Raw genomic sequence first — 114871 nt, 5'->3', positions numbered from 1 at the left:
CCTCGGTGCCGCCATCGCGATAACCGCGTTTCCGATGCTCGCCCGGATCATCTTCGAGAAGGGTCTGTCCGGGACGCCACTTGGCACGCTGGCACTGGCGTGCGGAGCCAGCGACGACGCCGTGTCGTGGTGCATCCTCGCGGTCGTACTCGCCATGAACCGGGACCAGCCCGCCATGGCGGTCCTCGCCATCGGAGGCGGCGTCGTCTACACGCTCGTGGTCCTGACGATCGGACGGCGCGGCCTTCGAGTGCTCGGCCCGATGGCCGAGCGCCACGGCACCGTCACCCCGCCCATGCTGAGCGTCGTGCTCATCGCGCTGATGGCCTGCGCCTGGTTCACCGACGTCATCGGCATCTACGCCATCTTCGGCGCCTTCATCCTGGGTGTCGCGATGCCGTCCGGCTTCTTCGAGCAGCACCTCACGTCGCGCCTCGAGCCCCTCGTCACGACGTTCCTCCTGCCGATGTTCTTCGTCTACTCCGGGCTCAACACCCAGATCGGACTGGTGAACACCCCGACGCTGTGGGCGGTCACGGTGGGCTTGGTGCTCGTCGCGATCATCGGCAAGGGTGTCGCCTGCACTCTGGCGGCCCGCGCCAGGAAGATCCCGCTGCGCGAGGCCGTCGCCCTCGGGTCCTTGATGAACGCGCGAGGTCTGATCGGTTTGATCCTGCTCAACATCGGGCTCGAGGCAGGCATCATCACCCCGACGTTGTTCACCATCCTGGTGCTGGTGGCCATCGTGACCACCCTCATGGCCTCGCCGATCTTCGAATACGTCTACGGCAGGCACCGGATGTCCGCGCCACCGGCCACGTCGGGCCCCGTGACCGGACGAAGGTTGTGACGAAATGCTGACGACGTCGGCGGTCGGGCCCGGCGGCAGGTGCGTCCGTGGTGGGCATACCACCGCCCGTACGCAGCAAGATCAAGTCCCGGAAAGTCCGTCGCGCACAGGAGTCCACGCCCGCACCGAGCGGCCGTTTGGGCCAGTCGGGACGCCGCCGTCCGATAACGTCGGCTTCGGGGGCATTCCCGACGTTTCGAGGAAGGGAAGCGCATGGACGTGTCGCAACTGAACGCCGAGACCAGGGCCGCGCTGGCGCGACGGATCAGAGCCCAGTTGGCGGAGTCGGACACCGCCGCGACCACCGAGTCGACCCATGCCGCCGACCACGACGTCGCCGTCGTCGGCGGTGGTATCGCAGCGCTGACCCTCGCGCTGGAGATTCGCCGTGCGCGGCCCGCGACGCGCATCGTGGTCGTCGAACCCACCGCGCGCCCCGTACCCGAAGTCACCCACACCGTCGGCGAGTCCACCGTCGAGGTGTCCGCGCTCTACCTCGGCGAGCGCCTCGGACTCGCCGACCACCTCAAGAGCTCGCAGATCCGAAAGATGGGTCTGCGGATGTTCTTCACCCACGACGACAACACCGACATCACCCAGCGGATGGAGGTCGGCAGTTCGAGCTTCGTGCCTCAGCCGACGTACCAGATCGACCGTGGCCGGTTGGAGAACGAACTGACCGACCGGGCCGTGGCCGCGGGGGTCCAGTTCTCTCGGGGGCGCGTTCGCTCGGTGGAGTTCGGCTCCGACGGGCTGCCGCACACCGTGACCGTGCAGAACGGCGACGCCGTCACCGACGTCACCGCGCGCTGGGTGGTCGACGCGTCGGGACGAACCCGCAAATTGCCCCGCCAGCTCGACCTGCGCCAGCCCAACGAGCACCACTGCAACGCCGTCTGGTTCCGCGTGGCCGCCGAGATCGACCTCGGAAAGTGGAGTGACGACCCGCAGTGGCAGGCGCGCCTCAGCGAGGGCGACCGGTCGATGTCGACCAATCATCTGATGGGCCAAGGCTATTGGGTCTGGTTGATCCGGCTGGCCTCGGGCGCCACCAGCATCGGCATCGTTGCCGATCCGGCGTTTCACGACATGGACGGCTTCAACAGCCTCGACAAGGCCAAGGCGTGGCTGCGCGAGCACGAGCCGCAGTGTGCGCGCGAGCTGGCCAAGTACGACGACCTGATCAGAGACTTCCGGGTCATGAAGAAGTACAGCCACGGTGTGAGCAAGATCTTCGACGGGCGCGAGCGGTGGGCCATCACCGGTGACGCCGGCATCTTCCTCGACCCGCTCTACTCGTCGGGCCTTGACCTCGTCGCCATCGGCAACGGGCTCATCACCGACATGGTCACCCGTGAACTCGACGGCGAGGACGTCGTGGCGCGGGCCGCCATCGACGACTCGCTGTTTCGGTCACTCACCGAGATGTGGCTGGCCATCTACCGCGACCAGTACACGCTCATGGGCACGCCCAACGTCATGGCCGCAAAAGTGGTGTGGGACATCGCATTCTACTGGGGATTCGTCGGCTATCTCTACGCCAACGGTCGGTTCGTCACCGTCGCCGACGACCCCGAGGTCGTGCCATACCTAGAGGGCTTGATCGAGCTGAGCAACCGCGTCCAACGGTTCTTCCGCGAGTGGGCGGCAGTGGAGAGTGACACCGCCTCCGCTCAGTTCGTCGACCTGTACGTGCCGCTGAACTTCATGGAAGTGCTCCACCGCGCGATGATGGGCACCGCGCCCAAGTTCGCCGAGCGATTCGACGCCAACGCCGGGCTGTTGCGTCAGGTCGCCGGTCAACTGGTCGAGACCGTGCTCGCCGAGAAGGCCAGAGTCTTCGCCGACGACGACGTCATGCGCCAGGTGCAGGCATGGCAACGCGACCCGTTGCTACGCGACCTGCGGTCGGTGTACCGCACCGAGCAGGCCGTCAGTCCGATCAGCTCGGGGTGGATTCTCACCAACACCCTCGAACTGACCTGACGACCACCCATCCGACGCGACCGTCAATACGAAGCACATGAGTAGCCCTGCACCGCACGAGCGGCAGGGCACCACGTCGTGGGGGCCGAATACAGTGACACACCACCGATGGTGGGGGACGAGGACACGAAATGCGGACTGAGAGAAGCGGTCAGGAACCCCTGGCAATCGTCGGAATCGGATGCCGACTGCCCGGCGACGTCGGTTCCCCCGAAAGCTACTGGGACTTGTTGTGCAGCGGAACCGACGCCACCCGCGTGGTGCCCGACACGCGCTGGAACGCCGCGCGCTTCCACGACCCCCACCCGGGAAAGGTCGGCAAGATGGTCACCCGCAGAGGCGGATTCCTCGCCGACGTCGACCAATTCGACCCGCAGTTCTTCGGCATCTCGCCGCGCGAGGCCCACCTGCTCGACCCGCAGCAACGCCTCTTGCTGCAGGTCACATGGGAGGCCCTGGAAGACGGTGGAATAGCCGCCGACTCGCTGGCCGGCACCCCGGTCGGCGTGTTCATCGGCGGCTTCACCCTGGACTACCAGCTGCTCCAAAACCAGGGCCGCACCAGCCGCTACCGGTTCAAGACCCACTCGTCGACCGGAATGATGATGACGATGCTGGCGAATCGGCTGTCGTTCGCCTTCGACTTCCGCGGGCCCAGCATGACCGTCGACACCGCGTGTTCGAGCTCTCTCGTCGCGGTTCACCTGGCGGCGCAAAGCATCTGGAACGGCGAATGCGACGTTGCCCTGGCCGGCGGGGTGAACGTCATGCTGGGACCCAACACGGCCATCGCCGAGTCCAAGAGCGGCTTCCTCAGCCCCGACGGGCGCAGCAAGGCCTTCGACGAATCGGCCAACGGCTACGCCCGCGGTGAGGGCGGCGCCGTCGTCGTCGTCAAGACCCTGGCTCAGGCGCAGCTCGACGGCGACGAGGTGTACGCCCAGATCCTCGGCACCGCGGTGTCGCAGGACGGGCACACCGACGGCATCACCGTGCCCCGCAAGGAGGCGCAGGAAGCCGCCATCGTCACTGCGCTGCAGCGCGCCGGGGTGCGACCCGCCGACGTCGGCTACGTCGAGGCACACGGAACCGGCACTCCGGTAGGTGATCCCATCGAGATGCAGGCCCTGGCCCACGCGCTCGCCTCGGATCGGCCGGCAGAGGAGCCGCTGCTGATCGGCTCGGTCAAGACCAACATCGGACACCTCGAAGCCGGGGCAGGGGTGGCCGGTCTGATCAAGACGGCGCTGGTGCTCAAGCACGGCTTCATCCCGGCGAACCTGCACTTCCACAGTGCCAGCGGGGGGCTCGACCTGGCCGAGCTCGGCATCGACGTGCCGACGACCGGTCGTCCGTTCCCCGGGGGACGGCGGCGCGTCGCCGGGGTCAACTCGTTCGGGTTCGGTGGCACCAACGCCCACGTGGTCCTCGCCGAACCGCCCGCCGCACCCGTCAACGCCGATGAGGCTGAAACGGCACGGGTGAGCGCGCCGTTGACGATTCTGCCCATCTCCGCGCGCAGTGAGGAAGCCTTGGTGGCCACCGCCCGCCAACTGGCCGACCACCTCGGCGACCATCCCGAGGTCACGCTCGACGATCTCGCGTACACGTTGGGACGCCGACGGGCCCACCTCAACCACCGCCACACCCTGATCGCCGACGGCATCGCCGACGCCGGACATCAACTGCAGGCGCTCGCCGACGGCGGCCAGATCGCCGCGGGACGGACCAACCCCGTGACGCCGAAGCTCGCCTTCGTGTGTACCGGCATGGGGCCACAGTGGTGGGGAATGTGCCGCGGATTGCTCGGGGTGTTCCCGGTGTTCACCGAGAGCATCGAACGCACCGACCGCGAACTGTCCCGCTACACGGATTGGTCACTGCTGGAGGAGCTTCGGCGCGACGAAGCCACCTCGCGACTCGGCGAGACCGACGTGGCCCAGCCCGCCAACTTCGCCATCCAGATCGCCCTGGCGGCCCAGCTGGAGGCCTTCGGGGTGCGGCCCGACGCGGTGGTCGGACACAGTGCCGGCGAGGTGGCGGCCCACTACCTGGCCGGTCTGCTCGACTTCTCCGACGCCGTGCGGGTGATCTTCCACCGCAGTCGTCTGCAGCAGCGCACCAGCGGCATGGGCCGCATGCTCGCCGTCGGTCTGGATGCCGAGGCGCTGATGGGAGTCCTCGACGAGCCGACGCGCGACGAATTCCACCGCCGGGTGTCGATCGCCGCGATCAACAGTCCGTCGTCGGTGACCATCGCCGGTGACGCCGAGGTGCTCGACGACGTCGCCCGCCAACTGGACGACGCCCAGGTGTTCAATCGTTCGCTCGCGGTCAAGGTTCCGTACCACACCCACTACATGGACCTGGTGAAGGACGACCTGTTCGCTGCCTTCGAGGGACTGGCCTCGAAGCCGGCGACCACACCGCTGTACTCGACGGTGACCGGGGAGCGGCTCGACGGGTACGCCGCAGGCGCCGCCTACTGGTGGCAGAACACCAGGGCCACGGTCATGTTCGAGCCCGCGATGCGGCGGCTGCTCGACGACGGGTACACCCACTTCGTCGAGCTGGGACCGCATCCCGTGCTGGCGGCATCGATCTTCGAAACCGCCGGAACCGAGAAGGCGCTCGTCCTGGCCACTCAGCGCCGCAACGACGACGACGCTCGAACGCTGCTCAATTGCGTTGGCGCACTGCATTGCAACGGCCATGACGTCGCGTGGGACGCCGTGCACCCCGGTGGGTCCGCCCGGCGGGTGAAGTTGCCGTCCTACCCGTGGCAGAACAGGCGGTACTGGAACGAGACACCCGAGGCGTCCGAGGACCTGCACTACCACCCGGTCCATCCGTTGCTCGGGCAACCGGTCACCGGCGTACGCCCCACGTGGGAGGTCGAGCTCAGCGCGTCACACGTGCCGTTCCTCGCCGACCATCGCGTGCAGGGCAGCGTCGTGGTACCGGGCGCGGTGTACGTCGAGATGGCGCTGGCCGTCGCGCGGGAGCACTACGGCACCGACCTCGCCGTGGACGAGCTCCGGTTCCACCGCGCGGTGATCCTCGACGACAGCTGCGACCCCATCCTGCGGACCACTCTCGACGAGGACGACGCCACCGTCGAGTTCGCCGCATTCACCGCGACGGCGGATGGTGACGCCAAGTGGACCGTCACCGCCACGGCCGCCCTGCGCGCGCTGCCCAGCTCGCCCCGTCGGCGCGAGGTTCCCGGTGACGCCGAGGCCATCCCGACGCCAGGCGACGAGTTCTACTCCCGCACCGAGACTCTGGGCTTCGACTACGGCGAGGCGTTCCGCCCGGTCACCGAGATCGTCGGCGGTGACCGATGGTCGGTGGCCCGCCTCGCGGTCCCGGAACCGATCGCCGACGACATCGACGGGTACCGTTTCCACCCCGCGCTCGTCGACGGGGCGTTCCAAACCCTGTTCGGCACGACGCTTCTGGACCATGACGACACGGGCGAGCAGTACCTGCCCGCGCGCATCGCACACACCGCCGTCTACGGCTCGCCCGAGGCGAAGATGACCGTCGAGGTGCAGGTCCTCTCGGCGACCTCCGAACGCATCGAGGCCGACATCACCGTCACCAATCAACTCGGCGAGCCGCTGGCGGTGTTCGACGGCTTCACGGTGGAATCCATCAGCTCGTCCGCGCGTACCTCGCCCGAGCGCCTCGACAAGGGGATCTACGAGATTCATTGGGCCGACAGGGAATCGGTGCCCGACTCCGCCGTCCCCGAACCCGCCGAGGACGTCGACCAGTCGTGGTTGGTCTTCGTCGACGCGCGCGGTGTGGGCGCGGCCGTCGCCGAGGGGCTGCGCAGCCGCGGTCACCGCGTCAGGACCGTCACCCACGGGCCGGTCGCCGCGGTGGCCGAGACCGGTGACGGCTACGTGGTGAATGCCGAACATGCCGACCAGGTGGGCCAGGTGTTCACCGCCCATCTGGACCGCGTCGGCGACCTGTCCGGCGTCGTCGACTGTTGGCCGGTCGACGTCGTCGCCGATCCCGGTGACGAGGCGGTCGCCGCGGCCAACCTGAACCTGGGCGTCTTCACGGTGATGCGATTGGTCAAGGCGCTCGCCCGGCACGACTCGGTCGCACCACGCCTGTACCTCGTCACCGCCAACGCCCAGCCCGCACCGGGAACGGCGTCGTGCGTCGCCGACCAGGCGGCGGTCTGGGGGCTCGGCCGGGTCATCGGTCACCACGAGTTCGCCGAGCGGTGGGGTGGTTTGGTCGACGTAGACCCGGACGACGCCGACGGGCGCGCCGAGACGGCCACCCGTGTCTGCGACTACGTGCTCGCCGGCGACCCGGAGGACCAAGTCGCGATCCGTGGCCGCGCCGTCTACGTTCCGCGAATCCGGCACGCCGAAGGCCTGACCAAGGCACTGCCCACCACGCTGACCCCCGATGCCACCTACGTCGTCACCGGTGGTGTCGGTGCGCTGGGCCGCACCGTCGCGACGTACCTCGCCGAGCGCGGCGCCCGGCACATCGTGTTGCTCAGTCGCACTGCCGTTCCGCCGCGCCGCGAGTGGTCGACGCTCACCGAGGACGATCCCCGGTTCGCGACGGTCGACGCGATTCGCGGCGTCGAGCGGCTCGGGGCGCGGGTGAGTACGGCGAGCGTCGACGTCACCGACGCGGCTGGACTGCGGGCCTGGCTCGACGACCACGTTGGCGACGGCGGTTGGCCCGTCCGCGGGGTGATCCACGCCGCCGGCACCGTTCACGACCAGCTGCTGATGAACATGAGCGAAGAGGACTTCGCAAAGGTGCTGGCGCCCAAGATGATCGGCACCCGCGCACTGCACGACGTGTTCGGCGACCACGATCTGGAGTTCTTCGTGCTGTTCGGCTCGGCCGGGTCGACCATCGCGTCGCCCGGGCAGGGCAACTACGCCGCCGCGAATGCGTACCTCGACGCGTTCGCTCATCGCCGCCAGTCTCAGGGTCTGCCTGCCCTGACCATCGGGTGGGGTCCGTGGTCGGTGGGAATGGTGGAGGAATTGCACCTGGAGAAGGTCTACGCACACCGGGGCATCGAGTTGATCACCCCGTCGGCCGGCGCCAAGATCCTCGACCGACTGCTCAACCAGAAGACCCCGCAGGTCGTCGCGATCACGGCGGACTGGGGCCGGGCCCGCCAGGTCGGGTTCAGCGCCGGCCTGCCGAGGATGTTCGCCGAACTCGAGGCCACCGACGTGGCGCCACACCAGGGCGATTCGGACTCGTCGATGGTGGAGATGCTCAACGGGCTGCCCGAATCCGAGCGTCTCGCCGCAGTCACCGCCCAGCTTCGCCGCACGGTGGCCGGCGTGTTCGACTGCGCCGTGGAGGACATCGAGCCCGATGACGTCCTCGACGACGTCGGCCTCGACTCGATGATGGCGATGGACTTTCGGCTGCGCATCAACGCGACCTTCGCGATCGACCTGCCGGTGCTCGAGATCCTCCGGGGCGTCAGCGTGGACTCGCTGGCCGTGCGCGTGCTCGCCGAAGTGGAGGCGCTGCACGGCACCAACGCAGAGGACGCCGTCGCCGAGGAACCGTCACCGGTCGACGACGGCGTCGACGAGCTCATCGACGCGCTGTCCGAGGACGACCTCCGACGACTGCTCTCGGAGCTGGAGGCGGAGACGGCCGAGCGGGAGCCTGGTCACTGATGACGCACGCGGACGACCCCTGCGCGGTGCGGGTGCGGGGCCTGTCGAAGTCCTACCGCAGAACCACGGCGGTGCGGGACCTCGACCTCGACGTCGACTACGGGGAGATCTTCGCCATCCTGGGGCCCAACGGGGCGGGGAAGTCGACCACGATCGAGATCCTCGAGGGCAACCGCAAGCGTGACGCCGGCGAGGTGTCGGTACTGGGGGAGGATCCCGGGACGGCGGGCCGCAGCTGGCGAGCCAAGGTCGGCATCGTCTTGCAGGAGGCCAGTGACGCGGGGATGCTCACCGTCGACGAGACCGTCCGCATGTTCACCAACTGCTATGGAAGGTCACGGGTTCCGGGGGAGGTGCTCGAGCTCGTCGGTCTCGGCGGGGTGGCAGGCAAGAGGGTGCGCACCCTCTCAGGCGGGCAGCGGCGGCGCCTCGACGTGGCGCTCGGCATCGTCGGAATGCCCGACCTGCTGTTCCTCGACGAGCCGACGACCGGTTTCGACCCGGAGGCCCGACGTCAATTCTGGGAGCTCATAAGGCTGTTGGCGGCCGACGGCACCACCATCGTGCTGACCACGCACTACCTCGAGGAGGCCGCCGCATTGGCCGACCGGGTCGCGGTGATCGTCGGGGGGCAGGTGGTGGCGGTCGACTCGCCGACCAGGCTCACCGAGCACGTCGACGCGGCCGCGACGGTCCGCTGGGTCGACGCCGACGGGGTGCACGTCGAGAGAACCGACCGGCCAACCGAACTCGTCCGCGAGCGCAGCCACGACGGCAGCGAGCTGGCCGAACTGACGATCACCCGGCCGACGTTGGAAGACGCGTACCTGCGCCTGATCGGTCAGGTCTGATGGCGGTCCAGCGCGCCCGCGTCGACGCCGTACCGCCGCGGCACCGTGCCCCGGCGTCGGAGGCACCGCTGCCCTCGGCGCTACGGATCGGGATGTCGCGGGTGATACCCGAGCTCAAGATGTTCTACCGCAGGCCCGAGCAGGTCGCCCTGACGTTCTCGATGCCCGCGGTGATCTGCGTGCTGCTGGGATCGATCTTCACCGCCAAGTTGCCCAACAGCGACACCAGCACCGGGGCGGTCATCGCGGCCAGCATGCTGGCCTACGGGATCCTGTCGACGTCGTTCATCAACCTAGGCATCAGCATTGCCGCCGACCGCGACACCGGCGGTCTACGTCGTCTGCGGGGTACGCCGACGACCGCGACGTCGTACTTCGTCGGAAAGATCGTCCTGGTGGCGGTGGTCAGCCTGGCCGAGGCCGTCATCCTGCTGACCGTGGGGGTGGTGATCTTTCACCTTCACCTGCCCAGCGATCCCGGGCAATGGTTCACCCTGGCCTGGGTCTTCGTCCTTGGCACCACGAGTTGCTCGCTGCTGGGCATCTTCATCAGCAACTACGCCAGCAACGCCGTGTCGGCCGCGGTGATCACCAACGGTCCCTCGGTCGCCCTGCAATTCGTCTCGGGAACCTACGTGCCCCTGGTCGTGCTGCCGGCCTGGATGCTGACCATCGGCTCGATCTTCCCCATCAAGTGGATGGCTCAGGGCTTTCGCTCGGTCCTGCTACCGCCGGAGATGGTGGTCTTCGAGCCGGCCGGAAGCTGGGAGCACTGGCGCATCTTCCTGGTGCTGGCGGCGTGGACGGTCGGCGGCCTGATCGGCTGCCTCGCGGTGTTCCGGTGGTCGGACCGAACCTGATTCACCGACGGGTCGTGAACGCGTGGACGGTGCCCGCGTTCACGACCCGTTGGCGACGATCGGCTAGCTGGCGCCCCTGGCTGCCGGGCCCGGCAGGATGGGCTGCCCGGAGGCCGGTGCGCCCGGATCGGCCGGAAGGATCAGATCGCCCTTGCCTCCGTAGCCGCCGGCCGGACCGACCCCGCCCATGCCGCCGACGGCGGGTGCCAAGGGTGCCGCAGGCACGATGGGCGGTGCGATCGGCGGAACGATGGGCGGCGGCGCGATCGGCGGAACGATCGGGGGCGGCGCGACCGGGGGGACCACCGGCGGCGGTGCCACCGGCGGTGGGCCGGGAAGTCCCATCGGAATGCCTCCCATGCCGCCCACCGGGGCGCACGCCGCGGCGCCACCCGCTGCCGGCGCGGCCGCGGGCGCGGGCGCGGAGCCCCCGAGCGCCGGGGCGAGGCATTCGTAGCCGCCTGTCTTCAGGGGCGCGGCGGTCGCGCCCGGGCTCACAGCGACGGCGACACCACACAACCCAGCAACGGCACCCACCACCCCGCGGGTGAATCGATCCAAGATCGTCATCGACGTCGACTCCTTCATTTCTGTACTCATTCCACCTTTTGGTTGAAGCGGCGATTCTCCATGCGGCCGCCGATCGACGACTCCGTCGATTATTGGCAGCAAAGCCCACCCGGCGACACCTCCGCGCCGAGTCGTTTCCAAATGGTGACGTCCTGCCGGGGCGCGTACGCCGCGCCCGCCGGTCACCGTCACCTCGTCACCGGACGGGGGACTTCGATGCTGTTCTCTTGGATGATCACCGGGTCGCCGACGTTGACGGTGTCGTAATACCACTCCGCGTCCTCGGGGCTGAGGTTGATGCAGCCGTGGCTGACGTTCTCGTAGCCAAGCGAATTCACCGCCCAGGGAGCGGAATGCACGAAGAGTCCGCGGCTGGTGATCCGGACGGCGAAGTCGACGTCCATCTGATATCCGTCGGGAGCGCTGACGGGAATGCCCACGCTGCTCGAGTCCATGTACACCGAACGGTCCTTGCCCAGAACGGTATACGTCCCCACCGGGGTCGGGTATTCGGCCCTGCCCATCGAGGCGGGCAGCACCCCGGGTTCACCCCAGTGCGGCCGGTGGTGTGGGGTGGGGACCGTCATCGGTGGACCCGCCTCGACGCCGTCGATGCGGACGGTGAAGGTGTGTGCCGAGAGGTCGGCGACGCCGACGACCGATGCGCCCGTGGCGAATTCGGTCTTCAGGCGACCCATCGACAGGGAGATCGTGGTGTGCGCCGGCCAGAAGTGGTCGGGCACCCACTGCAACGAGGTGGCGTCCAGCCATTCGTACGTGCCGGTCATCGCGGGGGAGGACGTCACGTCCACCGAGCGTTCGGCGGCGAGCCGGTCGGTCACGGGAGAGGTGAAGGTGACGACGACCGGGTGGGCCACGCCGACCACGTCGCCGCGCGCGGGGAGCACCGAGGCGACGGCGGGCAGGCGGGCGGACGCGGCGGCCGCCATACTGGTGCCCACAGGCGCTGCAGCAACGAGCGTGCTGGCTCCGATCATTGCCAGAACACACCGAAACACCTGATGCATGGCTCCCGACTTTCTAAATTACATGGTTGTCAATTGATCGTAGTGTCGCCATGTCACTTCGGGATACGCGCAAGCGTGAGCAATTCGATGAAGGAATCATCACGCTTCGGAAACGGCCAGCAAATTTCTGACGGGGGTGCTGGCAATCAAGATCGACCAAGTGCGCCGTCAGGGTGTTTCGAGCGGGACCTTCGTGATGCGGTAGGTCACCAGATCGGTGCCAAGAACGTCGGCGAAGCCCCACTGCGCTGCGGTCTCCCGCACCCGGGTCTCGGCACCCTCCTGGGAGGTGTGGGCGGAGTTGTACTCCTCGCCCTCGTATTCGAGATAGACCACGTACACCGGATCGGGATCGGCGACAGCGGTGGCCAGTTCCTGCTCGACGATCTCGCTGATCTGGGCGTCGTCGACCTCGTCGGCTGTGGTCATGGCCCGACTGTACGCAATGCTCCGTTTATGCGCCCCACCACCGGGTAAGTGCCAAATGTGACGACACCTGCCACGAATCTCGAGCCAGATCTCCCGACTGCCGCCGGCCCGCTCTCCGGTGCTCTCATCGCACACTTGAAGTGTCGTGCGCCGCGGCGCAGCTTCATCCCGGTCGACGCACCGGTCGGCGATTCCTCGCCGTGGGGTCGAGACCTTCAGCTCGCCCTCTACGTCTGCTACGAACTGCACTACCGCGGGTTCGCCAACGTCGAGCCGCGGTGGGAATGGGACCCGGGCGTGTTGCACCTGCGGGCGCGCTTGGAGGACTCCTTCCTCACGGCGCTGCAGCAGGACGTCGGCGCCATCGACGTCTCCGCCGACGAGGAGATGGCGGAGCTGTCGATCACGCCGGTCGACGGCAGCGGGCTGTCCTATCAACTACGCGACGTTGGCTCCTGGGACCAGATGCTCGAGTACTTCGTGCACCGGTCGATCTACCACCTGAAGGAAGGCGACCCGCACGCCTGGGCGATTCCCCGGCTCTCCGGAGCGGCCAAGGCTGCCTTCGTCGCGGTGGAGTTCGACGAGTTCGGCGGCGGCCGAGCAGATCATGCCCATCAGCAGCTCTTCGGGGACCTGATGTCGGCGGCAGGCCTGGATTCCCGCTATCTGCACTATCTCGGCGCGGTGCCCGCCGAGACCTTGGCGGTGGTGAACGTGATGTCGCTGTTCGGGCTGCACCGCGAATTCCGGGGTGCGGCCGTCGGTCACTTCGCGGCCACCGAGATCACCTCGTCACCGGGGTCGGCACGACTGGTCGACGCGCTGGTGAGGATGAAGGCACCAGAGGCGTGCGTGCGGTTCTACCGCGAGCACGTCGAGGCCGACGCGGTCCACGAGCAGGTCGTGCGCACCGACGTCGTCGCCGATCTCATTGCGCGTGAACCACATCTGGAACCCGACGTCGTCTTCGGCATGCGGGCGTTCGACGCGGTGGAGAGCCGACTCGCCGCCCACATGACGTCGCAGTGGGCGGCCGGCCAGTCGTCGTTGCGCATACCGCTGTCATGACCGGCATCTCCGATCAGGCTCGGGTCGACGAGGTAGCCCCCGGTGACCTGGTTCGCCTCGACGTGCCCGGCGACGAGGGCGTGGGCGAGCGCGAATACAAGGTCGTCTTCGTCGACGCCCCTCAGGCGCCAGGCGCGGCGACGGTTACCTTGACCCTCGAGCTGGACGACGGGGAGACCTTCGACGTCGAACTGCCCGGTGATGCCGTCGTGTCACGGTCGATGGAGTCCAAGTGGGAATCCGAACAGAGCCCAACGGCGACGGAGGATTGACCGACGCCCTGGCCCGTCACCGTTTGCCGGCGGCGAGCCGGGGTAGGGCTAAAGCATGAGTGCGACAATGGTTCTCGTCGTCGACGTGCTCAACGCCTACGATCATCCGGACGCCGACAAGCTGATTCCCAACGTGGAGCAGACGATCGAGCCGTTGGCGAATCTGATAAGGCGTGCCCGGCGGGCGGACGACGTCGACGTGGTGTGGGTCAACGACAACTACGGCGACTTTTGTGCCGACCATCGCGACTTGATCGACGCCGCCATGGGCGGCCGCCGTCCCGACCTCGTAGATCCGGTGAAGCCGGCACCGGGCTCCAAGATGCTGACGAAGGTTCGCCACAGCGCGTTCTACTCGACCCCGCTGGGGTACCTGTTGGGCAGGCTCGGCACCAAGCGCGTCGTCATCACGGGGCAGGTGACCGAACAGTGCATCCTCTATACCGCACTGGACGCGCACGTGCGGCACTTCGAGGTAGTCGTAGCCCCGGATACCGTCGCGCACATCGACGCCGACCTCGGCGCTGCCGCACTGAAGATGATGGAGCAGAACATGGCCGCCACCCTGCTGCCTGCAGCCGACTGTTGTTAGAGCCACGGGAAACGGAGCGAGTGATGTCCATCTTGTCGAAGACACTGTATTCGTCGGCGTTGGTCGCCGGCGGCGTCGTGATGGGACGTGCGATGGGCGCCAAGGACGAGTCGCGCGCGCAGGTGCTGCGGTCGGACGCGCCGAATCCCGACACCACGCCCGCCGACACCACGCCCGCCGACACGACGGCCGCCGACGCCACGGCCGCCGACGCCACGGCCCCCGATCCCGACGATCCGCGCAAGCCCGATTCGCCGACCGACTTGACCAAACCGTCGCTGTGGTTCGCGCTGCGCAAGACCGCTCGAGAGTTCTCCACCGACCAATGCACGGATCTGGCTGCGGCCCTTACCTACTACGCCGTGCTGTCGATCTTTCCGGCGCTGGTCGTGGTGGTCTCGCTGCTGGGTGTCTTCGGTCAGGGCAAGAGCACGACCGACGCCATCCTCCAGATCGTGGCGGACCTTGGTCCCTCCTCGGCCGTCGACGTCCTGCGTGGTCCGATCGAACAGTTGGTGCAATCCCCTTCGGCCGGGACCACGTTGGTCATCGGCATCGTGGGTGCGCTGTGGTCGGCGTCGGGCTACATCGGGGCCTTCGGGCGCGCGATGAACCGGATCTACGAGATCGAGGAAGGCCGCCCGGTCTGGAAACTGCGCCCACTGCAACTGCTCCTGACCCTCGTCGGGCTCGTGGTGGTGGCCGCCGCCGCGTTCCTCTTGGCCGTCACCGGACCGCTCGCAAGGGCCATCGGTGACACCATCGGCCTCGGATCGGCGACCGTGACCGTGTGGAACATCGCCCGGTGGCCCGCGTTGTTGGTGTTGGTCACCCTGGCGGTCGCGATCCTGTACTACGCCACGCCCAACATCAAGCAACCAAAGTTCCGGTGGGTCAGCGTGGGAGCCGCCGCAGCCATCGTGGTGTGGATCCTGGCGTCCCTGGGCTTTGGTCTCTACGTCTCCAACTTCGGCAGTTACAACAAGACCTACGGCACACTGGCCGGTGTCATCGTCTTCCTCCTGTGGCTGTGGATCACCAACCTGGCGTTGCTGTTTGGCGCGGAATTGGACTCCGAACTCGAGCGCGGGCGGCAACTTCAGGCTGGCTTGCCTGCCGAACGGGACCTCCAACTGCCGGCTCGCGACACCCGTCTGGTGGACAAGAACGAGTCCAAGGAGCGCGACGACCTCAGGCGTGGCGAGCAATTGAGGGCGTCACGCGGTCGATCCGACGGGTGAGCCGGAGGCTCTGGACGACACCTCGTCGATGAATTTCGACGCTCTTGCCAATAGTGGCGCCCGCGTCCTCTAGAGTTTGCCGCGTCAGCCCCCGCGGAGGATCGGACGTCTCGATGACGGCACAGAGGGTGGTCGGTTCCCCGGTGGGGTGGCTCGTTTGGTGACCGCGGAGTGGTCGAAGGCGCTGCGGCTAGCCGGCATGCGACCCGTTCCACGGTGGCCCGTCCGCGCGCCAGTGGACCTGCGGGGCAAGCGAATACTGCTGACCGGTGCCTCCTCCGGGATCGGTGCGGTGGCCGCCGGCAAGTTCGCCGCCGAGGGCGCGACCGTCATCGCCGTCGCCCGCCGAGGAGATCTGCTGGCCGAGGTCGTGGCCGGAATCGTCGCCGGCGGTGGTGACGCCGTTGCGATGACGGCCGACCTCGCCGATCTGGACCAGGTCGACGCGCTCGTCGAATCCGTCGGCCGCGTCGACGTCCTGGTCAACAACGCGGCGAGGTCGATTCGCCGGCCCCTCATCGACTCCCTGCAGCGCTGGCATGACGTCGAACGCGTGATGGCCCTGAACTACTACGCGCCGCTAAGGCTGATGCGGGGGTTGGCCCCAGGCATGCTGGCTCGCGGCGACGGCCACGTCGTCAACGTCGCGACGTGGCGCGTGCTGCCGGAGTCGTCACCGATGTTCGCCGTCTACAACGCCTCCAAGGCGGCGTTGAGCGCGGTGAGTCGGGTCGTCGACACCGAATGGGGTCAGGCCGGCGTGCACTCCACCACGGTCTACTTCCCGCTGGTGGCCACACCGATGATCGCCCCCACCCGGGTCTACGACGGAGTCGCCGCACTGTCGGCGGAAGAGGCCGCCGGATGGCTGGTCACCGCCGCGAGGACGCGTCCCGTACGCATCGCGCCGCGAAAGGCGCTCGCCCTGCGCGCACTCGACGTCGTCGCGCCACGGATGCTCAACGCCGTCCTGGAGCGCGAGACCGCCCGGATGACTGCCAGGGCCCAGCTGGCCGAGATGACCGAATCCACTCCAGGAGAACACCGTTGACGATGAGACACGCTTGCTTCACCCTGCTCGCCGCCTGTCTGGTGCTGGCGGGGTGTCAGGGCTCCGCCTCCGCCGACGGCTACCCGGCAGGGCCGGTGACGATGACCGCGGGTGCGTCACCGGGCAGCGGGTTCGACCTGACCATCCGCGCGGTGGTGGACTCGCTGCAGAAGGAGGGCATCGTCGACGTGCCGCTGCCGGTGCAGAACCGCCCGGGCGGCAGCGGAGCCGACTTCCTGGCCACGATGGTGGAGCAGTATCGCGGGGCCGACGACCAGATCTCGGTGACCTCGCTGTCGATGATGACCAACCAGCTCAGTGGCACGTCGAGGTACGGGTACGGCGACGTCACCATGATCGCCCGGCTGATGACCGAGTACTTCATGGTCGTCGCGCGCCCCGACGCCCCGTTCCAGAACCTCGGTGACCTCTTGGCGGCCGTCAGGTCCGACCCGTCGCGTGTGGCGATCGGCGCCGCCCTCGACGACCAGGCTCCATTCGACCTGTTGGTCTCCGCCGCCGGCGGCGACCCGTCGAGGGTTCACTACGTCACCCACGAGGGTGGCGGGGATCAGAGTGCCGCTCTCGCCAGCGGGGAGGTCGGCGTCGCCATCGGAGGGGTGAGCGAGTTCATCGGCCAGGTGAAGACAAGGGATCTCAAGGGATTGGCCGTGCTGGCGGAGGACAGGTTGCCGGGACTGGACGTGCCAACCGCCAGAGAGCAGGGGTTCGACGTCACGCTGTCGAACTGGCGCGGCCTCTACGGCCCGCCGGACATGCCCGCCTACGCGGTCGACTACTGGCAGCAGGCGCTCGCGAAGATGGTGGACACCGCGACGTGGAGGGACACGGCGGAGCGAAGCCAGTTCACGACGACCTTCATGGTGGGTGAGGAATTCCAGAACTTTCTGGCCAAGACTCAGGCCGACGTGCAGACCGCGTTGCGGGCGGCGCGGGGGTGACCGACGCGGGGACCAGCGTGGGTCGCCGACCCGAAAACCTGGTTCTCGGAGCACTTCTGACCACGGCGGCCTTCTTCTGCGTGGCGGCGGTCGGCACCGTGGCGAAGATGGCCGGGCAGTACACCCCGACGGGCGTGCTGCTGCTCTTCCAGAACGCGATCTGCCTGCTCTTCGTGATTCCGGTGGTGATGCGCGGTGGTTGGTCGTCGATGCGCACCCAGAAGATCGGCCTGCACGTCCTGCGGGCGGCCACCGGGACCGCCTGCTGGTACGCGCTGTTCGTCGCAATCACGCGGATCCCGCTGGCCAACGCCACCCTGCTGACGTACAGCGCGCCCCTGTGGATGCCGCTGATCGCCTGGGTGGTGACACGCCAGCGGGTGGCGACCGCGACCTGGGTCGGAGCGGTCGTCGGGTTTGCCGGGGTGATGCTGGTGTTGCAGCCGCAGAGCCACCGCGTGAACGTCGGCGAACTGGCCGCATTCGCCGGCGCGTTATTCCTTGCCGTGGCAATGATGTCGGTGCGGTGGCTCGGGGCCACCGAACCGATACTCCGGGTGCTGTTCTACTTCTTCTTGATTTCGACGCTGCTCTCGGTGCCCGTCGCGCTGCTCGACTGGCGCCCCGTCGTGCCCGCGGCCTGGGCCATGCTGATCGGGCTGGGTCTGGCACAGCTGTCGTCGCAGACCCTCATCGTGCTGGCCTACCGCTACGCACCGGCCGAGAAGCTGGGACCGTTCATCTACTCGGTCATCGTCTTCACCGCAGTCGCCGACTGGGTCTTCTGGAACCATCCGCCGACACTGGTCACATACGGCGGGATGGCCTTGGTCATCGGTGGCGGGCTCATCGCCATCCGCGCCCGACGAAGCGCGGCGCGCACGGATCGCTAGCCCACACTACGAAATACGTCCGCCGCAGCCGTTTGTCCGGCCGCGGAGGGGGCACCCGTCCGCCCTGCCGACCGCGGCGTCGACCAGGGATGGAGGATCATGCAGGCCGAACGGTTTCGATCATTGTTCGAGGCGAAGGGCCCCTATGCCTCGGTGTACTTCGACGACTCGCACGACACCGAGGACGCGGATGCACAGCAGCACCTGAAATGGCGGGCCGTGCGCACCGAATTGGAGCAGTTGGGTGCACCCGCCGACGTCGTCGACGCGCTGGAGGGGGCAGTGCTGGGCGCCCCGCCCGCCGTGGGAAGCAGCGGACGCGGATTGGTCGCCGGGCAGGACGGCATCCTTCACGACGAACGTCTGATCCGCGCCATCGAGAACCCCGTCATCCGCTACGCCGACCTGCCGTACGTGCTGCCGATCGTCGAGCACGGCGCGTGGCACACCACCTACGTGGTCGCCACCGTCGACCACGCCGGCGGCGACGTGGTCCTCCACCGCAGAGGGAGGGTGGTCGCCGAGGAGGTCGACGGTGGCGGCTACCCGGTGCACAAGGCGGACAGCGCCGAGACGCCGGGTTACGGCGACCCACAGCGCCGGACGATGGAGGCCGGCCGCAAGAACCTTCGTGCGGTGGCGGCGCGGCTGGCGCATCTGGTCGACGCGGTGGCGCCCGACATCGTGTTCGTCGTGGGCGAAGTCAAGTCGCGGGCAGATCTCCGCCCGACGTTGGAGGAGCGGGTGGCTGCGCTGGTGGTCGAGTTGGACGTCGGCGCGCGCGACAGCGGAATCGACGACGCCGAGGTGAGCCACGCGATCGAGCAGGAGCTGCTCAAGCGTCGGTTGGCGGCCATGGATGCGGCCGCTCGACAATTCTCGCAGGCCGTCGGGCAACGATCGGGTCTGGCGGTGGAGGGCATCGGCCCGGTGTGCGAGGCTCTGCGGGCCGGCGCGGTGGAGACCCTCCTGGTGGGCGACGTCGGGGATGCCGTCGTCGTCGCCGACGACGACCCGCTCACCGTCGCCCCCGACGCCGACGTCCTCTCGGACCTGGGGGCCGCGCCCACGCACACGTTGCGGGCCGACGAGGCGCTTCCGGGCGCCGCGATCATCACCGGTGCGGCACTCGTGCGAGTCGACGAGCGTCTCGCGCCGCAGGACGGGATCGCGGCGGTCCTTCGGTTCGCCCTACCCTGACGAATCGAGGGTCATTGCTCGTCGAGCGCGTCTTCCAGCCGTCGAACCTTGGCGGTCAGCTCGCCGGTGTATCCGGGCCGGATGTCGGCCTTGAGCACGAGACCCACCCGCGGCGAGACCGCGGCCACGGCGTCGACGGCCCGCTTGACCACCGCCATCACCTCGTCCCACTCGCCTTCGACGTTGGTGAACATCGCGTTGGTCTCGTTGGGCAGTCCCGACTCTCGCACGATGCGAACGGCCTCGGCGACGGCGTCGTGGACGCCGCCGGTGTCGTCACCGGCGGACGGGGTCAGGCTGAAGGCGACGATCATGGCGATCAGCCTGACACACCCGCCGTCGATCAGCCCAGGGCGCGTTCCGCGATGGGCAACGACAGCTGGGCGCGGACGTTGCGGCTCACGTCGTCGGCGAGGACCTCGTCCGCCCCGGCCTCCACGCCGTCGAGCACTTGGCGCACCACGTCGGCGGGGTCGGTCTTGGGGCTGTCGGTGAACGACGCCATGTCGGTGTCGACGTAGCCCACGTAGACGCCGACGACCTGGACGCCGCGCGGGGCGAGCTCCAGGCGCATCGAGTCGGTGGCACTCCACATCGCCGCCTTGGTGACGCCGTAGCTGCCGCCGACGGGCAGCCAGGACAGCACCGAGGCGACGTTGACGATGGCGCCACCCCGGTCGGCGATGCGGTCGGCGAACGTCGACGCCAAGGCGAGCGGTCCAAACAGGTTGGTCTCCAGCTGCTCTCGCAATTCCTTGGCGTCGGCCTCCAGCACGGACGCAGCCCGGAAGAGGCCCGCGTTGTTGATCAGCACGGCGACGTCGGTCGCGGCCTCGGCTGCCGCGGCGACCGACTGCGGGTCGGTGACGTCGAGGGTGAGGGGGACGACGCGGGGGTCGGTGATCTCGATCCGGCTGGCGTCTCGAGCGGCGGCGTAGACCTTGGTCACCCCACGATCGAGGAGCTGGGTGACGTAGTGGCGGCCCATGCCGCGGTTGGCTCCGGTGACGAGCACGGACGAGTTCTGCAGGGCGGTCACGAGTTCTCCTGGTGGTTGAGTCGACGACAAGCAAGTACACCGAATGGTTTACTTCGGTGCCGAACGTACACCGCGACCGCGCCGAAGTAAACCCAACGGTATACTTCGCCCATGGACACTCAGGTCGAAGCGCGGCGTGGTGGCCGGGGCGCGCGCCAACGCATCCTCGACGCCGCGGTCAAGCTGTTCTACGCCGACGGGATCAACGCCACGGGTGTTGAACGCTTGGCCGACGAAGCATCGGTATCCAAACGCACTCTCTATCAACACTTTCCGAGTAAGGATGCCGTGGTCGAGGCGTACCTGCGGCACCTTCGCCAAGGCGTCGGCGACCCGGTGCACCCCGACCCGGCCGCCGGGAAGCGCAGTCCCAAGTCGCGCATCCTGGCACTGTTCGACGTGCCGCCCGCCGGCGCGGGCCCGTGGCGCGGCTGCCCGTTCCACAACGCCGCCGTCGAAGCCGCCGGCGCAATGCCCGAGGTGCACGGCATCGTCGAGGAGCACAAGCGCAGCTTCGTCGACGGTGTGGTCGCCTTGACGCGTCACACGGGTGCGGCCAACCCCAAGCTCGTGGGCAGCCAACTGGCCATTCTCTTCGAGGGCGCCGCCGCGATGTCGACCTCCCTGAACGACGCCGCGCCCTGGGGGCAGGCCAAGAGGGCGGCGCAAACCCTTCTGGACGAGGCAATCGGTCGCGCATCGGTCTGAGCACTACGATCCGACCGTCAGCCACCGACGCCGAGGAACTCATGACGACCAACGCCCTGCACCAGCCGCTGCCCCTTCCCTGCGGCCAGGTGCTGCCCAACCGAATCATGAAGGCCGCGCTGAGCGAGGCACTGGGGAACTCCAGGAACGCCCCCGACGAGCGGCTCGAACGTCTCTACCGCACCTGGAGCGAAGGCCGCTACGGGCTCGTCGTCACCGGCAACGTCATGGTCGACCGCAGCCAGCTCGGCGAGCCTGGCAACGTCGTCGTGGAGGACGAGCGCGATCTCGAGGCCTTGTCCCGCTGGGCCAAGGCCAGCAAGGACGGCGGTGTCCCGATCTGGGTCCAGTTGAATCATCCGGGGCGGCAGTCCAACCCGATGGCCATCGGGCATCGCCCCGTCGCGCCCAGCGCGGTGGCCATGTCCCTGCCCGGGTCGCCGACCCCGCGCGCGCTGAGCACCGCGGAGATCGAGGGCGTGATCGAACGTTTCGCCACGGCAGCCGTGGTGTGTGAGACTGCCGGGTTCGACGGCGTCCAGATTCACGGGGCGCACGGCTATTTGGTGGCGCAGTTCCTCTCGCCGTTGACCAATCTGCGCGACGACGAGTGGGGCGGTGACCCCGAGCGCCGGATGCGCTTCCTGCTCGAGGTGGTGCGTCGCGTCCGGTCGCGGGTCTCGCCGTCGTTCGCGGTCGGGCTCAAGCTCAATTCGGCGGACTTCCAGCGCGGCGGATTCACCGAGGACGATTCGAAGGCCGTGTTGGCCGCGCTCGCCGGTGAGGGGCTCGACCTCATCGAGGTCAGCGGCGGTAGCTATGAAACGCCGGCGATGATGGGCAAGGCGTCCGACAGCACGCGAGCGCGAGAGGCCTACTTCCTCGACTACGCCCGCACGGTCCGCGAGCTCATCGGTGACGTTCCGCTGGCCGTCACCGGTGGCTTTCGCTCGCGCACCGCCATGGAGGAGGCGATCGGTGCCGGCGAGTGCGACGTCGTGGGCCTCGGTCGACCGACAGTCACCACCACCGACGCCGCGGCCGCCCTCCTCGACGGCCGGACGCCCACGTTGACCGCCCACCAGGTCCGAGCCGGAATGCGCGGCGTGCTCGGCAAGTTCGTCAACCTCAAGTCGCTGGACGGCATCCTCGAGCTGAGCTGGCACACCGATCAACTGCACCGCGTGGGCGCGGGGCTCGACCCCGACCTGGACCGGGGGCGCATCGCGACGACCGTCGCGATGCTCCGCCGCAACGGCACCGCCACCTTCGGGCGCAAGCGCGGCGTGTAGCGGGCAAGCTCACCGGCGGCCGGAAATTCTCGGCAGACGAACGTGTTTCGTGGTCAAGTGCCAGGGTATCGGCTCCTGACCCCAACGACACGAGGAGTCGCCGATGTTTCGTCATACCGACTACATGCAATTCGACGTCAAGCCCGAGAAGCCGGATCCGGTGTACGCCCGGAAGTTGCAGGAACTGCTCGGTGGAGCCTACGGCGAGATGACCGTCACGATGCAATATCTAATGCAGGGCTGGAATTGTCGCGTGAAGGGCAAGTACAAGGACCTGATCATGGACATCGCGACCGAGGAGATCGGGCACGTGGAGATGATCGCGACGATGATCGCGAGATTGCTGGAGAGCGCGCCCGCCACGGACTCGACCAAGAATGCGCTCGGTGATCCGGTGGTCGCGGCGGTGATGGGCGGCATGGATCCACAGCACGCCATCGTCTCCGGCGGCGCCCCCACGTTGTCGGACAGTCAAGGTGCACCGTGGAGTGGCAAGTACGTCGTGGCGTCCGGAAACCTCCTTGCCGACTTCCGCGCGAACGTGGCCGCGGAGTCGCAGGGGCGCGTGCAGACCGCGCGACTGTGGCACATGACCGACGACCCCGGCGTCAAGGCCATGCTCAGGTTCAACCTGGCGCGGGACACCTATCACCAGAACATGTGGTTGGCCGCCATCGAGGAACTCCAAGCCGACGGGTTGGAAGACGTGATCGCGCCAAATGACCTGCTCGACGAAGAGTTCGAGGAGCACGCCAGCACGCTGTGGCATCTCTCCGACGGCGCCGACTCCGACAAGGGCCGGTGGATTGGTCCGCTGCCGGACGGCCGTCACACCGGGCAGTTCCTCGCCGATCCGCAACCGTTGGGCGATCGGCAGTCCGGACCGCCACCGGATCCGAAGCTGTACTGCACCTACGACGGTGGCCTCGGCGAGCCCCGGAGTCCGGCGTTCGGCACGGAGAAGGGCGTGATGGGCAAGATCAAGGACGCGGTCGACCCCGACAAGCCCTAGACGCTGGCCGTCGAGTGACTCGACGAGTCCGTCGCCGTGCTGGTCTCCGTTTCGTCCCAGCTGACGCGGGTAGGTGCCAGGAGTCGACTCCTCGACCCGAAAGGTGAACGCAGATGGGATTTCCCGCGCAGCAACAAGAAGTGCCCGGCGTGCAGTCCGCGATGGACCCCGTACCCGACTGCGGTGAGGAGAGCTACCGCGGCTCCGGGCGCCTCACCGGGAAACGCGCCGTCATCACCGGCGGCGACAGCGGCATCGGTCGTGCGGTCGCCATCGCCTACGCGCGCGAAGGCGCCGACGTGCTGATCTCCTACCTCGAGGAGGACGGCGACGCCGAGGAGGTCGCCCGCCTGGTCCAGAAGGAGGGTCGCACGTGCATCCTGATGCGTGGTGACCTCGCGGAACCGGCGCATTGTCGCGACGTTATCACAAGAGCGGCAACCGAATTCGGCGGCATCGACGTCCTGGTCAGCAACGCTGCCTTCCAGATGAGCCACGATTCGCTCGACGAGATCAGCGACGAGGAGTGGGACTACACGTTCCGGCTCAACGTCGGCGCCTACTTCCACCTCGTCAAGGCAGCCGTGCCGCGCATGCCCTCCGGCGGGGCGATCATCGGCAGCTCGTCGGTGAACTCGGACATGCCGTCACCTCAACTGGCGCCCTATGCGGCCACCAAGGCCGCCATCGCCAACTTCTCGGCGAGCCTGGCTCAACTGCTCGGAGAGAAGGGAATCCGGGTCAACAGCGTGGCTCCCGGGCCGATATGGACCCCGCTGATTCCGGCCACCATGCCACCGGAGAAGGTCGAGTCCTTTGGTTCGGACACTCCGCTGGGCCGGGCCGGACAACCCGCGGAACTGGCACCGGTCTACGTGCTGCTGGCCTCCGACGAGGGCAGCTACATCTCTGGTGCGCGGGTCGCCGTGACCGGTGGACGGCCGGTGCTCTGAGCCAAGCGCTCGACGAAAGGAATTCCATGGACACCACCGACGAGGTCGTCGTGACGTTCGTCGGCAACGCGACGACGTTGATCTCCTTCGGAGATCTGACGATCCTGACCGACCCCAACTTCCTGCATCGAGGTCAGCGGGCATACCTGGGCTACGGCTTGGTGTCCAAGCGGCTCTTGGCTCCCGCGCTGACCGTGAACGAGTTACCGCCACTGGACGCAATCCTGCTGTCCCACATGCACGGTGACCATTGGGATCGCGTGGCCGCCAAGAACCTCGACCACCGGCTGCCGGTGCTCACCACGCCGGAGGCCCGGAATCGATTGCTGCGCAGTGGCTTCGAGCGTTCGGTCGGCTTGACGACGTGGGACACCCACGTGGTGGACAACGGTTCGAGCCGGGTCGTGGTGACCGCGCTGCCGGGTCGGCACGCACCGGGATGGACCCAACGGTTGCTGCCGCCGGTGATGGGGTCGATGCTCGAATTCGGCCCGAGTGACGGATCGGTCAGCCGTCGGCTCTACGTCTCGGGGGACACGCTCCTGATCGAGGAGCTGGCCGAGATCCCGATTCGGTTCGAGTCGATCGACGCCGGCATCCTGCACCTTGGTGGCACCCGACTGCCGGCCGGGCGGCGCCTGCCGTTCGGGCTGACCGTGACGATGGACGGGCGCCAAGGCAGCGAGCTGGTGAACCGGCTCGACCTGCCGCGGGTGATCCCGGTGCACTACGACGACTACGGCGTCTTCGCGTCACCGCTGTCGGACTTCACCGACGAGATGGCGCGGCGCGGATGGGACGACCGCGTCGTCCGGCTCGAGCGCGGGGCCTCCGTCACGGTGTGATCGAACGACGGCGTCGTTTCGCGCGTGGCGACCCGGGTAGGTCATGACGGTGACGACGCACGACGTGGAGGATCTGGCCAGGCGAATCGCGGCGGAGCTGACGACGATGCAGCCCGGTACGCCGGTCTCGGTGACGTCCCTCTCCGCCCAGATGCGGTGCTCGACGGACGACGTCCTCGCCGCGGGGGCGTTGCTGGAACACCGCAATCAGGGCGACGACCAGCTGTTCACCGTCGTCCGACGTTCTGAGGGGGGCGCCGAGGAGTCCTTCGTGTCGAGGGTGCCGGTGGCACTGAACGACGAACCAGACACGCGGTGATCATCAGCCGCGTGGATTGCCCGCGCACCGCACGATGAGCGTCGCCAACGGCTGGGACACCCCGTGTTGCTTGGTGAGGGCGGTGATCTCGTCGTCCTGCGCGGCCTTGCTGGCCGAGGCCCCGCCCAGGGCGTCGTAGGCCTGGGCACCGAGCTTCGCCGCGGTGCTGGAATCGATGCCGAGACCGCCGACGGACATCGAGTCCGCCACCATGCAGCGCAGGTAGCCGGCGCGGTCGAAGTCGGCGGCCGCCGAGGGGGCCAGCAGCAGTGCCAACGCGCCCATCGACGACGTCAGTGCGGCGATGCGAAACTTCGTCACGCGGATGGCCTTCCGTGCGGCTGGTCGAGAACGCCAACATGCTACCGGCGGCAGCTGGCTGGTCGCCATCGGGCGGTGCGGGCGACGAACGTCGGGTAACGGTTCCGAACCGCATTGGTTTCGAATCGCTTCGGGTGGCCGGCGGGACGGTCGGAGAGGATTGGCGGAACCTACGGTGGCCTGGTGCACCGCAGAACTGCCCTGAAGCTTCCGCTGATGCTGGCAGCAGGTGCCGCACTCACCCACGTACCCGTCGCCTCGGCCGATTCGGTCCGCTGGACGGCCGACCGCGCCAACGCCTGGTACCAGAACCAGGGCTGGCTGGTGGGGGCGAATTACGTCCCGGCCACGGCGATCAACCAGATCGAGATGTTCCAGCAGGGCACGTACGATCCGCGACGCATCGACACCGAGTTCGCCCTCGCGCGCCAGCTTGGCTTCAACACCATGCGGGTGTTCCTGCACGATTTGCTGTGGGCGCAGGACAGGGGCGGGTTTCAGCGTCGCCTCGCCCAGTTCGTGGCGATCGCCGCGAGCCGCGGGATCAAGCCCATGTTCGTGCTCTTCGATTCCTGCTGGGACCCCCATCCCAAGCTTGGCGCGCAACACGCGCCCGTCGTGGGGGTGCACAACTCGGGGTGGGTGCAAGGCCCGGGAGCCGACCGCCTGGGGGACCCTCGCTACGCCGCGACCCTGCAGGACTACGTGACCGGAGTGGTGGGCCAATTCCGTGCCGACCCCCGCGTCCTGGCGTGGGACGTCTGGAACGAACCCGACAACCCGGCCAAGGTGTACCGCAAGGTCGAGCGCGGCGACAAGCTCGAGTTGGTGGCGGGTTTGCTGCCGCAGGTGTTCCAGTGGGCGCGGGCGGCCAATCCCGCGCAACCGCTGACCAGCGGCGTGTGGCAGGGCAGCTGGGGCGCCGGCAGCCGCAGCAACGTCGCCGGCATCCAGCTCGACAACTCCGACGTCGTCAGCTTCCACTCCTACGCCGCATCGGATGAGTTCGAGGCCCGCATCGACGAGCTGGCGCCGCTGGGCCGGCCCATCCTCTGCACCGAATACCTGGCCCGCCCCCAGGGCAGCACCGTCGAAGGCATCCTTCCAGTTGCCAAGCGCCGCAACGTCGCCGCGTACAACTGGGGACTGGTCGCCGGCAAGACGCAGACCTATCTGCCGTGGGACACCTGGGACAAGCCGGACCCGTCGGAGCCCAAGCTGTGGTTCAGCGATCTCCTGAGACCCGACGGCCGCCCCTACCGCGACGCCGAGGTGGCCACCATCAGGAAGCTCACCGGAGTGGCGGCCCAGCCGTGACGGGACGCTAGGGCCGCTGGCGACCCCGCCACGCCCGGTAGCCGCGATGGGCTGCAAAGGCCCCGACGACCGCCGTCACGCACCACACCGCGATCGCCGTGTACGCCAGCGGCGCCGACAGGTCGCCAATGGACGCCCCGAGTGCGGTGTAGACGAACGCCCGGGGTGCTGACCCGATGAACGCGCCAACGGCCATCTGCCACAACGGAACTCCGAAGGCGCCAAAGGCGTAGGACGCGAGCGCGTCGGATACGCCCGGCACGAACCGCTGACCGACGACGGCCCACAGGCCGCGCCGCTGCACTTGGGCGTCGAGCCGGTCGGCCCGCTCGGCGCCCATCAGGGACCGCGCGCCGTCTCGCCCAGCCCGGCGTCCGACGAGGTTGGTGATGCAGGCGGTGCCGATCGCCGAGAACAGCGTCACGAAGGTGCCGAGGAGTGGCCCGAAGAGCACGCCGCTGCCGGCTGCCAAGATGGGCCCAGGGACGAAGACGGCGCCGAGCACCGCAGACATTCCGACGTAGGCCAGCGGCGCTGCGGGCCCGGCCGCCGTCACCACGTTGCGCACGTCGGCGACGTCGACCACCCGGGCGACGGCCACCAGGTAGAACAACCCGAGTAGGAAGACGACGAACACGCCGAGCCGGATGACGGGGCCCCGGCGGGCGGCCGGAGCGGGGAGATCGTCCGGGGCGGATACCTGGTCGGTCACGTCGGGGGTTACCAGTTGCTCGGCGAGTAGTCCTTGAGGAAGCAACCGTGGACGTCCTCGCCTGCCTCACCGCGCACGATCGGGTCGTAGACCCGGGCCGCACCGTCGACCAGGTCCAGCGGGGCGTGAAAGCCCTCGTCGGCCAGGCGCATCTTGGTGGGATGCGGGCGCTCGTCGGTGATCCACCCCGTGTCGACGGCGGTCATGAGGATGCCGTCCTGCGCCAGCATCTCACCGGCGCTGGTGCGGGTCAGCATGTTCAGCGCCGCCTTGGCCATGTTGGTGTGTGGATGTCCTGGCCCCTTGTAGGCGCGGCTGAACTGGCCCTCCATCGCCGAGACGTTGACGACGTACTTGCGGCGGGCGGGGGACGCCGCCATCGCGGGGCGCAACCGGCTGACGAGGATGAACGGCGCGGTCTGATTGCAGAGCTGCACCTCGAGAAGCTCCATCGCGTCCACCTCGTGTACGCGCTGGGTCCAGCTGTTGACCGAGGCGGTGTCGGGCAGCAGGCCGCCTGCGTCGATCGCGGTGCCCGCGGCGATCCGCTCCGGGGTGGCGCTGCGCGCCGTCAACGCCAACTCGGTGACCGCGGGAACGTCCACGGGAGCGACCGCGTGCGGGTTCGGGTGCTCGGCCAGGCTGCCGGCGAGCGCGTGCGGATGGGCGTCGCTGACGTGGTCGAACGTGACCACGCCCGCCACCCTCGAGACCAATTCGGTTGGGACGATGCGCTCGGCCTCCTCCAGCGCGCTGTATGAGCCGGGGGAGCGACGGACGGTTTGTGCGGCGTTGTTGATCAGGATGTCCAGCGGCCCCTGTTCGGCGACCGCGTCGGCGAGCGCGACCACCTGGGCGGGGTCCCGCAGGTCGATGCCGACCACCCGCAGCCGGTGCAGCCAGTCGCCGCTGTCCGGCATGGCGGCGAAACGGCGCACGGCGTCGTTGGGGAAGCGGGTGGTGATGGTGGTGTGGGCGCCGTCGCGCAGCAGCCGCAGGGCGATGTACATGCCGATCTTCGCGCGGCCACCGGTCAGCAGCGCGCGTCGCCCGTCGAGGTTCGTGCGGGCTTCACGCTTGGCGCGATTGAACGCGGCGCACGGGGGGCAGAGCTGGTGGTAGAACGCGTCGACCTGGGTGTAGTGGTTCTTGCAGGCGTAGCAGGCGCGCGACCGCAGCAGCGTGCCCGCGGTGGCGCCTGCCGCAGTCGAGACCAGCGGCAGGCCGCGTGTCTCGTCGTCGATGCGGCCGGGGGCGCCGGTTGCGGTGGCCGCGATCACGGCGCGGTCGGCCTGGGCGACGGCGTCGCGCTTGGCGTGGCGACGAGCCTGCTTGACGGCCTTGAATACCCCGGCCGTCGCGCGGCGAACGGCGACGGCGTCGGGATGCTCGGGAGGCAGGTCCCTGACCTCGGACAGCACCTCCAGGCACGCCCTCAGCTTCTCCGGGTCGATCTCGGTCACGGGGGAAGAGTACTGGTCAACCGGCCCGAAGCCGATTCGTCAGCGGGCGTTGAGCTCCACCGCGGCGCGGATCAACGCCGTGAACGCGGTGTCGTCGAGGACGTCGCCTTCGCCCAGGTCGATCGCGCGGCGCACCTTGCCGTCGAGGCTGGCGTTGAACAGCCCGCTCGGATCCGGCAGCGACGCCCCCTTCGCGAAGGTCAGCTTGACCTTGTCCTTGTAAGTCTCACCGGTGCACAGGATTCCGTCGTGATACCAGGTGGGCACACCGCGCCACTTCCACTCCTCCACGACGTCGGGGTCGGCCGTCTTGATCAGTCGTCGGACGTGGGCGAGCGTGGCGCCGCGCCAGTCGGCGAGCTCGGCGATCCGCTGGTCGATCTTCGCCGCTGGCGAGTCGTCGGTCATCAGCCCGCCACGGACGCGTCGTAGATGGCTTGGATCGCGGCGTCGAGGGTCGCGGTGAACTCCTCGTCGGACTGCTGAGCGGACAGCCCCTCGGTCAGGGCGCGGCTGAAACTCGCGATGAGACCGGTGTTCTTGGCGAGCAACGCGTCGGCCTCGTCGCGGGAATAGCCACCCGAGAGCGCCACGACCCGTATCACCTTCGGGTGCTCGGTCAAGGGCAAGTAGTGATTCGTCTCGGTCGGCAGCGACAGCTTGAGCATCACCTTCTGCCCGTCGGGGATGCCGTCGAGCTGCTCGGTCAGCGCGTCACGCAGGATGTCCTCGGCCGCTGCCTTGTCCGCGATAGAGATGGTCACCTCGGGTTCGAGGATGGGGACCAGTCCGTGGGCGAGCACCTGCCGTGCCACGTCGAACTGTTGTGTGACGACGCGACCGATGCCCTCGGCGTCGGCCGCGCCGATCACCGAACGCTCCTTGGTGCCGAAGATTCCCTTGCCGACCGCGCGGGCCAACAGCTCGTCGAGGTCGGGTATCGGCTTCATCAGTTGCACGCCGTTGGCCGCGTCCTGCAGGCCCTTGTCGATCTTGAGGAACGGAACGACCCCCTTCTCGTCCCACAGGTACGTGGCCGACGGGGTGCCGGCGATGTCGCGGTCCATGGTCTCCTCGAAGAGGATGGCGGCGAGGACGCGGTCGCCGTTGAACACCGGGGACGTGACGATCCTCGACCGCATCTCGTGGATGAGGTCGAACATCTCTGCGTCGGTGGAGTACGAGCTCTCGTCGATGCCGTACAGGCGCAGTGCCTTTGGCGTCGAGCCGCCACTTTGATCCAGCGCGGCGATGAAGCCCCGGCCCGACGTCATCCGCTCCGCTTGGGTGTGGTTGGTCACCTCGCGAGCATATTCCTCGCAGGAGAGGAAGATGGGCGGGATGTACGTCCCCACTCACTTCGCGCCCGACGACGACGACGTACACGAGCTGCTGTCACGAAATGCCGCGGCCGACCTCGTCACGGCGGGTCCCGACGGCCTCGAGGCGACCATGCTGCCCTTCGTATACGACCGCGAGCGACGCACGCTGGAGGGGCACTTCGCGCGCAACAACGACCACTGGCGTCACGCCGACGGGCGAGAGGCGTTGGTCATCGTCCGCGGACCCGACTCCTACGTCACGCCGAATTGGTACGCGTCCAAGGCCGAACACGGCCGGGTCGTGCCGACGTGGAACTACGTCGTCGCGCACGTGCACGGCACGGTGACCGTGCACGACGACGTGGCCTGGCTCGACGGGCTCGTCCGTCGGCTCACCGACCACCACGAGGGTCTGCGTCCCAACCCGTGGTCGGTCGACGATGCCCCTGCGACGTTCGTCGCGGGTCAACTCCGCGCGATCGTCGGCGTCGAGGTGGCGATCTCCCGCGTGGAGGCCAAGTTCAAGCTCAGTCAGAATCGGCCCGAGGCGGACGTCGACGGCGTGATCGAAGGCCTGCGGGCCGATGGAGACGAGCGCGGCGCCGCCGCCGTTCAGGCGCATCGGCCGTAGCCGTTCAGGCGCATCGGCCGTAGCCGTTCAGGCGCATCGGCCGTAACGGACCCAGGTAACACGAACGTTCTCGAACGTCACACCCCAGAAACATAAACGGTATACCGTTTCGTCATTGCCGGGTGATCGCCGCCCGGTGTCGTGACCCAAGGACGGGGGCCGTCGCCTCTCATGGACACAGCGGTGAGTCCGTTGCTCGAATCGAACTCCAGCCCACTGGACGCTCGTCAGCGCGCAGTGGTGCAGCGGGTCTCCGACGCCGAGCGCGCCCACATCCTGGCCCTGCCCAGCAATGACCCACTGGACGCGAAGCTGCGCTTCCGGGTGCAGGCGACCGGTCCGGAGCTGTTCGCTCAGCCGCATGCGATTCGAGAAACATTGGCGATCAACGCATCCGAGCTGGGTGCGGTGGCAGACCGTCTCGTCGACGGGATCGACCGCGTGGTGCTGGTCGGCTGTGGTGACTCGCTCGCGGTGATGGTGGCCGCCCGTCAGGCCCTCGAGTTGGTGCTCGGCGTTCCGTGCGAGCCGGTGCAAAGCCTGGAGTTCGCGTACTACCAGGCCGATCTGGTCGACGACCGAACCGCGGTGGTGGCGCTGTCGAGCTCGGGGGAGACGACGCGCACGGTCGAAGCGCTGCTGATGGCCCAACATCGCGGATCGTATACCGTTGCCATCACCAATACCGCCGGGTCGACGCTGCAGGCCGAAGCCACCACGTCGTTGAAGATCGAGGCCACCCGCGTCGGCTGGCCGACCCAATCCTCCACGGCCGCACTGGCTCTGCTGCTCGAGCTCGCGATCCGCATCGGAGAGCGCCGGGTACCGGCGCGGACGGTCGAGCTTCGGACGGCGTTCGACGCCCTGCCCGACCTGATGGCCGAGGTGCTGACGCGGATCGATCCGATCGTCGCCGAGATCGCCGAGGCCGAGGTCGCCGCGGGTGTGGCCAACGTGTTGTTCTCCGGCGCGGGTCCGAACTTGGCCACCGCGATCGTCGGAGCCGCCAAGGTCAAGGAGTGCACGACGCTGCACGCCGCGGAGATCCAGGTCGAGGAGTACCACCACTACAACTCGCAGAAGGCGGGTGAGCCGCTGTTCCTGTTCGCCCCGACGGGTCCGTCGGTGCCGCGCGCGCTCGACACCGCTCGCGACGCGCTGCGCTGGGGCGGCCGGCTTTACGTGATCACCACCGACGGTGAGCATGCCTTCGACGGCTTCGACGCGACCGTGGTGACGCTGCCATCCGTAGCCGAGCCGCTCTCGCCACTGCTGTACCTGGTGGTCGCCCAATTGGTCGGCTACCACCTGGGACTCGCCTGCTACACCGCGGCGGAGCGCGATGTCTGAGTCGCCGACGCTGGTCTGCGTCGGCAACCTGACCGTCGACGAGACCGTGTCCCCGGCCGGGGAGCGGGTCGAGTCCGTTGGCGGGGACGCCCTCTTCGCCGCCCTGGCCGCCAGGGTGGCCGGTGGCCGCCCCCTGCTGCTCGCCCCGCTCGGCACGGACGCACCACCAGCGCTCCTGGCCGCCATCCGCTCGACCGGCACTGATCCCCGATCGCTTCCTGCGCGCGATATTCCGTTGATTCGCAACGTGATCCACTACGACGAGACCGGTGGCAGGGTGTGGGACCTGGTCCGAGGCGAAGAGCACTTCGAAGCCCTGTCCGTGGTCCCGTCCGACGTGCCACCGCAGGCACTGACCGCCAACGGAGTGCTCCTGTCGGCGATGGCGTTGCGCCCACAACTGGACGTGGCGGCGTGGTTGCGACCCCGGACCGCCGCGACGATCTTCTTCGACCCGCAGGAGGACTACGTGATCGGCCACGAGGCCGCACTGGGCGACGCCGTGGCTGCCTGTGACGTGTTCCTGCCCAGCGAAATCGAAGCCGCCGCGCTGGCCGGCACGTCGGACCTCGACGCGGCCGCCGCGATCTTCCTGGAACTCGGGCCGCGGGTGGTCGTGATCAAGCGGGCCGAGGCGGGCTGTCTGGTGGCCACCAGGGAGCACCCCGAACCCGTCGTCGTCCCCGCGGAGACCGTCACCCCGGTGGACAGCACCGGGGCCGGCGACGCCTTCTGCGGCGCCTTCGCCGTCGAGTACCTCCGCAGCGGGGACGCCGTCGGTGCCGCACGAGTCGCCGCGGCCATCGCCCGGCTCGCGGTGAGCGGACCGGGTGTTAGCGCCCTGCTGGCCGCGGTCGACGCCTACGGCGGAGTCCCCGGATGACGCGCGTCACGGTGGTCAACCCGAATACGTCGCCCGAATTGACCGACGCCATTGTCGCTGCGGCCCAACGGGTCTGCGGTCCCGGGGTGACGGTGCGCGGCGTGCAGCCAAGCGACGGCGTGCCTAGCGTGGAGAGCCACACGGAGGAGGCGATCGCCGCCGTGGGCGTGCTCGACCAGGTACGACGGCATCAGGCAGACACCGACGCCTACGTCGTCGCCTGCTTCGGCGACACCGGGGTGAACGCCGCCCGCGAGGTGGCGACGTGCCCGGTGGTCGGGATGACCGAGGCCGCGCTGCAGACCGCCTGCCTGGTGGCGCATCGCTTCGTCGTCGTCACGCTGCCCGCCAGGACGGTCGCCCACAGCGACCGCGTGATCCGGGCGCTCGGCCTCGAGCACCGCTGCCGCGTCGTCGCCGTCGACGTTCCGGTGGCCGAATTGGTCGGCGGCTCGACCCACTTGCTCGACGCGTTCGCCGAGGCCGCCCGAACCGCCATGGCCGACGACGGTGCCGAAGCGGTCGTGCTCGGCTGCGCCGGACTCGCCGACCTGGTCGGCCCGCTGTCCGAGGCGCTCGGCGTGCCGGTCGTCGACGGGGTCGCCGCCGCGGTCGGCATTGCCGCCGGCCTGGTGGCGATGGGCCTAAACACGTCGCGTGCCAACACCTTCGCCGCGGTGGAGCTGCCATGAGCGTGCTGTTCCGTCACGTCTGGGTCTACGACGCCGACGCCCCGACGGCGATGAGCGGGCCCGTCGACGTGCTCGTCACCGGCGATCGGATCGCCGCCCTAGGCGCGGATCTGGTCGCGGAGCCGGAAGCGCGGATCGTCGAGGGCGGCGGCCGACATCTGTTGCTGCCCGGGCTCATCAACGCCCACTTCCACTCGCCGGCCAACCACCTCAAGGGTTCGGTCCGCAGCCTGCCGCTCGAACTGTTCATGCTGTACGAGTCACCGTCGGACCCCGCTCTGGCACCGACGCCTCGGGAGGCCTATCTGCGGACCATGCTTGGCGCGGTGGAGATGCTGCAGCGTGGCATCACGTGCGTGCAGGACGACGCGTTCCTGATGCCGTTTCCCGACCCCGACATCGTGGACGCAGTGGCGATGGCATACCGCGACAGCGGAATTCGCGCCTTCCTGGCGCTGGATCAGCCCGAGCTGACCGAAGCCGAGAAGCTGCCCTTCGTCGACGAACTGGACGACGCCACCCGACGTGCGTTCGGTGCGCCGGCCCCCGCGCCTGCGGCGCGACTGCTGGAGGCCTACGACCATCTGATCGGCACCTGGCACGGCGCGGCCGAGGACCGCATTCGCGCCGCAGTGTCGATCTCGGCGCCGCAGCGCGTCAGCCTGGAGTACTTCGCCGCACTCGACGATCTGGCGCAGCGCCACGGGTTGCCGATGTACGCGCACATGTTGGAGACGAAGGTGCAGCGCACCCTGATGACCGAGCAGCCGCGGTTCGCGGGCCGGTCGCTGGTCGGGTACACCGCCGCCGCGGGTCTACTTGGGCCGCACACCAACGTGATTCACGCCGTCTGGGTCGACGACGCCGACCTCGACGCCATTGCCGACGCCGGCTCGACGGTGGTGCACAACCCGGTCAGCAACCTGAGACTCGGCAGCGGAGTGCTGCCGTGGCGGGCGATGCTCGACCGTGGTATCCCCGTCGCACTGGGCACCGACGAGGCCATTTGCGACGACTCGGTGAACGTGTGGACCGTCGCGAAGACCGCCGGGCTGATCCACAACGTCGCCGGGCTCGACAGCGACGACTGGCCCTCCGCCGCCGAAGTGCTCACCGCGCTGTGGAGCGGCGGTGCACGCGCGACCCGTAGGCCTGACGACCTCGGCGCGATCGCCCCGGGGCGCCTCGCCGACCTCGCGCTGGTCGACCTTCATTCGATTGCCTTCACCCCACTCAACGACGTACGGGAGCAACTGGTGCATTGCGAGGACGGCCGAGACGTCGTGATGACGATGGTGGCGGGACGCGTCGTCGCCGAAGGCGGCCACGTCACAAGCGTCGACGAGACCGCGCTGCTCGACGAGGCCCGTGAACTGTTCGCCGCGAAACTGCCGGCGATCCAGGCGGCGCGCGGGGAGGCGGCCGCGCTGATGCCCGCCTATCAGCACGTCGTGCGCCGGGCAGCGGCCACCGACGTCGGCTTCAGCCGCTGGTTGGTGCCGTGAACCCGGCCGGCTATCCCTACACCCCGCTGTCCGCGCGCCCGGGCGGCACGTGGCCCAACGGGGCGCGGCTCGCCGTCGTCGTCTGCGTCGGAGTCGAGTCCTACCGGTTCGGTGCCGGCCACACCGAGGACGTGATCGCCGACGTGTCCGCGCCGGATCTGGTCAACACCGCCTGGCGAGACTACGGCAACCGCATCGGCGCGTTCCGGCTGTTCGATCTGCTTGCGCGTCTTGGCATTCCGCCGACGGTGCTGCTCAACACCGACGTGTACGACGAGGCGCCCGACGTCTTGGAGGCGGCCCGCAAGGTCTCCGCCGAGATCGTCGGCCACGGCCGTTCGAACTCCGACTCGCTCGCGGGGATGACTCCGGAGGTGGAACGGGCCTATCTGGCCGACGTCGCCGATCGCATCCGTGTCGAGGAGGGGCAGGCGCCCGGCGGATGGTCGAGTCCGTGGCTCACTCAGACCCCGGCCACCCTGAACCTGTTGGCCGACACCGGCTACGAGTATCTGCTTGATCTGCGGTTCGACGACCAACCCGTATGGCTGCACACCGAATCGGGCCCGCTGCTGACCATCCCGTACGCCGCGGAACTCAACGACTCGTCGACGATGGTGGGCCGCAGCGTGCTGGCGCGTGACTTCGCCGACATGATCGACGACGAGTTCGCCGAACTGCATGCCGCGGCCGCGCACACGCCGCTGGTGATGAGCGTGGTGCTGCATTCCTTCATCACCGGAGTCCCGTTCCGGCTGCGGGCGGTCGGCCGGGCGCTGGAGCGCATCGCCGCCACCGAGGGCGTCTGGCTGACCACGCCGCGCCACATCCACCGCGCGGTCCTCGATCACCCGGAGACCTTCGGTGAGTGAGGCGATCGAGGTTCCGGTGACACCCGTTGCGGTGGTGGAGGACTTCTCGGTGTCGTTGGTGCGCAACGGCGTCCGCAACCAGGTGCTGCGCCACGTCGACCTGCAGATCCGGCCGGGGGAGATCCTCGGCCTGGTTGGCGAATCCGGTTCGGGCAAGAGCGTTCTCGCACTTGGCCTGCTGGGCTTGCTGCCACCGGAGTCGCATCCGGTCACCGAGGGCCGGATCACCGTCGGCGGGGTCGACCTGCTGCGCGCCGGCCGCCACGAGCTCAGACGCGTCCGCCGCGAAGTCCTCGGCGCGATCTTCCAGGACCCGATGACCTCTCTCAATCCCACGATGCGAATCGGCAAGCAGATCGGGGAGGCCACCGGCGACGACGCCGAGTCGATCCGGCTCCTGGAGACCGTCGGGGTCCGCGACGCCGAACGGCGCCTGCGCGTCTACCCCCACGAACTCTCCGGCGGCCTGCGGCAGCGGGTGATGGCCGCCATCGCGGTCGCGGACAAGGGCGACGCCACCTCGCTGCGACGACGCCTCATCGTCGCCGACGAACCCACCACGGCCCTCGACGTCACCGTGCAGGCGCAGCTGTTGGACCTGCTGCGCGAACTGCGCGACGACTTCGGCTGCTCGGTGCTGCTGATCACCCACGACCTTGGCGTTGCCGACCAGATCGCCGACCGGCTCGCGGTGATGCACCACGGCGAACTGGTCGAGATCGGGCCTGCCGCCGACGTCGTACGCCGACCTCGTCACGAATACACGCGCTCCCTGCTCGCGTCGCGGCTGACGCTGACGACACCTCGTGACGAGCGCTTCGTCCGCACCGATTCCGAGGACACCGACGCGGCGGTCACGGTTCGCGGACTGACCAAGACGTTCGGCGTCGGGCGGCGCCGCCGCCGCCACGAGATCACCGCCGTCGACGGAGTCGACCTCCAGATCGCCTCCGGTGAGGCGCTGGCGATCGTCGGGGAGAGTGGCTCGGGCAAGTCGACGCTGCTGCGAATGGTCGCCGGGTTGGAACGGCCCACGTCGGGATCGGTCGAACTCGCCGGCGACGGCGAACCACAGATGGTGTTCCAGGACGCAGGCTCGTCGTTGACGCCGTGGCTGAACATCGGCGAGACCCTTGGCGAACGGCTGCGCGCGCTGAAGCTGTCCCGCGACGACGTCCGTCAGCGGGTCGTCGAGGCGCTCGCCGCGGTGGACCTGCCACCCGAGGTCGCCAAGGCCCGACCCGGCGAATTGTCCGGCGGGCAACGGCAACGGGTGGGACTTGCCCGCGCGACGATGATTCCGCCCGCGGTGCTGCTGTGCGACGAGCCCACCAGCGCGCTGGACGCGTCCCTGGCCAAGAGCGTGCTCGCCCTCATCCGAGACCTCCGGGCGCGCATCGGGATGACGGTCCTGTTCGTCACCCACGATCTCGCCGTCGCGCGCCTCATGGGCGACCGCATCGCGGTGATGCAATCGGGTCGCGTCGTCGAGTTGGGTGCCGCCGAGCAGGTGGTGTCCGAACCACGAGACCCCTACACGCGCACGCTGCTGGCCGCGGTCCCGGAGATCGTGCCATGACCACCCTGATGCCGCGCTGGCGGCTCAAGCCCGTCGCCATCGGCGGAGCGCATCTGGCCCGGCCGGTCGCGTGGGCCATGGTGGGCCTGCTGGTGGTGGTGACGCTCGTCGCGCTGTTCGCCAGGACGCTTGCACCGTATGACCCCATTCAGCCCGTCGGCGCGCTCAACCTGCCGCCGCTCAGCCCGGGCCATCTGCTCGGCACCGACGGCATCGGCCGAGACCTGTTGTCCCGCACGTTGATCGGCATCCAGGTCAGCTGGCTCTGCGCGCTGGTCGTGGTCGCGAGCGGACTGCTGATCGGCGGCACCATCGGCCTGATCGCCGGCGCGACCGGGGGTTGGGTGGATTCGGTGCTCCTCATGCGGGTCACCGACCTCTTCCTGGCGCTGCCCGGCGCCCTGGTGGCGATCGCCATCGTGGCCGCCCTCGGATCGGGACTCCTCAACACCCTCATCGGGGTGGCCCTGGTCTGGTGGCCGTACTACGCCCGCATCGTGCGGGGCGAGGTCAAGGCCCTGGCCGCGCGCCCGCACGTCGAGGCGGCCAAGCTGGCCAAGGCCGGCCGCTGGCGCATCCTCACCCGGCACCTGCTGCCCGGCGTCGTCCCGACGGCCGTGATCACCGCCAGCCTCGACATCGGCAACGTCGTGCTCCTCCTCGCGGCGCTGTCGTTCCTTGGTCTCGGACAGCAGGCCCCCGCACCGGAACTCGGCGCCGACACCGCCCGCACGCTCTCCCAGTTGCTGAGCCAATGGTGGGTGCCCGGCATCCCCGGTATGGCGGTCCTGTTGCTGACCCTGATCGCCAATGTCGGTGGCGACGCCATCCGCAGTCTCATCCCGGTTCGGAGGTGACGGCGATGACCTCCTTCCTCGTCCGCAGGTTCTCGACGGCCGTGCTGATCCTGCTGATCCTGTCGTTCGTCATCTTCCTGTTGCAGTCCGTGTCGCCCGGTGATCCCGCCCGTGCCTACGTCGGAGCCAACGCCTCCAACGAGATGGTGGCCGCCGAGCGGCAGCGCCTGGGCCTGAACGACCCGATGCTGCAACAGTTCACGCGATTCATCGGGGGACTGTTCACCGGTGACCTCGGCCGGTCGCTGCGCACCCGCCAACCCGTCACCGCCGACCTCGCCACCTACCTGCCGGCCACCGCCGAGCTCGTCGTGATCGCGTTCCTCATCGCGCTGGCGTTGGCCACGCTCTACGCCCTGTCGGGGGCGTTGCGGTGGCCGGGCGCCTCGGTGGGCCGCGGCGTCCTGCTGCTGTTGGCCACCGCGCCGCCGTTCCTGCTAGCCCTCGTCGGCATCATCGTGTTCTTCGGCCAACTCGGGTGGCTACCGGCCCGCGGTGTCGGCGACTTCCAGGACCCCGGCCCCTTTGGCATGCAGCTGGTCGACACGCTGATCCACGGACAGGCCGACGCCGTCGTCGACGCGCTGAAACACCTCGTCCTGCCAGCGGTGGTGCTGGCCATCGCCCCGGCGGTCGCGATCGGCCGGGTGTTCCGGTCGTCCCTGCAGAGCGTGCTGGGCGTCGACTACGTGCGCACCGCGCGCTCCAAGGGCATGAGCGAGACCCGCGTGGTGCTCCACCACGTGGTCCGCAACGCGATCGGCCCGGCGCTGTCGATGGCCGGTCTGCAACTCGGGTTCATGTTCGCCGGTGTGGTCGTCGTCGAGCAAATCTTCTCCTGGCCCGGTATCGGCAACTACCTCGCCGCGTCGATCCCGGTGGCCGACTTCCCGGCCATCGCGGGCGTGACGCTGGTGCTGGGAGCGATCTACGTCCTGTCCAACGTCGTCGTCGACCTGCTGCAAGCGGTCGCAGACCCCCGCATAGCCGCCGAATGAGAAGGAGCACCGTCATGTCCGAACCAGGAAAGATCGCCCGCCCGGGTATCCGAGGCGTCGTCGCCGCCTGTGCCGCACTCACTCTCGTCGTCGCGGGCTGTAGCTCCGGCACGCCGACGGGCGGCGGCGGAGGCGGGGGAGGCGGGGGTGCTCCCACGGACGGCACCCTCACCGTCGGCCTCCTCGGCGACATCGGCCAGCCGCCCGACCCCGACATCTACTACGCCAACAACGGCACGGCCATCATGATCAACGCCTACGAGGGTCTGGTGCAGTACGCGAACAACACCGACACCGTGAAGATCGCGCCGCGCCTGGCCGAGACGTGGGAAGTCAGCCCAACCAACGACGTGTACACCTTCCACCTGCGCAAGGGGGTGACGTTCCACGACGGCACCCCGTTCACCTCCGCCGCGGTCGACGTTGCCTTCAAGCGGCGCGTCGCCGTCAAGGGCGGCGCGGCGTACATGGTGCAGGGCGTCAAGAGCGTCGCCACCCCGGACGACTACACCGCCGTGATCACGCTCGACAAGCCGAACACCGCGTTCCTCAGCTACCTGGCCTCGCCGTTCGGCCCGAAGATGGAATCACCACAGGGCCTCACGGCCAACGCCGGCTCCGACGACGCCCAAACCTACCTTTCCTCACACGATTTGGGCACCGGCCCGTACCAGCTGACCACCGCGCAGACCGGCGTGAAGTACGAGATGACGCAGTACGACGGGTACTGGGGTCCGAAGTCACCGTTCAAGAAGATCGAATTGCCGGTCTACACAGACGAATCGGCGTTGGAGCTCGCGTTCGACAACGGCACCGTCGACACCATCGTGGCCGCGCTGCCGTCCTCCAGCCTGGACAAGTACGCCTCCAAGGACGGCGTCGCGAACTACTTCCTGCCGACCCTGCAGGGCGCCCTGGTGACGGTGAACTCGAGCCACGACTTCTTCAAGACCCCCGAGGCGCGGGTGGCCTTCCTCAAGTCGATCGACCAAGCCAAGCTGGTGAATCAGGTGCTGGGCAAGCGATCCGAGGTCGCCACGACGATGTACGCCAAGGGCATGATCCCGGGAGGGTCCGGTGTCGAAGACAAGCAGGCCATCAGTTACGACGCGAATGCCCTGAAGTCCTACGTCGCTGCCCTGCCGCCCAATGCACCCAAGACGCTGGTGATCGGCTACGCCAACGGCAACGTCAACGCGCAGTCGATGGCCAACCTGGTGGTGGCCAACCTACAGACCGACGGAATCACCGCCACTGCACAGGGTTACGACACGTCGACGGTGTTCGGGTGGATCAACAACCCGCCGTCGGGACCGGATGCGTTCATCGACGGGAACAACGGGCCCGACGGCGGCGACCCCTACATGTGGGGTCACGTGTTCTGGGACGCCTCGGGTGGCATCAACTACTTCGGATGCCAGTCCACGGAGGTCAACGACCTGCTGAACCAGGCCCTCGGTACCGGTGACATGAGCACCTACGTCAAGGCCGGGGATCTCTACGGGCAGACCGGGTGCTTCCTGAACCTGTCCTACAACAAGGACTGGGTGGTAGCGCAGAAGTGGCTCACCGGGGTGCCGGAAAGTCAGAACGTCGGTGCCAACGAGCTGAACTTCTCGTTGCTCGGCATCGGCGGGTGACCTCGGCGGGCGGGAGCGAAGCGACCGGGGGAGGGGCGTCCGACCTCCCGCCGCCCCCGTCGCTGTCCCGGCTGGTCTACTCCACGGTCCGGGAGCGGATCATCCTCGGGCAATATCCCCAGGGGAGTCGCCTGCCGGAGCAGCGAATCGGCGAAGAGCTCAACGTGTCTCGAGTACCCCTCCGTGAAGCGGTGCCCTGGCTCGAGCGCGACGGCTTCGTGCAGTCGCGGCCGCGCCGGGGCGCCGTGGTGGCCCAGTGGGACGCCAAGGCCATCGACGACCTGTTCGACGTGCGGCTCTCGCTCGAGGTTGGGGCGGCCCGGCTCGCGGCGAGGGAGGTCGGCAACGGGGGGAGCATCGACGCGCTGAACGAGGCGTTGGAGCAAGCGCAGCGGACGGTGGCCGACGGGGACGCGTACGCGATTGCCCGCACCAGCACCGCCTTTCACGAGGCGGTCATCGAGGTGTCGCGCAACGGACTCATGACGACGCTGATGCAGAACGTCTCGGGACGCATCACCTGGCTGTTCTATCTCACCAGCGGACTGCCCGCCGACGAGGCGTTCCACGACCACGTGCTGCTTCGGGACGCGATCGCCTCCGGCAACGAGCGGGTCGCCGAATCGGTGGCCTACGCTCACATCGAACGCGACCGGTTGCCGACGTTCGAGGCGATGCGGGGCCGCCTGGCCTAGACCGAATGGCCTGACCGTCAGCCGATCTCCGCCAGGGGCAGCGGGATCAGCGAGCCGGATCTGACCGTGGCCGACAACCGCTGTCGCGCAAGCGGGCTCCACGCCTGCACTGCGCAGAACGGTGCGCACTGGTCTTGGTCGGACCGCGTGCCCACGTGCACGCAACACTGGGTGAGCCGCTCCTCGATCATCGTGGACACGTCCATGAAGGGCTTGACCGTGATGCGCACGACCCGCTCGCCGAGCATGCGCCGCAGCCGTCGACGCCGTCCCGGCAGTCCCGAGGCGGCCAACGTCAACAGTGTCGAGAGCCCCAGATCGCAGCTCTCACAGATGCTTTGCCAGACCTCGGCCATCGAGGGATGCGACAGCGACGACTGCTCCGAGAGCAGCCCGAGCAACGACTCCCGCACGGCCAACCGCATCTCGCGTGGTACCTCGGAGTCGGCGATCCGGTTGGACACCAGCCCCAGATTCTCCTTCAGGCGGTCATGTCCCATCAGGGCGGTCAGGGAGCGCCACTGATCGGCGTCGTCGCGAATCATGTACCCGACCGAACAGCAGTGGGGATGAGAGCACGGCAAGGCCGTCAGATCCCGCCAGTCGACGAGTCCGCCCGTCTGCGGTCCGAGGCGCTTGAGCACGCCGGTGTGGGTCAGTCGGTCCATCGGATCGATGGCTCCGGAACGCCCGGAGCCGAATTGGGGCTGAATCGACACCCCGCTCACGTAGGGGGTGTCGAGGGCGAGCGTCACGACCTCGCCAATCTCGTCGTCGTTGACCCCGAGCGCCGCCGTCATCACCAAGGTGATGAAGATCTCGCGCTCGGACAGGCGTCGAATCGCATCCGCCTTGAGCCGGCGCAGGTCCCCGCCGCGGTGATGCCGTGAGGCCTCCGCGGACACGCCGTCGAACTGCAGGTAGACCTCGACGCGCTCACGGTGGCGGGTGAGCAGGTTCAGCAGGTCGTCGTCACGGGCGATGAGAAGTCCGTTGCTGTTGACCAGTATTCGCGTGACGGGGCGGCGGGCCAATTCGTCGAGCAATGCGGCGAGACCGGGGTGGACCGTGGGTTCCCCGCCGCTGAGCATCACGACGTCGAGCTTGCCGTTCTCACGCGCCAGTCTCTGGTCGACGTTGGCGAGGATGTCCTCGACGGGCACGACCCCGTGCAGATCCGGGCCGGAGTCGGTGAAGCAGGTCGGACACCGCAGATTGCACGCCTCGGTGACGTCGGTCAGCAGGATGCAGGTGTGCTGGGTCTGCATCTCGGGCAGGCCGCGCAGATACGCCGACGGGACCGGATCGAAGTTTCCCGCCACGTCGGGCATGTGGGCCTTGGTCGGCGCCGTCCACTCCTCCAGATAGGCAAGGATTTCGGGGTCTTCGTCATACATGGTGCGCACGAGGCCGTGGACGACGCACGCCCGTTCGAGCCAGACGGCGCCGTCGCGGGCGGCCAGCCAACCGGAGAGCCGCTCGACGTCGGCCAGCGGCCGATCCGGTCGTTCGGCGTGGCAGTGCGGACAGAACGCGGTGACGTAGCGCAGGATTCGGTCGGCGCGCAGCGGCATGCCCATGGGTCAGATTCCCCCGGTGTACATTTCGGGATTCAGGCCGGTGCAGTAACCGACGCTGACGACGGAGAGCAACGCCCAGCCGATCATCAGCCCCATCCCGAGGCCTCTGGCCCACGGCCGCCGCAGCGCGATCAGTCCCGCACCGCCGGCGAACGCGACGAGGGCGAGGACGGCGGCTCCGAACGCCACGCCCGACGGACCCCGGTTACCCGTCGTGGTGAGCACGATCAACCCGACGACCAGGTTGATCATCCCGAAGAGGAGAACGCCGACGACGGCCAGGCCGGCCACGGTGCCGCCGGAGTTCGACGGGGGCGGCGGGGGCAGCCAGCCGGGCGGTGGTGGTGGTTCGAACGGGGGACCGGTCATGATGGAACGCCCTGCCTTCCCAGTAGTCGGTCGTAGTGGCCATGCCGCCACCCGCTGCGCAACCGCACGCCAACTACGATCAGGCTGAGCAGCAGGAACCATTGTGGCCGTGTGAGATCGAGCCAGACCTCCTCGTTGGCGCGGGTGAACTCGACGAAGAAGCGAAAGACCGCGTACGCCGAGACGTAGAGGACGAAGAGCTCACCGGGGTGGGTGACGCGCGAGCGCAACCACAGCAGCACACCGAATGCGGCCAGCTGGAAGGCGATCTCGTAGGCAAAGGACGGATGCATGGCTTGGCCGGTGAGGCACCCCGGACACTCGGGTGTGGTCGCGGGCGCATGGATGCCCCACGGCAGACTGGTTGGCCGGCCGGGGGCCTCGGTGAGCAGACACCCGATGCGGCCGACCGCCATGCCAAGGGCGACGGCCGGCGCGAACAGGTCGCCGGTCTTCCCGCGGTATCCGATGATTCGCTTCGCGACGAGCACGCCCACGTAGGCGCCCAGCAGGCCGCCGAGGATGCTGCGCGAGCCAAAGGCCCACGCCTCGGCGAGAGTGGGATTCAGACGTGGATCGAGATGCTCGACGAGGCCGGAGAACCGCATTCCGAGGGCTCCGCCGACCAACGCGCCCGTGACGGCCACCAACGACTCCTCGCCCAGCGCGCCGCGTCGCCTGGCCTCGAGGACGAACACCACACTCGCGGCGAGGACCCCAAGGCCGACGAACACGCCGTGAACGGGCACGTCGAACCATCCGACGTGCCACCTCACCCCCATGGACCCACGGTAGTGCGGCATCGCGCTTAGCGGGTGTCGAATGCGGGGACCAGGCGCGGTCGGCCGGGGTGTGCGATCACGACGCAGTGGGTAGTCGAGGCGAATGCGACCACTGCGGGCAGTCGTCTCCGTCGTCGTGGCCGCTCTGGTGGCGGTGTCTTGTGCGCCTGCCCAACGCGTCGACCTTGGTCAGGGTTCGGGGAACCTCATTGCCGCCATCGCCGGAGAACCCGACCAGCTCGACCCTCAAAAGACCAGTGCGTACTTCTCCTTCGAGGTGTTGGAGAACGTGTTCGACACCCTCGTCGAACCCGACGCCAACCTCGAGATGAAGCCGGCGCTGGCCGAATCGTGGACGGTGTCACCGGATCAGTTGACCTGGACCTTCCGCGTGCGCCCCGGCGTCACCTTCCACGACGGCAGCCCGTTCACCGCCGCCGACGTCGTCTACTCCTACCGGCGGATCATCGACGACAAACTGTCCAACGTCGACAAGTTCAGCAGCGTCGCCGACGTCACCGCACCTGACGACGGCACCGTCGTGATGAGATTGAAGCGGCCAACGCCCAACCTGCTCACCAACATCGGCGGTTTCAAGGGCATGGCGATCGTCTCCCGCAAGAACGTCGAGAGCGGACAGATCGCGACGCACCCCGTGGGAACGGGTCCCTTCTCGTTCGTCTCGCAGAAGAGTGGTGACTCGATCGTCCTCAAGGCCAACCCGTCCTACTGGGGAGGCCCACCCAAGATTCCCGGCGTGACGTTCCAGTTCATCGCCGAACCCTCGACGGCCCTGTCGGCTCTGCAGGCCGGCGAGATCGACTGGACGGATTCGGTGCCCACACAACGACTCTCGCAGCTCGAGGGCGACGACTCGCTGCACCTCGCGGTCACGCCGAGCAACGACTACTGGTATCTCGCGCTCAACGAGGCCAAGGCGCCGTGGAACGACCCGCGGGTGCGCCAGGCCATCGCCTACGGCATCGACCGCCAGTCGATCGTGCAGGCCACCAGCTACGGCAGCGCCACCGCCAATCAGCTTGCCATCCCCAAGGGCAACCCCTGGTACACGCCCTACGACAAGTACCGCTACGACGTCGACGAGGCGAAGCGACTGCTCGACGACGCCGGTGCCCACCCTGATCGAATGGACCTGCTGGTCACCAGTGAATATCCGGAGACGGTGACCGCCGCGCAGGTCATCGCCGACAACCTCGGGCGGCTGGGCATCACCGTGAACATTCGCACCGTGGACTTCGCCACGTGGCTCGACGAACAGAATTCCGGCAACTTCGACATGCTCATGCTGGGCTGGCTCGGCAACATCGACCCCGACGACTTCTACTACGCGCAACATCACACCGGTGGGGCCAACAACGCGCAGAAGTTCTCCAACGCCGACGTCGACCGGCTACTCGACGCCGGACGGGTCGAAGTGAATCGGGAACGGCGCCAACGGGACTACGCCAAGGCCGCCACCATCATCGCCGACCAGGTGAGCTACATCTACCTCTACAATCCGTCGGTCATCCAGGCCTGGACGCCGAGACTGACGGGATACGAGGCCCGGCGCGACGGCGCGATCCGGTTCAAGACGGCCACCCTGGCCGCGGGGGATGCGCGATGAGCCGTCCGCTGCTGGTGTTCCTGGCCCGCCGGCTGGCCTACTCCCTGGTGGTCCTCCTCGGCGTGCTGGTCGTCGTCTTCGCCCTCGTGCAACTCGTACCCGGCGATCCGGTGCGCATCGCGTTGGGCACGCGCTACACGCCGCAGGCCTACGACGCGCTGAGATCGGCCAGCGGGCTCGACCGTCCACTGCTGCAACAGTTCCTCGGCTACGTCGGCTCGGCGCTGACCGGAAACCTGGGCGTCAGCTTCCGCAACGGCGAACCGGTCACCGACATCCTGCTCGAACGCTTGCCTGCCACCGCGTCCCTGGCCGCATTCGGCATCGTCGTCGCGCTGCTGATCGCGCTGCCCGCAGGCATCTACTCCGCGTTGCGCGAGGGCCGCGTCGGTGACGTCATCGTGCGCGTCACCAGCCAGTTCGGCGTCTCGATCCCCGACTTCTGGATGGGCATCCTGTTGATCGCGCTGTTCTCCACCACCCTCGGTTGGCTGCCGACCTCTGGATACCGGCCGCTGCGCGAGGATCCCGGCGGCTGGCTGAGCCACCTCGTGCTGCCCGGCCTCACCGTCGGACTGGTCGCGGCCGCCATCCTGACGAGGTACGTCCGCGCGGCCGTCCTCGAGGTGGCCTCGATGGGATACGTACGCACCGCCCGATCCAAGGGGCTCTCGCCCCGCGTGGTCACCCTGCGTCACACGGTCCGCAACGCATTGGTGCCGATCCTGACCATCACCGGGATCCAGCTCGCGACGATCCTCGGCGGCGTGATCGTCGTCGAGGTGGTGTTCGCCTGGCCGGGCCTCGGCCGGCTGGTGTTCAATTCCGTTGCCGCCCGGGATTATCCGGTGATCCAAGGCGCGGTGCTGCTGATCGCGGTCCTCTTCCTGGCGGTCAACCTGGTGGTGGACCTGCTCTACGCGGTCGTCGACCCGAGGATTCGGCTGTCATGACCGAACCGATCGTCGACGAGACGCCGACCGGGCGCGTGGGGACGCCGAGGCTGCTGCTGAGCAACCCCGTCACGGTGGCGGGTGCGGCCGTCCTGGTGGTCGTGCTGCTGATCGCCGTCGGGGCGTCCTGGCTCGCGCCGTATGGAATCAACGACGTCGACGTGCCCAGCGCCCTGCGAGGCCCCAGCGGTGCGCACTGGTTCGGGACCGACGAACTTGGTCGCGACGTGTTCTCGCGCGTCCTGGTCGCCATCCAGGCCTCCATGCAGGTCGCAATCGTCAGCGTGGCCTTCGCCGCGCTGGTCGGCGTCACCATCGGCGTGGTGGCGGGCTATCGCGGTGGCTGGTTGGACACGGTCGTCATGCGCGTCGTGGACGTCATGTTCGCCTTCCCCGTGCTGCTGCTGGCGCTGGCCATCGTGGCCGTCCTCGGGCCGGGTGTCACCACCACGACCCTCGCGATCGGCGTGGTCTACACACCGGTCTTCGCCCGCGTGGCCCGCGCCAGCACCCTCGGCGTCCGCGTCGAACCGTTCGTCCAGGTCTCGCGCAGCATGGGCACCGGGCATCGGTACGTCCTGGTGCACCACGTCCTGCCCAACATCTCGGGCCCCCTGATCGTCCAGACGTCTCTGTCGCTGGCGTTCGCGATCCTGTCGGAGGCGGCCCTGTCCTTCCTTGGCCTCGGCATCCAACCGCCGGAACCGTCCCTGGGCCGGATGATCTTCGACGCCCAGGGCTTCGTCACCCTGGCGTGGTGGATGGCGGTGTTCCCCGGTGCGGCGATCTTCGTCATCGTGCTGGCCTTCAACCTCGTCGGGGACGGACTCCGCGACGTGCTCGACCCCAAGCAGCGCACGCAGGCCGAAGCGCGGAGGAGTCGATGAACACGCCCGTGCTGACCGTCGAGGACCTCCGCGTCCGCATCGCGGGCCGCGAGATCGTGCACGGTGTGTCGCTGACCGTGCGGCGCGAGCAGGTCCTCGGCATCGTCGGCGAATCCGGTTCGGGCAAGTCGATGACGGTGCTCGCGGCCACCGGCCTGCTCGACGCACCCGGCGCTGTCACCACCGGCTCCAGTGTGCTTGCCGGAGAAGCCGATTCGGTGCAACTCGTCGGGGCCGCCCCGCGGACGCTGCGCGGCGTGCACGGTGGTCGAATCGGCTTCGTCTTCCAGGACCCGGGCACCTCGCTCAACCCGCTGCTCACTTTGGAACGCCAGATCACCGAATCCCTCGAGGCGCATCGGCACCCGACGCGACGGGAGGCCCGGGCCAGGGCGTTGCACCTCCTCGAGGCGGTGGGTCTGCCCAACGCCGAGGATCGGCTGCAGTCCTATCCGCACCAGCTGTCCGGTGGGCAGCGGCAACGCGTCATGATCGCCATCGCGCTGGCGTGTGACCCCGAACTGCTCGTCGCCGACGAGCCCACCACATCCCTCGACGTCACCACCCAGGCGCAGATCGTCGACCTCGTCGGTGGCCTGCAGCGCGACTTCGGCACGGCCGTGGTGTGGATCAGCCACGATCTCGGCGTCATCGGACAGGTCGCCGACGACGTGACCGTCCTGCACGACGGCGAGGTGGTCGAGCAGGCCACCGTGCTCGACGTGTTCGACCACCCGCAGCAGCCCTACACCCGCCGGCTGCTCGACGCCCGACCGCTGATCGGGTCGGACGGTCCACCGCCCGTGCCCGACGATGCCGCCGTCCTGCTCGAGGTGACCGACCTCGCGGTCCGCTTCCCGGTCAGCACCCCGCGCGGCACGTCGACCGTCCACGCGGTCGAGGATCTGTCGTTCCGCATCCGCCGCGGCTCGACACTGGGCCTCGTGGGGGAGTCCGGGTCGGGCAAGTCGACCGTCGCCGCCGCGCTGACCGGGCTGGTCCGGCCCCACGCCGGCCACGTCGAGCTCGACGGCGTCGACGTGCTGGCGGTGAAGTCTCGCGCCGAGCGGTCTTTACGCCGGCGCATCGGGCTCGTGTTGCAGGACCCGTTCGCCTCGCTGAACCCGCGCATGCCGATCGCCGCGTCGGTCGGGGAGCCTCTCGTGGTGCATGGCCTCGCGAAGGGCAAGGCCGGTCGCCGCGCTCGGATCGCGGAATTGCTCGACCTGGTCGGCTTGCCGTCGGCGTTCGCCACGCGGTACCCGCACGAACTGTCCGGTGGTCAGCGACAGCGGGTGAGCATCGCCCGGGCGCTGGCACTGGAACCCGACCTGATGATCCTCGACGAGTCGACTGCCTCCCTCGACGTGTCGGTGCAGGCGCAGGTGCTCGAACTGCTGGCCGACCTGCAGCACCGGTTGGGTCTGACCTTCCTGTTCATCGGTCACGACCTGGCCGTGATCCAGCAGGTCAGCCATGACGTCCTGGTCATGCGGGCGGGTCGGTCGGTCGAATACCGCCCGGCCGCCGACCTGTTCGCCGAGCCGCGCGAGGAGTACACCCGTGCGCTGCTGGCGGCCGTGCCGCCGACCCGTCCGCGGGTGTAACGAATAGGTCCTCACAGCGATGTCCTTGGTGAGGATTGCTGCAGTGGTCACCGGTCTGCGACCGGTGTGGGGGAGAAGATCGTAAGGAGTCGACCCACGATGGGTGCACCGTTGAAGATTTGTTCCGCCCGAACCGCCTGCGCCGTGCTGGCCTCCGGTGTGGTGATTTCACTGACCGCGCTGACCGGCGGCGTGGCGCCCGCCTTCGCCAAGCCGGGGGACGACCCTTCGGTTCCGACCACGACGATCGTGCCGGAGCCCGTCGCGCCCCAGGCCCCCCAGGAACAACCGGCCAAGCCCGACAAGCCCGTCGAGAAGGCTCCGGCCGCCGACGTTCCCGCGGCCGTGCCCACCGCCGAGGCGCCGCCGGTGGCCGTGCAGCCCTCTGCCGAGCCCACCGTCGACGCGCCCAAGCAGACCCGCGCACCCGAGCCCGTCGCCCCCGAACCGGCACCGGAGCCCGACCCCACTCCCGCGAGCACCGCGCCTGCCCCGCAGCGCGAGGCGCCCGTGACCTCGACGACGAAGAGCCCGACGACCTCCACGCCCGCCGCCACCAGCGCTCCTGCGCCGTCGTCCTCGTCGGCCACGGCCCCGTCGGCGGCGAACCCCTCGTCGGCGGCGTCCACGGCGCCGGAGACCACGGGCAGTTCTGCCGCGGCGAAGACCGATCCCGCGGCGCCCTCGTCGGCCGGCGAGTCGCCCGAGTCCTCGTCAGCGTCCACGACCGCCGGGCGTCCAAGTGACAGCGAGTCCTCCTCGTCGGAGTCGTCGTCGGAATCCTCGACCACGTCCTCGGCTGAGGGCAGCGGCAGCGAGCAGAGGTCCTCGGAGTCGTCGAAGTCCTCTGAGTCGTCGTCGGGGTCGTCGTCGGAATTCTCATCGTCGGCCGCGGCGTTCCCCAAGGTGATCGAGAAGGTCGCACCGCAGACCCTCGAGGCGCCCGAAGCCGACGTGCAGGTCGCCAAGACCGCCAAGGTGGTCGAGGAGAAGCCGACCGTCGCCGCGCCGCAGGACATTCAGAACGTCGCACGCATCATCGACCTGCCGAACCGCGATCTCGACCCGCTGGACCTCAACCGCCGGCGCGACGACGACCAGGTGCGGCTCGCCGGTGGCTGGGACCGCAACGTGCGCCAGTGGCGGCCGGACTGGGTGCAGTACGACGAGTTCTACCGCCCCGTGCTGAGCAACCCCTACCGCGACCCGGTGCGCATCGTCTACGTCTACCAAAATGCGCCGCGGGTGGCGTTCATCCCGCCGCTGGGCAGGATCGTCCTGGAGGTGGCCCAGTACGCCGCCTACAGCTTCACCGCGGTGGTCACCAACACCATCAACCAGGCGGTGAACGTCGCGGTCGGCAGCTTCTTCGGTGGCGGCTTCTTCCCCGGCGTCGGGCTGCCCCTTCCGCCTCCGCCGCCGGCCCTCGTGAACTACGCCAACGTGCCGGTTCAGGTGCGCTACCCGGACGCGACGTATCAGCCGTTCCGGGTGTCGAAGATCGTCGACGTGGGCCCGGACCGTCAGTTCGGTGAGCAGAAGGTGCTCCTCGACGGAGTCACCCCCGCGTGGGGTGAGTGGAGGCAAACACCCAGTGGCGAGCGGAGTTTCGAGGTCCACAAGACCCAGCAGTTCCCGGGTCTGGACGATCCGCGGCCGGGACCGCTGCCGGGGGACTACCAGCTGACGTTGGCGTCCGACGAGTCGCCGTCGGGCATGAACAAGCGCGACGTCTACCTGATCGCGGTGGCCGTGGCGTGTGGCGCGCTGAGCATCGGAGCCGTGGCGCTCGCGGTGTTCATGGGCCGCCGTCGGCGCCCGCTGCACTAGGTCCCACGACGACGAATGGCCGCCGAGTCTCGCGACTCGGCGGCCATCGTCGTCTCCGACGGTCTTAGGGCGTGACTTCCCAGTTCCAGATGGACATGTCGCCGCGGGGGTAATTCATGCAGACGTCGGTGGCCTTGGCCACGACGCCCTTGTTGTTGAAGAAGAGCTTGGCCCAGTTGCCCCAGTGGGTGGCCACGTTCTCGTAGTAGACGTTGGTGGCGGTGTCCTCGGAGTACTGGCGGCGGGCGACGGGGTCCAGGGAGAAGAACCAGTGGATGCGGTCGAAGGCCTGTTGGCCCAGTTGCCCCAGTGGGTGGCCACGTTCTCGTAGTAGACGTTGGTGGCGGTGTCCTCGGAGTACTGGCGGCGGGCGACGGGGTCCAGGGAGAAGAACCAGTGGATGCGGTCGAAGGCCTGCTGCTGGACGTCGGCGGGGCGGTTACTGCGGTCGATCATGTAGCGCTCGAAGTACACCGGGCTGGTGTCGCGGGCGGCGGCCATGTACTGCTCGGTGTCGCAGGTGGTGACGATCATCCGGTGCGGGATGGGGAAGTCGTCGGTGGCGTCGGCGGNTCGATCATGTAGCGCTCGAAGTACACCGGGCTGGTGTCGCGGGCGGCGGCCATGTACTGCTCGGTGTCGCAGGTGGTGACGATCATCCGGTGCGGGATGGGGAAGTCGTCGGTGGCGTCGGCGGACGCAGGCCCCGCCAGAGACGTCGCGACGACGCCACACGAGGCAGCCGCCAAAGCAGTCCGCAAGGCGATGGTGCGCAGACCATTCTTCATGTTCGTTCTCCTCAAACTGATGGGGCGGGGTCGGTCTTGGTGCTCGGGCTGGGCCACGGTTGCGGCAAGGGTCGCTGTCGGACCGGGGTCGGCCACCAGAACCACTTGCCGAGCATCGCCGCGATGGCCGGCGTCATGAACGACCGGACCACCAGGGTGTCGAACAGCAGGCCGAGACCAATCGTGGTGCCGACCTGTCCGATGACGGTCAGACTGCTGACCGCCATGGACATCATGGTGAACGCGAACACCAGACCGGCCGAGGTCACCACGGAGCCGGTGCCGCCCATGGATCTGATGATGCCGGTGTTGAGGCCCGCGTGTATCTCTTCCTTGAAGCGAGAGACCAACAGCAGGTTGTAGTCGGCGCCGACCGCCAACAGGATGATCACGGACATCGCCATCACCATCCAGTGCAGTTCGGTGCCCAGGAAGTGCTGCCAGATGAGCACCGACAGACCGAACGAGGCGCCTAGCGACAGCACCACGGTGCCGACGATCACCGCCGACGCGACCACCGCCCTGGTGATGAGCAGCATGATGATGAAGATCAGTGCGAGAGAAGCGATCCCGGCGATGAGCAGGTCGTAGGTGTTGCCGTCGGACATGTCCTTGAACGTCGCGGCGGTGCCCGCGAGGTAGATCCTGGACCCCTCCAGCGGGGTGCCCTTGATGGCTTCCTTGGCGGCCTGCTTGATGGATTCGATGTGCGAGATGCCCTCTTCGCTCATCGGGTCGCCCTCGTGGCTGATGATGAACCGCACCGAGTGCCCGTCGGGCGAGATGAAGTTCTTCATACCCTTCTTGAACTCGGCGTTGTCGAAGATCTCCGGCGGCAGGTAGAACGAGTCGTCGTTCTTGGATGCGTCGAACGCCTCGCCCATCGCGGACTGGTTCTCCTGCATCGCGGCCATCTGATCCGACATGCCCTTTTGGGTCTGATACATCGTCAGCATCATGGTCTTCATCGACTTCATGGTCGCCAGCATCGGCGGCAGCGACGCCAACAGCTGCGGCATCAACCGGTCGAGCGCGTCGAGGTTGGTGACGAGGCCGCCCAGCTGATCGCTTAGGGCGTCGATGCCGTCGAGGGTGTCGAACACCGACCGCGTCGCCCAGCACAACGGGATGTCGTAGCAGTGCGGCTCCCAGTACAGGTAGGCGCGGATGGGCCGGAAGAAGTCGTCGAAGTTGGCGATGTTGTCGCGTAGCTCGTTGGTCGTGGCGACCATGTCCTTGGTCTTCAGCGTCAGGTCGTGGGTGACGTCGTTGAGCTGCTTCATCAGGACCAGCATGTGTTCGAGGTTCTCGATCATGCCCTGCATCTCGTCGGCCTGCTTGAGCATGCTGGCGAATGAATCCTGTTGGTACTTCAGGTTCATCTGCTGCGTGGTGCCCTGCATGCTGATCTGGAACGGGATCGAGGTGTGCTCGATCGGCGTACCCAGCGGCCGGGTGATGGCCTGCACGCGTCCGATGCCCGGGGTCTTGAAGACGGCCTTGGCGATCTTGTCGATCACCAGGAAGTCTGCCGAGTTCCGCAGGTCGTGGTCGCTCTCGACCATCAACAGCTCGGGATTCAACCGGGCCTGGGAGAAGTGTCGGTCGGCGGCGGCATAGCCCTCGTTGGCAGGCAAGTCGGCGGGCAGGTAGTTGCGGTCGTTGAAGTTGGTGCGGTAGCCCGGCAGCGTCAACAATCCGACCAGGGCCAGCGCGATCGTCGCCACCAGGATCGGGCCCGGCCAGCGGACCACGATGGCGCCGATCTTGCGCCACCCGCGGGTACGCAACGCGCGCTTGGGCTCCAGCAGCCCGAAGCGGCTGGCGATGGTGACCACTGCGGGGCCCAGTGTCAGCGCGCAGGCCACCACGATCATCATGCCGATCGCGAGCGGCACGCCGAGGGTCTGGAAGTAGGGCAGCCGGGTGAAGCTCAGGCAGAACGTGGCTCCCGCGATGGTCAAACCCGAGCCCAGCACGACGTGCGCCGTGCCGTTGAACATCGTGTAGTAGGCGTCTTCCTTGTCCTCGCCCAGACTTCGGGCCTCTTGATATCGGCCCAGCAGGAAGATGGCGTAGTCGGTCGCCGCGGCGATGGCGAGGGTGACGAGCAGGTTCGTCGCGAACGTCGACAGACCGATGATGTCGTAGTAGCCCAGGAACGCGACGATGCCGCGCGCTGCCGACAGTTCCAGCACCACCATGACCAACGTGATCAGTACCGTCACGATCGACCGGTAGACCAACAGCAGCATCACGATGATGACGGTGAACGTCACGCCCTCGATCAGCTTGAGGCTCTTGTCACTGGCGATGTTCTGGTCGGCCGAGAGCGCTGCGGGGCCGGTGACGTAGGCCTTGATGCCGTCGGGTGGCGTCAGGTTGCCGACGATCTTCTGGACGGCCTCGACCGAGTCGTTGGCGAGCGCCTCACCCTGGTTGCCCGCCAGGTACACCTGGACGTACATCGCCTTGCCGTCGCTGCTCTGCGAGCCTGCCGCCGAGAGCGGGTCGCTCCACATGTCGTTGACGTGCTCGACGTGCTTGGTGTCGGCCTCGAGGTCCTTGACCATGCCGTCGTAGAAGTCGTGCGCGGACTGGCCGAGCTTGTCCTTGCCCTCCAGCACGATCATGACCGAGCTGTTGGACTTGAATTCCTTGAACGTCTCGCCGATGTGCTGCATCGCGATGACCGACGGCGCGTCGTTGGGGCTCATCGACACCGAGCGCAGCTTGCCGACCGCTTCGAGCTGGGGGACCAGCACGTTGCCGAGGGCGATGATGACGATCCAGGCCAGGATGATCGGCACGGCGAAGGTGCGGATGAAGCGCGGCAGCCGGTGGCGGGTGGGGTTCACCGCGGGGCCGGAGGTCGGGATCGCGTCCGTCGTCGGTTCGTGGTCGACGGGACGGTGATCGGGTTCGGTCATGCGTTCTTCGCCAGGCAGAAGGTCTGGGCGTTCACGCCCGTCGTCGTCCGCTCGTCCTTGACCTCGTCGTCGACGGTGATCCGGCACGTGATGGAGCTGCCGTCGCCCTGGGCGACGACGTTGGGCAGGACCGACGGGGCGGTGGTGCTCAGCGTCAACGACCACGGCAGAGCGGTGCCGTCGAGCCGGACCGGCTTGGAGTCCAAATCGAGGTAGTTGATGTCGGCGTAGCTACCGGTACCGAAGATCTCGTACTTGACGACCTTGGGGTTGAAGGGCTCGGCGTCGTCGGCGAAGTTCTTCGGCGTGACCAGGATCGGGTTCATGCCGAAGAACGTGCGCACGCGGTGGACGGTGAAGCCGGCGATCACGACGACGATCACGATCACGATCGGGATCCACGCCCTGCGCAAAACCTTGGTCATAACCCCTGCCCGGAACATTCCTGAGATTGAAATGAGAGATTAGCCCATATAACTGTATGGTGGGGAATCGCGGACTGCGACGGCGACGCCGCATGGACGTGACGTGGTACACAACCGTTTCACTGTGTGATCCAGACGTTCCGGGTCACTCTCTCGCGCAGCACATTCGAGATCGAAGGATGGGATCCGGACTATGAAGGCCTTGACGCGTACTGGACTGTTCTCGGCGCTTGCGGCGTGCTCGATGATGGTGGCCGCGGTGGCCCCCGCCAATGCCGATCCGGACACCGACTTCGCCAACGAGCTGCACGTGTACGGGATCTACGGACCCAAGGACTACAACGCCTGGATCGGCAAGATCGAGTGCAAACGGTTGCGGACCGGGCTGGACGCCAATGCCAACGAGGCGGCGGTGTTCCTCAAGACCAACCTGCCGCGGGGAACCTCCGAGCAGGGGATCTACCAGTTCCTGTCGGCGGGGATCAACTACTACTGCCCCGATCAGCGTCCGGTGGTGGACAGCCTGGCGGGCCAGCCGCAGGCCTCACCGGCGCCGGTTGGCGCGCCGTTGCCCGCCGAGCAGGGCTGAGCAAGCCCCTACCGTCACGCCGCGGTCTCGTCCTCGGGTGCGAGGAGCAGCCTGGTGTGCGGGGCCGTGCCTCACCCGCGCCCTTGCCCGTCGAGCAGTGCTGAGAAAGCCGCGCTCGTCACGCCGCGCTTTCGTCATCCGGTACGAGCACAGCCTGGCGTGCCGGGCCATACCTCACCCGCGCCGTTGCCCGCCGAGCAGGGTTGAGCAAGCCCCGCTCGTCACGCCGCGGTCTCGTCCTCGGGTGCGAGTAATCGCTCGGGGTGGTGGAGGTAGTTGACGCGGGCTTGGCCCACGTCGAGTCCCGGGGGCGGGATCCACTGCACCACCCCGTCCTTGAGTTGGACGGTCCAGCCGTTTTCGGCGAGGCGGTTGTCCCCGCCGCAAGCGAACGTGACGTCGTCGACGTCGGTCAACCCGTTCTTGGCCCACCCGGTCATGTGGTGCACCTGGGTGCCGTACCCGGGGACGCTGCAGCCCGGTTTGGTGCAGCCGCGGTCTCTCGCGTGCAGCACGATCCGCTGCCCGACTGAAGCGAGGCGCTTGGTGCGGCCGAGGTAGAGCGCTTCGTTGGTGTGCTTGTCGAACACCGCCAGATAGTGGTGAGCGTGCGACGCCATCCGGATCAGATCGGCCATGGGGAGCAGGGACCCGCCCCCGGTGACACCCGACCCGGTTCCGTTCTCGAGGTCCTGCAGGGTGGTGGAGACGATGACGGTGACCGGTAACCCGTTGTGCTGACCCAGTTCCCCTGAGGACAGCACGCTTCGGCCGATCGCGATCAACGCGTCGTGGTTGCGTTGGGTCGCGGTGCGGTCGTCATCGTCGATCTGCTCTTGGGACGGTGTGCCGGAGGTTCTCGGTTCGTGGTCGGCCGGGTTGCACATCCCCGGGGCCGCGTACTTGGACAGGATCGGTTCGATCGTCGCGCGGGCTTCGGGGTCCAACAGCCCGGTGAACGGGGTCATCCCGTCGGCCTGCTGCTTGCCCAACCGCAGGTAGCGCTTACGGGCGCGTTCGACGTCGTCGGGTTTCGGGCCGTCCTGGTCGATGGCGGTCATTAGTTTCCTGGCCGTGTTGCCCAGTTCGTCCGGGCCGGTGCCCGACCCGATGTGCACCAACGTCTTCTCCGACAGTTCCCGCACCTCGGGGTCCACCCACCCGGGCAGCTTGTCCAGAAACCCACGAATCACCGACACGTGTTCGGGCCCCAGCATCCCGTGGGCTTGAGCATCGGCTGTCGGTGCCAACTTGGGCGCCAGCGGCTGCCCGTTCATGGCCGTCCGCGGCCCGAGATCCTCGGCCTCGCACAGCCGTCGGCGGACTTCCTTGCCGGAGATGCGCAACCGTTGCGTGAGAACGCTTCCCAGTGATTTGGCGCCCAGTTCGGTGGGGGACGCTTCGCGGTGCAGTCGGGCGATGACCCGGTGCCCTACCGTGGGCAGCTGCCAAGTCACGGTCTCCAATTCGCCGAGCAGCTCGACCAGTTCGAGGTGGGTGAACTGGTCACAGTCCAGGGCGACGAGTTCGGCGACGGCAGCACGGATTCCCGCGACTGCTGCGGTGACCCGATCCGAACTCATACTCGAACACTAGTACGAGCCACCGACAAGACAATCGACGATGTGACTCCTGAAACCAATGTGGCGCAAGAGTTTTGGAGCCTCGGTCAATTCGCTCAGAGGCGGGCACTTGCATCATCGGATGCAGAGCAAGGGGCGACGTTCAGCGACCTCGGTCTGGTCCTCGCGGCCGGAGTCCCTCGGTTGTCCATGCGGCGAGGACGCCGACTGGTGGTTCCGAAACGATTGCGACGCAACCATCTTCGGATGTCCAGGCCGGTCAACGACCGGCCGCCTTCGGCCGGTTCTACCCGCCGCCGGTGTTGATGTTCGACGACAGCGTGATGAACTGGTCGTTCTTCCACACGCCCCAGCGGCCACCCCACATGTGCGTCCACACCACGGGCTCGCCGTCCCAGAACTCGGCGGTCTTCGGCGGCGCGTTGGGCGGCGGGACTTCACCGACCGACATGTCCGGCGGCGGGGGATCGGCGACGGCGACGGCTACACCCGTACCCAATGCCGCGGCGGCCAACCCGGCCGCCACCGCGACGGCGGACAACGTGTTCTTGATCGAGGGCATCGGCAGGTCTCCTGGTCGCGGCGGTCGAATGCTTAGCAGGCATAACCACGTTACGTCATCACCAAACTCTTGGTGACCCGCGCCCGGCGCGGTGACGCACATCACTTCGCGGATCGGGTATCGAAGACCCCCCTGCGGCGTTTCTAGCAGCCAGAAGCCACCTCTAGCAGATGCGATGGCGCGGCAGGACGGGACGAGCTCATGACCACACCACACTTGGCACGCACGGGGACCGCGGTTGCGCGGGCGGCGAAGAAGGTTGCCCTCGGCGCGCTCGCCGTGGGCGCGGTGACCATCGGCTCCGTCGTCGGCCCCACCGCCACCGCAAGCGCTGCGGACGGCTCCTGTGCCGCCGTCGAGGTCGTCTTCGCCCGCGGCACCTTCGAGGCACCCGGGGTCGGCGCGACAGGCCAGGCCTTCGTCGACGCGCTGACCGCGCGCTTGCCCGGCAAGGCCGTCGACGTGTACGCCGTCAACTACCCCGCATCGCTGGACTTCGGCCGGGCCGTGGACGGAATCGTGGACGCCAGCAACCAGATTCAGAGCATCGCCACCCAGTGCCCGTCCACCAAGATCGTCCTTGGCGGCTACTCCCAGGGCGCGGCGGTCGCCGGCTACACCACCTCCAGTGTCGTGCCTGCCGGGTTCACGCTGCCCGCCGGGCTGACCGGCCCGATGCCCGCGTCGGTCGCATCCCACGTGGCGGCGGTCGCCCTGTTCGGCACTCCCGACGACTGGTTCCTGGGTCTGGTGGACCACTCCGCCCCGTCGATCGCCATCGGCGACCAGTACACGGCGAAGACCATTCAGCTGTGCGCCGCCGGTGACCCGGTGTGCTTCCCCGGAGGCCTGGACCGCTCCGCCCACAGCTCGTACAAGACCAACGGGATGACCGACCAGGCTGCCGACTTCGTCGCCGCCCGCCTGGGCGCGCCGGTCCCGACGGCTCCGATCGTGCAGACGGCAGGCGAGGCGACGCCCGGAAACTGACCGTCAGACCTCGACGGTCACCGGCCCCACGTTCCAGATCTCGTCGCAGTACTGCGCGATCGCCCGGTCCGAGGAGAACTTGCCGCTGCGCGCGGTGTTGAGGATCGACATCCGCGACCAGGCGTCACGGTCTTGCCACGCCGCGGCCACCTCGTCCTGGCAGCTCACGTAGGCCGCGTAATCGGCCAGCACCAGGAACGGGTCGTCGTGGGTGAGGTTGTCCACCAGCGGACGGAACACCTCGACGTCACCGTGGGAGAACTGCCCCGAGGAGATCAACCCCAGCACGGTCCTGAGTTCTTCGTTGGCGTCGACGTAGGACTGCGGTCGGTACCCGTCGCGCTTGACCCTCTCCACCTCGTCCTCGGTCAGGCCGAACAGGAAGAAGTTCTCGGGCCCGGCCTCCTGGCGGATCTCGACGTTGGCGCCGTCGAGGGTGCCGATCGTCAGGGCGCCGTTCATCATGAACTTCATGTTGCCGGTGCCGGAGGCCTCCTTTCCGGCCGTGGAGATCTGCTCGGAGAGGTTCGCCGCCGGGTAGATGAGATGGGCGTTCTGAACGTTGAAGTTGGGGACGAACACCACCTTCATGAACTTGTTGACGTCGGGATCATTGTTGACTGTCTCGCCAACGGCGTTGATCAGCTTGATGATTCGCTTGGCCATGAAGTAACCGGGGGCCGCCTTGCCGCCGAAGACGTAGGCGCGCGGCGCGACCTCCAGCGTCGGATCCGTCTTCAACCTGTAGTACTGCCGGATGATGTGCAGTACCGACAGGTGCTGACGCTTGTATTCGTGGATGCGCTTGACCTGGATGTCGAACATCCAACTCGGGTCCAGCTGCACGCCCGTCGCGCCCTGCAGGAAGTTCGACAGCCGAGCCTTGTTGGCGCGCTTGACCTCTCGCCACTGCTGCCGGAATTCGGCGTCGTCGACGAAGGCCTCCAATCCGCGCAGTCGCTCGAGGTCGGTCAACCAGCCGTCGCCGATCGTGGAGTCGAGCAGCGCGCGTAGGCCGGGATTCGACAACGCCAGGAAGCGACGGGGTGTGACGCCGTTCGTCTTGTTGGAGAACCGTTCTGGCCACAGCTCGTAGAAGTCCTTGAGCACGCTCTGCTTCAACAGGTCCGAGTGCAGCGCCGCGACGCCGTTGACCGCATGACTGCCGACGGTGGCGAGGTAGGCCATCCGGACCGTCTGCCCACCGTCCTCACCGATCAGCGACATGCGTCGCACCCGATCGACGTCACCGGGGAACTTCGCCCGCACCTCGTCGAGGAAGCGGCTGTTGATCTCGTAGATGATCTCGAGGTGGCGCGGCAGCGATTCGCCGAACAGACCGAGCGACCACTTCTCCAGGGCCTCGGGCAGCAGCGTGTGGTTGGTGTAACCGAACGTCGCCACCGTGATGGCCCAGGCCTCGTCCCACCCGACGCGGCGCTCGTCGACCAGGATGCGCATCAGTTCGGCGACGCCGATCGAGGGGTGAGTGTCGTTGAGCTGGATGGCGAATCGCTTCGGCAGCTCGTGCAGCGACACGTCGGCGAGGTCGTCCATGATGTGCACGATGTGCTGCAGCGAGCACGACACGAAGAAGTACTGCTGCAGCAGCCGCAGGCGCTTGCCCGCCTCGGGTTCGTCGTTGGGGTAGAGCACTTTGGTGACGGTTTCGGAGGTGACCTCCGACTCGACGGCCCTGTAGTAGTCGCCGGTGTTGAACGCGTCCAGTGCGAAGGACTCGACGGCGCGTGCACTCCACAGCGTCAGCACGTTGCAGGTGTGCACGCCGTAGCCCTGAATCGGGGTGTCGTAGGCGACGCCCTTGATGACCTGCTTGGGCACCCAGCGGATGCGGTCGAAGCCCGAGTCGTCGATGTAGTGCTCGGTGTGCCCGCCCCAGTTGACGAGATAGTTGACGTCGGGTTTGGCGATCTCCCAGGGGTTTCCACCTGCGAGCCAGTTGTCGGTGAGTTCGACCTGCCACCCGTCGGAGAACTCCTGGCGAAAGATGCCGAACTCGTACCGGATGCCGTAGCCGATGGCCGGCCGCTCCAGGGTGGCCAGCGAGTCGAGGTAGCAGGCCGCCAACCGGCCGAGACCGCCGTTGCCAAGACCCGGTTCGGGCTCGCAGGCCAGCACCTCGTCGTAGTCCTGGCCCAGGGAGGCCAGCGCCGAGCGAGCCGCGTCCTCGATCTCGAGGTTGAGCAGGTTGTTGCCCAGTTGCGGGCCCATCAGGAATTCCGCAGACAGGTAGCAGGTGACCTTCGCGCCGCTGTCGAGGGACTGCTGGGTCGAGGCGACGCGATTGTCCTGCATGCGGTCGCGGACGGCCAGTGCGAGCGCCCGGTAGTAGTGGTCGGGCCGCAACGCGGCGGCCGGTCGTCCGATGCTGTACCTGAGGTGGTCGGTGATCGCCTCGCGCAGGTCGGCGGCGTCCAATCCGGACCGGAGGTGGGAGGCTTCTTCGGCTGCTGAACTCACGACGTCGGTCACCGCGCGATTGTGGCAGCTACACGTGCACGGCGCACTCGGTGTGGTCGTCGCGCAGGTGAACGCCCGATGGTCATCCCGCACCCTTGCCGTTGTCGACGCGGTAGACCGCGCCGTGTACAGCGGCAGCGTCGTCACTGGCCAGGAATGCGATGGTCTTCGCGACGTCGGCGGTCTCCATGAATCCACGCGGTGAGGCGATGCGCATGATCAGATCCCAGTCCGCATTCTCGGGCGCCTCGAATTCGGTGGCCTGTGCCGTCGGCATGCCGCCGGGGCACACCACGTTGACCCGCAGCTTGTCCTTGGTGAACTCGACGGCGAGCGCCCGGGTCAAGCCCACCAGCGCGTGCTTGGCCGCGCAGTAACCCGCCGAGTAGACCTCGCCCTCGACCCCCGCGATGGAGGACACGTTCACGATGTTGCCGCCGGCCTCCAGCAGATGAGGCAGCGCCGCGCGGCACAGATAGAACGGGCCGTTGAGGTTCACGGCCAGATCACGGTCCCAGTCGTCGTCGGACATCGTCGGCGTGTGCCGCATCTGATGAAAACCCGCGACGTTGACCAGCACGTCGAGTCTGCCGAACGCGGCCACGCACTCCGCCACCGCCTGCGTGCACGCCGCGGAGGTGGTCACGTCGACCGACGCGTAGCGTCCGCCGGGCACCTCGGCGAAGACCTCGGCCATTCGGTCGGCGTCACGGGCGATCCCGAAGACCGTGGCGCCGCGCTCGGCGAACACCCGGGCCGTTGCGGCGCCCAACCCCGTCGACGCCCCCGTGATCAGCGCGACCTTGCCCGTCAGATCCGTCATGATTGGACCCTCTCACGCCAGATGACGCATGTTGACGCGCATCGGGCAAACCGGTGACTCCGAGCACACCGCGCTGCGATACTCGGGGCATGACGATCGCCCGGGTGCTCGCCGTCGCCGCCATGCTGGTCACCTCGGCGCTCGGGTTCGCAGGTCACGCAAGTGCCGATCAGGTCATGGAGGGCGTGTACGGCTACGACCAGGGCGACGTCCACGCCGAGTGGACCATCTACCCGAGCTGCGTTCCCACCGTCGGCGACCTGCGGGACAACCTCGAGCTCCCGGTGGCCTGCCGGCTGCACGTCGCACCCAATTCGCCCAGGGTCAACGGCGGCGACGCCCGGCTCACCGGCGGGCTGTGGACCTTCTCCACCACCGTCAAGGAGGGGTTCCCGTGCCCGGACGGCAATGGTTTCGCCCCGGTCGTGGAGAGCTACCAGTTCGACGACGCGACGATGTCCGGCAAGCGCTCCACGGCCAACAGCGCGGCGTGCAACGGCACCGTCCAGCCGAAGATCGTGGTCTCGCCGTTCACCCTGGCGTTTTCCCGGCCGTTGCCCATCCCCGTCGACCGTTATCCGCTGTATTGCGAACCGGGCGGCCTCAAGCGGTGCTTCTGAGATGACCAAGCGAATCGTGCTGTGGGGCACGGGTTTCGTGGGCCGCATGGTGGTCGCCGAAATCGTGCGCCACCCCTCCTTCGAACTCGTCGGCGTCGGCGTCACCAATCCCGAGAAGGTCGGCCGCGACGTCGGCGAGATCTGCGGGCTGGGCGCCCCGATCGGGCTGACCGCCACCGACGACGTGGACGCTCTCATCGCGCTGGCCCCCGACGCCCTGGTGCACTACGGGCCGACGGCCGCGCACGCCGACGACAACATCGCGCTCATCACGCGATTCCTCCGGGCCGGGATCGACGTGTGCTCGACGTCGATGACCCCGTGGGTGTGGCCCAAGATGCACCTCAACCCGCCCAACTGGATCCAGCCGATCACCGACGCCTGTGAGGCCGGCGGATCGTCGTGCTTCACCACGGGCATCGACCCGGGCTTCGCCAACGACCTGTTCCCGATGACGTTGATGGGGTTGTGCTCGGAGGTCCGGACCGTCCGCGCGTCGGAGTTGCTCGACTACACCAACTACGAGGGTGACTACGAGTTCGAGATGGGCATCGGCATGCCGCCCGAGCACCGGCCGCTGCTCGAAACACCCGAGATCCTCGTCTTCGCCTGGGGTGCAACGGTTCCCATGATCGCCTACGCCGCGGGCATCGAACTGGACGACATCACGACGACGTGGGACAAGTGGATCACCCCCGACGAGCGCAAGACCGCCAAGGGCGTCATCGCACCCGGCAACGTGGCTGCCGTCCGCTTCACGATCAACGGCGTCTACCGGGGCGAGACGCGCATCCAGCTCGAGCACGTCAACCGCATCGGCTCCGACGCCGCACCCGACTGGCCGTCGGGCAGTGACGACGACGTCTACCGGGTCGACATCGAGGGCACGCCGAGCATCTTCCAAGAGACCGCGTTCCGGTTCACCGACGGCTCGGGACGCGACGCTGCAGCCGCCGGCTGCCTCGCCACGGGGCTGCGCGCACTCAACGCCGTCCCCGCCGTCAACGACCTCCCGCCGGGCTGGGTGACCCCTCTGGATCTACCCCTCATAGCTGGAGCTGGCACGATTAGATGACGTGGCAGACGGAATAGGGCTCTCGGTTGGTGCCAGCGCGTTGCGCGCGGTGGCGGTAGGCCGCTCGGCGGTGACGCGAACGCCGGTGCTGACGCGGTATCCGCACCGGCCTGCCGAGGTCGGCGTACCCAGCGAGAACCCCCATCTCACCGAGCCTGGGCTGATCATCACCGACTACGTCGACCGCGTCGGCGACCCGGTGCCGATCGTGGCATCCGACGGGTCCTCGCACCGCGCCGAGACACTGGTCGCCGAGTCGTTGCGGTCGTTGCTGGCCGCGTTGACAGGCGGTCGCCCGCCCGTCGAACCGGTCGGCGTCACCCACCCGGCGTACTGGAGCCCCGCCGCCGTCGAGGCGCTGCGCCGCGAACTGGACGGCATGACGCTTGGCTCGGACGCCGTCGCGGCGCTCACCGCCCTGCGCGACGACCCGGGTGTGCCGAGCCGAGGCGTCGTCGCGCTGTGCGACGTCGGCGGCACCGGCACCAGCATCACCCTGGCCGACGCCGCGAACGGGTGCGCACCGATCGGCCCGACGGTGCGCCACACCGACTTCTCCGGCGATCTGGTCGACCAGGCGCTGCTGACCCGCGTCATCGGTGACCTGACGTCCTCGGGCTCGGTCGACCTGTCCTCGACCTCGGCACTGGGCAACCTCAACAGGCTGCGCGGTCAGTGCCGGACGGCCAAGGAACGCTTGTCGACCGCCGCCGTGGCGACCGTCGCGGTGGATCTGGCCGGGCGGCAATCCGAGGTGCGGATCACCCGCGCCGAACTCGACGAGTCGATTCGCCAACCGCTGGGTGGGCTGCTCGACGCCGTGCAGGACACGTTGCAGCGTAGTGGTATTCGACCAGGAGACCTCTCCGGAGTGGCCATGGCCGGCGGTGGTGCGCTCATCCCGGTCGTCGTCACCTCCCTGTCGGAGCGGCTGCGGGTACCGGTGATCACCAGTGCGCGACCCGAGTTGGCCGCCGCGATCGGCGGCGGTCTCGGTGCCGCGCGAGGCCTCGTGCCCGACGGCGCGACGGCGATGGCGCCGGCGGCGGTCGCCCCGATCGTCGCGATGCCGCCCGCCGAGGAGGCCGCCCCGGCGTCGTCGACGTTCCGTGCGCTGGCGTGGTCGGATGCCGACGACCTTCCCGAGCCGGCGCCGGTGACCGAGGCTCGCGAGGCCGAATACGTCGACCCGCGGCCGCCGATGGCATTCGTGGCCGACGACGACGAAGACGCGCGCGCCGCCGCCGTGCCGTGGTACCGCAGGCCCACCGGAATCATCGCCGTGGCCGTCGTGGCGGCGCTCCTGGCGGTCGGTACCGCGCTGTGGTTGTTCCTCCGCGAGGACGACACGTCGACGCAGACCCCTGCGACCACGACGTCGGCCCCGCCCGCGACGTCGGAATCTCCGGGCCCCACGACGGAGGCGCCGGCGCCCGTGGAGCAGGCGCCGCAGCAGACCGTCTACGAGCAGGCCCCGCAGGCGCCCCCGGCCACGGTGACGCAGACCCAGGAGCAGCCCCCGGCGTCTCAGGCCCCGCCGCCGCCGTCGACCACCGACGCACCGCCCCCACCCACGACCACCGAGGCGCCACCGCCGACGACGGCGACCACGCAGCCTCCGCCGGCGTCGTCGAGCAGCCAGGCGCCGGTCGTCCCGACGCTGCCGTACCAGACCATCCCCGGTCTGCCCTTCGTTCCGTCACCGTTCCAACCGCAGCAGCCCTAGGCTCGGGGTCATGACCGACGGTTTGCTCTTCAACCCCCGCACCTACGATCCGTCGGAGTTCGACGCCGCGACGCGCCGTCTGCTGCGCGCCACGATCGACTTCTTCGAGGGCCAGGGCAAGAAGCGCATCCTCGACGACGACCTGCGGGCGCAGTGGCCCGCCGACTTCGTCGAGTTCGTCAAGCGGGAGAAGCTCTTTGCGACGTTCCTGACGCCCGCGGAATTCGCGGACGGTGACCCCGACAAGCGGTGGGACGGGGCGCGCAACGCCGCCCTTGCCGAGATCCTCGGCTTCTACGGACTGACGTATTGGTACACCGAACAGGTCACCATCCTCGGCCTGGGCCCGGTGTGGCAGAGCGAGAACAAGGACGCCAAGCTGCGCGCCGCCGACGATCTCGAGGCGGGCGAGGTGATGGCCTTCGGGCTCTCCGAACGCGAACACGGCGCCGACGTCTACAGCACCGACATGGTGCTGACGCCGGCCAGTGAGGAGGACCAGGCCGACGGCATTCTCTACCGGGCATCGGGGGAGAAGTACTACATCGGCAACGGCAACGTCGCGAGCCTGGTGTCGGTCTTCGGTCGCCGTGGCGACGTCAGTGGGCCGGACGGGTACGTCTTCTTCGCCGCCGACAGTCGGCACGAGGACTACCACCTGATCGACAACGTCGTGCACATGCAGATCTACGTGAGCACGTTCCGCCTGGAGAACTATCCGGTAAGGGCCGAGGACATCGTGCACACCGGGGTCGAGGCGTTCAGCGCCGCGCTCAACACCGTCAACGTCGGAAAGTTCAACCTGTGCTCGTCGTCGATCGGCATGTGCGAGCACGCCTTCTACGAGGCGATCACCCACGCCAACAACAGGATTCTCTACGGCAACCCCGTCACGGACTTCGGCCACGTGCGGGCCAACTTCGTCGACGCCTATGCCCGGATGATCGCCATGAAGGCCTTCAGCCGACGGGCGGTCGACTACTTCCGCAGTGCCAGTCTGGAGGATCGGCGCTACCTGCTGTTCAACCCGATGACCAAGGCCAAGGTCACCATGGAGGGCGAGACCGTGATTCGTGCGCTGCACGACGTGGTCGCGGCCAAGGGGTACGAGAAGAACACGATGTTCCGCGAGGTCGCCCAGCTGATCGGGTGTCTGCCGCGGTTGGAGGGCACGGTGCACGTCAACGTGGGCCTGGTGCTGAAGTTCATGCCGAACTACATGCTCAATCCCAAGGACTATCCGCAGATTCCGACCCGCAACGACGCTGCCGACGACACGTTCTTCTGGAACCAAGGACCCACCCGTGGTGCGGGGGCCATCCAGTTCGCCGACTGGACGCCCGTCTACGAGCGGCACGCGCACGTGCCCAACGTCGGGGTGTTCTACGAGCAGGCTCAGGCGTTTCGGGACATGCTGCTCACCGCCGCACCCGATGCCGACCAGGTCGGGGATCTGGACTTCATGCTCAACGTCGGGCACCTGTTCTCGCTGATCGTCTACGGTCAGCTGATCCTGGAGCAGGCGGAGCTCACCGGGCTCGACGACGACGTCGTCGACCAGATCTTCGGCTTCCAGGTCGACGACTTCAACGCCTATTCGATTGCGCTGCAAGGCAAGCCGACGTCCACTCCGGCGCAACAGGCGTGGGCGCTCGGGGCCGTCCGCAAGCCGGTGCCCGACGCGGCGCGATTCGACCGGGTGTGGCAACGGGTGGCGGCCTACGACGGCGCCTACGAGATGACGCCCTGACGGTCAGTGGTGAAGGCGCCGTTGCTTTTCGATGACGACGGCCGCCAGCGGGATGCGTACCTCGGCGGGCGCGGCCGCCAGCCGCTGGGCGACACCGGTGCACAGCTGGTCGACGAAATCCGCGCGGCGCTCGGCGGGCAGCGTGGCGGCCAGCGTCGGGAAGACCGTCCCGCGTAAGAACTCCGACCACGTCGCGCCAAACCGGTCGGCCTTTCCGTCGACGCGATATCGGGCCCAGAATCGGTCTTCGCCACCGAACACCTCGAGGTGCCGAACGGAGAGCTTCTCGAAGGTGCCCGACGGGGCGAAGGGGGCCAGGAAGTCGGGGGCGCGACGCCCGGCGATGGGGATGGACATCGCCGAGGACTCGTCGTCGGTCAGCACCCCTCGCCCGACCAGTTCGGCGAGGGTTCCGGCGATGGCGTCGAGCAGCGGACGGTAGCCGAAGTCGCCGTCGGAGTCGATCGCCATGGTCATCACCACGAGGCGCCCGCCCGGGCTCAGCTCGCGACCGCGGAACGCGACGAATTCGTGCCAGTCCCGGGCGGCTTGTCGTTCATAGGCGGCGCGGACCTCGCCGTCGCGGCTGTGCGCGACCAGCAGGTGGTCGGGAACCGGGGTGGGAGTGCGCGAGAGCCAGTGGGTCGACCACGCCGACCAGGCCAGGTTCACGCTGTTGGAGGGAATGATCTGGCCGTAGTAGGAGCGCCCGACCGCCGAGGCGAAGCACGCGCGGTCCTTCTTCAGATAGGTGTCGGGATCCTCGCCGAGGGTGCGGAACAACTCGCTGAAGTCGTTGTCGGGCACGTCGGTGTGGGTCACCAGGATCGAGTGCTCGGGCCGGGTCCGCTTGCGCAGCACGGCGATCGCCGCGCCGATCGGCACCAGCGAATTGTGCCCGGTGGCTGCGCCGTAGTCGGCGACCACGATGGGCCGGGGTGACTGTGGCAGTGGAACCTCGGCGGCGGCCTCCTCGAAAAGGGTTGTCGCCCGCCGCAATCCGGCCGCCTGCAGGCGCGAGGCGGCGGTGTAGGAGGCGCTGTGCATCGGCTCGGGGCGCACCACCGCACTCGATTCGGGCATACCGAGAACGGTAACCCCTCCATGGCCTCGACGTGCGAGACTGCCCACCATGAAGAGCTCGCCCGGGCCACGCATCCTGACCGTCGTCGCGACGGTGACGATGATCCTCGCCGGGCTCGGGTTCGTCGCCTCTCTGCCGCTCAACGCCTTCGTCTTCGACGAGTACGACGCCTACGGCGAGGTACCGATTCCCGGGACGGGTCGGGTGGAACTGCCCGCGGGTGAGGTGACGGTGAGCTTTCACACCGTGCTCGTCGGGGGGAGTGGGTCCGGGTTGCCCGTCCCGCCGCTGAAGTACCGGATGACCGGGCCGGACGGCGCCGACGTCCAGCTCGCCGAGGACTACGGCTCGACGACGACGGTCAACAACGACGCACGCGTGCGCATCGGATACCTCCACCTGGCGGAGGCGGGAACCTACGACGTCGAGTTGGACGGCAATGTCAGCGCCTACCTCGATCCGTCGTTGGCCTTCGGCCATGGCTCCGCGTTTGGCTGGCTGCCGTGGGCTCTGGCGGCGGTGTTCGGCTTCGCCGTCGTCGACCTGATCATCGCGAGGGTGTGGGCTGCCAGGACGAGGCGCGCCACCGCCGACCCCTGGCAGCCGCCGGTGGCCGACGCCACGCCGCCGACGATCCGAGCCGTGCCGACCTACCCGACGTCCGAGGACGCCATTCGCGTGCAAACCCTTGAAAGCCTTGCTCGACTGCGTGATTCGGGCGCTCTGACCCAAGACGAATACGACGCCGAGAAGAAGCGGGTGCTCGACGGCCGTTAGTGGCCGGACGCGGCGAGGATCGACCGTAGCTTCGTCAGGGCGGGCACCGCGGCCGCCACGGCCGCGCGCTCGTCGGGGTCGAGTTCGTCCATCGCCGCGTTCAGGATCGCCTCGCTCGTGGCGTCGTAACGGCGCAGCAACTCCAACGCCGTCGCGGTGGCGGTGACGTGGACGCGGCGGGCGTCGTCGACGTCGCGGGTCAACTCGATCAGGTGCGCCCGCTGCATGGTCTTCATCAAGTTGCTGACCGTCGGGCGGGCGAGGCGGAGCTGCTCGGCGATTGCCGGCGGCCCCAGTCCCGGGGTGTCGGCCACGGTGCGCAGCACCTCGATGTGGGTCTCGGGAAGGTCGGGGAGGTCTTCGGCCAGTCGGGTCGCGCGCAGCACGGCGCGGCGCAATGGGCCGAGCGTGCGGGAGAGTGCGGCGGCATTCGACAATTATGTTCCTAACAAACCTAGTTTGTTCTAAACTGAATTCGTGAGCATCGACGACACTACCGACCGTAACCAAGCCCCGGACGTGAATGGGCTGGTGGGACACCGTTTCATCTACACCTACGCCAATGGATGGCAGTACGAGATGTACGTCAAGAACGCCACCACCATCGACTACCGCATCCACACCGGGCACGTCGGCGGCCGGTGGGTGCGCGATCAGACGGTCGACCTCGTCACCCTGGCGCCCGACGTCTACAAGATCTCCTGGACCGAGCCCACCGGCACGAGTGTCGTCGTCAACGTGATGCCGGCACTACGACGGCTGCACGGCACGATCTTCTTCCCCGAGTGGATCCGCCTCGACGGCTCCAAGACGGTGCTGTTCCAGAACGACCACCTCGACGAGATGCGGGCCTACCGCGACGCCGGGCCGACCTACCCGATCTACGTCGTCCCGGAGTTCGCCGACATCACCCTGTTCGAGTACGTCGGCGTAGACGACCAGACCATCGTCGCCGCGGCGCCCGCCGACCTGCCGCCGGGTTTCGCCGACCGCAGGAACTGAGCGCCGGTTAGCTCCCGTTCTTGACCCACTCGTCGTAGTGGACGAGCTCGTCGCCGACGACCGTCGTGTCGCCGTGACCGGTGTACACGACGGTGTCGGACGGCAGCGTGCCGAGCCGCCCGGAGATCGACGCCAGGATGGTCGGGAAGTCGGAGTACGAGCGACCGGTCGCCCCGGGTCCGCCGTTGAAGAGGGTGTCGCCGCTGAAGACCGCGCCCAGGTCGGGGGCATACCAGCAGACCGAGCCCGGTGAGTGGCCCGGGGTGTGCAGCGCCCGCAGCTCGACCGAGCCCGCGCGCAACCGCGTCCCGTCCTCGACGCCGCGAAAGTCCTCGTCCGGGTGCGTCATTCGCCAGAGCACGTCGTCGGCCGGGTGCAGCAGCACGGGCGCGTCAAGGGTCTTGCCAAGCTCGGGGGCGACCGTCACGTGGTCGTTGTGGCCGTGGGTGCACACCACGGCCACCACGTTGCGCCCGGCGACGGCGTCGACGATGGGGCCGGCCTGGTGCGCGGCGTCGAACACCACCACGTCGGACTCGTCGCCGACGATCCAGATGTTGTTGTCGACGTCCCAGCTGCCGCCGTCGAGTTCGAACGTGCCGCTGGTGACCAAGCGCTGAATGTTGTTGGCGGCACTCACAGAATCACCACCGAACGCAGCACCTCGCCGGCGTGCATCTTGTGGAACGCATCCTCGATACCGTCGAGTCCGATGCGTTCGGAGACGAACTTCTCCAGTGGCAGCCGGCCCTGGCGGTAGAGGCTGATGAGGGTGGGGAAGTCCCGCTCGGGCAGGCAGTCGCCGTACCAGGAAGACTTCAACGATCCACCGCGGGAGAAGAAGTCGACCAGCGGCATCTCCAGCGTCATGTCCGGGGTGGGCACGCCGACCAGCACGACGGTGCCGGCCAGATCGCGGGCGTAGAACGCCTGCTTCCACGTCTCGGGGCGGCCAACCGCGTCGATCACCACGTCGGCGCCGTTGCCGCCGGTCAAATCCTGGATGGTCTCCACCACGTCGAATTCGCGGGCGTTGATCGTGTGGGTCGCGCCGAAGTCGCGGGCCCAATTCAGCTTCTTGTCGTCGGTGTCGACGGCGATGACCATCTTGGCGCCGACCAGGGCGGCTCCCGCGATCGCGGCATCACCCACGCCGCCGCACCCGATGACCGCGACGGTGTCGTCGCGGGTGACGTTGCCGGTGTTGATCGCCGCACCGATGCCGGCCATCACGCCGCACCCGATCAGACCGGCCACGGCGGGATCGGCCTCCGGGTCGACCTTGGTGCACTGGCCCTCGTGGACGAGGGTCTTCTCGACGAACGCACCGATGCCCAGCGCCGGAGTGAGCTCGGTGCCGTCGGCCAAGGTCATCTTCTGCGCGGCGTTGTGGGTGTCGAAGCAGTACTGCGGGCGGCCGCGCTTGCAGGCCCGGCACCGCCCGCACACCGCCCGCCAGTTGAGGACGACGAAGTCGCCGACCTCGACGTTGGTGACGCCCTCGCCGACCGACTCCACGGTGCCCGCGGCCTCGTGGCCGAGCAGGAACGGGTACTCGTCGTTGATGCCGCCCTCGCGGTAGGTCAGGTCGGTGTGGCACACCCCGCAGGCGATGACGTCGACCACGACCTCGCCTGGCCCGGGGTCCGGGATCACGATGTCGACCAGTTCGACTGGTTGCTTCTTGGACCGAGAGATGACACCGCGCACCGTCTGACTCATGGGTACAACCTAGCGGCCGCGGTGCGACACTCGACGGGTGATTCCCGCTCTCTTCCTGTCCCACGGCGCCCCACCTCTCGTGGACGACGAGAGGTGGGTGTCGCAGTTGGTCGACTGGTCGGCGGAGCTGCCGCGACCCGAGGCCATCCTGGTGGTGTCCGCTCACTGGGAGGCCGCGCCGCTCACCATCGGGTCGACCACCACCGAAACCCCACTGACGTACGACTTCTGGGGTTTCCCGCAGCGCTTCTACGAGGTGACCTACGACGCCCCCGGCGCTCCCGAGCTGGCGCGACGGGTGGAGGCGCTGATGCCCGACGGGGAGACCGTCGCCCATGACCCGAACCGGCGACTCGACCACGGCGCCTACGTTCCCCTGACGGTGATGTACCCCGAGGCCGACATCCCGGTCCTGCAGATGTCGATGCCCACCCTCGATCCGCAGCGGCTGCTCGACCTGGGTGCGCGGCTGCGGCCGCTGCGCGAGGAGGGCGTGCTGATCGTCGGATCCGGCTTCACCACCCATGGCCTGCCGTACCTCACCGACCGGTCCCCGAACGCCGTTGCGCCGGGCTGGTCCCGGGAGTTCGACGACTGGGCGGCCGGACGGTTCGCCGCCGGCGACCTCGACGCGCTGCTGGACTTTCAGGCCAAGGCGCCGGGTATGCCGTACGCCCATCCGACGATCGAGCACTTCGCGCCGCTGTTCGTCGCGCTGGGGGCGTCGGCGGATCCGGAACAGATCCCGGCGCAGGTGGTCGACGGCTTCTGGATGGGTTTGGCGAAGCGCTCGCTGCAGCTGGTCTGACCCGTACGTCGCCCGTCCCGCACTAGGCTCTCGTCTCGTGTCAGCACTCGACGTCCTCGCCGATTGGCCGGTCACCAACGCCGCGGCGGCGGTGGTGGGCCCAGGTGGTGTGCTCACCCAGCACGGCGAGGTGGACCGGACCTTCGCCCTGGCGTCGGTCACCAAGTCAATCGTCGCCCGTGCGGCGCAGATCGCGGTGGAGGAGGGCGTCGTCGACCTCGACACCCCGGCCGGGCCGCCCGGCTCGACCGTGCGTCACCTGCTCGCGCACACCTCGGGGCTGTCGATGCGATCTGCGGACGTGATCGCCGAACCCGGCGCGCGACGGATCTACTCCAACGAGGGCTTCGGGGTGCTCGCGGCCGTACTGGAGCAGGAGTCCGACATCCCGTTCGAGCAATACGTGGCCGAGGCCGTCTTCGAACCGCTCGGCATGGGTTCGTCGGCGCTGGTTGGCGGTGCGGCCGCCGCTGGGTTCGGCGTCGAGTCGACGGTCGCCGACCTCTCGCTATTCGCCGTCGAACTGCTGCGTCCGACGCTGGTCTCCGGGCAGATGCACGCCGACGCCGTTGCGGTGCAGTTTCCCGGTCTGTCGGGCGTCCTGCCCGGCTACGGTGTGCAGCGTCCGAACGACTGGGGGCTGGGCTTCGAGCTGCGCGACGGCAAGTCACCGCACTGGACGGGCTCGCTGAATAGCTCGGCGACGTTCGGTCACTTCGGCCAGTCGGGCACGTTCATCTGGGCCGATCCGTCAGCTGACCTGGCCCTCGTGGTGCTCACCGACCGCGACTTCGGTGACTGGGCGCACCCGCTGTGGCCGGCCATCTCTGATGGAGTACTGAGAGAATCCGGGCCACACTAGCGCAACACCCGCCCCACAGGGCACAATAGACACGCACGAATCAATTGCATCTTCACGGAGCTCAGCAGGTCGTCGGGGAAGACGTCCCTATTGAGCCGAAGGAGCAGATGATGCGTGCGTCGAACCAGTTCGCCGACACGGCCACCGGTGTGGTGTACGTCCACGCCTCGCCCGCGGCGGTATGTCCACACGTGGAGTGGGCGCTTTCGTCGACCCTGTCGGCGAGGGCGAACCTCAAGTGGACGCCGCAGCCGGCGATGCCTGGGCAGCTCCGTGCCGTCACCAACTGGGTAGGTCCCGTTGGTACGGGGGCTGCCCTGGCCAATGCGCTGCGGTCGTGGTCGGTGCTTCGTTTCGAGGTCACCGAGGACCCCAGCGAGGGCGTCGACGGGCACCGCTGGTGCCACACCCCGCAGCTGGGGCTGTGGAGCGGTGTGATGAGTGCCAACGGTGACGTGATGGTCGGCGAGATGCGGCTGCGCGGGCTGATGGCCTCGGGTGCCGACGCCATGGCCGCCGAGATGGACACCGTGCTCGGCACTGCGTGGGACGAGGCGCTCGAGGAGTTCCGCGGCGGTGGCGACACCGGCGAGGTCACCTGGCTCAACCGCGGCGTCGGCTAGAGGGTCTCGGCGAGGAGCCTCCTGCCGCGAGACATAACTGGCGGCGGCGACCTTCGGCGTGTCGCCGCCACTGCTGATGTCTCGCGGGCGCGTCAGCGTGCGGGACGCAGGATTCGCAGCGCGCCGGGTACCGCCGACACCTCGACCGGCAACGGGCACACGTACTCGCCGTCGGCGTAGGCGTTGATGCCCGCGCACTCGACCGTGATGACCGAGGCCCTGGCCGTGCGCACCTGGTCGAGCTCGACGTGGGTGCCCTTGAAGACGGTGGGAAACAGCCGGACCAGCTTGGCCCGCGACGCCGACTGCACCATCGTCACGTCGAGCTTGCCGTCGGCGTGGTCGGCGTCCGGGCAGATCAGCATGCCGCCGCCGTAACTGCGCGTGTTGCCGAACGCCGCGAGCGTCAGATCGGTCACCAGCTCCTCGCCGTCGAAGGTCAGCCGGAACGGCAGCAGGCGCAGCTTCGAGATCTCGGCCAGCATTGCCACGTTGTAGCGCATCCGGCCGTGCGGCCACGTCATCCGGTTGGTCCGGTCGGTCACCAGCGAGTCGAACCCGGCGGCCATCACCGTGCCGAACCAGCGCTGCGTACCGTCGGCGCCGACGATGCGGCCTAGGTCGACGGTCTCGACGACCCCGTCGACCACGACGTCGGCCGCGGCCTCCGGGCTCCTGGTCGGAATGCCGAACTCGCGGGCGTGGTCGTTGCCGGTGCCCGCAGGGATGATGCCCAGCGGAATGTCGTTGCCCGCCAACACCTGCAGCGCCAGCGAGACGATGCCGTCACCGCCGACCACGACCAGCGCGTCCATGCCCCGGTCCAGCGCGCCTTCGACCAGCCGCCGCGCGTGGTCGACGTCGGTGCCCGCGATGGCGACGACGTCCAGGCCGCGGTGGTGCAGCTGGGCGATTGCCCGCTCCGCGGCATGGGTGGCGCCACCGTGACCCGACGCCGGATTGGTCAAGACGGTGATGCGGCCGAGCCTCGACGAATCGGGGCTCACGGAATCAGCTTGCCCGGGTTGAGGATTCCGGCCGGGTCGAGCACCGCCTTGACCGCGCGCAGAACCTCGACGCCGAGATCGCCGATCTCCTCGCGCATCCACGGCCGGTGGTCGGCGCCCACGGCGTGGTGATGGGTGATCGTCGCCCCGGCCCGGACCATGGCGTCCGACGCGGCGACCTTGGCCGCGCGCCACTGTTCGACCGGGTTGCCACGCTGCCCGGCCACGACGGTGAAGTACAGCGAGGCGCCGGTCGGATACACGTGGGAAATGTGGCACATGACCAGGGCTGCGGTGCCCGATTCGGCGAGAGACGTCGTCAGGGCTTCGGTCACGGCGGTCTTGACCGAGAACAGGTTGGACCAGTTCGTGGCCGTCTCCAACGTCTCGCACAGCGCGCCGGCCGCCAACAACGAATCGCGAAGATACGGTGCACCGAAGCGCCCGTGCTCCCAGGCCGTGGCTGGGCCGTCGCCGAGGCTGGTGCCCCCGTGCGCGATCAGCAGTTCCCGCGTCTCGTCGTGCCGACTCTCGGCGTGCGCGGCGGTGCCCTCGAACGCGGTGATCGCGAGGCAACCGCCCGTGATGCTGCCGTCGCCGATGCTCTCGGTGGTGGCCAGGTTGACGCCGGTCTCGGCCTCGTCGGACAACCGGATCACGGTCGGGCCGGTGCCGTTCTGTACGACCGCCCGCAATGCCGCTGCACCCGTGCTGAAGTCGGGAAAGGACCACGCTTCGTACCTCGTCGTCTCGGGGACGGGATGCACGCGCACCCGAACCCGGGTGATGACGCCGAACACTCCCTCGGAGCCGACCATCAACTGCCGAAGGTCGGGTCCGGCGGCGGAGGCAGGTGCGCGGCCGAGGTCGAGCACACCGGCGGGGGTCACCACGCGCAGGCCGCGCACCATGTCGTCGAATCGGCCGTACCCGGCGGAGTCCTGACCCGAGGAGCGCGTGGCGGCGAATCCGCCGATGGTGGCGAACTGAAAGCTCTGCGGGTAGTGACCGAGCGAGAACCCTTGGGCGCCAAGCAGTCTCTCGGCGTCGGGCCCGGTGACCCCGGCACCGAGTTCGGCTTCGCCGGACACCTCGTCGAGGCCGTGCAGAGCGTTCAGGCGGCGCAGGTCGAGTGAGACGACGGCCTTGAAGTCGCCCCGGGCGGGGTCGAGCCCACCGACCACGCTGGTGCCGCCGCCGAAGGGGACGACGGCGATGCTGCTGGAGGAGCAGAGGGTGAGGACGGCGGCGATCTCGTCCTCGTCGGCGGGTATCAGCACCGCGTCCGGGGCGTCCTGAACGCCGTTGCCGTTGCGCCGCAACAGGTCCAGCGTTGACTTGCCGCCGGCACGCAACAGTCGGGCGTAGTCGTCGACGACGACGTGCTCCGCTCCGACGATCGCCGCCATGGCCCTGCGGTCGGCATCGGAGAGAGCCGACGGACGCACGGGCACCCGGTCGGGATGGGGCTCGACAGCCGACTCGGCCGTGATCCCAAGGGCCTGGACGAGGAGGGTCCGGATGCCGTCGGAGAGTGGCTTGGCCGCCGCCGGGTCCCCCCAGGCGTTCCACTTCATCGGGGGCGTGGACTGGTCGTGCGCTCGAGTCATGCGTTACAGTATTACAGATCATGTCAATCAGTAACGAAGGCCGATCAGCGTCGGTCGAGGGCCGCATCCTGGACGCCGCGGCCGACTGCGTGCTGGCCTTCGGTGTCGACCGCGTGACCCTCGCCGAGATCGCTCGCCGCGCGACGATCAGCCGGCCCACGGTGTACCGCCGCTTTCCCGACACCCGGTCGATCCTCGCCGCGCTACTCACCGCGCGGATCACCCGCGCGCTGGATTCCGTGCCGAGCACCGGTGTCGGCCGCGTCCCGCTCGTGGAGCGCGTCGTCGGTGTCGCCCAGGCGATCCGGTGGGACGACGTGGTGATGTCGGTCCTGTATCAGGACCCGAACCTCGCGATGTCGTATCTGTCCGAACGGCTTGGCACCAGCCAGCAGATGCTGCTGGACACCGTCGCTGCAGAGATCCGGGCCGCCCAGGACCAGGGCAGCGTGCGATCCGGCGACGTCAGACAACTCGCCGTGATGTGCCTTCTGATCACGCAGTCGACGATCCTCGCCGCACACATGGTGGAGGCGATCCTGCCCTCCGACGACCTGGTCGCCCAGTTGACCCTCGCCTTGAACGGATACCTCGCACCATGAGCACTCCCACCCCGTCGGCGGCCCTGAACGCCGACCGTCGCACCGCCGACCTGACCGCCCTCGGCGACGGTGGACGGGTCGACGTGGTCGTCATCGGCGGCGGCATCACCGGCGCCGGCATCGCACTCGACGCGGCCTCGCGCGGGCTGTCGGTCGTCCTGGTGGAGAAGCACGACTTGGCCTTCGGCACCAGCCGCTGGAGTTCGAAACTCGTACACGGCGGACTGCGCTACCTCGCGACCGGCAACGTGGGCATCGCCCGCCGCAGCGCCGCCGAACGCGGAATCCTCATGACCCGCACCGCTCCCCACCTCGTCACGGCGATGCCTCAGCTGGTACCCCTGCTGCCGTCGATGAGTGCCACCTCACGAGCCCTGGTCCGGGTCGGGTTCGCCGCCGGCGACGGGTTGCGCAAGCTGGCGGGCACGCCCGCGTCGACCTTGCCCCGGTCACGCCGAGTCGACGCCTCCCGCGCCGTCGACCTGGTGCCGACGGTGCGCCGCGACGGTCTCGACGGCGCGTTCCTCGCCTACGACGGCCAACTCGTCGACGACGCCCGCCTGGTCGTCGCGGTCGCCCGCACCGCCGCTCAGCACGGCGCCCGCATCCTCACCCGCGTCGCCGCGTCGGATGCCACCGGCACCTCGGTGCGCCTGACCGACCAGTTGACCGGCGAGACCCTCGACGTGACCGCGCGTGCGGTGCTCAACGCCTCCGGTGTGTGGGCAGGCGACGTCGACCCGTCGATCACGTTGCGTCCCAGTCGCGGCACCCACCTGGTGTTCGACGCCGCGGCCTTCGGCAATCCCGTTGCCGCGCTGACCGTTCCGATCCCCGGGGCGACCAACAGGTTCATCTTCGCGATGCCGGAGCAACTCGGTCGCGTCTACCTCGGGCTCACCGACGAGGAGGCGCCCGGACCCATCCCCGACGTGCCAGAACCCACCCCGGCCGAGGTGTCCTTCCTGCTCGACACCGTCAACACCGCGCTCGCGGTCGCCCTGGGACCCGAGGACGTCGTCGGTGCCTATGCGGGGCTGCGGCCACTGATCGACAATGGACCGGGTCCCACCGCGGACGTCTCGCGCGAGCACGCGGTGGTGGAGTCGGCCACCGGGGTGCTCAGCGTGATCGGTGGCAAACTCACCGAATACCGCTACATGGCCCAGGACGTGGTGGATCGTGCGGTGGCGCGTCGGGGGCTCACGGCGGGGCCATGCCGCACCGCCGACCTACCGCTGGTCGGTGCGCCCGCCAACCCGGGGGCCGCGCCAGGGTCCACGGCGGGGCTGCCGCCGTCGCTGGTCGCCCGCTACGGCGCCGAAGCGCCCAACGTGCTCGTCCAGGCCACGTGCGAGCGCCCCGGTGACGCGGTGGCCGACGGAATCGACGTCATCCGAGCGGAATTCGAGTACGCGCGAACCCACGAGGGGGCGCTGACGGTGGACGACGTCCTGGACCGGCGCACCCGCATCGGGTTGGTGGCATCCGATCGAGCCAAGGCGATCGGGGCCGCCATCGAGTTGCTCGGATGACCGGCGATGAGTTTTACGCGCGGCGGGTGTCCACACCAGCATGAGACGACTGATCACCAACACGTTCCTGACCCTCGACGGCGTGATGCAGGCGCCGGGCGGGCCCGAGGAGGACGCCGACGGCGCATTCGATCACGGCGGATGGTCGGTGAACTTCTGGGACGACCACGCGAATCAGGTGATGGGCAAGACCATGGGCGTGCCCTTCGACCTGGTCCTGGGGCGGCGCACCTACGACATCTTCGCCGCGCACTGGCCGCGGGTCTCCGACGACGAGGGCGGCAAGCCACTCAACGAGGCCACGAAGTACGTGGCCTCCCGGCACCGGCCCGCCCTGGACTGGCAGAACTCGGTGCTTCTCGACGACGACGTGCCGGCTGCGGTCGCGGCGCTCAAGGCCACCGACGGCCCCGAGTTGCAGGTGCACGGAAGCGCCGACCTGCTGCAGACGCTCATACGCCACGGCCTGATCGACGAGTACCGCCTTTGGACGTTCCCCGTGGTCGTCGGCACCGGCAAGCGACTCTTCGCCGACGGCGTCGTCCCCGGGGCTCTCGAGCTGGTCGACAGCTCGGTGTCCACGACCGGCGTGGTGATCGGCACCTACCGGCCGGCAGGTGCCCTCACGGTGGGTTCGTTTGCGCTGGAGTGACTTACAGCGGGATGTTCTTGTGGCGACCGCGACGTGCCGGCGCCTCGGCCAGCGCCTGGGTGAGCACGCTCCGGGTGTGCGCGGGATCGATCTTCGCGTCGACGACGCCGATCTCGATGGCGCTGTCCACGCCGCCGGCGATGCGCTCGTGCTCGGCCGCCAGCTGCTCGTGCAGGGCTTCGCGGTCCTCGGGCGCGGCTGCGGCCAGGGTGCGCTTGTGCAGGATGCCGACCGCGGGCTTGGCGCCCATGACGGCGACCTCGGCGTTGGGCCAGGCGAACACCTTCGTCGCACCCAGCGACCGTGAGTTCATCGCAATGTAGGCGCCGCCGTAGATCTTTCGCGTCACCAGCGTGACGCGCGGGACGGTGGCCTCGCCGAAGGCGTGCAGCAACTTCGCCCCGCGACGCACGACGCCACCCCACTCCTGGTCGACGCCGGGCAGATAACCGGGCACGTCGACGATGACGACGATCGGGATGCCGAACGCGTCGCACAGGCGCACGAAACGCGCTGCCTTCTCGGCGCTCTCGGAGTTCAGGCAGCCGCCGAGACGCAGCGGGTTGTTGGCGAGCACGCCGACGCTGCGGCCGGCCAGCCGACCGAGGCCGACCACCATCGACGGCGCCCACTTGGACTGGAACTCGTCGAACGGCGCGTCCTCGTCGAGCAGAGCCGAGATGAGCGGGTGCACGTCGTAGGCGCGACGCGCCGAGTCCGGCAGCAGCGCGCGCAGGTCGGAGTCGCCCGCCTCGGCCTTGGTGCGGTCGAAGTGGCCCTGCTGGCAGAACAATCCGACCAGCCGGCGGCCACGCTCGTAGGAGTCGGCCTCGTCGTCGGCGACGATGTGGCAGACGCCGGACTTCTTGTGGTGGGTGTCGGGTCCACCGAGGGACGCCATGTCGACGTCCTCACCGGTGACGCTTCGAACGATGTCGGGTCCGGTGACGAAGACGCGGCCCTCGGGAGCCATGATGACGACGTCGGTGAGTGCAGGCCCGTAAGCCGCTCCGCCAGCGGCGAATCCGACGACGATGGAGATCTGCGGGATGTAGCCCGACGCCCTGATCATGGCCTCGAACATCAGTCCCACGGCGTGCAGGGCCTTGACGCCCTCGGCCAGTCGGGCGCCACCGGAATGCCAGATGCCGATGATCGGGGCCTGCTCTTCGATGGCCGTGTCGTAGGCGTTGACGATGTGGGCGCAGCCCTCGACACCCATCGCGCCGCCCATGACGGTGCCGTCGGTGCAGAAGGCGATGGTGCGCACGCCGTTGACGGTGCCTGCGGCGGCGAGCACGCCGGAGCGATCGCGCTCGTGGAGCAACTCGACGCTGCCCTCGTCGAAGAAGGCGCGCATGCGGAGCAGGGGATCGCGCGGGTCGACCGTCTCGTTCACGTCGGGTGCCTTGTCCGGGGTGGTCATCGTCATCTCGTGCTCCTAGGTCTCAGTACTTCCCGAAGGCGATCGCGACGTTGTGCCCGCCGAATCCGAATGAGTTGTTGATTGCGTATTCGTAACTGCCCCTGCGTGGTTCGCCGGCGACCACGTCGAGGTCGATCTCTGGATCGAGGGTGTCCAGGTTCAGGGTGGGTGGGATGACGCCGTCCCTCAGGGCCAGCACGGTGAGGATGGACTCCACCGCACCGGTCGCGCCCACGGAGTGGCCCAACGCCGATTTCGGTGCGTAGACCGCGGGGCGGTTGGAGCCCAGCGCGTTGTTGATGGCCTTGCCCTCGGCGACGTCACCCACTTGGGTGCCCGTCGCATGGGCGTTCACATGGTCGATGTCGCCGGGTTGCAGGCCGGCCAGCTGGATCGCCCGCGAAATGGCTTGGCCCGCACGATCACCCGTGGGATCCGGGGCCACGATGTGGTAGCCGTCGGACGTGATCCCGGCACCCATCAGTCGCGCGACGATGTTGGCGCCACGTGCCTTGGCGTGCTCCTCGGTCTCGATGACCATCAGACCGGCGCCCTCACCGAACACGAAGCCGTTGCGGTTTTGGTCGAACGGCTTGCAGGCACCGGCGGGGTCGTCGTTGGTGGTGGACAACACGATTCGCATCTGTGCGAATCCGGCGATCGGCACCGCTTCGATTCGGGTCTCGACGCCGCCGCAGATGGCGACGTCGGCGTTGCCGAGGACGATATTGCGCCAGGCGTTGGCGACGCCCTCGCTGCCGGAGGCGCAGGCGGAGGTCGGGGTGATGACGCCGGCCTTCGCGCCTCGGTCGAGGGCGACCGCGGCGGCGGGGGAGTTGGGCACGTACTTCTGCACGGCCAACGGGTCGACCGCCGAGTGGCCCTTGTCCCGCATGCCGTCATAGGCGTAGAGCAGCTCTTCGATGCTGCCCGTGCCGGTACCGATGGAGACCATCAGCCGTCGTCCGTCGACCTCGGGTGAACCTGCGTTCTCCCACGCCCGACGACCGACGACGACGGCCATCTTCTGCAGATAGGACAACCTGTCGAGTTCCTCGGGATCGAGTTCGCTCTCGAAGTCCTCCAGCAGGTGCCCGCCGATGCGCACCGGAAGGTCGTACAGGTCGACGAAGTAGTCATCCAGCGTGCGGATGCCACTCTCGCCGTCCTGCAGTCGCTTCCAGGTGCCCTCGGTGTCGGTCGCCATGGCAGTCGTCATCGCGAATCCGGTGACGACCACATTGGGGAGACCGCTCCCCGTGCTATGACGGGTCAACTCTGCCAATCCTCTCCGTGCCCAGGGTGCTTAGTAGCGCCCGAAGGCCAGGGCGACATTGTGTCCACCAAACCCGAACGAGTTGTTGATGGCGTACTGGTAGTCGCCGTATCGAGGCTCACCCGCGACGACATCGAGATCGATCTCGGGGTCGGGTGTCTCGTAGTTCAGCGTCGGCGGGATGACGCCGTCACGCAGCGCCAACACGGTCAGGATCGACTCCAGTGCGCCGACGGCGCCGATGGAGTGGCCCAGTGCCGACTTGGGGGCGTACACCGCGGCCTCCTGCACCCCGGCGTTGCGGATGGCGTTGGCCTCGGCCACGTCACCGATCGACGTGGACGTGGCGTGCGCGTTGACGTGGCCGATGTCCGACGCCGAGAGGCCCGCCGTCTCCATCGCCCGCTTCATCGCGTGCCCGGCCCGAAGACCGTCCGCCGCAGGAGCCACCATGTGGAAGGCGTCCGACGAGATGCCGGCACCCATCAACCGGGCCAGCGGCTTGGCGCCGCGTGCCTTGGCGTGCTCCTCGGTTTCGATGATCATCATCGCGCCGGCCTCGCCGAAGACGAAGCCGTCGCGATTCTTGTCGAACGGTCGCGACGCACCCGCGGGGTCGTCGTTCTTGGTCGACATCGCGCGCATCATCGAGAACGCCGCGATGGGCAGCGCCTCGATCATGCCCTCGACACCGCCGCACACGGCGAAGTCCGCGTCGCCCATGACGATTTGGCGCCACGCGTGGGCGATGGCCTCCGAACCCGACGAACACGCCGACACCGGCGTGATGACGCCGGCGCGGGCGCCGAGTTCGAGGCCGACCACTGCAGCCGCACCGTTGGGCATGATCATCTGAACGGCAAGCGGGGACACCTTGCGGGGCCCGCCCTCGTTCATCGCGTCATAGGTCTCGACGATCTTCTCGCCGCCACCCAGCCCGGTGCCGATCACGACCGAGAAACGGTCGGGATCGACCTCGGGTCGTCCCGCGGACTCCCACAGGCGGTTGCCGACCCACTTCGACATGCGCTGCACGTAGGACATGCGACGCAGTTCGAGGCGGCTCATGAGCGGATCGAGGGGCTCCGCGAGGTGCCCGCCGATCTTGACCTGCAGGTCCCACTTGTCGACGAACGGGTCGTCGAGGACGCGGATACCGCTTTCTCCTGCCAGCAAGCCCTTCCACGTGCTCTCGATGTCCGGAGCAATAGAAGTAGTCGCCTCGACGGCAGTCACCACCACGCTGGGGAAACCGCCGTTAGCAGTGGAAGGACGGGTCACGAGGTGAACTTGTCGCGCAGCGCTGCGGCAGCTTCGGGGTTTTCTTCCTCGAGCTTCTGGATGTAGGCGACGACGTCACCGACGGTGCGCAGACCGGCGAGGTCCTCGTCGGGGATCTTCACGCCGTACTTGTCCTCGGTCTGCACGGCGATCTCGACCATCGACAGCGAGTCGATGTCCAGGTCGTCGACGAAGGACTTCTCGGGGGTGACCTCGGACGGCTCGATGCCGGTCACTTCTTCGATGATCTCGGCGAGACCGGCGATGATTTCTTCCTGGCTGGCGGCCACGATGGCTCCTTCTATTCGGTGTGTTTCTCGGTGCGTCGGCACCCCCTGGTGGACTGCCGACCTGAGCGTTCTGGCTTAGAGCTCGGCGAGCCCGTCCAGGTCTGCGGGGGTCTTGACGGCGTACGTCGGTATTCCCCGAAGTTCTCGTTTGGCGATGCCCACCAACGTCCCCGCGGGCGGGAACTCGACGATGGCGGCCACCTCGCGCTGGCGGATGGTGTCGGTGCACAGGTCCCAACGCACCGGCTGGGTGAGCTGGGCGACCAACTTGGTCATGGCGTCCGACGCCGACGTCACCGGCTGGCCGTCGGCATTGGACAGCAGGCTGGCGGTGGGGTCGTTCGCGGTGACCGCGTCGGCGGCGGCGGAGTAGCCGTCCAGCGCCGAGGCCATGAAGTGGGTGTGGAACGCGCCGGCGGTCGCGAGCTTGCGCACGCGGGCCTTGGCAGGCGGATCCTCGACCAGCTTGTCGAGTGCCGAAATGGCGCCGGCGGCGACGATTTGCCCGGCGGCGTTGCGGTTGGCAGGCACCAGGTCGAGTTGGTCGAGACGAGCCAGCACCTCGGCTTCGTCGCCACCGAGGACGGCGGCCATGCCGGTCGGCTCGACCGCGCAGGCCTTGGCCATTTCGGATCCGCGGGTGGCGGCGAGGCGGACGGCGTCGTCGGCGTTCAGCACCCCGGCGATGGCGTAGGCCGCGATCTCGCCGACCGAGTGTCCGGCCACGACGGTCTGTGCACCGGAGAGCAGGGCACGCCGTTGGAGTTCTTCGTGCGCCAGCAGGGTCGCGGCGACGACGAGGGGCTGGGTGACCGCCGTGTCGGTGATCTCCTCGGCGGTGGCGGTGGTGCCGAGCCGCGCCAGGTCGAGGCCGATTGCCTCGGACCACGACGCGATGCGCTCATCGGCGCCGGGCAGTTCCAACCACGGCGAGAGCATGCCGGGCGTCTGCGAACCCTGTCCGGGTGCGAGCAGCGCAAGCGTGGGTGTTTGGGGCACGGATTAAGAGAACACTGTGAAACCGGTTCTGTGCGGTGTAAGAGAATATGAACATAGTCTTATGTTTTTGTGGAGAACCTACAAAACTGCATGTGATGGGACGTCAACGAGACCGGATTGCGACCGGCAGGCCGGTGCCCAAGGCAACGTCACACGCAGTTCACAGGGTGGCGTGGGTCACCGGTGCCTTCGCCGCGCTGGCGTGCGTCGTCTGCCGACCAAGCCGGCCGACGGTGGTCGCCACCCGCAGTACGTAGGCGTCGCGGGGGAGCATCGGATCGCGACCGGTGAAGTCGGCGATGCGTTTGAGCCGGTAGCGGACGGTGTTTGGATGAACGAACAATTTGCGCGCACAGGCTTCGATCGCGCCCCCGGAGTCGAGGTAGGCGTCCAGGGTTTCCGTCAGCGCCGGTCCGGCCTCGGCCAGCGGGCGCATCACGTCGGAATCCAGTGCGGCGATCGCCGACGGGTCGCCCAACAGCGCCCGCTCGGGGAGGAGTTCGCGGGCCGACACCGGTCGCGGTGCCCCGCTCCACCCCGCCACGGCGTTCATGCCGGCGATGGCCTCGGCGGCGCTGTAGTGGGCCGCCACCAACGACGCTGCGAACGGGCCGATGACCACCGGCTCGTCGGCGAACACCCCGAGGAGTTCACCGAGGAACTTGTCGGTGGGCGTCAGGTGGCCCGAGACGATGGCGACCAGCCAGGTGCCGTGCACGTCCGACAGGGCGGCCCGGCCGTGGCGGGTGACGATCTCGTGGACGTCCTCGCTGGCGAACTCCGAACGGCCCGGCCGCGGAAACCCGACGAGCACGGTCGCCGGCGCGGTCGTGTCCCAGTTCAGCGCGGCGGCCTGCGACTGCAACTGCGGTCCGATGTTCCCCCGGACGACCGCGTCGACGACGTCGGCCTCCATCCGGGTGTCCCAGGCCCCCCGTGCCTCCGCCGCGTCGGCGTACCCCGACGCGGCGGCGAACGCCAGGTTGCGGCTGTAGCGCAGGATGCCGACGGTCAACGCCGTCTTCTGCTCGTCGTTGCGCGCCAGCAGCGGAACGGCCTCCTCGAAGTGCTCCATCGTCACCCGGACCATGTCGACGGTCTGCCGCAGGGCGATCCGGCGGGTCAGCTCCTGCGGAACGAGCGCGAACGCCTCGGCGGTGTAACCGACGTCGCCGCGCGGGTCGCGCATCCACTCGGCGAAGTTGACGAGCGCGGTCTGCACGACCAGCTGGACGCTGGCGCGCTGCGACGTCTCGAGGTCGACGAAGAAGGTGAGCCGCTCGCCCATCACGTGAACCGCCTCGGTGGCGAGGCGACCCGAGTACTGCTTGATGCGGCGGACGAGCGACTCGGGCACCGACTCCAGGAGTTCGAGCGACTGGGCACGCTCGTCGGCGAGCGGTTTGTCCGGCATCCCTAAAAGATACGCCCGTTTACTGGTGGAAACCTCTAAGTGGTGGCACGGCTCCCGCATCGGGTGTGCGGGGAGATCGCGATCTCGCGTCGATCTACGATCTCGCCGCACACCCAACGGGCTGGAGCGGGTCAGGCGCCCGGGCCGGGGTCCGACGTCTGCACCGGCGCCGCCATCACGTCGTCGATCTGGTACTGCTTGGCCGCTGCCACCGCGACCGACGGGTCGATCTCGCCGTCGCGCGCCAGAGCCTCGAGGACCGCCACCACGACCGACTCGGCGTCGGTGTTGAAGTACCGGCGCGCCGCGGGCCGGGTGTCGGAGAACCCGAAGCCGTCGGTGCCCAGCGTGACGTAGGTGTTGGGCACCCACGGCCGGATCTGCTCCGGCACCGCGCGCATCCAGTCCGACACCGCGACCACCGGGCCGGCCGTCGACTCCAGCGCCTTGGTGACGTAGGGGACCGGTCCGGATCGATCCGGGTGGCGCAGCCGTTCCTTCTCCACCGCCACGCCGTCGCGGTTGAGCTCGCCCCAGCTGGTCACCGACCACACGTCGGCCGCGACGTCCCAATCCGCTGCCAGCAGATCCGCCGCGCGCAGCGCCTCGGGCATCGCCACCCCGGACGTCAGGATCTGCGCGACGTTCGATCGCTTCTCCTTGGCCGCCCGGTAGCGGTACATGCCCTTGAGGAGGCCCTCGGCGTCGAGGTTCTCCGGTTCCGCCGGCTGGACGTAGGGCTCGTTGTAGATGGTGATGTAGAAGAAGACGTTCTCGGCGTTCTCCCCGTACATCCGGGACAGCCCGCTCTCCACGATGTGGGCGATCTCGTAGGCGAACGCGGGGTCGTAGGCCACGACGGCCGGGTTGGACGACGCCAGCAGCAGGGAGTGGCCGTCGGCGTGCTGCAGACCCTCACCGGTCAGCGTGGTGCGTCCGGCGGTTGCACCCAGGACGAAGCCGCGGGCCATCTGGTCGGTCGCCGCCCACAGGCCGTCGCCAGTCCGCTGGAAGCCGAACATCGAATAGAAGATGTAGATCGGAATCATCGGCTCGTTGTGCGTCGAGTACGACGTGCCGACAGCGGTGAACGACGCCGTCGAACCGGCCTCGTTGATGCCCTCGTGGAGGATCTGACCGACCTCGCTCTCCTTATACGCCAGCATCAGCTCGGCGTCGACGGAGGTGTAGAGCTGCCCGTTGCGGTTGTAGATCTTGAGGCTCGGGAACCACGAGTCCATGCCGAACGTGCGCGCCTCGTCGGGGATGATCGGCACGATGCGCTTGCCAATCTCCTTGTCGCGCAACAACTCCTTGAACGTGCGCACGACCGCCATGGTGGTGGCCACCGGCTGCTTGCCCGACCCCTTCTTCAGCGATTTGTAGACGTCGGTGCCGGGCAGGGGCAGCGCCTTGGTCTTGTTGCGCCGCTCGGGCAGGAACCCGCCGAGTGTCCGACGGCGGTCCAGCATGTAGCGGATCTCCGGGGCGTCGGGACCGGGGTGGTAGTACGGCGGCAGGTACGGATCCTTCTCCAGCGCCTCGTCGGAGATCGGGACGCGGGTGGCGTCGCGGAAGCCCTTCAGGTCGTCCAGCGCCAACTTCTTCATCTGGTGGGTCGCGTTGCGGCCCTCGAAGTGATGGCCCAGCGTGTAGCCCTTGATGGTCTTGGCCAGGATGATCGTCGGCTGGCCCTTGTGCTCCATGGCCGCCCGGTAGGCCGCGTAGACCTTGCGGTAGTCGTGGCCGCCGCGCTTGAGGTTCCAGATCTCCTGGTCGGTCATCGGCTCGACGAGGGCCTTGGTGCGGGGGTCGCGGCCGAAGAAGTGGTCGCGGACGTAGGCGCCGTCGTTGGCCTTGTAGGTCTGGTAGTCACCGTCGGGCGTGGTGTTCATCAGGTTCACCAGCGCGCCGTCCTTGTCGGCGTGCAGCAACGCATCCCACTCGCGGCCCCACACCACCTTGATGACGTTCCAGCCGGCACCGCGGAAGAACGACTCCAGTTCCTGGACGATCTTGCCGTTGCCGCGCACCGGCCCGTCGAGGCGCTGCAGGTTGCAGTTGACGACGAAGGTCAGGTTGTCGAGCGCCTCGTTGGCGGCGACCTGAATGAGGCCCCGGCTCTCGGGCTCGTCCATCTCGCCGTCGCCGAGGAATGCCCACACGTGCTGGTCGGAGGTGTCCTTGATGCCGCGGTCGGCAAGGTAGTGGTTGAACCGGGCCTGGTAGATGGCGTTCATCGGGCCGATGCCCATCGACACCGTCGGGAACTCCCAGAAGTCGGGCATGAGCCGAGGGTGCGGGTAGGACGGAATGCCGCCGCCGGGGTGACTGTGCTCCTGACGGAACCCGTCGAGCTTGTCGGCGGTCAACCGGCCCTCGAGGAACGCGCGGGCGTAGATGCCGGGGGAGGCGTGGCCCTGAATGAACACCTGGTCGCCACCGCCGGGGTGGGACTTGCCGCGGAAGAAGTGGTTGAAGCCGACCTCGTAGAGCGCCGCGGAGGAGGCGTAGGTCGAGATGTGGCCGCCCACACCGACTCCGGGACGCTGGGCGCGGTGCACCATGATCGCGGCGTTCCACCGGATCCAGGCGCGGTACCGCCGCTCGACGTCCTCGTCACCGGGGAACCACGGCTCCAACTCGGTGGGGATCGTGTTGACGTAGTCGGTGGACGTGAGCGCGGGAATGGCGACCCGTTGTTCGCCAGAGCGCTCCAGTAGGCGCAACATCAAGTACCGCGCACGGGCCGGTCCGGACCGTGCCAGTAGATCGTCGAAGGATTCCAGCCATTCACTGGTCTCCTCCGGATCGATGTCTGGCAAGTACGAGGCGACACCCTCGCGAATGACGCGGACCCGGTCGGGTTCGCTTGCGGTGCCAGAGTTTTGGGCCAGGTCTTGGCGCGCGAACTCGGTGGTCAACTGCAGCTCCTCGGTAGACGTGATCGGGAGCTCGTGGCCCCGTCACCCGTGATTTTCGTCGTGATCTCTAGCGACGTGTCCATCGTGCCCCTATCGTGCCGTAGATGTTCGGGCGGGGTTGGGCAAGCGAGTGAACCGACGGCGGGTCTGAGCAACCGGTAACGTCTGACGACGTGAGGACTTGGCGGGCTGCCGCACGAGCGCGCGCCATTGGCCTGGTCGCCGGGGTCTCGGCGGGGCTGGCGATGGTCGTCGTCGGCTGCACGTCGATCACCAACGGCAACGCCACCGCCGACGGCGTCGAGGCCCCCGACTACCGGGCGTCGGTGGCGTCGTCGGTCGCGGTGTCGGAATCCGAGCACCAGGTGGCGGTGACCAAGGCTGCGGTGCACAGCTCGTGCGATGCACTGTCGTCGAGCACCGTGGCGGCCATCGACGCCGTCAACGACTACGTGAACGCCTTCAACGCCGACGCACCCGACGCACCGGCCAAGATCGGGCCGGCAGTCGACGCCCTCAACCGCAGTGCCGACCAGGTCGCGGGCAGTTTGTCCGGTCCGCTGTCACCGGATCTGACCAAGGTCCTCAACGCGTGGGCGGACTCCGCGCGACAGCTCGCGACGGTGCTGAGCGGCAACCCCGGACCCGACGAGTTCAACGACGCGATCGGCCGACTCAACGACTCCAAGACTGCCGCTGGGGCCGCCTGCGCGGCGGCATATTGATGCTTCCGTGCGCCAGGCGTCGAGCGAACGCCGATGGCGTGCGACGATAGGTAAAAGCTGACACGCCGGCTGAAGGAGGAACAGGTGGTTGCGGCGGACTCGCCGAACTACGCCCGAAAGCTGGGCATCGAGAAGAATCAACTCGTCCAGGAGCTGGGCTGGGACGAGGACACCGACGACGACATTCGGTTCGACATCGAAGATGCATGTGGTTCCGAGCTGCTCGACGAGGACGCCGAAGACGTCATCGACGTGGTGCTGCTGTGGTGGCGCAACGACGACGGCGACCTGGTCGACCGCTTGATGGACGCCATCACGCCGCTGGCCGAAGACGGCGTGGTGTGGGTGGTGACCCCCAAGACCGGGCACTCCGGCCACGTGAAGCCCTCCGACATCGCCGAATCCGCGCCGACGGCCGGTCTGATGCAGACCTCCTCGGCCAACCTCGGTGACTGGATCGCCAGCCGGCTGGTGCAGCCGAAGTCCGGTCCCACCGGGCGCCGCTGACCACCGTGCTGGACGTGGGCGCCCCGGCGCCCGACTTCGCGCTCAAGGATCAGAACGGTCGTCCCGTCGCTCTGCGCGAGTGCCGCGCCGCCGCCGACGTCCTCCTGGTGTTCTTCCCACTCGCGTTCACCGGCATCTGTCAGCGCGAGCTCGACGACGTTCAGGAACGGCTGACCGGCCATGACGACGTCAGAGCCCTGGCGATCTCGGTGGGGCCGCCCCCCACCCACAAGGTCTGGGCCACCCAGAGTGGGTTCACCATTCCCCTGCTGTCGGACTTCTGGCCCCACGGCGCCGTCGCGCAGGCCTACGGCGTGTTCAACGCCGACGCCGGATTCGCCAACCGGGGCACCTTCGCCGTCGACCGCTCGGGTGTCGTCCGGTTCGCCGCGACGAACGCACCGGGGGAGATGCGCGACCAGACGGTCTGGGCCAGGGCCTTGTCGGCCCTTCGGGACGGCTGAGGAGGATTTCACCTCCCGGTGCTCGGCCGTGTAACTTGGCCGAGCACGGGCGTGTAGCTCAGTGGTAGAGCTCTGGTTTTACACACCAGCGGTCGTGGGTTCGATCCCCTCCGCGCCCACCACGTAGACGCAGGTCAGAGCGCTTCAAGCTTCAGTAGGTCCAATTTCAAAACCCACGGTTGTGCCAAGAGTGTGCCAAGAGGCTCGAACTCTCGTGGCAACAAGGACACGGCCTGAGTCGACACACTGCGTGCAGTCCGCGATTCCCGGGCGTGGTCGAAGCCATGTGAGATGCTGCCGCGATGGGGGTGGACCAGCCGAAGGTTGTGAAGGATTGTGCAGGCGCCTTTAACCTATGGCTCACGGCGCTGGCTGTTCTCACTGCCGCGGCAACTTTCGCCATCAGCCTCATCCCGCCGGGCAGTTTGCTCGTCGCGGTTCGCGTCCTGGCGGGCTGCCTCGCTGTGGCGACCGCTGTCGTCGGGTATTTCAAGTTCAGGAACGAGCGCGCGTTCAAGCGACAGCAGGAGGCGGAGCGGGTCTCGCTCGATCAAGCCCTTCATCTAGCTGATATTCGGGTTCGCCGGGTGCTAGCAGGCTGGTGAAGGCCTCGCCGGCGGGGCACCGCGTGGCGGGGGTGGCAACGATGTCGAGGCGACGTGGGATCGTGGCATCAGTTTCTCGCACATCCAGAGGAACCCCGCCGGGTCGACCTTTGCACCAATACCTCGTACGCACTCTGCAATAGGCACCCCGCCGCGGACGTCGCCGAACGGGTCTGGTTGCTCCAACGTGGGGCGCTGATAATTGATTGCGGTGAGGTACATGCCAGCGGAGTTGACAATCGGTCCCATGCCCGCGTCCCGTGCACGCAGCTTTGATTCGTTTTTCCAATAAGGGCGAACGTTGCTCAAGAATATGTCGACGTGTGTCGCCTTCGATTGCGCTGGAGCGGCGACAATCGCGTGCAAGGTCGCCTTCCTCTTCATTGTCGGCATCGGAGCGGACGGAACACCTTTGACAAACATGTCCGATGTCGCCGAGAATCTCGCAACGTGAACGGTGCGCTTGTTCACGGCGCGGCCGCGAAAGAAGAGCGGCAGCTGGTGGTTCTCGGAAACTGACCAACCACCACCGTGTGCGATTGCCTTAGCCGCCGGTCCTAGGTGCTCGAAGTCGAGCCGAAAATGTTGCTTTCCAACATGTCTCGGATCAGGACCGTGCAAACTGACCTTCGTTAGCTGGAGCGGCTTGTAAGTCGTCTTGAGATAGAACGACGTGGTAGACCACTCCAATATCCACGTGTACCCAAACACACCCGTGGCGCTGTCGAACATTGCGAAGACGATGGCGTGCTGGTCATCCATACTTCCGGTGTGCATAGAAGTAGAACCGTACCGCCCCGTAGAGCGAAGAACGGGTCAATGCCGGGACGGATTACACCAGCGACGCGCCGATTGTCGGAGTCCTGCGAGAGGATCGTGGCAGGGTCACACTCCGTAATTTGGTCAGCGATCGTCACCACGTTGTCGAAGACGACAGCGCGGTCTGGCAGTGATCGGAGGACCGTTTGCGATAGACCCTTGGTCCCGAAAAATTGGCGCTTGCGCCCCCTCTTTCAGCGCCCAGTCAGTATGTGACGAAACTGGAAATGCTAAGGACACCGTCTTTTTTAGACTCGGCCCCACAGCTCGAATCCGACTGATGCCGACAAGAGCGCGATGGCTACCACCTGGAATCCCAAGCTGAAAGCGACAAGGGTGGCTTTCGTGTTATTGCCATTCCGTAAGCTGCAAATCGTACTGACTTTTTTGCTCAACATCGCACGAGTTGCATCGTCCGCTCGCCGGGCCCACTCGGCGTCGTCGCGGGGAAGGCTTCTCAGACCGTCCTGGCTCAGTACCGCGTATCTGAAGCCATAGGTCTGCACGAATATCGCAATGACCGCCGAAAGGACGAACGCGACTAAGGCAGCAAGTAGCAGGATCACCGAGCAGCGGTCGGCATAAACATGATCCTTGCCGGTGACAATCACAGTGAGACCAAAGATTAGGGTCAACAGGGTCCCGCTAGACGTCAGAAGTGCCGAGCCCCTACTCTCCAAGGTCTTGCGACGATCAAATTCAGCGGTAAGCAACTCACTGGCCATAGCCAGATAGAGCTGCCCAGCGGGGGATACGGGGTCAACCGGTTCACCCGCGACGACGTCGGCGTTCGGCATCACCGTCACCTTGGCTGCCCTTTACATTCTCTTCCGGCCAAGGATCCCTCCACGGTTCAACGGTGATCGTGGTGGGCGGAGGAGGTGGCGGCAATTGCGGCGCGGGCCTCTCGTTTTCGCTCTGCTCGCCAGTTGTCACTTCGTCCCTCACTACATCCCGAGCAGCGCCCGCTCTCCAACACAACACTTACATACAGATTCTCCCACCCATACAGACCCGGAGAGCGTCCGACACACTCACTGGGTGCGGATGGCGGGCACGACATAGCAATCCTGCGCATCGCGAATTGCTGCGGGCTAGTGGTCTGGCGTAGCAGCTCAGCCTGTAGGCGGTACGACGCCATGAATTTCATACTCCTGCTTGAGGTCGGCTTCGAGCGGCACTAGACGCTTCTCCCACACAAGGTCTTTCAGCAAGTCGACGACCTTGGCGAATTCCAGAATCGCCGACTCCGGCGGCATCATCGTCGTTGTCACGCTGCCTTGTACCTCGACCACTTGCCCGTCGGCGTCGACCATGGCGGTAACGGCTACGTGTTCGAGCTTCTTGTCGACCCGGTGGGCAATGTGCTTGTCGCGCCAGTGGAGGGCCTCGTCGTGGCGTGCGCGTTGAAGTGGCGTTAGCGAGTTCAGCAGCGGCCCGAGCAATGCGGACTGCCGCCCGGGCTTGAAACCCCGGCAGTATGCGACGACGGCGCCGTCCCACATCGCGCGGCGACCGTACATGTTCGACGGCTTGTTTGGAATGAAGTTGCGGTCATGCAGCGCCTGCCGGGCACTCAGCAGGTCATACCAAACGGACCACCAGTCGGCATATTCCCGGGCTAGCGGGCTCATGAGGACAATCCCTCGATACTTCTTGGCCACGGCTCCTCTATTCATCGGACCCTCGAACAACAGCTGATCGCAAAACTCGTTGGTCGTAGAGTCGACTAATGTGCAAGACGCTTGCGCCCACCCAGTCCACTGGTGTTCACCGTTGCGCCATGGCTGAGCAGCCGAGGTGCCCTCTGGGGGCGAGCATATCGACAGCGGGTTCGACTTTAAGCTACCGTCCACGACCAGCCGGGCAGTTCGTCCAAGCGTCGACGCCGCTCAGGGTCTCCGCCACCTCGATTAAAAATCGAACGTTGCTTCTGGACCCAGCCGCCAAGCGCAAACCCGTCGACAACATACGACCGCGGAACGCGGGCGTCGCCGTTGTACCTCACATAGTCGACCAGGATTGAGTAGCCCTGATTCCACTGATCAGCGAACGGATCCCAGGACCAACCGGGAATTTCATTTAGACGCTGAACGCGCTGAGGGTCCAATGCGCGCAGTTTGAATTTGGCTCGCTGACCAACAACCCAGATGCCGAGTTTGCGACCGTCCATCTCGAATGAAGACGGAACCCGGGGATTTCCTTGAGTCTTCACATACCGCAGCAGCAACGAGTAGTACTGATCCCACTGGCCCTCGCGTGAGTTCCACGTCCAACCCGGCAACGCTGTCAGCAGATCCTCGCGTTCTTTCGCCAGGGCCCCTTTGGTATGAGCCACGCGTTGGTTCCCGACCCAAGCGCCTAATTGGAAGCCGCCAACCTTAGTGGAACGTGGTATGTCCGCCGAACCAGTTTCCTCGGCATATTCCAATAGCCGTTGGTAGGCGTCGTCCCACTGGCCGGCTCGGGAGTCGAACGTCCATCCGGGCAATTTCAGCAGGCGCTCTTGCCGATCAACGGTTAGCGTCCCTGCTTTGTAGCTGTTGCGCTGAGTGTTGACCCACGCTCCAAGCCGATAGCCATCTTCCGTCTCAGTCCACCGCGGAACTCGGGCATGACCATACTGGATCACGTAGGCCAGCATGTGCCGAAAGCCGTCCTCCCACTTGTCGCTGAGGGCCTCCCACTTCCAACCGGATAACGCTTCTAACCGTCGTTGACGCTTAGCGTCGAGATTTCCCCGCGAATGCTTCTGGCGTTGTACGTGCACCCAGGATCCAAGGTTGAACCCGTCGATGATGCAACTTTTGGGAACGCGGGCGTTACCGCGCTGCTCCACATAGTTGCTCAGCCGTCGAAAGCCCTCCTCCCACTGATCACTGAACGGGTCCCACGTCCAGCCTGGCAATGCCTCCAAGCGTCGCCGCCGATCTGCGTCGAGCAATCCGCGGCCGAATGCGCCGCGCTGCTTCTTAACCCAGGCGCCGAGGTTGAATCCGTCTGCTGTGTGTGAACGCGGTACGCGGGCATCCCCGTTGCTCGCGACGTAGTTCGCGACCTGCTTGAAACCATCTTCCCACTGATCGGTGAACGGGTCCCACGTCCAGCCGGGCAGCTCCTCTAGGCGGGTTTGTCGGTCCGGAGCGAGTGAACCTTTCGCGAATTCTCTGCGCTGAACCTTCACCCAGCTGCCCAATTGGAACCCGTCGAAGTTGTACGTCACGGCAACGCGTGCATCGCCGTATTGGTTTACGTACTCGACCAGATTGGTGAAGCCTTCCTCCCATTGCGTCGCCCGTGTATCCCATGTCCAGCCTGGCAATGCAGAAAGGCGGCGCTCCCGATCTGCTTCCAACTCGAGGTCGCCGTGCAGCTGACGCTGCCACGTCACCCACCACCCAAGCCGATACCCGGAGGAGGTAACCAAGCTCGTTGGAACGAGGGCGTTACCTTCGCGCTCGACATAGCGCAGGAGCTGGCGGAAGCCTTCCTCCCACTGCTCCGACCACTGATCAACCCAGTAGTCTTTGATCGGATCCCAGGTCCAGCCTGGGACAGCCTCAAGCGCGTCTCGACGTTGCGGCTTTAGCACACCCTTCGCGTGTTGCGTGCGTTGATTCGCCACCCAAGCGCCGAGGCGGTAGCCATCGATGTCGTCATCCGCGCGCACTCGCGCGTGACCCGTCTCGTTGACGAACTGCTCTAGCAAACCGAACCAGAACTCCCACGACACCGTGGTCCGCTCGACGAGGCGCACGTCGAACGCCGCGGCGAACTCCGCGCCGACCTTGGACGGTACATTCACATGGATCTTGCTAGGCAGTTTCACCCGCGCCCCGCGCCGGCCGAGCGCGCGGCGCAATTCGTCAAGCTGCTCACCCAGTTCCTCGTCGTGGGAACGGAGCGCTTTGATGACATCCCAAACCGGTCTGAACGCCGAATCATCTAGGGCCACTTCAGGATCTTCGTCAGTATCGATGAAGACAGGGATGACGATGGTACCGACCGTCTTGTCGTCGGAGTTGCGGATCGCTCGGCCGACCGCCTGAACGATGTCCACCTCGGAACGGCGGGGGTCTACAAACGCCACCCCGTCGAGGGTTGGCACGTCAATACCCTCAGCGAGGCAACGCGCGTTTGCGAGAAGGCCGCGCTCCTCGTCTTCGAGTCTGGCGAGGTGGTACAGGCGAACCTCACGGTCGCCGGCGGTCATATTGCCTGACGCGTAGTCGGCCCACAGCCGGCCTTTTGGCCGCTGTCTTGCCGGCATCCACGCGATGACATCCGGCATCGACCGGGCAAAATCCCGCGCTCGATTGACCCGTGAATGAAAAGAGATCACCCGCTGCAAGTCGTATTTGCGCATAGCCTTCGCCAACCCGATCTGACCGGCGAGCGTACGGGCATCCGTCTTCCTCGGGGTGGCGCCGTCTAGGACGACCAACTCACCACGCTCTGCCCACTCCCTGTATGTGGCGTCATCCACACCGACGATGACGACCTGGTAGTCGCTGAGCAGCTTGAGTCCGATGGCTTCGCCGAACGGCAATCGATGGAAGACCGTTCCGAAGACCTCGTCGTTGTCCATCGAGGCGATCTCGTACTCGGCCTCCATGGCTTCCCGAACCAGCCGCCCGGTGAAATAACGTGGCGTCGCCGTCATGAACAACCGCCGCCTTGCGCGGATCTTCGCTACGTCGAGAACAGTGGCGAAGTCCGACGACACCGGACCGGCGCATCTGTGTGCCTCGTCAGCCACTACCAGATCGAACTTTGGAACACGGCCCAGGGCAAAGGCTTTGGCGACCTGCGGCGAGGACTGGTAGGTGGCGAACACCACCCGACGGCCCGAGCGGCGCCGCAAAAACCCGGCGATCTCCGCCGGATCCGTCGTCACCGGCAGACCCAGGTCACTCGCATGCGCGAGCGCGACATCATCGCCGACAACGGTGTCGTCAGAACACACCGCCTGAAACTCGAAGCCGGTCGTTTTGTTAGCAGTCCATTCCCGCAGCGTCTGTTTCAGCAGCGACAGCGACGGCAGCAGAATCAGCGTCCGCTCGGCATCCAACTTTTCCTTGATGAACAGCGCGGCCAACGTCTTGCCCGTCCCGCAAGCCATGATCAATTGCCCGCGATCGGCGCTCTGAAATCCTTTCAGTACGTCCCTGATCGCGTCCCGCTGATGCGGGCGTGGCTTCTTTGGTTTTACCGGCTTGGCAACCGTCAACCGTGACGGGGAGGATGGCCAGTCCACCTGCGCAGCCTCCAGCGCCGAGAGATTTAAAAAACTGGCGGTGCCCTGCCCTTGAATGGTGCGCTCGGCGATCTTGTCGATCAGATTCGTCGTGGCGATCAATAGCCGAAAGCTAAAGATCGGCCGGCCAGCTTCTGCAAGGAACTTGTTCACATCCCTCTTCGTCACCCGATAGGCAGGGTCGTAAGCCTTGGCCTGGATTGCCCACAGATGCCCGTCGTGGTCCTCAGCGACCAGGTCGATCCCAGCGTCGATGCCCCACCGGCGCGGCCACTCATCCCACAGCCACACCTGCCGAAGCTGCGCGGCATAAACCGGATCATTGGTCAAAAACCATTGACAAATGTGTTCAAACTGCTTGCCCCTGCGGTTATTGCTGGCCTGGTCGAGGTTCATCACTAACGCGGCAAAGTTCCCCATGAGCAGAGCGTATGGGCTACGCCTGACAAGTTCGAGAATCGCGCCCGCTGTGACCTGAACTCTGCCAACGCGCGTCATGCGACACTGCTAAGACGTATATCCAAGGTTCGCCGGGGCGGTGCCCGAAGAGCCGACTTCGCGGCTGTCGCGACGTTTCACAAGGCGTGAAACGTCGTGAGGTACGCGAGTAGCTGCTGACAACATCGCTGTATCTGAGCGACGGTCAGGGCGCTCAGAGGCACCGGCGAAAGCGGGGATCTGCTGACTGAATCCGGCGGATCGGCGCTTCGTTAGTAGCCGACTCTTAATTTGCGGGTCTGTGGTGCGAAAACCTGACCCTTGATCGGCGTGGTGACCACAGTCCTGACGACAACGCTTACGGCAGTTGCGCGTCCCCGACGCCGACACCATTGCCCTGGGAACGCGAAACGCCTATTCAGGGCCACTGCCTGGTCTTGGCAGTTTGCGGGTCGTTCGATAGCGGAGCATCGCGTTGTTGTCGGCCATGAATAGATGCTGCAAAGACATTCGCACTGCTGGCTGTACTTCTTCGCCGAGACTTCGTTGCCAGGATCATTTGGTTATCGGTAGGTAGAAAGAGGGATCTGTTGAAAATAGCGATCAATTGCAGGGCACGACGACTGATGCGGTCGCGGAAACGCCAGTGACCGAATTTAGCAGGTGTGGTCTCTCGCGCGACGGCTGTGCGTCGCAAGTCTTAGGGCAAGTATTTCCTGCCGCTATCCTGCCGCCTCCATCAGCTACCAACTGCGGAGCCAACGCTCGTCACGACTGTGGCTGCTGTGGTGAAAACGATAGAAGCAATCAGAAACCGCCCGGACGGGTTCAACTTCTCAAGTGCCTCAGCGAGTTTCGCGATCCCGCCAAAGTCGACACCAGCACCCTGAGCCCTGATCGGCGTTCCGTTGTCGTCTGGCCTAGCTAGTGTCTCGCTCGCGTTTTTGGCTGCGTCTCTTAACTTTGTTGCCGCGTCTCGATCGTTGAAGGCGAAGAAAATTGCTAGTCCAAGCGTGCCTGCAGCCGCGATGATGCAGAAACCGGTTACTACGCAGGCGGTGGTCATCCAGCAAGCCCCGAATGCACGGGCCGTGGCAGGTGTCTGATCCGCATCGCGATCCCCGCGATCTCTTTAGGAAAGCTGGATACCGGTACGCCTTCAGGGACGTAGAGCGTCGCACGGTGATGGTCTGCGTCGAACTGCCAGGTCAGCAGTTCACCACGAGCCATGCGGCGTCGCGCATACGCTGCGACCGCCTTCTCCGCGTTCATCGCAGAACGGCTCCCGTCGCCTGTAGGAGGTAATCGATGTCCTGTATCAGTGAGTAGACCCCAGGGTAACCGCCAACCACCTGGCCAACAACGTGACCGTCTGCGTTACAGACAACCGCGCCGGAATCTCCGCCGGTGGAGATCGCGTGCATCGTCATCATGGTTTCCCCCCAGACGCCGAACGATGGGTCTGGGCCAGCGAACGGCGCGCCGATCGTTTCCAACTGAGAGCTCAGACCTGAGGTGACGGCTCCGTAGGAGGTTACGACGTCTCTAATTTGTGCGATACCTGCCGAAAGGCCCGTCGAGGAAAAGGTGTCCGAAGTGTCTACGACGCACACATCGGGCACTTCCATGGTGGGGGTGACCCTCTGTCCATATTGGTCGTATTCGTAACACATTCTCTGGCTGACCATGCCGACGTAAGCACCATTTGACGTGTATGCGTGCACCGGAGAATTGCCGATTAGTGCGCTGATGTGCCCTGCACTTAAGACTCCAGCTGTGCCGTTGCAACTTATAGATGCTCCGAAAGTGCCCGGACCGACCGATCCGCCGCAGTGTGCTGCGTCGATGGGACCGATCTGGGCTACGGGGCGAGGAACTGCTGTGACTTTGATGTAGTTGAAGTGCGAAACAAATTCGGTTAAATGGCCTTGAGACAAGACGTCGTAAAAATGCTTTTCAATCTGATCACCAAAATAGTCCTTGGACTTCATGCTGAAACCGCCGCCCTCGGAATACATGTAAGCGCGTCCGGCAACGGGTTGCTCCCACCCAAGTGTCACCGATGCAATTACTCTTCCGTCGTCCCCGGAGCCGTATCCAATCCCTAGAACCTCCGACGATTCGCTAAGCATTTTGCGCAAGATTCGAAGGTCATGGGCCAGCTTTGGGTTTTCGGATGCCAGCAATTGAGACGCGCGCACGAAAGCCGACGATACAGGGTGAGGCAGGGAAAGGCCTGCTCTCCACGCCTTTCGTAACCTCGTCTTGACGAATCTGAGTACGGGCTTTGACTGTCAAGCGAACGTATCCCCGGTGGTGCGCCGTACTCTGCGTGGTTCATGCATTCGGAGTTTTCGACTGGCCTGGGTGTGCAACGTGAACTCGGCTGCCCAGATCTCGTGGAAGTCTCTCCACCCGTCGTGCCTCGCCCACCCATTACGGTCCCGTTCTCCGCGTAGACGTCGCCGGTGCCGTCTGGGGCGGAACGTGATGGATCCACTACTCCCGCAGGCCGCCATGATGCGGAAGCCGGCGGAGTGCTGGCGCGATGGCAGACCGGCGAGGGCCAGATTGAGTATGAGAACTCAGTCACCATCGGGTTGCAGCGGCGGCACGCCGGTGCATCGCGATTTGAGCCGCTAAGAAAGATCGGTGGCGCAGGCACGCAACACCGCCGAGCCGCAGCACTCGACGATGGATGGTGTCCGCATAGGGGCTTTGCTTGCAATTTTGAGTACCGTCGGGCGACGTTTCACCACGCGAGTAGAACGGCTGCGGCGAGCGTCCGACACCTGCGACCCCATGGTAGGGCCGCTCGCAGTAGGACTCGAATGAGGCGTTTCTGGTTGGCGAACGGTCGTACTGTCAGCCGTTCAACAGAACCCCCGTTGTGTGCCAAGAGTGTGCCAAGACGCGCGCAAACAGCATGAGATTGCAGGGACGAGTAGGACGGCGGAATACCGCTGAGCTGGACATATTTAAAGACCGTAGGCACGCTGAGACGGCATAAGTGCTGGCCAAAGGCTTTTACACACCAGCGGTCGTGGGTTCGATCCCCTCCGCGCCCACCATGTCGACGACGCCGCAGCGTTTTCAGCTTCGCCAAGTCCGATTCTGAAATCCACGGTTGCGCCAAGAGTGCGCCAAGAGGCTCGAACTCTCGTGGCAACGCTGGCTGCCTCGCCGTGGCGACCGCCGTCGTCGGGCATTTCAAGTTCTAGGAACGAACGCGCGTTCAAGCGACAGCAGGAGGCGGAGCGGGCCTCGCTCGGTCAAGCCCTAGAGGCAGAGTCCCGTCGCACGCGTGCGTCACCTGCTCGAGGACGCGGGCAAGCAGTGGTGCACCTAGGTGGTGGGGCCACCGCCCGGCCGCGGCCCGTCGAAAGTGCTCGCTTCGTGTAGCACTACCAGAACTGCGCTATACGTTCTCGCCAAGGCCACGGTAGTCGGTGGACCACGCGATGAGTTCGGTGACGACGCGGCGGGCATCTTCAGCGGCGAAGTGCAAGACATGAATGCCTGTGGCACTCACGACCTTGACCCTGACCACGTTGTCATCGACGCTGACACCGGCGAGTTGCAGCGACGGGTCGTTCTCGATGCCCACGATGTCGGACAAATTGGCGGTACATACGGGGGTCGCCAGAGCGGTCCGATGAAAGGCGCGGTCGTCGTCGACGTACACCGTGGGCCGGCTGGATGAATAATTCTCTCTAGCAACTTGTTTCGCGAAATCGTCGGTTTCCACGGTCATGACCCTTCAGCGGAGTACGGAAGGCAGGGGCGGTACGCGCGCTGGTATCTCCGAGCCCGAATGAATTGCCGCCGGGCGCACTGCGTGCACCCGCCCCCAATGCTGCAGCGGTAGCACGTGGCTCGGCTCCGCTGGATCTTCGTCGCCCGGCAACGGGCAACGGCCCACAATCGGGCACCTGCACAATGCCCACATCCGGCCCGGCCAAACCCCGGCCGCTTCGAAATCTTCACGTACCGCCACGTCCACCCCACGCCACACTCAGCGATGTGAGGTGAGGTGCTCACCTGACGAGGGTGGCGGCCGGGGTGGGACGACACTGCGGTGCCGACCACCCGATGACGTGTTTCAGGTTCTTCGTTTACCGGACCAACCGTTCGTCCACCGGCAGCGAATGACTCTGCAATGACGTGCCTGGCCTGACGGCGGCACGCGACCACCCCGGCGAGCCCGATCCGGGACGTACGTCAACGAATCTTCGACGATCAAGGAGTGCTGATGTTCGGCGATCTGTATGAACGGGCGCTCGCGGGCGAACGCTGCTTCATTCGCAACACCGACGGCCGCAGAACGGATCTGCCCTTGCAGCGGTGGCTGGGCAACCACCCCGGCGACGCACCCTTCGACGACGCCGTCCTGGCGATGTGCGACGGACCGACCCTTGAATTGGGCTGCGGGCCGGCACGGCTCATCACCCGACTCACCCGCCGCGGCGTGCCGGCACTGGGCGTGGACCGTTCACCGCGTGCGGTTGCGCTGGCCCGGCTCTGGGGCGCGCCAGCGTTGTGCGCCGACGTGTTCGAACCGCTACCGGGGATCGGCCTGTGGCGCACGGTGTTGTTGGTCGACGGCAACATCGGTCTGGCCGGGGACCCTTTGCGCATCCTTCGGCGATGCCGGGACATGCTGGCCGCCGGAGGGAACGTCCTGGTGGAGTTCGACGCACACCACCACGGGGCGACGACGATGCTCACCCGGTTGGAGACCGACGAGCGCGCCGGGCCGTGGTTTCCCTGGGCCACCGTCGGGGTCGACCACGCCGAGGAGATCGCCGAGCGGGCAGGGTTGCGCTTGAAGGACATTCAGGTGATCGGCGACCGCGCGTTGGCGAGCATGGCATGGGTCTGAGCCGTCGGTGGACGCCGACGGGTGCACGACGCCGACCGGTGAACGATCACGGCCGCGACGAGTCGAGAGCCGGTGAGCGACCACCCGCTCCGGGCGACGAGGACCGCCGAGACGACTACGGTTTTCCGGCTGCGCTGTGGCGGTCGATGGCCGCCCATCCACCCCCGGGTCTCCGAGGTCTGCGGTGGCGCAGTCCGTTGCGGGGACCGTGGCTGACGTCGGTGTTCGGTCTGGTCCTGCTCGTCACTTTGCCCGTCGTCATCGTGACCGGGCTGCTGTCCTACATCGCTTACGGCCCCCAATTCGGGCAGGCCATTCCGGCCGACGTCGGGTGGTTCGTGCTGCCCACCTTCGACTGGCCGACCCGCCCGTCGTGGCTCTACCGGCTGACCCAGGGCTTCCACGTCGGGCTGGGTCTCATCCTCATCCCGGTGGTCCTGGCCAAACTGTGGTCGGTGATACCGAGACTCTTCACCTGGCCGCCGGCACGGTCGCTCGCCCAGATACTCGAACGACTCACCCTGCTGATGCTCGTCGGCGGCATCCTGTTCGAAATCGTCACCGGCGTGCTGAACATCCAGTACGACTACGTCTTTGGATTCAGCTTCTACACCGCGCACTACTGGGGCGCCTGGGTGTTCATCACCGGATTCGTCGTCCACGTCATCCTGAAGATGCCACGCATGGTCGCCTCGCTGAAGACGATGTCGCCGACAACGGTGTTGCGCACCAACCTCGACGACACCAAGGTGGAGCCCACCGACGTCGACGGACTGGTGGCGGTCGACCCCGCACCGCCGACCATCAGCCGCCGTGGCGCGCTGGCCGTCGTCGGTGGCGGCGCGCTGTTGATGGCCGTCCTCACCGCCGGCCAGACACTGGGCGGCATCACCCGCCACGCCGCGCTACTCCTGCCCCGCGGTCGGGACCTAGGGCCAGGGCCCAACGACTTTCAGGTCAACCGGACCGCCGCCGCGGCCGGCGTCGACCCGGCCGCCACCGGGCCGCAGTGGCGACTCACCGTGACCGGCGGGCCGTCGCCGGTCGTGCTCGACCGGGCCGCGCTCACCGCGATGCCCCAGCACACCGCCCGGCTGCCGATCGCCTGTGTAGAGGGCTGGTCGACTACCGAGACGTGGACCGGCGTGCGACTGATCGACCTGGCGCGAACGGCAGGGGTGCCGGAGCCGGTTCTGGCGCGGGTCTCCTCACTCGAGCGTGGCGGCGCCTTTAGCCGAGCGACGTTGCAAGGCAACCAGGTCGCCGACTTGGACTCGTTGTTGGCGTTGCAAGTCAACGGCGCTGACCTGTCGATCGACCACGGCTTCCCCGCCCGCGTCATCGTCCCGGCCTTACCGGGAGTGCACAACACGAAGTGGGTTGCGATGATCGACTTTCAGAGCACCTCGTGACATCCGTCGTCGGGCGCTTCTCCAAGCTGTACGGGTCCGGTCCCGGCCATCTGGTGCTGATGACGGCGGGTTTCGCGGTCCTCGCCGCGGCCGTGGCCACTATGACACCGGCCGCGCTGTGGAATCCACAGTCTTGGTGGCAGTCGATCGCCGTGTGGTTCGTCATAGCGATCATCGCCCACGACCTGATCGCCTTCCCCGTCTATGCGGTCGCCGACCGGGCCCTGCAACGCGGCACCCGCGTCCGCAGTCGACAGCGGTCCGCCACGGTGAACTACCTGCGGATCCCGTCGATGGCAGCCACTCTCACCTTTCTGGTCTTCCTTCCCGGCATCATCGAGCAGGGTGGGCCCGCCTACCAGGCGGCGACCGGCCACACCCAGGAGCCCTTCCTTACGCGGTGGTTGTGGCTCACCGCGACGTTCTTCACCCTCAGCGCAATCACATTCGGTTTGCGGACGACCCGGACGCCACGATGACACCACCTAACACCACGTGCATACGAGGAGCTCTGACGACATGAATACCGGTGAGCTGGCCCGCCAACTGAGTGCCGCATCAATTCAGTTCTGGGTGCAGATCAGTAGCGGCGACCAGTACTACGAGGCTGACTTTACGTTGCAGCCGGAATCGTTCACCGAGGCCGCGCGAGCGCAACGACTCCTTTGGCCAGAAAACGAAGTGTCCGAACGGTACGGATCGACATACAAGGCGGACATGGGTACCCCACTCAGATGACCGAAAACACTCGCCCAGAAGCGGCCCAGTTGCTCGGTGAACTGGCTGTCGAAATGCATGCACAAGACGACACCGACGACATTTTGCAGACCATCACTGCCGGCGCTGTCAGCATCGTTCCAGGGGTGCGATGGGCCGGAATCTCGTTGGTCAAAGGACGCGCCGTCGAGGCGCGGGCACCCACCCATCCCCTTGTCGGCAATCTCGACGCATGGCAATCCGAAACGGGTCAAGGACCGTGCATCTCTGCGTTGCACGAACACCACACCGTTCACATCAACGACATGGGCACCGATGCCCGCTGGCCCGTCTTCGCCAGAGCCGCTCTGGAGCTCGGCGTGCGCACGTCGCTGTCCTGTCGGTTGTTCGTCGGGAAGGACACCATGGGTGCCCTAAATCTGTACGGCGGTGAACCAGGTGTATTCGACGACGAATCGTTCTTCTACGGTGAACTCTTTGCGCAGCATGCCTCGGTAGCACTCGCCGGCGCGCAGGCCGCGGACCAGTTTCACCGGGCGCTGGCCTCACGCGATCTCATCGGGCAGGCCAAGGGAATGATCATGGAGCGCTTCAAGATCGGTGAAGTGCAGGCGTTCACCTTGCTTACCAGACTGTCCCAGGAAACCAACACCAAGCTGGCCGACGTCGCGCTCAGCATTCTGCGCAACCGGTAGCCCACCCGTGGAGATCAGCCAGTACCGCACGGTAGATTCGGACACCCTCAGGTAGAAGCCGATGCCTTTGTCGGTCATGTCACTTCAGGACCAGTTCGTGTCGTTCGCAACGAGCAATCGCCATTGCTCTTCTCATTCGCTGGTTGCGGCAGTTCGCCGAGACCGCCCAACGCACTCTGGCCGCCGACTTCGCCTCGCTGGGTCCGCAAGAATCCTTTTGACACCGCAATCATGTTGTGTCGCATCATCAATACGATGCTCTCCGGTGCGATCCTCAACGGCGGATCGATGGACGACGCCTACCGCTTGACCGCCGGCTTCGTAGATCTCGTCGTGCCGCACTTGCTCGAGGATCAACGAGACGCGAACGCCGACGGGAGCGTTGAGACGAGTGGCCGCCTCTCACCTGTCCGCACGACGACGGAATCGTTGTCCTAGGGTGTAGACATGACTCGGGCGGCGTCACCCAAGGCGTCCGCGGAGGTTGGCCGCCGTCAAGACCGGCGCCGCAAGGAGACCGAAGGTCGGCTGCTCGCCGCCGGCCTCGAAGAACTCCACGATTCCGCTGACGGCGACATCTCGATCCGTGCAGTCGCCGATCGGGCCGGGGTCTCACCGGCGAATGCCTATAAGTACTTCTCGTCGAAGAATGCCTTGGTGGCGGCCATCTATCTCGGCCTGCTGCAAGATCTTCCGTTGCGGACCGATGTGAACGTGCCGACAGCGCTCCGGGTGGTCGCCACCATGGAGGACATGCTCCTCGTGGCCGCACACAAACCCGAGCTGGCGACTGCGTGCGCGGCGTCGCTCATCGTCAGCGAACCGGTGGTAGAGCCCATTCGCAAGGCCATCGCCGAGGAAGTCTCCCGCCGGATCACGTCGGCGCTCGGTCCTGGCTGGCCGGCGCACATGACCACGAGCTTGGGACTGATCTTCAACGGGGCGCTCATCGGCGCTCGGTTCGAATCCTTCGAGAAGGTCTGGCAAGGGCTCGAGGACGCGGTCCATGCGATCTTGGGCGAACCCCCCCACTAGCTCGCCTACTCGACGGCCAGCTCATCGGTCTTTCGCGTTCGACCGAGCGTTGTTCTGGGGCGGAGTTTCCGTCCTCGCGCCGTCGTATGGTCAGGCCGCGCCGACTGAATGGATGCCTCAACTGAGTGGACGTCTGTCCACTAAAAGATTACCGAGCGACCGTGATGGCGGCGTCAGGCTGCACTCGGACACGACTCATTCACGTTGACCGCTGTAAATATATTGTCGTAAAGGGACATTGGTGAATGTGATTGCCCCCTCGCAGATGACGTCGTAAGCTGGACACCTGTCCGGTAGAACGAGCTCCCCGTCGGGAACCGCGTGAGTCCGTCGATGCTGACTCGTCTCGGTGGCGGCGACCGGCAGGTCGTCATGCCCGACGTGGGAAGGTTCGATGAGCGAGCGAGAGTGGCCCCCCGGTGTGGGGCGGCGAAGTCCTCGGCGGCTCCACGTCGACCCGTCCGAGGTGGTGGCGTGGGATGTCGTGGAAGCTGCTCGGCCGATTCTTGGCAGGCGTACCCGGTCGTCGTTGTTCGTCGCGCTCGGCGCCGGTGAGAGCAACGCGGTCATCGTCGACGTCCTGCGGGCCGTCGCCACACGGGGCCAGCATCTGCCGTCGAGCGTCGTCGGCCGTATCGCCGCGTGGCTCGACGGTTACGCCGGCGCAAGGGACGAGCTCATCTTGCGTGACCTCTTCGACCGTGTCGTCGAAACGGCGACCCTTCCTTCACTGCAGAGCCACGAGGAGCCTGATGGAATACGGCGGTAACGAATTCAATCTCTCGGCAGTCTTCGCCACCGTCGCAGAAGCCATTCCCGACCACACCGTCGTGCTGTGGCGGGGACGCCGGTTCACCTACGCGGAGATGAACTCTCGCATCGACGGGCTGGCGCATTACCTCATCGGCCAGGGGATGGGCTGTCACGTCGAGCGCACCGAATTGGGCAGCCACGAGTCTGGGCAGGACCATCTCGGCATCTACCTGCGCAACGGCAACCAGTACCTCGAGACGATGATCGGGAGTTACCGGGCACGGGTGGCGCCCTTCAACGTCAACTACCGATACGTCGGTGAGGAACTGGAATACCTGCTGCGCAACGCGCAGGCAAAGGCGTTGGTGTACGGCGCCGAGTTCGCGCCCCAGGTGGCGGCCATCCGTGGCGAGCTGCCGCACCTCACCGAGCTGATCCAAGTCGCCGACGACTCAGGCAATCCTCTTCTGCCGGGTGCGGTGGACTACGACACCATCCTCACCTCGCCGCGCCCGCCCGAGGGAATGCCCGTTCCGAGCGCCGACGACCTCTTCGTCATCTACACCGGCGGGACGACGGGGATGCCCAAGGGCGTGCTGTGGCGCCAACATGACATCTTCATGTCGTCCATGGGGGGCAAACCCTTCGGCGGTGGTGAACCCCTCACGTGCTACGCCGAACTGGCCGAGCGCGCCAAGCAGGCAGCTGGCGCGACGTCATTGCTGATGGTGGCCCCCTTCATGCATGGCGCAGGTCAATGGTCGGCGTTCTACCTCATCACCATGGGCGGCTTGATCGCCATCCCCGACGACGTCGACCGGCTGCGGCCGGCGTCGGCCCTGAGACTCGCAGAGCGCGAACGACTCCTGAGCATCCCGGTGGTCGGTGACGCCATCGCCCGGCCTCTGCTCGACGAAATCGAGGCTGGTACCTACGACCTGTCCGGTCTGGTCACCATCACCAATGGCGGAGCGCCGCTCTCGCCGACCGTGCGTGACCGCCTGATGGAGGCACTGCCGCACGTCCTGCTCGTCGACGCGGTCGGCTCGTCGGAGTCCGGAACGCAGATGAACATGGTGGCGGCCAAGGGCGACGCGGCTCCGCCCGTGTTCACACCGTCGGAGGACACCGCGGTGGTGGCGCCGGACCTCACCAGGGTGCTCGTGCAGGGGGAAGGCGAGGGCTGGCTCGCGCGCCGTGACCTCATCCCACTGGGGTACCTCGGAGACGAAACCAAGACCGCGGCAACCTATCCGACGATCGACGGTGTCCGATGGTCGATTCCGGGTGACCGCGCACGGGCGTTGGCGGACGGTCGAATCGAACTTCTCGGCCGGGACTCACTAACCGTCAACTCCGGTGGGGAGAAGATCTTCGTCGAGGAGGTCGAACGGGCCGTCGCCGCGCACCCGGCGGTCTACGACGTCGTCGTCGTCGGACGGCCCTCGTCTCGGTGGGGTAGTGAGGTGGTGGCCATCGTCCAACTCGTCGACGGTGCCACCACCACCGATGCCGAGCTTGCCGCAGTGTGCGAGGAGCGCATCGCGCGGTACAAGGTGCCGAAGGTCTTCCTGCGGACCGGCAATGTCGTCCGTTCGCCAGCCGGCAAGGCCGACTATCGTTGGGCGAAGAGCCTGGCCACCAGCGTCGTCGAGACACCGTCGACGTCGGCGACGGTGTGACGGGTTCGCACTGCTACTACCTCGACATCGCAAGCGACGGAACGCTATTCGTCATGCTCCTGAAGTTCGTAGGCCTCGACGACCTCCCGTGCCGACTCAGGCTCCCTCGAGAAATCGAATGATCAACTAAACCTGGAAATCGGGTGCCGCGTCACCCAATTTGCGCCCGATCGCACCCCAGGGATCGGCATACTGACCCGGTTGCTTCCAGTATGCGGAGCGGCGCGCGAGGACCGCTTTGACGACGGGTGCCACGATACGCAGCATATGCCGCGAACGGCCGGTTCGTCGGCGCGCTTCGGCGAGCATGTCCGACCAGGAATGGTGTTGAAAGGCCAGTGCTTCCTGTGCGCGCGTGGTGTCCATCCAGTCGGTGACGAACCATGCGTCGTCGTCGTCCGGGTTGCCCTTGCGGCCCTTGGGTGTACCGCCCACCATCCCCCGGGCTGCCGCCAGTGCGGGTCCGACGTCGCCGTGGAGCACGCGGTGGGAATCGTCACCGGCGATCAAGAGGATCTCGTGGACGACGTCGGCGGTGGTCGCGGCGGCGAACGCCCACGCCACGTCTCGGACGTCGACGCTGTGCAACCGCCCGTCAATCGGGAGGGTGCTGTCGAAGTACATCGCGTCGGCGCTGAAGGGGATGGCGTCGGGATCGGCACTGAGCACACCGCCAAGCCGCAGCACCACCCACTCCAGCGACGAATCCCGCACGATGGTTTCGGCTTCGGCCTTGTGCGCACTGTAAAGGTCGGAGTGCTTCATCGGCATGTCGGCGGTGACCGGCCCCGTCGAACGATGGGGATTGCGTGACCCGAAGACGGCGTTGCTCGAGGCTTGTACCCAGCGTGGCGGCGTGGGTTGAGCTTCGGCTATGCGGACCAGATTGGCCGTGGCGTCGACGTTGACCCGTCGGGCGAGTGCTCGGTTCTTGTAGATTGCGGGCGGGATGATCGCTGCGAGGTGGACGATCACCGTCGGGGTTACCTCTGCGACTACCCGGGCGGTCTGTTCGGCGTCGGTCAGGTCAACCCAGGACACGCTCACCCCGGGCGGCAGTGTGGTTGCGGCCGCACGATTTGCAGGCGTGTCCAGATCGGCTACGACGACAGTGCGCCCGAGTTCGACGAGTCGCCCAACAGTGGCCGACCCGACCAGACCGAAGCCGCCCGTGACGAGAACTGTTCCCGGCATGAAACCTCCTGATGTATTGCTGGGCGTCTCGACACCCAAGGCCAGTGCACGAAGTGCGGCAGGCTCTCACGGGGTCGTGCGTCGTGAGGGCGGGGGCCTCAAGCTGGTTTCACCATGTTCGCACCGCGGCTCATTGGCCCGGGCGATGAGATCGATGACGGTGTGGAGTCGGCGATGCACCTCGTCGAACGTCCTGCGCCCCTGCACGAGTGCCAGTATCTCCGAGGTCCATACGTCGGTGAGAACGTCGGCGGTGTTCCGATGGAGCTCGTCGACGGCGCCGTCACTCATCAGGTGGGCGAACATCTTGCTCGTCTGCACTCTGATCATCTCGGCCTCGGCCGAGGCGACCATGCTCGATGCGACGTAGGCGTGTGTCATGGCTTCGGTGACTCGGTCGGAGTGCTCCATTGCCTTGACCAAGCGCCAGACGACGATCCTCAGACGGGCGAAGGGGTCCTGAATCTGGGCGAGGCGGTGGGCCAAGTCGTCGTCGAAACGCATCAGCTCGCGGTCGAGGGCCCACACCAAGACGTGCACCTTGGACGGAAAGTAGTGGTAGAGCGTTGCGAGCGACACCTTGGCCAGATCTGCGATGTCGCGAACGTGCACACGGTCATACCCTCCGGCTGCGGCAACCGTGACGGCGGCGTCGAGAATCCGCGCGCGCCGCTGCCGCTGCCGCTCGGAGGTGAGTTGGTCTTCGGGCAGGGCCGGCTCGTGGAAGTGATACGTCGCGGAATGTTCGTACTGAATGCCGTCACTACTGAACAGCATTCGTCAGTCTCCCCGTAGTTCAGAGGAGACGGCCCCGCCTGAGGGGCCCATGGCGTCGGCGGCTGCGGCCAGCAGCGCTTCGACATCGACGAGCTTGCGGCGCGGTCGTAATTCAGCGGCGCCGAGTTCGCGCTCCCTGGCGTCGATTGCGTGCCACCCCGACCAGCTCACCGGGTCGACGCCGCGGGCGCCCATCGTCGCCGAAAGGTCACCTGCGCTGCCGATCTCACCCACGAGGCGACCCGTGTCGAAATCCTGGAGCAGGGCCGTGACCGTCTCCTCCGCGCAGGCGCGGTTGGTTCCGATGACTCCTCGCGATCCTCGTTTGGCCCATCCGGTGACGTACACCCCGGGAATTGGCTCGTGATCATCGTCGATGACCCTGCCCGCCACGTTCGGGATGCGACCGGTGGCCCAATCCCACGGCACACCGTCGATCTTCGATCCGCGGTACCCGATGGATCGCAGCACCAGACCGGTCTCGAGGATCTCGCAGTCAGTCGTCGAATCGCCCAAGACCAGACCGCCGCCGTCGCCGATTCGGTTGCGCACGACGCTGAGCCCCTCGAGGTGCTGCTCACCAACGAACTCGACCGGGGATGTGAGGAATCGCAGGATGATTCGCCTGTCTTGACCTTGGTCCTTCCGGTCGACGTACTCGCGTGCAATGTCCAGCTTCAGCGTGGTCTCGACGTCGTCGTGTGGCGTTGCCTCGAGGTCGTCGTCACCTTCGATGGCCACGCTCACCCCGTCGAGGCTGCCCAATGCGAGGAATTCCCCGACGGAGAACGCAGCGTTGCGTAGCCGCCGTCGGCCGACGACGACGACCTCCTCGATCGCGCTGTGGCGCAACGCTTCGAGCGCATGGTGAGCAATGTCGGTCACGGCAAGCTGTTCTGGCGTCGCCAGCAAGATCCGAGCGACGTCGAGCGCCACATTCCCGTTGCCGATGATCACTGCCCGCTCGTGCGTCAAGTCGAAGTCGTGTTCGGTGTGGTCGGGGTGACCGTTGTACCAAGCCACGAAATCCGATGCCGCGTGACTGCCGGGCAGTTCCTCACCGGGTATCCCAAGGCTACGAGAGTCTGCGGCGCCGACGGCGTAGATCACCGCGTGGTGGTGGTCGAGCATGTCGGCATGACTGAGATCGCGGCCGACGTCGACGTTCAGGTGAGTGGTCAACCGCGGGGATGCGAATGCCCTCCGGAAGACGTCGGTGATGGATTTGGTGTGTTGATGGTCGGGTGCTACGCCGGCTCGAACGAGGCCATACGGCGTCGGCAGCCTCTCGAAGAGGTTCACCTCGACCCCGTCGACGCCAATCAATTCGGTTGCTGCGTAGCACGCTGCGGGTCCGGCGCCCACGATGGCGACGCGAAGCCGTCCCGGCGTCACCGGGCGATGCTTGGGTGCAGGCGCCGACGAGTACGGCTCGAGGGGGTGGCGCGCGAAATACGTGGCGTTGATGTCCTTGAAACGCGCCATCGACGGTGAGAGATCGTCCTCGTAATGGACCGCGCCAACCGGGCATTCGTCCATGCAGGCGCCGCAGTCGATGCACGCTTCCGGATCGATGTAGAGCATCTCGGTGTCGGTGGACTCCCCGGCGCCGCCTACCGGACGGATGCAGTCCACCGGGCACACCGGGACGCAACTGGCGTCCTTGCAGCAATTTTGGGTGATGACGTATGCCACCTCGGTCCCTTCGTCGTCGGCGGAAGCATGGTCACGGGGTGCAGGTCCACAAAGTGCGGGCGGTGGCCGTCAACGGCGAGGCGGGCCATCGAGGATGAGGCTGACGGCCGTCTCGACGCCCTCGGCGGCCTTCTCGAAGCTCATCGTCCCCATGGCGGCCTGAATGAGGGCGCCGGAGAAGATGAATTCGAGTGTCGTGATGACTTCGGGCCAGCATCCCGGCCCCATGGCCGAGGTGATGAGTCGGTGAATTTCCAGCCCGATTCGCTCTTGAGCCCGGGCAGCGGCCGTGCCGGCGTGCAGGTAGACCGCGGCGCACGCCGAGGCGATGGCGGGTTCATCGGCCACCGCGATCATCATGCGTCCGAGTTGCTCGGCCACCCGCGCGAGGGAGCCTTGGTCGGCCTCATCGCTCAGAGCCACGGCGCTAAGTCGGCTCAGGCACGTCTCCAGGATCAGCTCGTCGATCGATCCGAATAATTCGTCGGCGACCACCGGAGAGATGCCTGCGCGTTCGGCCACAGCGCCGACGGTGACCGCATCGAGTGAGGACTCACGTAACCAGCCCACGGTCGCGTCGATTAGCGCGGCCGTAACTGATTCATTCGCCCGTCGTCGTCGACGGACGCTCAGGTCGGTCACGCCGACGGCCCCTGGACTGGACATGTGTCCAGAATATCCGTTGTCGATGCGATCGGCAACGTCTCGTTGAATTCATTGGCAATGCCCGTGTTACGTCGAATACCAGCCTGGTGTCAACGCAGTATTGACACCCGGAGATGGACGATCGGA

108 protein-coding genes, 1 tRNA gene and 1 pseudogene (1 of these 110 cut by a window edge) are annotated in these 114871 nt (G+C 67.1%); 63 read left to right on the top strand and 47 right to left on the bottom strand.

Going from position 1 to position 114871, the window contains the following annotated elements; all coding sequences use genetic code 11:
• The 5 genes from H7K45_RS25550 to H7K45_RS25530 all read left to right on the top strand — a co-directional run.
• Nucleotides 1-850: the 3' portion of a cation:proton antiporter gene (locus H7K45_RS25550; RefSeq protein ID WP_263998866.1), read on the top strand. It extends 428 nt beyond the left edge of the window; the window shows 850 of its 1278 coding nt (coding positions 429-1278); the start codon falls outside the window, past its left edge; the stop codon is at nucleotides 848-850.
• 213 nt (nucleotides 851-1063) lie between these two features.
• On the top strand, nucleotides 1064-2836 hold the full coding sequence (locus H7K45_RS25545; protein ID WP_263998865.1) for an NAD(P)/FAD-dependent oxidoreductase: 1773 nt from the start codon (nucleotides 1064-1066) through the stop codon (nucleotides 2834-2836).
• Nucleotides 2837-2967: 131 nt separating this feature from the next.
• Nucleotides 2968-8526 carry a type I polyketide synthase gene (locus tag H7K45_RS25540; RefSeq protein ID WP_263998864.1) on the top strand — a complete coding sequence of 1853 codons (5559 nt, stop codon included), beginning with the start codon at nucleotides 2968-2970 and terminating at the stop codon, nucleotides 8524-8526.
• Nucleotides 8526-9377, top strand: a complete 852-nt coding sequence (locus tag H7K45_RS25535) for an ABC transporter ATP-binding protein (protein WP_263998863.1) — start codon at nucleotides 8526-8528, stop codon at nucleotides 9375-9377. The genes H7K45_RS25540 and H7K45_RS25535 overlap by 1 nt, the downstream gene beginning before the upstream one ends.
• A gap of 92 nt (nucleotides 9378-9469) precedes the next feature.
• Nucleotides 9470-10237: an ABC transporter permease gene (locus H7K45_RS25530; RefSeq protein WP_372512667.1), complete on the top strand. Its 768-nt coding sequence runs from the start codon at nucleotides 9470-9472 to the stop codon at nucleotides 10235-10237.
• A 63-nt stretch (nucleotides 10238-10300) separates the two neighbouring features.
• Here H7K45_RS25530 and H7K45_RS25525 read toward each other — a convergent pair whose 3' ends face one another.
• The 3 genes from H7K45_RS25525 to H7K45_RS25515 form a co-directional block, all read right to left on the bottom strand.
• Nucleotides 10301-10837 (bottom strand): hypothetical protein, encoded by a 537-nt coding sequence (locus tag H7K45_RS25525; protein ID WP_372512639.1) that lies wholly within the window; start codon nucleotides 10835-10837, stop codon nucleotides 10301-10303.
• A 158-nt stretch (nucleotides 10838-10995) separates the two neighbouring features.
• Nucleotides 10996-11835, bottom strand: a complete 840-nt coding sequence (locus H7K45_RS25520) for a L,D-transpeptidase (RefSeq protein ID WP_263998861.1) — start codon at nucleotides 11833-11835, stop codon at nucleotides 10996-10998.
• A gap of 168 nt (nucleotides 11836-12003) precedes the next feature.
• On the bottom strand, nucleotides 12004-12264 hold the full coding sequence (locus H7K45_RS25515) for a hypothetical protein (RefSeq protein ID WP_263998860.1): 261 nt from the start codon (nucleotides 12262-12264) through the stop codon (nucleotides 12004-12006).
• Nucleotides 12265-12321: 57 nt separating this feature from the next.
• Here H7K45_RS25515 and H7K45_RS25510 point away from each other — a divergent pair, with 57 nt between their 5' ends.
• From H7K45_RS25510 to H7K45_RS25475, 8 genes are all read left to right on the top strand, one after another.
• Nucleotides 12322-13335 carry an iron-containing redox enzyme family protein gene (locus tag H7K45_RS25510; RefSeq protein ID WP_263998859.1) on the top strand — a complete coding sequence of 338 codons (1014 nt, stop codon included), beginning with the start codon at nucleotides 12322-12324 and terminating at the stop codon, nucleotides 13333-13335.
• Nucleotides 13332-13607, top strand: a complete 276-nt coding sequence (locus tag H7K45_RS25505; protein WP_263998858.1) for a hypothetical protein — start codon at nucleotides 13332-13334, stop codon at nucleotides 13605-13607. The genes H7K45_RS25510 and H7K45_RS25505 overlap by 4 nt, the downstream gene beginning before the upstream one ends.
• Nucleotides 13608-13662: 55 nt before the next feature.
• The gene (locus tag H7K45_RS25500; protein WP_263998857.1) at nucleotides 13663-14199 is read left to right on the top strand and encodes a cysteine hydrolase family protein; all 537 of its coding nucleotides are present in this window, start codon (nucleotides 13663-13665) and stop codon (nucleotides 14197-14199) included.
• A gap of 23 nt (nucleotides 14200-14222) precedes the next feature.
• A complete protein-coding gene (locus tag H7K45_RS25495) occupies nucleotides 14223-15440 on the top strand; it encodes a YihY/virulence factor BrkB family protein (protein WP_263998856.1) in 1218 nt (405 codons plus the stop codon).
• A 160-nt stretch (nucleotides 15441-15600) separates the two neighbouring features.
• Complete coding sequence (locus tag H7K45_RS25490; protein ID WP_372512638.1) at nucleotides 15601-16491, top strand: SDR family oxidoreductase; 891 nt, start codon at nucleotides 15601-15603, stop codon at nucleotides 16489-16491.
• A gap of 2 nt (nucleotides 16492-16493) precedes the next feature.
• A complete protein-coding gene (locus H7K45_RS25485; protein ID WP_263998855.1) occupies nucleotides 16494-17453 on the top strand; it encodes a Bug family tripartite tricarboxylate transporter substrate binding protein in 960 nt (319 codons plus the stop codon).
• Nucleotides 17450-18346, top strand: a complete 897-nt coding sequence (locus H7K45_RS25480) for a DMT family transporter (protein WP_263998854.1) — start codon at nucleotides 17450-17452, stop codon at nucleotides 18344-18346. Before H7K45_RS25485 ends, H7K45_RS25480 begins: the two co-directional genes overlap by 4 nt.
• A gap of 99 nt (nucleotides 18347-18445) precedes the next feature.
• The gene (locus H7K45_RS25475; protein WP_263998853.1) at nucleotides 18446-19546 is read left to right on the top strand and encodes an Rv2629 family ribosome hibernation factor; all 1101 of its coding nucleotides are present in this window, start codon (nucleotides 18446-18448) and stop codon (nucleotides 19544-19546) included.
• Between the two features lie 11 nt (nucleotides 19547-19557).
• Here H7K45_RS25475 and H7K45_RS25470 read toward each other — a convergent pair whose 3' ends face one another.
• Nucleotides 19558-19860, bottom strand: coding sequence for a thiamine-binding protein (locus H7K45_RS25470; protein ID WP_263998852.1), 303 nt, complete (start codon nucleotides 19858-19860; stop codon nucleotides 19558-19560).
• 29 nt (nucleotides 19861-19889) lie between these two features.
• Complete coding sequence (locus H7K45_RS25465; RefSeq protein WP_263998851.1) at nucleotides 19890-20585, bottom strand: SDR family oxidoreductase; 696 nt, start codon at nucleotides 20583-20585, stop codon at nucleotides 19890-19892.
• Nucleotides 20586-20696: 111 nt separating this feature from the next.
• Between H7K45_RS25465 and H7K45_RS25460 the strand changes: the two genes are divergently transcribed.
• From H7K45_RS25460 to H7K45_RS25435, 6 genes are all read left to right on the top strand, one after another.
• Nucleotides 20697-21293, top strand: coding sequence for a TetR/AcrR family transcriptional regulator (locus H7K45_RS25460; protein WP_263998850.1), 597 nt, complete (start codon nucleotides 20697-20699; stop codon nucleotides 21291-21293).
• 41 nt (nucleotides 21294-21334) lie between these two features.
• Nucleotides 21335-22585 carry an NADH:flavin oxidoreductase/NADH oxidase family protein gene (locus tag H7K45_RS25455; protein WP_263998849.1) on the top strand — a complete coding sequence of 417 codons (1251 nt, stop codon included), beginning with the start codon at nucleotides 21335-21337 and terminating at the stop codon, nucleotides 22583-22585.
• Nucleotides 22586-22688: 103 nt separating this feature from the next.
• Nucleotides 22689-23597: a manganese catalase gene (locus H7K45_RS25450; RefSeq protein ID WP_263998848.1), complete on the top strand. Its 909-nt coding sequence runs from the start codon at nucleotides 22689-22691 to the stop codon at nucleotides 23595-23597.
• Between the two features lie 113 nt (nucleotides 23598-23710).
• Nucleotides 23711-24550 carry an SDR family oxidoreductase gene (locus tag H7K45_RS25445; protein ID WP_263998847.1) on the top strand — a complete coding sequence of 280 codons (840 nt, stop codon included), beginning with the start codon at nucleotides 23711-23713 and terminating at the stop codon, nucleotides 24548-24550.
• Between the two features lie 26 nt (nucleotides 24551-24576).
• Nucleotides 24577-25395 (top strand): MBL fold metallo-hydrolase, encoded by an 819-nt coding sequence (locus H7K45_RS25440; RefSeq protein WP_263998845.1) that lies wholly within the window; start codon nucleotides 24577-24579, stop codon nucleotides 25393-25395.
• A 49-nt stretch (nucleotides 25396-25444) separates the two neighbouring features.
• Nucleotides 25445-25714 carry a hypothetical protein gene (locus H7K45_RS25435; protein ID WP_263998844.1) on the top strand — a complete coding sequence of 90 codons (270 nt, stop codon included), beginning with the start codon at nucleotides 25445-25447 and terminating at the stop codon, nucleotides 25712-25714.
• Between the two features lie 3 nt (nucleotides 25715-25717).
• Here the strand turns inward: H7K45_RS25435 and H7K45_RS25430 are convergent, their stop codons facing one another.
• Nucleotides 25718-26035: a hypothetical protein gene (locus H7K45_RS25430; RefSeq protein ID WP_263998843.1), complete on the bottom strand. Its 318-nt coding sequence runs from the start codon at nucleotides 26033-26035 to the stop codon at nucleotides 25718-25720.
• 183 nt (nucleotides 26036-26218) lie between these two features.
• Between H7K45_RS25430 and H7K45_RS25425 the strand changes: the two genes are divergently transcribed.
• A complete protein-coding gene (locus H7K45_RS25425) occupies nucleotides 26219-27352 on the top strand; it encodes a cellulase family glycosylhydrolase (protein ID WP_263998842.1) in 1134 nt (377 codons plus the stop codon).
• Between the two features lie 7 nt (nucleotides 27353-27359).
• On the opposite strand, the gene H7K45_RS25420 is transcribed toward H7K45_RS25425, so the two are convergent.
• The 4 genes from H7K45_RS25420 to H7K45_RS25405 are packed head-to-tail and all read right to left on the bottom strand — an operon-like array spanning nucleotide 27360 to nucleotide 30828.
• Nucleotides 27360-28064 carry a TVP38/TMEM64 family protein gene (locus H7K45_RS25420; RefSeq protein WP_263998841.1) on the bottom strand — a complete coding sequence of 235 codons (705 nt, stop codon included), beginning with the start codon at nucleotides 28062-28064 and terminating at the stop codon, nucleotides 27360-27362.
• 8 nt (nucleotides 28065-28072) lie between these two features.
• Nucleotides 28073-29527 (bottom strand): SDR family NAD(P)-dependent oxidoreductase, encoded by a 1455-nt coding sequence (locus H7K45_RS25415; RefSeq protein ID WP_263998840.1) that lies wholly within the window; start codon nucleotides 29525-29527, stop codon nucleotides 28073-28075.
• A 39-nt stretch (nucleotides 29528-29566) separates the two neighbouring features.
• Nucleotides 29567-29935: a DUF1801 domain-containing protein gene (locus H7K45_RS25410; protein WP_263998839.1), complete on the bottom strand. Its 369-nt coding sequence runs from the start codon at nucleotides 29933-29935 to the stop codon at nucleotides 29567-29569.
• Nucleotides 29935-30828: a fructose bisphosphate aldolase gene (locus tag H7K45_RS25405; protein WP_263998838.1), complete on the bottom strand. Its 894-nt coding sequence runs from the start codon at nucleotides 30826-30828 to the stop codon at nucleotides 29935-29937. Before H7K45_RS25405 ends, H7K45_RS25410 begins: the two co-directional genes overlap by 1 nt.
• 40 nt (nucleotides 30829-30868) lie before the next feature.
• Between H7K45_RS25405 and H7K45_RS25400 the strand changes: the two genes are divergently transcribed.
• From H7K45_RS25400 to H7K45_RS25350, 11 genes are all read left to right on the top strand, one after another.
• Complete coding sequence (locus H7K45_RS25400; RefSeq protein WP_263998837.1) at nucleotides 30869-31480, top strand: FMN-binding negative transcriptional regulator; 612 nt, start codon at nucleotides 30869-30871, stop codon at nucleotides 31478-31480.
• A 183-nt stretch (nucleotides 31481-31663) separates the two neighbouring features.
• Entirely contained in the window at nucleotides 31664-32830 is a 1167-nt protein-coding gene (locus tag H7K45_RS25395; protein WP_263998836.1) for an SIS domain-containing protein, read from the top strand.
• A complete protein-coding gene (locus H7K45_RS25390; RefSeq protein ID WP_263998835.1) occupies nucleotides 32823-33713 on the top strand; it encodes a carbohydrate kinase family protein in 891 nt (296 codons plus the stop codon). The genes H7K45_RS25395 and H7K45_RS25390 overlap by 8 nt, the downstream gene beginning before the upstream one ends.
• Nucleotides 33710-34405, top strand: coding sequence for an aspartate/glutamate racemase family protein (locus H7K45_RS25385; protein ID WP_263998834.1), 696 nt, complete (start codon nucleotides 33710-33712; stop codon nucleotides 34403-34405). The genes H7K45_RS25390 and H7K45_RS25385 overlap by 4 nt, the downstream gene beginning before the upstream one ends.
• Nucleotides 34402-35910, top strand: a complete 1509-nt coding sequence (locus H7K45_RS25380) for an amidohydrolase family protein (RefSeq protein WP_263998833.1) — start codon at nucleotides 34402-34404, stop codon at nucleotides 35908-35910. The genes H7K45_RS25385 and H7K45_RS25380 overlap by 4 nt, the downstream gene beginning before the upstream one ends.
• Complete coding sequence (locus H7K45_RS25375) at nucleotides 35907-36782, top strand: polysaccharide deacetylase family protein (protein ID WP_263998832.1); 876 nt, start codon at nucleotides 35907-35909, stop codon at nucleotides 36780-36782. The genes H7K45_RS25380 and H7K45_RS25375 overlap by 4 nt, the downstream gene beginning before the upstream one ends.
• The gene (locus tag H7K45_RS25370) at nucleotides 36775-38361 is read left to right on the top strand and encodes an ATP-binding cassette domain-containing protein (RefSeq protein WP_263998831.1); all 1587 of its coding nucleotides are present in this window, start codon (nucleotides 36775-36777) and stop codon (nucleotides 38359-38361) included. Before H7K45_RS25375 ends, H7K45_RS25370 begins: the two co-directional genes overlap by 8 nt.
• Complete coding sequence (locus tag H7K45_RS25365; protein WP_263998830.1) at nucleotides 38358-39218, top strand: ABC transporter permease; 861 nt, start codon at nucleotides 38358-38360, stop codon at nucleotides 39216-39218. Before H7K45_RS25370 ends, H7K45_RS25365 begins: the two co-directional genes overlap by 4 nt.
• 5 nt (nucleotides 39219-39223) lie before the next feature.
• Complete coding sequence (locus H7K45_RS25360; RefSeq protein WP_263998829.1) at nucleotides 39224-40216, top strand: ABC transporter permease; 993 nt, start codon at nucleotides 39224-39226, stop codon at nucleotides 40214-40216.
• Nucleotides 40217-40230: 14 nt separating this feature from the next.
• Nucleotides 40231-41856, top strand: a complete 1626-nt coding sequence (locus H7K45_RS25355) for an ABC transporter substrate-binding protein (RefSeq protein ID WP_263998828.1) — start codon at nucleotides 40231-40233, stop codon at nucleotides 41854-41856.
• Entirely contained in the window at nucleotides 41853-42551 is a 699-nt protein-coding gene (locus H7K45_RS25350) for a GntR family transcriptional regulator (protein WP_263998827.1), read from the top strand. The genes H7K45_RS25355 and H7K45_RS25350 overlap by 4 nt, the downstream gene beginning before the upstream one ends.
• A gap of 17 nt (nucleotides 42552-42568) precedes the next feature.
• Here H7K45_RS25350 and H7K45_RS25345 read toward each other — a convergent pair whose 3' ends face one another.
• From H7K45_RS25345 to H7K45_RS25335, 3 genes are read right to left on the bottom strand one after another with little or no spacing between them, the layout of a single operon-like run.
• On the bottom strand, nucleotides 42569-44125 hold the full coding sequence (locus tag H7K45_RS25345; RefSeq protein WP_263999317.1) for a radical SAM protein: 1557 nt from the start codon (nucleotides 44123-44125) through the stop codon (nucleotides 42569-42571).
• 9 nt (nucleotides 44126-44134) lie between these two features.
• A complete protein-coding gene (locus H7K45_RS25340; protein WP_263998826.1) occupies nucleotides 44135-44500 on the bottom strand; it encodes a hypothetical protein in 366 nt (121 codons plus the stop codon).
• Nucleotides 44497-45282 carry a prolipoprotein diacylglyceryl transferase gene (locus tag H7K45_RS25335; RefSeq protein WP_263998825.1) on the bottom strand — a complete coding sequence of 262 codons (786 nt, stop codon included), beginning with the start codon at nucleotides 45280-45282 and terminating at the stop codon, nucleotides 44497-44499. The genes H7K45_RS25340 and H7K45_RS25335 overlap by 4 nt, the downstream gene beginning before the upstream one ends.
• Before the next feature lie 103 nt (nucleotides 45283-45385).
• Between H7K45_RS25335 and H7K45_RS25330 the strand changes: the two genes are divergently transcribed.
• The 4 genes from H7K45_RS25330 to H7K45_RS25315 are packed head-to-tail and all read left to right on the top strand — an operon-like array spanning nucleotide 45386 to nucleotide 50356.
• Nucleotides 45386-46909 (top strand): ABC transporter substrate-binding protein, encoded by a 1524-nt coding sequence (locus H7K45_RS25330; protein WP_263998824.1) that lies wholly within the window; start codon nucleotides 45386-45388, stop codon nucleotides 46907-46909.
• Complete coding sequence (locus H7K45_RS25325) at nucleotides 46906-47862, top strand: ABC transporter permease (protein ID WP_263998823.1); 957 nt, start codon at nucleotides 46906-46908, stop codon at nucleotides 47860-47862. Before H7K45_RS25330 ends, H7K45_RS25325 begins: the two co-directional genes overlap by 4 nt.
• On the top strand, nucleotides 47859-48749 hold the full coding sequence (locus H7K45_RS25320) for an ABC transporter permease (protein WP_263998822.1): 891 nt from the start codon (nucleotides 47859-47861) through the stop codon (nucleotides 48747-48749). Before H7K45_RS25325 ends, H7K45_RS25320 begins: the two co-directional genes overlap by 4 nt.
• Nucleotides 48746-50356, top strand: coding sequence for an ABC transporter ATP-binding protein (locus H7K45_RS25315; protein WP_263998821.1), 1611 nt, complete (start codon nucleotides 48746-48748; stop codon nucleotides 50354-50356). Before H7K45_RS25320 ends, H7K45_RS25315 begins: the two co-directional genes overlap by 4 nt.
• 47 nt (nucleotides 50357-50403) lie before the next feature.
• Here the strand turns inward: H7K45_RS25315 and H7K45_RS25310 are convergent, their stop codons facing one another.
• Nucleotides 50404-51261, bottom strand: coding sequence for a hypothetical protein (locus H7K45_RS25310; RefSeq protein WP_263998820.1), 858 nt, complete (start codon nucleotides 51259-51261; stop codon nucleotides 50404-50406).
• Nucleotide 51262: 1 nt separating this feature from the next.
• Between H7K45_RS25310 and H7K45_RS25305 the strand changes: the two genes are divergently transcribed.
• Entirely contained in the window at nucleotides 51263-52186 is a 924-nt protein-coding gene (locus H7K45_RS25305) for a hypothetical protein (protein ID WP_263998819.1), read from the top strand.
• 64 nt (nucleotides 52187-52250) lie between these two features.
• Here H7K45_RS25305 and H7K45_RS31720 read toward each other — a convergent pair.
• The 4 genes and pseudogenes from H7K45_RS31720 to H7K45_RS25285 form a co-directional block, all read right to left on the bottom strand.
• Nucleotides 52251-52756, bottom strand: a pseudogene (locus H7K45_RS31720) (DUF5078 domain-containing protein); the annotation flags it as partial.
• Nucleotides 52717-52845, bottom strand: coding sequence for a DUF5078 domain-containing protein (locus H7K45_RS31715; RefSeq protein WP_372512666.1), 129 nt, complete (start codon nucleotides 52843-52845; stop codon nucleotides 52717-52719). The pseudogene H7K45_RS31720 and the gene H7K45_RS31715, both read right to left, overlap by 40 nt.
• A gap of 140 nt (nucleotides 52846-52985) precedes the next feature.
• Entirely contained in the window at nucleotides 52986-55904 is a 2919-nt protein-coding gene (locus tag H7K45_RS25290; RefSeq protein WP_263998818.1) for an MMPL/RND family transporter, read from the bottom strand.
• On the bottom strand, nucleotides 55901-56329 hold the full coding sequence (locus H7K45_RS25285; protein ID WP_263998817.1) for an MmpS family transport accessory protein: 429 nt from the start codon (nucleotides 56327-56329) through the stop codon (nucleotides 55901-55903). Before H7K45_RS25285 ends, H7K45_RS25290 begins: the two co-directional genes overlap by 4 nt.
• A 202-nt stretch (nucleotides 56330-56531) precedes the next feature.
• Here H7K45_RS25285 and H7K45_RS25280 point away from each other — a divergent pair, with 202 nt between their 5' ends.
• Nucleotides 56532-56918, top strand: coding sequence for a DUF732 domain-containing protein (locus H7K45_RS25280; RefSeq protein WP_372512637.1), 387 nt, complete (start codon nucleotides 56532-56534; stop codon nucleotides 56916-56918).
• A gap of 221 nt (nucleotides 56919-57139) precedes the next feature.
• Here H7K45_RS25280 and H7K45_RS25275 read toward each other — a convergent pair whose 3' ends face one another.
• Complete coding sequence (locus H7K45_RS25275; protein ID WP_263998816.1) at nucleotides 57140-58501, bottom strand: HNH endonuclease signature motif containing protein; 1362 nt, start codon at nucleotides 58499-58501, stop codon at nucleotides 57140-57142.
• A 286-nt stretch (nucleotides 58502-58787) separates the two neighbouring features.
• Complete coding sequence (locus tag H7K45_RS25270; protein WP_263998815.1) at nucleotides 58788-59063, bottom strand: hypothetical protein; 276 nt, start codon at nucleotides 59061-59063, stop codon at nucleotides 58788-58790.
• Nucleotides 59064-59264: 201 nt separating this feature from the next.
• Here H7K45_RS25270 and H7K45_RS25265 point away from each other — a divergent pair, with 201 nt between their 5' ends.
• Complete coding sequence (locus H7K45_RS25265; protein ID WP_263998814.1) at nucleotides 59265-60053, top strand: cutinase family protein; 789 nt, start codon at nucleotides 59265-59267, stop codon at nucleotides 60051-60053.
• Nucleotides 60054-60056: 3 nt separating this feature from the next.
• Here H7K45_RS25265 and H7K45_RS25260 read toward each other — a convergent pair whose 3' ends face one another.
• The gene (locus H7K45_RS25260) at nucleotides 60057-62546 is read right to left on the bottom strand and encodes a glycogen/starch/alpha-glucan phosphorylase (protein WP_263998811.1); all 2490 of its coding nucleotides are present in this window, start codon (nucleotides 62544-62546) and stop codon (nucleotides 60057-60059) included.
• 70 nt (nucleotides 62547-62616) lie between these two features.
• Complete coding sequence (locus tag H7K45_RS25255) at nucleotides 62617-63357, bottom strand: SDR family NAD(P)-dependent oxidoreductase (protein ID WP_263998810.1); 741 nt, start codon at nucleotides 63355-63357, stop codon at nucleotides 62617-62619.
• Nucleotides 63358-63446: 89 nt separating this feature from the next.
• Here H7K45_RS25255 and H7K45_RS25250 point away from each other — a divergent pair, with 89 nt between their 5' ends.
• The 4 genes from H7K45_RS25250 to H7K45_RS25235 are packed head-to-tail and all read left to right on the top strand — an operon-like array spanning nucleotide 63447 to nucleotide 68528.
• Nucleotides 63447-63977, top strand: coding sequence for a hypothetical protein (locus H7K45_RS25250; RefSeq protein WP_263998809.1), 531 nt, complete (start codon nucleotides 63447-63449; stop codon nucleotides 63975-63977).
• Between the two features lies 1 nt (nucleotide 63978).
• Nucleotides 63979-65052, top strand: a complete 1074-nt coding sequence (locus tag H7K45_RS25245) for an NAD(P)H-dependent amine dehydrogenase family protein (RefSeq protein ID WP_263998808.1) — start codon at nucleotides 63979-63981, stop codon at nucleotides 65050-65052.
• A gap of 1 nt (nucleotide 65053) precedes the next feature.
• On the top strand, nucleotides 65054-66778 hold the full coding sequence (locus H7K45_RS25240) for an Hsp70 family protein (protein ID WP_263998807.1): 1725 nt from the start codon (nucleotides 65054-65056) through the stop codon (nucleotides 66776-66778).
• A 10-nt stretch (nucleotides 66779-66788) separates the two neighbouring features.
• Nucleotides 66789-68528, top strand: coding sequence for an acyl-CoA dehydrogenase family protein (locus tag H7K45_RS25235; RefSeq protein WP_263998806.1), 1740 nt, complete (start codon nucleotides 66789-66791; stop codon nucleotides 68526-68528).
• A 3-nt stretch (nucleotides 68529-68531) separates the two neighbouring features.
• On the opposite strand, the gene H7K45_RS25230 is transcribed toward H7K45_RS25235, so the two are convergent.
• Nucleotides 68532-69611, bottom strand: coding sequence for a class I SAM-dependent methyltransferase (locus tag H7K45_RS25230; protein ID WP_263998805.1), 1080 nt, complete (start codon nucleotides 69609-69611; stop codon nucleotides 68532-68534).
• Between the two features lie 49 nt (nucleotides 69612-69660).
• On the opposite strand from H7K45_RS25230, the gene H7K45_RS25225 reads away from it, so the two are divergent.
• Nucleotides 69661-70389, top strand: coding sequence for an SHOCT domain-containing protein (locus tag H7K45_RS25225; RefSeq protein WP_263998804.1), 729 nt, complete (start codon nucleotides 69661-69663; stop codon nucleotides 70387-70389).
• Here the strand turns inward: H7K45_RS25225 and H7K45_RS25220 are convergent.
• Nucleotides 70386-70826 (bottom strand): MarR family winged helix-turn-helix transcriptional regulator, encoded by a 441-nt coding sequence (locus H7K45_RS25220; protein WP_263998803.1) that lies wholly within the window; start codon nucleotides 70824-70826, stop codon nucleotides 70386-70388. The genes H7K45_RS25225 and H7K45_RS25220 overlap by 4 nt on opposite strands.
• Before the next feature lie 46 nt (nucleotides 70827-70872).
• Between H7K45_RS25220 and H7K45_RS25215 the strand changes: the two genes are divergently transcribed.
• On the top strand, nucleotides 70873-71391 hold the full coding sequence (locus H7K45_RS25215; protein WP_308206440.1) for a phenolic acid decarboxylase: 519 nt from the start codon (nucleotides 70873-70875) through the stop codon (nucleotides 71389-71391).
• Nucleotides 71392-71398: 7 nt separating this feature from the next.
• Here H7K45_RS25215 and H7K45_RS25210 read toward each other — a convergent pair whose 3' ends face one another.
• Both H7K45_RS25210 and H7K45_RS25205 read right to left on the bottom strand, forming a co-directional pair.
• Nucleotides 71399-72013 carry an MBL fold metallo-hydrolase gene (locus H7K45_RS25210; RefSeq protein WP_372512665.1) on the bottom strand — a complete coding sequence of 205 codons (615 nt, stop codon included), beginning with the start codon at nucleotides 72011-72013 and terminating at the stop codon, nucleotides 71399-71401.
• Nucleotides 72014-72027: 14 nt separating this feature from the next.
• On the bottom strand, nucleotides 72028-73113 hold the full coding sequence (locus tag H7K45_RS25205) for an S-(hydroxymethyl)mycothiol dehydrogenase (protein ID WP_263998799.1): 1086 nt from the start codon (nucleotides 73111-73113) through the stop codon (nucleotides 72028-72030).
• A gap of 40 nt (nucleotides 73114-73153) precedes the next feature.
• On the opposite strand from H7K45_RS25205, the gene H7K45_RS25200 reads away from it, so the two are divergent.
• From H7K45_RS25200 to H7K45_RS25190, 3 genes are all read left to right on the top strand, one after another.
• The gene (locus H7K45_RS25200) at nucleotides 73154-73921 is read left to right on the top strand and encodes a dioxygenase family protein (RefSeq protein ID WP_263999314.1); all 768 of its coding nucleotides are present in this window, start codon (nucleotides 73154-73156) and stop codon (nucleotides 73919-73921) included.
• Between the two features lie 37 nt (nucleotides 73922-73958).
• Complete coding sequence (locus tag H7K45_RS25195; protein WP_263998798.1) at nucleotides 73959-74783, top strand: serine hydrolase domain-containing protein; 825 nt, start codon at nucleotides 73959-73961, stop codon at nucleotides 74781-74783.
• A gap of 110 nt (nucleotides 74784-74893) precedes the next feature.
• Nucleotides 74894-75406: a DUF3145 domain-containing protein gene (locus H7K45_RS25190; protein WP_263998797.1), complete on the top strand. Its 513-nt coding sequence runs from the start codon at nucleotides 74894-74896 to the stop codon at nucleotides 75404-75406.
• Between the two features lie 92 nt (nucleotides 75407-75498).
• Here the strand turns inward: H7K45_RS25190 and H7K45_RS25185 are convergent, their stop codons facing one another.
• Nucleotides 75499-76413 (bottom strand): diacylglycerol kinase, encoded by a 915-nt coding sequence (locus H7K45_RS25185; RefSeq protein WP_372512636.1) that lies wholly within the window; start codon nucleotides 76411-76413, stop codon nucleotides 75499-75501.
• Nucleotides 76410-77990 (bottom strand): FAD-binding oxidoreductase, encoded by a 1581-nt coding sequence (locus H7K45_RS25180; RefSeq protein ID WP_263998796.1) that lies wholly within the window; start codon nucleotides 77988-77990, stop codon nucleotides 76410-76412. The genes H7K45_RS25185 and H7K45_RS25180 overlap by 4 nt, the downstream gene beginning before the upstream one ends.
• A 50-nt stretch (nucleotides 77991-78040) precedes the next feature.
• Between H7K45_RS25180 and H7K45_RS25175 the strand changes: the two genes are divergently transcribed.
• Genes H7K45_RS25175 through H7K45_RS25165 form a run of 3 tightly spaced genes read left to right on the top strand, consistent with a single transcriptional unit; the run spans nucleotide 78041 to nucleotide 80812 of the window.
• Nucleotides 78041-78625 (top strand): TetR/AcrR family transcriptional regulator, encoded by a 585-nt coding sequence (locus tag H7K45_RS25175; RefSeq protein WP_263999312.1) that lies wholly within the window; start codon nucleotides 78041-78043, stop codon nucleotides 78623-78625.
• Nucleotides 78622-80160 carry a glycerol-3-phosphate dehydrogenase/oxidase gene (locus tag H7K45_RS25170; protein WP_263998795.1) on the top strand — a complete coding sequence of 513 codons (1539 nt, stop codon included), beginning with the start codon at nucleotides 78622-78624 and terminating at the stop codon, nucleotides 80158-80160. The genes H7K45_RS25175 and H7K45_RS25170 overlap by 4 nt, the downstream gene beginning before the upstream one ends.
• 40 nt (nucleotides 80161-80200) lie before the next feature.
• Nucleotides 80201-80812, top strand: a complete 612-nt coding sequence (locus H7K45_RS25165) for a dihydrofolate reductase family protein (RefSeq protein WP_263998794.1) — start codon at nucleotides 80201-80203, stop codon at nucleotides 80810-80812.
• Nucleotide 80813: 1 nt separating this feature from the next.
• Here H7K45_RS25165 and H7K45_RS25160 read toward each other — a convergent pair whose 3' ends face one another.
• The 7 genes from H7K45_RS25160 to aceE all read right to left on the bottom strand — a co-directional run bounded on the left by H7K45_RS25160 (nucleotide 80814) and on the right by aceE (nucleotide 90422).
• Nucleotides 80814-82238 (bottom strand): acyl-CoA carboxylase subunit beta, encoded by a 1425-nt coding sequence (locus H7K45_RS25160; protein WP_372512663.1) that lies wholly within the window; start codon nucleotides 82236-82238, stop codon nucleotides 80814-80816.
• Nucleotides 82239-82260: 22 nt separating this feature from the next.
• The gene (locus H7K45_RS25155) at nucleotides 82261-83523 is read right to left on the bottom strand and encodes a KasA/KasB family beta-ketoacyl-ACP synthase (RefSeq protein ID WP_276070514.1); all 1263 of its coding nucleotides are present in this window, start codon (nucleotides 83521-83523) and stop codon (nucleotides 82261-82263) included.
• A 21-nt stretch (nucleotides 83524-83544) separates the two neighbouring features.
• Nucleotides 83545-84795 (bottom strand): 3-oxoacyl-ACP synthase KasA, encoded by a 1251-nt coding sequence (gene kasA, locus H7K45_RS25150; RefSeq protein ID WP_263998790.1) that lies wholly within the window; start codon nucleotides 84793-84795, stop codon nucleotides 83545-83547.
• The gene (acpM, locus tag H7K45_RS25145; RefSeq protein ID WP_263998789.1) at nucleotides 84792-85085 is read right to left on the bottom strand and encodes a meromycolate extension acyl carrier protein AcpM; all 294 of its coding nucleotides are present in this window, start codon (nucleotides 85083-85085) and stop codon (nucleotides 84792-84794) included. The genes kasA and acpM overlap by 4 nt, the downstream gene beginning before the upstream one ends.
• A 75-nt stretch (nucleotides 85086-85160) precedes the next feature.
• Nucleotides 85161-86084 (bottom strand): ACP S-malonyltransferase, encoded by a 924-nt coding sequence (locus H7K45_RS25140; RefSeq protein WP_263998788.1) that lies wholly within the window; start codon nucleotides 86082-86084, stop codon nucleotides 85161-85163.
• A 160-nt stretch (nucleotides 86085-86244) separates the two neighbouring features.
• Nucleotides 86245-87498 (bottom strand): PucR family transcriptional regulator, encoded by a 1254-nt coding sequence (locus H7K45_RS25135; RefSeq protein ID WP_263998787.1) that lies wholly within the window; start codon nucleotides 87496-87498, stop codon nucleotides 86245-86247.
• 131 nt (nucleotides 87499-87629) lie between these two features.
• The gene (gene aceE / locus H7K45_RS25130; protein WP_263998786.1) at nucleotides 87630-90422 is read right to left on the bottom strand and encodes a pyruvate dehydrogenase (acetyl-transferring), homodimeric type; all 2793 of its coding nucleotides are present in this window, start codon (nucleotides 90420-90422) and stop codon (nucleotides 87630-87632) included.
• Between the two features lie 173 nt (nucleotides 90423-90595).
• Here aceE and H7K45_RS25125 point away from each other — a divergent pair, with 173 nt between their 5' ends.
• From H7K45_RS25125 to H7K45_RS25105, 5 genes are all read left to right on the top strand, one after another.
• Nucleotides 90596-91147, top strand: coding sequence for an Rv2240c family protein (locus H7K45_RS25125; protein WP_263998785.1), 552 nt, complete (start codon nucleotides 90596-90598; stop codon nucleotides 91145-91147).
• An 84-nt stretch (nucleotides 91148-91231) separates the two neighbouring features.
• Nucleotides 91232-91654, top strand: a complete 423-nt coding sequence (locus H7K45_RS25120; RefSeq protein ID WP_263998784.1) for a DUF3052 domain-containing protein — start codon at nucleotides 91232-91234, stop codon at nucleotides 91652-91654.
• 5 nt (nucleotides 91655-91659) lie between these two features.
• A complete protein-coding gene (locus H7K45_RS25115) occupies nucleotides 91660-92118 on the top strand; it encodes a peroxiredoxin (protein ID WP_263998783.1) in 459 nt (152 codons plus the stop codon).
• Nucleotides 92119-92165: 47 nt separating this feature from the next.
• Nucleotides 92166-92240 (top strand) — tRNA-Val (locus tag H7K45_RS25110).
• Nucleotides 92241-92420: 180 nt separating this feature from the next.
• On the top strand, nucleotides 92421-92723 hold the full coding sequence (locus H7K45_RS25105; RefSeq protein ID WP_263998782.1) for a hypothetical protein: 303 nt from the start codon (nucleotides 92421-92423) through the stop codon (nucleotides 92721-92723).
• Here H7K45_RS25105 and H7K45_RS25100 read toward each other — a convergent pair.
• The 8 genes from H7K45_RS25100 to H7K45_RS25065 all read right to left on the bottom strand — a co-directional run bounded on the left by H7K45_RS25100 (nucleotide 92709) and on the right by H7K45_RS25065 (nucleotide 102991).
• The gene (locus H7K45_RS25100) at nucleotides 92709-93485 is read right to left on the bottom strand and encodes a hypothetical protein (protein ID WP_263998781.1); all 777 of its coding nucleotides are present in this window, start codon (nucleotides 93483-93485) and stop codon (nucleotides 92709-92711) included. The two genes, H7K45_RS25105 and H7K45_RS25100, sit on opposite strands and share 15 nt — an antisense overlap.
• A 305-nt stretch (nucleotides 93486-93790) precedes the next feature.
• A complete protein-coding gene (locus H7K45_RS25095; RefSeq protein WP_263998780.1) occupies nucleotides 93791-94339 on the bottom strand; it encodes a hypothetical protein in 549 nt (182 codons plus the stop codon).
• A gap of 318 nt (nucleotides 94340-94657) precedes the next feature.
• Nucleotides 94658-95206, bottom strand: a complete 549-nt coding sequence (locus H7K45_RS25090; RefSeq protein WP_263998779.1) for a hypothetical protein — start codon at nucleotides 95204-95206, stop codon at nucleotides 94658-94660.
• Nucleotides 95207-95382: 176 nt separating this feature from the next.
• Entirely contained in the window at nucleotides 95383-99219 is a 3837-nt protein-coding gene (locus tag H7K45_RS25085; RefSeq protein WP_263998778.1) for a DEAD/DEAH box helicase, read from the bottom strand.
• Between the two features lie 757 nt (nucleotides 99220-99976).
• Nucleotides 99977-100303, bottom strand: coding sequence for a hypothetical protein (locus tag H7K45_RS25080; RefSeq protein WP_263998777.1), 327 nt, complete (start codon nucleotides 100301-100303; stop codon nucleotides 99977-99979).
• The gene (locus H7K45_RS25075; RefSeq protein ID WP_263998776.1) at nucleotides 100300-100509 is read right to left on the bottom strand and encodes a hypothetical protein; all 210 of its coding nucleotides are present in this window, start codon (nucleotides 100507-100509) and stop codon (nucleotides 100300-100302) included. The genes H7K45_RS25080 and H7K45_RS25075 overlap by 4 nt, the downstream gene beginning before the upstream one ends.
• Nucleotides 100506-101228: a hypothetical protein gene (locus H7K45_RS25070; RefSeq protein ID WP_263998775.1), complete on the bottom strand. Its 723-nt coding sequence runs from the start codon at nucleotides 101226-101228 to the stop codon at nucleotides 100506-100508. The genes H7K45_RS25075 and H7K45_RS25070 overlap by 4 nt, the downstream gene beginning before the upstream one ends.
• 1427 nt (nucleotides 101229-102655) lie before the next feature.
• Nucleotides 102656-102991: a hypothetical protein gene (locus H7K45_RS25065; RefSeq protein ID WP_263998774.1), complete on the bottom strand. Its 336-nt coding sequence runs from the start codon at nucleotides 102989-102991 to the stop codon at nucleotides 102656-102658.
• A 498-nt stretch (nucleotides 102992-103489) separates the two neighbouring features.
• Here H7K45_RS25065 and H7K45_RS25060 point away from each other — a divergent pair, with 498 nt between their 5' ends.
• The 8 genes from H7K45_RS25060 to H7K45_RS25025 all read left to right on the top strand — a co-directional run bounded on the left by H7K45_RS25060 (nucleotide 103490) and on the right by H7K45_RS25025 (nucleotide 110413).
• Nucleotides 103490-104119, top strand: coding sequence for a class I SAM-dependent methyltransferase (locus H7K45_RS25060; RefSeq protein WP_263998773.1), 630 nt, complete (start codon nucleotides 103490-103492; stop codon nucleotides 104117-104119).
• 146 nt (nucleotides 104120-104265) lie between these two features.
• A complete protein-coding gene (locus tag H7K45_RS25055) occupies nucleotides 104266-105531 on the top strand; it encodes a molybdopterin-dependent oxidoreductase (RefSeq protein ID WP_263999311.1) in 1266 nt (421 codons plus the stop codon).
• Nucleotides 105528-106010 carry a hypothetical protein gene (locus H7K45_RS25050; RefSeq protein WP_372512635.1) on the top strand — a complete coding sequence of 161 codons (483 nt, stop codon included), beginning with the start codon at nucleotides 105528-105530 and terminating at the stop codon, nucleotides 106008-106010. Before H7K45_RS25055 ends, H7K45_RS25050 begins: the two co-directional genes overlap by 4 nt.
• A gap of 40 nt (nucleotides 106011-106050) precedes the next feature.
• Nucleotides 106051-106269, top strand: a complete 219-nt coding sequence (locus H7K45_RS25045) for a hypothetical protein (protein WP_263998772.1) — start codon at nucleotides 106051-106053, stop codon at nucleotides 106267-106269.
• Nucleotides 106266-106943: a GAF and ANTAR domain-containing protein gene (locus H7K45_RS25040; RefSeq protein WP_263998770.1), complete on the top strand. Its 678-nt coding sequence runs from the start codon at nucleotides 106266-106268 to the stop codon at nucleotides 106941-106943. Before H7K45_RS25045 ends, H7K45_RS25040 begins: the two co-directional genes overlap by 4 nt.
• A 447-nt stretch (nucleotides 106944-107390) precedes the next feature.
• Nucleotides 107391-107978 carry a TetR/AcrR family transcriptional regulator gene (locus H7K45_RS25035; RefSeq protein ID WP_263998769.1) on the top strand — a complete coding sequence of 196 codons (588 nt, stop codon included), beginning with the start codon at nucleotides 107391-107393 and terminating at the stop codon, nucleotides 107976-107978.
• Between the two features lie 394 nt (nucleotides 107979-108372).
• Nucleotides 108373-108747, top strand: coding sequence for a hypothetical protein (locus tag H7K45_RS25030; protein WP_263998767.1), 375 nt, complete (start codon nucleotides 108373-108375; stop codon nucleotides 108745-108747).
• On the top strand, nucleotides 108731-110413 hold the full coding sequence (locus tag H7K45_RS25025) for an acyl-CoA synthetase (protein WP_263998766.1): 1683 nt from the start codon (nucleotides 108731-108733) through the stop codon (nucleotides 110411-110413). Before H7K45_RS25030 ends, H7K45_RS25025 begins: the two co-directional genes overlap by 17 nt.
• A gap of 126 nt (nucleotides 110414-110539) precedes the next feature.
• Here H7K45_RS25025 and H7K45_RS25020 read toward each other — a convergent pair whose 3' ends face one another.
• From H7K45_RS25020 to H7K45_RS25005, 4 genes are all read right to left on the bottom strand, one after another.
• Nucleotides 110540-111607 (bottom strand): NAD-dependent epimerase/dehydratase family protein, encoded by a 1068-nt coding sequence (locus H7K45_RS25020; RefSeq protein WP_263998765.1) that lies wholly within the window; start codon nucleotides 111605-111607, stop codon nucleotides 110540-110542.
• A 66-nt stretch (nucleotides 111608-111673) separates the two neighbouring features.
• Nucleotides 111674-112384: a TetR/AcrR family transcriptional regulator gene (locus H7K45_RS25015; RefSeq protein WP_263998764.1), complete on the bottom strand. Its 711-nt coding sequence runs from the start codon at nucleotides 112382-112384 to the stop codon at nucleotides 111674-111676.
• Nucleotides 112385-112387: 3 nt separating this feature from the next.
• A complete protein-coding gene (locus H7K45_RS25010) occupies nucleotides 112388-114079 on the bottom strand; it encodes an FAD-dependent oxidoreductase (protein WP_263998763.1) in 1692 nt (563 codons plus the stop codon).
• 69 nt (nucleotides 114080-114148) lie between these two features.
• Entirely contained in the window at nucleotides 114149-114745 is a 597-nt protein-coding gene (locus tag H7K45_RS25005) for a TetR/AcrR family transcriptional regulator (RefSeq protein WP_263998760.1), read from the bottom strand.
• Nucleotides 114746-114871: the final 126 nt, after the last annotated feature.

This window comes from Mycobacterium yunnanensis, assembly GCF_025823185.1.
In the GTDB taxonomy this organism is placed as follows: Bacteria; Actinomycetota; Actinomycetes; order Mycobacteriales; family Mycobacteriaceae; genus Mycobacterium; species Mycobacterium yunnanensis.
This window is presented reverse-complemented; position numbering and strand designations above follow the sequence as displayed.

Bases quoted from the DNA above. Each gene is read 5' to 3' on its own strand.
- H7K45_RS25230 (WP_263998805.1), bottom strand. From the start codon at position 69,611: ATGCCCGAATCGAGTGCGGTGGTGCGCCCCGAGCCGATGCACAGCGCC.
- H7K45_RS25275 (WP_263998816.1), bottom strand. From the start codon at position 58,501: ATGAGTTCGGATCGGGTCACCGCAGCAGTCGCGGGAATCCGTGCTGCC.
- H7K45_RS25045 (WP_263998772.1), top strand. From the start codon at position 106,051: ATGAATACCGGTGAGCTGGCCCGCCAACTGAGTGCCGCATCAATTCAG.
- H7K45_RS25450 (WP_263998848.1), top strand. From the start codon at position 22,689: ATGTTTCGTCATACCGACTACATGCAATTCGACGTCAAGCCCGAGAAG.
- H7K45_RS25365 (WP_263998830.1), top strand. From the start codon at position 38,358: ATGACCACCCTGATGCCGCGCTGGCGGCTCAAGCCCGTCGCCATCGGC.
- H7K45_RS25455 (WP_263998849.1), top strand. From the start codon at position 21,335: ATGACGACCAACGCCCTGCACCAGCCGCTGCCCCTTCCCTGCGGCCAG.
- H7K45_RS25265 (WP_263998814.1), top strand. From the start codon at position 59,265: ATGACCACACCACACTTGGCACGCACGGGGACCGCGGTTGCGCGGGCG.
- H7K45_RS25170 (WP_263998795.1), top strand. From the start codon at position 78,622: ATGAGCACTCCCACCCCGTCGGCGGCCCTGAACGCCGACCGTCGCACC.
- H7K45_RS25485 (WP_263998855.1), top strand. From the start codon at position 16,494: ATGAGACACGCTTGCTTCACCCTGCTCGCCGCCTGTCTGGTGCTGGCG.
- H7K45_RS25535 (WP_263998863.1), top strand. From the start codon at position 8,526: ATGACGCACGCGGACGACCCCTGCGCGGTGCGGGTGCGGGGCCTGTCG.
- H7K45_RS25525 (WP_372512639.1), bottom strand. From the start codon at position 10,837: ATGAGTACAGAAATGAAGGAGTCGACGTCGATGACGATCTTGGATCGA.
- H7K45_RS25390 (WP_263998835.1), top strand. From the start codon at position 32,823: ATGTCTGAGTCGCCGACGCTGGTCTGCGTCGGCAACCTGACCGTCGAC.
- H7K45_RS25245 (WP_263998808.1), top strand. From the start codon at position 63,979: ATGACCAAGCGAATCGTGCTGTGGGGCACGGGTTTCGTGGGCCGCATG.
- H7K45_RS25315 (WP_263998821.1), top strand. From the start codon at position 48,746: ATGAACACGCCCGTGCTGACCGTCGAGGACCTCCGCGTCCGCATCGCG.
- H7K45_RS25400 (WP_263998837.1), top strand. From the start codon at position 30,869: ATGTACGTCCCCACTCACTTCGCGCCCGACGACGACGACGTACACGAG.
- H7K45_RS25250 (WP_263998809.1), top strand. From the start codon at position 63,447: ATGACGATCGCCCGGGTGCTCGCCGTCGCCGCCATGCTGGTCACCTCG.
- H7K45_RS25180 (WP_263998796.1), bottom strand. From the start codon at position 77,990: ATGAAGTGGAACGCCTGGGGGGACCCGGCGGCGGCCAAGCCACTCTCC.
- H7K45_RS25540 (WP_263998864.1), top strand. From the start codon at position 2,968: ATGCGGACTGAGAGAAGCGGTCAGGAACCCCTGGCAATCGTCGGAATC.
- H7K45_RS25055 (WP_263999311.1), top strand. From the start codon at position 104,266: ATGGCCGCCCATCCACCCCCGGGTCTCCGAGGTCTGCGGTGGCGCAGT.
- H7K45_RS25290 (WP_263998818.1), bottom strand. From the start codon at position 55,904: ATGACCGAACCCGATCACCGTCCCGTCGACCACGAACCGACGACGGAC.
- H7K45_RS25075 (WP_263998776.1), bottom strand. From the start codon at position 100,509: ATGAACGCGGAGAAGGCGGTCGCAGCGTATGCGCGACGCCGCATGGCT.
- H7K45_RS25135 (WP_263998787.1), bottom strand. From the start codon at position 87,498: ATGCCGGACAAACCGCTCGCCGACGAGCGTGCCCAGTCGCTCGAACTC.
- H7K45_RS25165 (WP_263998794.1), top strand. From the start codon at position 80,201: ATGAGACGACTGATCACCAACACGTTCCTGACCCTCGACGGCGTGATG.
- H7K45_RS25460 (WP_263998850.1), top strand. From the start codon at position 20,697: ATGGACACTCAGGTCGAAGCGCGGCGTGGTGGCCGGGGCGCGCGCCAA.
- H7K45_RS25440 (WP_263998845.1), top strand. From the start codon at position 24,577: ATGGACACCACCGACGAGGTCGTCGTGACGTTCGTCGGCAACGCGACG.
- H7K45_RS25095 (WP_263998780.1), bottom strand. From the start codon at position 94,339: ATGCCGAACGCCGACGTCGTCGCGGGTGAACCGGTTGACCCCGTATCC.
- H7K45_RS25530 (WP_372512667.1), top strand. From the start codon at position 9,470: ATGTCGCGGGTGATACCCGAGCTCAAGATGTTCTACCGCAGGCCCGAG.
- H7K45_RS25495 (WP_263998856.1), top strand. From the start codon at position 14,223: ATGTCCATCTTGTCGAAGACACTGTATTCGTCGGCGTTGGTCGCCGGC.
- H7K45_RS25380 (WP_263998833.1), top strand. From the start codon at position 34,402: ATGAGCGTGCTGTTCCGTCACGTCTGGGTCTACGACGCCGACGCCCCG.
- H7K45_RS25470 (WP_263998852.1), bottom strand. From the start codon at position 19,860: ATGATCGTCGCCTTCAGCCTGACCCCGTCCGCCGGTGACGACACCGGC.
- H7K45_RS25080 (WP_263998777.1), bottom strand. From the start codon at position 100,303: ATGACCACCGCCTGCGTAGTAACCGGTTTCTGCATCATCGCGGCTGCA.
- H7K45_RS25475 (WP_263998853.1), top strand. From the start codon at position 18,446: ATGCAGGCCGAACGGTTTCGATCATTGTTCGAGGCGAAGGGCCCCTAT.
- H7K45_RS25320 (WP_263998822.1), top strand. From the start codon at position 47,859: ATGACCGAACCGATCGTCGACGAGACGCCGACCGGGCGCGTGGGGACG.
- H7K45_RS25205 (WP_263998799.1), bottom strand. From the start codon at position 73,113: ATGAGTCAGACGGTGCGCGGTGTCATCTCTCGGTCCAAGAAGCAACCA.
- H7K45_RS25105 (WP_263998782.1), top strand. From the start codon at position 92,421: ATGGGGGTGGACCAGCCGAAGGTTGTGAAGGATTGTGCAGGCGCCTTT.
- H7K45_RS25360 (WP_263998829.1), top strand. From the start codon at position 39,224: ATGACCTCCTTCCTCGTCCGCAGGTTCTCGACGGCCGTGCTGATCCTG.
- H7K45_RS25060 (WP_263998773.1), top strand. From the start codon at position 103,490: ATGTTCGGCGATCTGTATGAACGGGCGCTCGCGGGCGAACGCTGCTTC.
- H7K45_RS25035 (WP_263998769.1), top strand. From the start codon at position 107,391: ATGACTCGGGCGGCGTCACCCAAGGCGTCCGCGGAGGTTGGCCGCCGT.
- H7K45_RS25340 (WP_263998826.1), bottom strand. From the start codon at position 44,500: ATGACCGGTCCCCCGTTCGAACCACCACCACCGCCCGGCTGGCTGCCC.
- H7K45_RS25335 (WP_263998825.1), bottom strand. From the start codon at position 45,282: ATGGGGGTGAGGTGGCACGTCGGATGGTTCGACGTGCCCGTTCACGGC.
- H7K45_RS25500 (WP_263998857.1), top strand. From the start codon at position 13,663: ATGAGTGCGACAATGGTTCTCGTCGTCGACGTGCTCAACGCCTACGAT.
- H7K45_RS25445 (WP_263998847.1), top strand. From the start codon at position 23,711: ATGGGATTTCCCGCGCAGCAACAAGAAGTGCCCGGCGTGCAGTCCGCG.
- H7K45_RS25100 (WP_263998781.1), bottom strand. From the start codon at position 93,485: ATGGATGACCAGCACGCCATCGTCTTCGCAATGTTCGACAGCGCCACG.
- H7K45_RS25520 (WP_263998861.1), bottom strand. From the start codon at position 11,835: ATGCATCAGGTGTTTCGGTGTGTTCTGGCAATGATCGGAGCCAGCACG.
- H7K45_RS25020 (WP_263998765.1), bottom strand. From the start codon at position 111,607: ATGCCGGGAACAGTTCTCGTCACGGGCGGCTTCGGTCTGGTCGGGTCG.
- H7K45_RS25040 (WP_263998770.1), top strand. From the start codon at position 106,266: ATGACCGAAAACACTCGCCCAGAAGCGGCCCAGTTGCTCGGTGAACTG.
- H7K45_RS25225 (WP_263998804.1), top strand. From the start codon at position 69,661: ATGAAGAGCTCGCCCGGGCCACGCATCCTGACCGTCGTCGCGACGGTG.
- H7K45_RS25085 (WP_263998778.1), bottom strand. From the start codon at position 99,219: ATGGGGAACTTTGCCGCGTTAGTGATGAACCTCGACCAGGCCAGCAAT.
- H7K45_RS25285 (WP_263998817.1), bottom strand. From the start codon at position 56,329: ATGACCAAGGTTTTGCGCAGGGCGTGGATCCCGATCGTGATCGTGATC.
- H7K45_RS25325 (WP_263998823.1), top strand. From the start codon at position 46,906: ATGAGCCGTCCGCTGCTGGTGTTCCTGGCCCGCCGGCTGGCCTACTCC.
- H7K45_RS25515 (WP_263998860.1), bottom strand. From the start codon at position 12,264: ATGACCACAGCCGACGAGGTCGACGACGCCCAGATCAGCGAGATCGTC.
- H7K45_RS25330 (WP_263998824.1), top strand. From the start codon at position 45,386: ATGCGACCACTGCGGGCAGTCGTCTCCGTCGTCGTGGCCGCTCTGGTG.
- H7K45_RS25025 (WP_263998766.1), top strand. From the start codon at position 108,731: ATGGAATACGGCGGTAACGAATTCAATCTCTCGGCAGTCTTCGCCACC.
- H7K45_RS25065 (WP_263998774.1), bottom strand. From the start codon at position 102,991: ATGACCGTGGAAACCGACGATTTCGCGAAACAAGTTGCTAGAGAGAAT.
- H7K45_RS25070 (WP_263998775.1), bottom strand. From the start codon at position 101,228: ATGAAGTCCAAGGACTATTTTGGTGATCAGATTGAAAAGCATTTTTAC.
- H7K45_RS25355 (WP_263998828.1), top strand. From the start codon at position 40,231: ATGTCCGAACCAGGAAAGATCGCCCGCCCGGGTATCCGAGGCGTCGTC.
- H7K45_RS25190 (WP_263998797.1), top strand. From the start codon at position 74,894: ATGCGTGCGTCGAACCAGTTCGCCGACACGGCCACCGGTGTGGTGTAC.
- H7K45_RS25005 (WP_263998760.1), bottom strand. From the start codon at position 114,745: ATGTCCAGTCCAGGGGCCGTCGGCGTGACCGACCTGAGCGTCCGTCGA.
- H7K45_RS25505 (WP_263998858.1), top strand. From the start codon at position 13,332: ATGACCGGCATCTCCGATCAGGCTCGGGTCGACGAGGTAGCCCCCGGT.
- H7K45_RS25385 (WP_263998834.1), top strand. From the start codon at position 33,710: ATGACGCGCGTCACGGTGGTCAACCCGAATACGTCGCCCGAATTGACC.
- H7K45_RS25345 (WP_263999317.1), bottom strand. From the start codon at position 44,125: ATGCCGCTGCGCGCCGACCGAATCCTGCGCTACGTCACCGCGTTCTGT.
- H7K45_RS25410 (WP_263998839.1), bottom strand. From the start codon at position 29,935: ATGACCGACGACTCGCCAGCGGCGAAGATCGACCAGCGGATCGCCGAG.
- H7K45_RS25545 (WP_263998865.1), top strand. From the start codon at position 1,064: ATGGACGTGTCGCAACTGAACGCCGAGACCAGGGCCGCGCTGGCGCGA.
- H7K45_RS25235 (WP_263998806.1), top strand. From the start codon at position 66,789: ATGACCGACGGTTTGCTCTTCAACCCCCGCACCTACGATCCGTCGGAG.
- H7K45_RS25015 (WP_263998764.1), bottom strand. From the start codon at position 112,384: ATGCTGTTCAGTAGTGACGGCATTCAGTACGAACATTCCGCGACGTAT.
- H7K45_RS25030 (WP_263998767.1), top strand. From the start codon at position 108,373: ATGAGCGAGCGAGAGTGGCCCCCCGGTGTGGGGCGGCGAAGTCCTCGG.
- H7K45_RS25255 (WP_263998810.1), bottom strand. From the start codon at position 63,357: ATGACGGATCTGACGGGCAAGGTCGCGCTGATCACGGGGGCGTCGACG.
- H7K45_RS25270 (WP_263998815.1), bottom strand. From the start codon at position 59,063: ATGCCCTCGATCAAGAACACGTTGTCCGCCGTCGCGGTGGCGGCCGGG.
- H7K45_RS25160 (WP_372512663.1), bottom strand. From the start codon at position 82,238: ATGACCACCCCGGACAAGGCACCCGACGTGAACGAGACGGTCGACCCG.